105 protein-coding genes, 2 pseudogenes and 1 other annotated feature (2 of these 108 cut by a window edge) are annotated in these 113,530 nt (G+C 69.1%); of the genes and pseudogenes, 70 read left to right on the top strand and 37 right to left on the bottom strand.

From position 1 onward, the window contains the following. A protein-coding gene (locus AC0KS4_RS15240; protein WP_225328488.1) for an aldolase crosses the window boundary here: on the top strand, positions 1-388 show its end. Its footprint begins 410 nt before the window's first position; 388 of the gene's 798 nt are visible here — the last part of the coding sequence; the start codon falls outside the window, past its left edge; the stop codon is at positions 386-388. A 36-nt stretch (positions 389-424) separates the two neighbouring features. Next, positions 425-1,306, top strand: coding sequence for a dihydrodipicolinate synthase family protein (locus AC0KS4_RS15235; RefSeq protein ID WP_238956307.1), 882 nt, complete (start codon positions 425-427; stop codon positions 1,304-1,306). An 82-nt stretch (positions 1,307-1,388) separates the two neighbouring features. Here AC0KS4_RS15235 and ypfJ read toward each other — a convergent pair whose 3' ends face one another. From ypfJ to AC0KS4_RS15220, 3 genes are read right to left on the bottom strand one after another with little or no spacing between them, the layout of a single operon-like run. Next, entirely contained in the window at positions 1,389-2,267 is an 879-nt protein-coding gene (ypfJ, locus tag AC0KS4_RS15230; protein ID WP_238956306.1) for a KPN_02809 family neutral zinc metallopeptidase, read from the bottom strand. A gap of 9 nt (positions 2,268-2,276) precedes the next feature. Further along, entirely contained in the window at positions 2,277-2,774 is a 498-nt protein-coding gene (locus tag AC0KS4_RS15225) for an SRPBCC family protein (protein WP_225328485.1), read from the bottom strand. A 9-nt stretch (positions 2,775-2,783) separates the two neighbouring features. Further along, entirely contained in the window at positions 2,784-3,671 is an 888-nt protein-coding gene (locus tag AC0KS4_RS15220; RefSeq protein WP_238957323.1) for an oxidoreductase, read from the bottom strand. A 44-nt stretch (positions 3,672-3,715) separates the two neighbouring features. Here AC0KS4_RS15220 and aspS point away from each other — a divergent pair, with 44 nt between their 5' ends. Genes aspS through AC0KS4_RS15205 form a run of 3 tightly spaced genes read left to right on the top strand, consistent with a single transcriptional unit; the run spans position 3,716 to position 7,011 of the window. Beyond that, positions 3,716-5,509, top strand: coding sequence for an aspartate--tRNA ligase (gene aspS / locus AC0KS4_RS15215; protein WP_238956305.1), 1,794 nt, complete (start codon positions 3,716-3,718; stop codon positions 5,507-5,509). Further along, on the top strand, positions 5,506-5,940 hold the full coding sequence (locus AC0KS4_RS15210) for a nitroreductase family deazaflavin-dependent oxidoreductase (protein ID WP_238956304.1): 435 nt from the start codon (positions 5,506-5,508) through the stop codon (positions 5,938-5,940). The genes aspS and AC0KS4_RS15210 overlap by 4 nt, the downstream gene beginning before the upstream one ends. Positions 5,941-5,943: 3 nt before the next feature. Next, a complete protein-coding gene (locus tag AC0KS4_RS15205; RefSeq protein WP_238956303.1) occupies positions 5,944-7,011 on the top strand; it encodes an FUSC family protein in 1,068 nt (355 codons plus the stop codon). A gap of 3 nt (positions 7,012-7,014) precedes the next feature. Here the strand turns inward: AC0KS4_RS15205 and AC0KS4_RS15200 are convergent, their stop codons facing one another. Further along, positions 7,015-7,404 carry an MmcQ/YjbR family DNA-binding protein gene (locus AC0KS4_RS15200; RefSeq protein WP_008258269.1) on the bottom strand — a complete coding sequence of 130 codons (390 nt, stop codon included), beginning with the start codon at positions 7,402-7,404 and terminating at the stop codon, positions 7,015-7,017. A gap of 87 nt (positions 7,405-7,491) precedes the next feature. Between AC0KS4_RS15200 and AC0KS4_RS15195 the strand changes: the two genes are divergently transcribed. Genes AC0KS4_RS15195 through AC0KS4_RS15185 form a run of 3 tightly spaced genes read left to right on the top strand, consistent with a single transcriptional unit; the run spans position 7,492 to position 10,176 of the window. Continuing rightward, a complete protein-coding gene (locus AC0KS4_RS15195) occupies positions 7,492-8,445 on the top strand; it encodes a transglutaminase family protein (protein ID WP_238957322.1) in 954 nt (317 codons plus the stop codon). Further along, positions 8,438-9,493, top strand: coding sequence for a zinc-binding metallopeptidase family protein (locus tag AC0KS4_RS15190; RefSeq protein ID WP_225328481.1), 1,056 nt, complete (start codon positions 8,438-8,440; stop codon positions 9,491-9,493). The genes AC0KS4_RS15195 and AC0KS4_RS15190 overlap by 8 nt, the downstream gene beginning before the upstream one ends. A 14-nt stretch (positions 9,494-9,507) precedes the next feature. Next, on the top strand, positions 9,508-10,176 hold the full coding sequence (locus AC0KS4_RS15185; RefSeq protein WP_225328480.1) for a DUF6629 family protein: 669 nt from the start codon (positions 9,508-9,510) through the stop codon (positions 10,174-10,176). Between the two features lie 68 nt (positions 10,177-10,244). Here the strand turns inward: AC0KS4_RS15185 and AC0KS4_RS15180 are convergent, their stop codons facing one another. After that, positions 10,245-12,902 (bottom strand): circularly permuted type 2 ATP-grasp protein, encoded by a 2,658-nt coding sequence (locus tag AC0KS4_RS15180; RefSeq protein WP_225328479.1) that lies wholly within the window; start codon positions 12,900-12,902, stop codon positions 10,245-10,247. Positions 12,903-12,957: 55 nt separating this feature from the next. Next, on the bottom strand, positions 12,958-13,923 hold the full coding sequence (locus AC0KS4_RS15175) for a hypothetical protein (protein WP_238956302.1): 966 nt from the start codon (positions 13,921-13,923) through the stop codon (positions 12,958-12,960). A gap of 118 nt (positions 13,924-14,041) precedes the next feature. On the opposite strand from AC0KS4_RS15175, the gene AC0KS4_RS15170 reads away from it, so the two are divergent. Further along, positions 14,042-15,397 (top strand): replication-associated recombination protein A, encoded by a 1,356-nt coding sequence (locus tag AC0KS4_RS15170; RefSeq protein ID WP_225328477.1) that lies wholly within the window; start codon positions 14,042-14,044, stop codon positions 15,395-15,397. A 7-nt stretch (positions 15,398-15,404) separates the two neighbouring features. After that, entirely contained in the window at positions 15,405-15,740 is a 336-nt protein-coding gene (locus AC0KS4_RS15165) for a hypothetical protein (RefSeq protein WP_225328476.1), read from the top strand. A gap of 16 nt (positions 15,741-15,756) precedes the next feature. Here AC0KS4_RS15165 and AC0KS4_RS15160 read toward each other — a convergent pair whose 3' ends face one another. Then, complete coding sequence (locus AC0KS4_RS15160; protein WP_225328475.1) at positions 15,757-16,380, bottom strand: hypothetical protein; 624 nt, start codon at positions 16,378-16,380, stop codon at positions 15,757-15,759. Positions 16,381-16,533: 153 nt separating this feature from the next. Next, complete coding sequence (locus tag AC0KS4_RS15155; RefSeq protein ID WP_225328499.1) at positions 16,534-17,154, bottom strand: putative quinol monooxygenase; 621 nt, start codon at positions 17,152-17,154, stop codon at positions 16,534-16,536. Positions 17,155-17,319: 165 nt separating this feature from the next. Here AC0KS4_RS15155 and AC0KS4_RS15150 point away from each other — a divergent pair, with 165 nt between their 5' ends. From AC0KS4_RS15150 to AC0KS4_RS15125, 6 genes are all read left to right on the top strand, one after another. Further along, on the top strand, positions 17,320-17,709 hold the full coding sequence (locus AC0KS4_RS15150; protein WP_225328498.1) for a secondary thiamine-phosphate synthase enzyme YjbQ: 390 nt from the start codon (positions 17,320-17,322) through the stop codon (positions 17,707-17,709). 130 nt (positions 17,710-17,839) lie between these two features. Continuing rightward, positions 17,840-20,554, top strand: a complete 2,715-nt coding sequence (gene alaS / locus AC0KS4_RS15145; protein WP_238956301.1) for an alanine--tRNA ligase — start codon at positions 17,840-17,842, stop codon at positions 20,552-20,554. Then, the gene (ruvX, locus tag AC0KS4_RS15140; protein ID WP_238956300.1) at positions 20,555-21,073 is read left to right on the top strand and encodes a Holliday junction resolvase RuvX; all 519 of its coding nucleotides are present in this window, start codon (positions 20,555-20,557) and stop codon (positions 21,071-21,073) included. It begins immediately after the preceding gene. Then, positions 21,066-22,310, top strand: a complete 1,245-nt coding sequence (gene mltG, locus AC0KS4_RS15135) for an endolytic transglycosylase MltG (RefSeq protein ID WP_238956299.1) — start codon at positions 21,066-21,068, stop codon at positions 22,308-22,310. Before ruvX ends, mltG begins: the two co-directional genes overlap by 8 nt. Continuing rightward, the gene (locus tag AC0KS4_RS15130) at positions 22,297-23,124 is read left to right on the top strand and encodes a shikimate dehydrogenase (protein ID WP_238957321.1); all 828 of its coding nucleotides are present in this window, start codon (positions 22,297-22,299) and stop codon (positions 23,122-23,124) included. Before mltG ends, AC0KS4_RS15130 begins: the two co-directional genes overlap by 14 nt. A 10-nt stretch (positions 23,125-23,134) precedes the next feature. Further along, a complete protein-coding gene (locus tag AC0KS4_RS15125; RefSeq protein ID WP_238956298.1) occupies positions 23,135-23,569 on the top strand; it encodes a prepilin peptidase in 435 nt (144 codons plus the stop codon). 5 nt (positions 23,570-23,574) lie between these two features. On the opposite strand, the gene AC0KS4_RS15120 is transcribed toward AC0KS4_RS15125, so the two are convergent. After that, a complete protein-coding gene (locus tag AC0KS4_RS15120; RefSeq protein ID WP_238956297.1) occupies positions 23,575-24,666 on the bottom strand; it encodes an LLM class flavin-dependent oxidoreductase in 1,092 nt (363 codons plus the stop codon). A gap of 145 nt (positions 24,667-24,811) precedes the next feature. Between AC0KS4_RS15120 and aroC the strand changes: the two genes are divergently transcribed. The 4 genes from aroC (at position 24,812) to aroQ (ending at position 28,222) form a co-directional block, all read left to right on the top strand. Beyond that, entirely contained in the window at positions 24,812-26,017 is a 1,206-nt protein-coding gene (aroC, locus tag AC0KS4_RS15115) for a chorismate synthase (protein WP_225328496.1), read from the top strand. Beyond that, on the top strand, positions 26,017-26,541 hold the full coding sequence (locus tag AC0KS4_RS15110; RefSeq protein ID WP_238956296.1) for a shikimate kinase: 525 nt from the start codon (positions 26,017-26,019) through the stop codon (positions 26,539-26,541). Before aroC ends, AC0KS4_RS15110 begins: the two co-directional genes overlap by 1 nt. A 137-nt stretch (positions 26,542-26,678) precedes the next feature. Then, the gene (gene aroB, locus AC0KS4_RS15105; protein WP_225328468.1) at positions 26,679-27,767 is read left to right on the top strand and encodes a 3-dehydroquinate synthase; all 1,089 of its coding nucleotides are present in this window, start codon (positions 26,679-26,681) and stop codon (positions 27,765-27,767) included. After that, positions 27,764-28,222 carry a type II 3-dehydroquinate dehydratase gene (gene aroQ / locus AC0KS4_RS15100; protein ID WP_225328467.1) on the top strand — a complete coding sequence of 153 codons (459 nt, stop codon included), beginning with the start codon at positions 27,764-27,766 and terminating at the stop codon, positions 28,220-28,222. The genes aroB and aroQ overlap by 4 nt, the downstream gene beginning before the upstream one ends. Here aroQ and AC0KS4_RS15095 read toward each other — a convergent pair. Then, on the bottom strand, positions 28,219-28,902 hold the full coding sequence (locus tag AC0KS4_RS15095) for a B-4DMT family transporter (protein WP_238956295.1): 684 nt from the start codon (positions 28,900-28,902) through the stop codon (positions 28,219-28,221). The genes aroQ and AC0KS4_RS15095 overlap by 4 nt on opposite strands. A 33-nt stretch (positions 28,903-28,935) precedes the next feature. Between AC0KS4_RS15095 and AC0KS4_RS15090 the strand changes: the two genes are divergently transcribed. From AC0KS4_RS15090 to AC0KS4_RS15065, 6 genes are all read left to right on the top strand, one after another. Continuing rightward, positions 28,936-30,054 carry a M24 family metallopeptidase gene (locus AC0KS4_RS15090; RefSeq protein ID WP_238956294.1) on the top strand — a complete coding sequence of 373 codons (1,119 nt, stop codon included), beginning with the start codon at positions 28,936-28,938 and terminating at the stop codon, positions 30,052-30,054. Between the two features lie 35 nt (positions 30,055-30,089). Beyond that, positions 30,090-30,323, top strand: a complete 234-nt coding sequence (locus AC0KS4_RS15085) for a hypothetical protein (protein ID WP_225328464.1) — start codon at positions 30,090-30,092, stop codon at positions 30,321-30,323. 125 nt (positions 30,324-30,448) lie between these two features. Further along, positions 30,449-31,012, top strand: a complete 564-nt coding sequence (efp, locus tag AC0KS4_RS15080) for an elongation factor P (RefSeq protein ID WP_225328463.1) — start codon at positions 30,449-30,451, stop codon at positions 31,010-31,012. Further along, on the top strand, positions 31,009-31,518 hold the full coding sequence (gene nusB / locus AC0KS4_RS15075) for a transcription antitermination factor NusB (protein WP_225328462.1): 510 nt from the start codon (positions 31,009-31,011) through the stop codon (positions 31,516-31,518). Before efp ends, nusB begins: the two co-directional genes overlap by 4 nt. Continuing rightward, complete coding sequence (locus AC0KS4_RS15070; RefSeq protein WP_225328461.1) at positions 31,515-31,916, top strand: antitermination protein NusB; 402 nt, start codon at positions 31,515-31,517, stop codon at positions 31,914-31,916. The genes nusB and AC0KS4_RS15070 overlap by 4 nt, the downstream gene beginning before the upstream one ends. 96 nt (positions 31,917-32,012) lie before the next feature. Further along, positions 32,013-34,874 carry an aminotransferase class I/II-fold pyridoxal phosphate-dependent enzyme gene (locus tag AC0KS4_RS15065; protein WP_225328460.1) on the top strand — a complete coding sequence of 954 codons (2,862 nt, stop codon included), beginning with the start codon at positions 32,013-32,015 and terminating at the stop codon, positions 34,872-34,874. Positions 34,875-34,878: 4 nt separating this feature from the next. Here the strand turns inward: AC0KS4_RS15065 and AC0KS4_RS15060 are convergent, their stop codons facing one another. Beyond that, on the bottom strand, positions 34,879-35,679 hold the full coding sequence (locus AC0KS4_RS15060) for a COG4705 family protein (RefSeq protein ID WP_225328459.1): 801 nt from the start codon (positions 35,677-35,679) through the stop codon (positions 34,879-34,881). A 228-nt stretch (positions 35,680-35,907) separates the two neighbouring features. On the opposite strand from AC0KS4_RS15060, the gene AC0KS4_RS15055 reads away from it, so the two are divergent. From AC0KS4_RS15055 to AC0KS4_RS15030, 6 genes are read left to right on the top strand one after another with little or no spacing between them, the layout of a single operon-like run. Then, complete coding sequence (locus AC0KS4_RS15055; protein ID WP_225328458.1) at positions 35,908-36,666, top strand: GntR family transcriptional regulator; 759 nt, start codon at positions 35,908-35,910, stop codon at positions 36,664-36,666. Continuing rightward, on the top strand, positions 36,663-36,893 hold the full coding sequence (locus AC0KS4_RS15050; protein WP_008258228.1) for a 4Fe-4S dicluster domain-containing protein: 231 nt from the start codon (positions 36,663-36,665) through the stop codon (positions 36,891-36,893). Before AC0KS4_RS15055 ends, AC0KS4_RS15050 begins: the two co-directional genes overlap by 4 nt. A gap of 25 nt (positions 36,894-36,918) precedes the next feature. Continuing rightward, on the top strand, positions 36,919-38,316 hold the full coding sequence (locus tag AC0KS4_RS15045) for an ABC transporter substrate-binding protein (protein WP_238956293.1): 1,398 nt from the start codon (positions 36,919-36,921) through the stop codon (positions 38,314-38,316). Next, on the top strand, positions 38,313-39,170 hold the full coding sequence (locus AC0KS4_RS15040) for an ABC transporter permease (RefSeq protein WP_238956292.1): 858 nt from the start codon (positions 38,313-38,315) through the stop codon (positions 39,168-39,170). Before AC0KS4_RS15045 ends, AC0KS4_RS15040 begins: the two co-directional genes overlap by 4 nt. Continuing rightward, entirely contained in the window at positions 39,167-39,916 is a 750-nt protein-coding gene (locus AC0KS4_RS15035; RefSeq protein ID WP_225328455.1) for an ABC transporter ATP-binding protein, read from the top strand. Before AC0KS4_RS15040 ends, AC0KS4_RS15035 begins: the two co-directional genes overlap by 4 nt. Continuing rightward, entirely contained in the window at positions 39,913-42,615 is a 2,703-nt protein-coding gene (locus tag AC0KS4_RS15030) for a fumarate reductase/succinate dehydrogenase flavoprotein subunit (protein ID WP_238956291.1), read from the top strand. The genes AC0KS4_RS15035 and AC0KS4_RS15030 overlap by 4 nt, the downstream gene beginning before the upstream one ends. Here AC0KS4_RS15030 and AC0KS4_RS15025 read toward each other — a convergent pair whose 3' ends face one another. Both AC0KS4_RS15025 and AC0KS4_RS15020 read right to left on the bottom strand, forming a co-directional pair. Continuing rightward, positions 42,616-43,155 (bottom strand): GNAT family N-acetyltransferase, encoded by a 540-nt coding sequence (locus AC0KS4_RS15025; protein WP_238956290.1) that lies wholly within the window; start codon positions 43,153-43,155, stop codon positions 42,616-42,618. Positions 43,156-43,168: 13 nt separating this feature from the next. Continuing rightward, positions 43,169-44,383: a serine hydrolase domain-containing protein gene (locus tag AC0KS4_RS15020; RefSeq protein ID WP_238956289.1), complete on the bottom strand. Its 1,215-nt coding sequence runs from the start codon at positions 44,381-44,383 to the stop codon at positions 43,169-43,171. Positions 44,384-44,680: 297 nt separating this feature from the next. Here AC0KS4_RS15020 and pyrR point away from each other — a divergent pair, with 297 nt between their 5' ends. The 7 genes from pyrR to pyrF are packed head-to-tail and all read left to right on the top strand — an operon-like array spanning position 44,681 to position 53,341. Beyond that, complete coding sequence (gene pyrR, locus AC0KS4_RS15015) at positions 44,681-45,253, top strand: bifunctional pyr operon transcriptional regulator/uracil phosphoribosyltransferase PyrR (RefSeq protein ID WP_225328451.1); 573 nt, start codon at positions 44,681-44,683, stop codon at positions 45,251-45,253. Next, positions 45,250-46,218, top strand: a complete 969-nt coding sequence (locus tag AC0KS4_RS15010; protein WP_225328450.1) for an aspartate carbamoyltransferase catalytic subunit — start codon at positions 45,250-45,252, stop codon at positions 46,216-46,218. The genes pyrR and AC0KS4_RS15010 overlap by 4 nt, the downstream gene beginning before the upstream one ends. Continuing rightward, complete coding sequence (locus tag AC0KS4_RS15005) at positions 46,215-47,507, top strand: dihydroorotase (RefSeq protein WP_238956288.1); 1,293 nt, start codon at positions 46,215-46,217, stop codon at positions 47,505-47,507. Before AC0KS4_RS15010 ends, AC0KS4_RS15005 begins: the two co-directional genes overlap by 4 nt. After that, positions 47,504-48,022 (top strand): PH-like domain-containing protein, encoded by a 519-nt coding sequence (locus tag AC0KS4_RS15000; protein ID WP_238956287.1) that lies wholly within the window; start codon positions 47,504-47,506, stop codon positions 48,020-48,022. The genes AC0KS4_RS15005 and AC0KS4_RS15000 overlap by 4 nt, the downstream gene beginning before the upstream one ends. After that, positions 48,019-49,155, top strand: a complete 1,137-nt coding sequence (carA, locus tag AC0KS4_RS14995; protein WP_238956286.1) for a glutamine-hydrolyzing carbamoyl-phosphate synthase small subunit — start codon at positions 48,019-48,021, stop codon at positions 49,153-49,155. Before AC0KS4_RS15000 ends, carA begins: the two co-directional genes overlap by 4 nt. After that, a complete protein-coding gene (gene carB / locus AC0KS4_RS14990) occupies positions 49,155-52,520 on the top strand; it encodes a carbamoyl-phosphate synthase large subunit (RefSeq protein WP_238956285.1) in 3,366 nt (1,121 codons plus the stop codon). The genes carA and carB overlap by 1 nt, the downstream gene beginning before the upstream one ends. Further along, positions 52,517-53,341, top strand: coding sequence for an orotidine-5'-phosphate decarboxylase (gene pyrF, locus AC0KS4_RS14985; protein WP_225328445.1), 825 nt, complete (start codon positions 52,517-52,519; stop codon positions 53,339-53,341). Before carB ends, pyrF begins: the two co-directional genes overlap by 4 nt. A 56-nt stretch (positions 53,342-53,397) precedes the next feature. Here pyrF and AC0KS4_RS14980 read toward each other — a convergent pair whose 3' ends face one another. Continuing rightward, a complete protein-coding gene (locus AC0KS4_RS14980; protein WP_008258197.1) occupies positions 53,398-53,820 on the bottom strand; it encodes a TOBE domain-containing protein in 423 nt (140 codons plus the stop codon). A 653-nt stretch (positions 53,821-54,473) separates the two neighbouring features. Here AC0KS4_RS14980 and mihF point away from each other — a divergent pair. The 5 genes from mihF to metK all read left to right on the top strand — a co-directional run bounded on the left by mihF (position 54,474) and on the right by metK (position 58,534). Further along, a complete protein-coding gene (mihF, locus tag AC0KS4_RS14975; protein ID WP_007171927.1) occupies positions 54,474-54,788 on the top strand; it encodes an integration host factor, actinobacterial type in 315 nt (104 codons plus the stop codon). Between the two features lie 109 nt (positions 54,789-54,897). Beyond that, complete coding sequence (gene gmk, locus AC0KS4_RS14970) at positions 54,898-55,545, top strand: guanylate kinase (RefSeq protein WP_238957320.1); 648 nt, start codon at positions 54,898-54,900, stop codon at positions 55,543-55,545. A gap of 74 nt (positions 55,546-55,619) precedes the next feature. After that, positions 55,620-55,946, top strand: a complete 327-nt coding sequence (gene rpoZ / locus AC0KS4_RS14965; protein WP_008258195.1) for a DNA-directed RNA polymerase subunit omega — start codon at positions 55,620-55,622, stop codon at positions 55,944-55,946. Positions 55,947-55,967: 21 nt separating this feature from the next. Next, positions 55,968-57,230 (top strand): bifunctional phosphopantothenoylcysteine decarboxylase/phosphopantothenate--cysteine ligase CoaBC, encoded by a 1,263-nt coding sequence (coaBC, locus tag AC0KS4_RS14960; RefSeq protein WP_238956284.1) that lies wholly within the window; start codon positions 55,968-55,970, stop codon positions 57,228-57,230. 92 nt (positions 57,231-57,322) lie between these two features. Then, on the top strand, positions 57,323-58,534 hold the full coding sequence (gene metK / locus AC0KS4_RS14955) for a methionine adenosyltransferase (protein ID WP_225328442.1): 1,212 nt from the start codon (positions 57,323-57,325) through the stop codon (positions 58,532-58,534). A gap of 10 nt (positions 58,535-58,544) precedes the next feature. Here metK and AC0KS4_RS14950 read toward each other — a convergent pair whose 3' ends face one another. Genes AC0KS4_RS14950 through AC0KS4_RS14940 form a run of 3 tightly spaced genes read right to left on the bottom strand, consistent with a single transcriptional unit; the run spans position 58,545 to position 61,636 of the window. After that, the gene (locus AC0KS4_RS14950) at positions 58,545-59,111 is read right to left on the bottom strand and encodes a pyridoxamine 5'-phosphate oxidase family protein (protein ID WP_238956283.1); all 567 of its coding nucleotides are present in this window, start codon (positions 59,109-59,111) and stop codon (positions 58,545-58,547) included. A 16-nt stretch (positions 59,112-59,127) separates the two neighbouring features. Then, a complete protein-coding gene (locus AC0KS4_RS14945) occupies positions 59,128-60,639 on the bottom strand; it encodes a flavin-containing monooxygenase (protein ID WP_238956282.1) in 1,512 nt (503 codons plus the stop codon). 22 nt (positions 60,640-60,661) lie between these two features. Then, on the bottom strand, positions 60,662-61,636 hold the full coding sequence (locus AC0KS4_RS14940; RefSeq protein ID WP_238956281.1) for an alpha/beta hydrolase: 975 nt from the start codon (positions 61,634-61,636) through the stop codon (positions 60,662-60,664). On the opposite strand from AC0KS4_RS14940, the gene AC0KS4_RS14935 reads away from it, so the two are divergent. The 3 genes from AC0KS4_RS14935 (at position 61,635) to AC0KS4_RS14925 (ending at position 65,124) form a co-directional block, all read left to right on the top strand. Further along, complete coding sequence (locus AC0KS4_RS14935; protein ID WP_238956280.1) at positions 61,635-62,405, top strand: lysoplasmalogenase; 771 nt, start codon at positions 61,635-61,637, stop codon at positions 62,403-62,405. The genes AC0KS4_RS14940 and AC0KS4_RS14935 overlap by 2 nt on opposite strands. 137 nt (positions 62,406-62,542) lie before the next feature. Continuing rightward, positions 62,543-64,510, top strand: coding sequence for a primosomal protein N' (locus tag AC0KS4_RS14930; RefSeq protein ID WP_275254430.1), 1,968 nt, complete (start codon positions 62,543-62,545; stop codon positions 64,508-64,510). A gap of 128 nt (positions 64,511-64,638) precedes the next feature. After that, on the top strand, positions 64,639-65,124 hold the full coding sequence (locus AC0KS4_RS14925; protein WP_067165904.1) for a MarR family winged helix-turn-helix transcriptional regulator: 486 nt from the start codon (positions 64,639-64,641) through the stop codon (positions 65,122-65,124). 19 nt (positions 65,125-65,143) lie between these two features. Here AC0KS4_RS14925 and AC0KS4_RS14920 read toward each other — a convergent pair whose 3' ends face one another. Further along, complete coding sequence (locus AC0KS4_RS14920; RefSeq protein WP_238956278.1) at positions 65,144-65,971, bottom strand: class I SAM-dependent methyltransferase; 828 nt, start codon at positions 65,969-65,971, stop codon at positions 65,144-65,146. Positions 65,972-66,150: 179 nt separating this feature from the next. On the opposite strand from AC0KS4_RS14920, the gene fmt reads away from it, so the two are divergent. From fmt to ribD, 4 genes are all read left to right on the top strand, one after another. Continuing rightward, positions 66,151-67,089: a methionyl-tRNA formyltransferase gene (fmt, locus tag AC0KS4_RS14915; RefSeq protein ID WP_238956277.1), complete on the top strand. Its 939-nt coding sequence runs from the start codon at positions 66,151-66,153 to the stop codon at positions 67,087-67,089. Next, complete coding sequence (locus tag AC0KS4_RS14910; protein WP_238956276.1) at positions 67,086-68,537, top strand: RsmB/NOP family class I SAM-dependent RNA methyltransferase; 1,452 nt, start codon at positions 67,086-67,088, stop codon at positions 68,535-68,537. The genes fmt and AC0KS4_RS14910 overlap by 4 nt, the downstream gene beginning before the upstream one ends. A gap of 113 nt (positions 68,538-68,650) precedes the next feature. Then, positions 68,651-69,358 carry a ribulose-phosphate 3-epimerase gene (gene rpe / locus AC0KS4_RS14905; protein WP_225330533.1) on the top strand — a complete coding sequence of 236 codons (708 nt, stop codon included), beginning with the start codon at positions 68,651-68,653 and terminating at the stop codon, positions 69,356-69,358. Then, on the top strand, positions 69,355-70,380 hold the full coding sequence (gene ribD, locus AC0KS4_RS14900) for a bifunctional diaminohydroxyphosphoribosylaminopyrimidine deaminase/5-amino-6-(5-phosphoribosylamino)uracil reductase RibD (RefSeq protein ID WP_238956275.1): 1,026 nt from the start codon (positions 69,355-69,357) through the stop codon (positions 70,378-70,380). Before rpe ends, ribD begins: the two co-directional genes overlap by 4 nt. 8 nt (positions 70,381-70,388) lie before the next feature. Here the strand turns inward: ribD and AC0KS4_RS14895 are convergent, their stop codons facing one another. Together AC0KS4_RS14895 and AC0KS4_RS14890 are read right to left on the bottom strand one after the other, a co-directional pair. Further along, positions 70,389-71,945 carry an MFS transporter gene (locus AC0KS4_RS14895; RefSeq protein ID WP_238956274.1) on the bottom strand — a complete coding sequence of 519 codons (1,557 nt, stop codon included), beginning with the start codon at positions 71,943-71,945 and terminating at the stop codon, positions 70,389-70,391. Continuing rightward, positions 71,942-72,649 carry an LppX_LprAFG lipoprotein gene (locus AC0KS4_RS14890; protein ID WP_225330529.1) on the bottom strand — a complete coding sequence of 236 codons (708 nt, stop codon included), beginning with the start codon at positions 72,647-72,649 and terminating at the stop codon, positions 71,942-71,944. The genes AC0KS4_RS14895 and AC0KS4_RS14890 overlap by 4 nt, the downstream gene beginning before the upstream one ends. Before the next feature lie 117 nt (positions 72,650-72,766). On the opposite strand from AC0KS4_RS14890, the gene AC0KS4_RS14885 reads away from it, so the two are divergent. The 4 genes from AC0KS4_RS14885 (at position 72,767) to AC0KS4_RS14870 (ending at position 75,751) form a co-directional block, all read left to right on the top strand. After that, positions 72,767-73,366 carry a riboflavin synthase gene (locus tag AC0KS4_RS14885; protein WP_225330528.1) on the top strand — a complete coding sequence of 200 codons (600 nt, stop codon included), beginning with the start codon at positions 72,767-72,769 and terminating at the stop codon, positions 73,364-73,366. Positions 73,367-73,489: 123 nt separating this feature from the next. Then, positions 73,490-74,767 (top strand): bifunctional 3,4-dihydroxy-2-butanone-4-phosphate synthase/GTP cyclohydrolase II, encoded by a 1,278-nt coding sequence (locus AC0KS4_RS14880; RefSeq protein WP_238956273.1) that lies wholly within the window; start codon positions 73,490-73,492, stop codon positions 74,765-74,767. Between the two features lie 34 nt (positions 74,768-74,801). Further along, on the top strand, positions 74,802-75,284 hold the full coding sequence (gene ribH, locus AC0KS4_RS14875; RefSeq protein WP_225330526.1) for a 6,7-dimethyl-8-ribityllumazine synthase: 483 nt from the start codon (positions 74,802-74,804) through the stop codon (positions 75,282-75,284). Then, on the top strand, positions 75,281-75,751 hold the full coding sequence (locus AC0KS4_RS14870) for a PH domain-containing protein (protein ID WP_225330525.1): 471 nt from the start codon (positions 75,281-75,283) through the stop codon (positions 75,749-75,751). The genes ribH and AC0KS4_RS14870 overlap by 4 nt, the downstream gene beginning before the upstream one ends. 90 nt (positions 75,752-75,841) lie before the next feature. On the opposite strand, the gene AC0KS4_RS14865 is transcribed toward AC0KS4_RS14870, so the two are convergent. From AC0KS4_RS14865 to AC0KS4_RS14855, 3 genes are all read right to left on the bottom strand, one after another. Continuing rightward, positions 75,842-76,180, bottom strand: coding sequence for a hemophore-related protein (locus AC0KS4_RS14865; RefSeq protein ID WP_225330524.1), 339 nt, complete (start codon positions 76,178-76,180; stop codon positions 75,842-75,844). A gap of 103 nt (positions 76,181-76,283) precedes the next feature. After that, positions 76,284-77,726: a PPE family protein gene (locus AC0KS4_RS14860; protein ID WP_238956272.1), complete on the bottom strand. Its 1,443-nt coding sequence runs from the start codon at positions 77,724-77,726 to the stop codon at positions 76,284-76,286. A 186-nt stretch (positions 77,727-77,912) separates the two neighbouring features. Continuing rightward, the gene (locus AC0KS4_RS14855) at positions 77,913-79,088 is read right to left on the bottom strand and encodes a cupin domain-containing protein (RefSeq protein ID WP_238956271.1); all 1,176 of its coding nucleotides are present in this window, start codon (positions 79,086-79,088) and stop codon (positions 77,913-77,915) included. A gap of 114 nt (positions 79,089-79,202) precedes the next feature. Between AC0KS4_RS14855 and uvrC the strand changes: the two genes are divergently transcribed. The 7 genes and pseudogenes from uvrC to AC0KS4_RS14820 all read left to right on the top strand — a co-directional run bounded on the left by uvrC (position 79,203) and on the right by AC0KS4_RS14820 (position 87,545). Next, positions 79,203-81,158 (top strand): excinuclease ABC subunit UvrC, encoded by a 1,956-nt coding sequence (gene uvrC / locus AC0KS4_RS14850; RefSeq protein ID WP_238956270.1) that lies wholly within the window; start codon positions 79,203-79,205, stop codon positions 81,156-81,158. After that, complete coding sequence (rapZ, locus tag AC0KS4_RS14845) at positions 81,155-82,066, top strand: RNase adapter RapZ (protein WP_225330551.1); 912 nt, start codon at positions 81,155-81,157, stop codon at positions 82,064-82,066. Before uvrC ends, rapZ begins: the two co-directional genes overlap by 4 nt. After that, complete coding sequence (yvcK, locus tag AC0KS4_RS14840) at positions 82,063-83,139, top strand: uridine diphosphate-N-acetylglucosamine-binding protein YvcK (protein ID WP_225330550.1); 1,077 nt, start codon at positions 82,063-82,065, stop codon at positions 83,137-83,139. The genes rapZ and yvcK overlap by 4 nt, the downstream gene beginning before the upstream one ends. Continuing rightward, positions 83,136-84,113, top strand: coding sequence for a DNA-binding protein WhiA (gene whiA / locus AC0KS4_RS14835; protein WP_026071328.1), 978 nt, complete (start codon positions 83,136-83,138; stop codon positions 84,111-84,113). Before yvcK ends, whiA begins: the two co-directional genes overlap by 4 nt. A gap of 53 nt (positions 84,114-84,166) precedes the next feature. Next, positions 84,167-85,567, top strand: coding sequence for a WS/DGAT/MGAT family O-acyltransferase (locus AC0KS4_RS14830; RefSeq protein WP_225330549.1), 1,401 nt, complete (start codon positions 84,167-84,169; stop codon positions 85,565-85,567). Between the two features lie 714 nt (positions 85,568-86,281). Next, a pseudogene (gene ltrA / locus AC0KS4_RS14825) lies at positions 86,282-87,181 on the top strand (group II intron reverse transcriptase/maturase); the annotation flags it as partial. Beyond that, entirely contained in the window at positions 87,123-87,545 is a 423-nt protein-coding gene (locus tag AC0KS4_RS14820) for a group II intron maturase-specific domain-containing protein (RefSeq protein WP_238957319.1), read from the top strand. The pseudogene ltrA and the gene AC0KS4_RS14820, both read left to right, overlap by 59 nt. Before the next feature lie 134 nt (positions 87,546-87,679). On the opposite strand, the gene AC0KS4_RS14815 is transcribed toward AC0KS4_RS14820, so the two are convergent. The 5 genes and pseudogenes from AC0KS4_RS14815 to AC0KS4_RS14795 all read right to left on the bottom strand — a co-directional run bounded on the left by AC0KS4_RS14815 (position 87,680) and on the right by AC0KS4_RS14795 (position 94,168). Further along, positions 87,680-88,920 (bottom strand): IS3 family transposase gene (locus tag AC0KS4_RS14815; protein ID WP_472408499.1). Its coding sequence is split into 2 segments (ribosomal slippage): positions 87,680-88,633 and positions 88,636-88,920, totalling 1,239 coding nucleotides; the frame shifts between segments, so codons are not numbered across the junction. After that, positions 88,528-88,645: a sequence feature (AL1L pseudoknot), on the bottom strand. Its footprint overlaps the gene before it by 118 nt. Before the next feature lie 49 nt (positions 88,921-88,969). Continuing rightward, positions 88,970-90,241 (bottom strand): annotated as a pseudogene (locus tag AC0KS4_RS14810) (HNH endonuclease signature motif containing protein); the annotation flags it as partial. A 211-nt stretch (positions 90,242-90,452) separates the two neighbouring features. Continuing rightward, complete coding sequence (locus AC0KS4_RS14805) at positions 90,453-91,724, bottom strand: alpha/beta hydrolase (protein WP_238956269.1); 1,272 nt, start codon at positions 91,722-91,724, stop codon at positions 90,453-90,455. Further along, positions 91,724-93,355 (bottom strand): acyl-CoA ligase FadD12, encoded by a 1,632-nt coding sequence (gene fadD12, locus AC0KS4_RS14800; protein ID WP_238956268.1) that lies wholly within the window; start codon positions 93,353-93,355, stop codon positions 91,724-91,726. The genes AC0KS4_RS14805 and fadD12 overlap by 1 nt, the downstream gene beginning before the upstream one ends. Before the next feature lie 3 nt (positions 93,356-93,358). Next, positions 93,359-94,168, bottom strand: coding sequence for a lysophospholipid acyltransferase family protein (locus AC0KS4_RS14795; RefSeq protein ID WP_425326321.1), 810 nt, complete (start codon positions 94,166-94,168; stop codon positions 93,359-93,361). 180 nt (positions 94,169-94,348) lie between these two features. Here AC0KS4_RS14795 and AC0KS4_RS14790 point away from each other — a divergent pair, with 180 nt between their 5' ends. Both AC0KS4_RS14790 and AC0KS4_RS14785 read left to right on the top strand, forming a co-directional pair. Beyond that, a complete protein-coding gene (locus AC0KS4_RS14790; RefSeq protein ID WP_238956267.1) occupies positions 94,349-96,094 on the top strand; it encodes a DUF3556 domain-containing protein in 1,746 nt (581 codons plus the stop codon). After that, on the top strand, positions 96,091-97,518 hold the full coding sequence (locus tag AC0KS4_RS14785; protein ID WP_238956266.1) for a phytoene desaturase family protein: 1,428 nt from the start codon (positions 96,091-96,093) through the stop codon (positions 97,516-97,518). The genes AC0KS4_RS14790 and AC0KS4_RS14785 overlap by 4 nt, the downstream gene beginning before the upstream one ends. Before the next feature lie 376 nt (positions 97,519-97,894). On the opposite strand, the gene AC0KS4_RS14780 is transcribed toward AC0KS4_RS14785, so the two are convergent. The 4 genes from AC0KS4_RS14780 to AC0KS4_RS14765 form a co-directional block, all read right to left on the bottom strand. Continuing rightward, positions 97,895-98,275 carry a hypothetical protein gene (locus AC0KS4_RS14780; RefSeq protein WP_225328607.1) on the bottom strand — a complete coding sequence of 127 codons (381 nt, stop codon included), beginning with the start codon at positions 98,273-98,275 and terminating at the stop codon, positions 97,895-97,897. 221 nt (positions 98,276-98,496) lie between these two features. Further along, the gene (locus tag AC0KS4_RS14775; protein WP_472408518.1) at positions 98,497-100,110 is read right to left on the bottom strand and encodes a wax ester/triacylglycerol synthase family O-acyltransferase; all 1,614 of its coding nucleotides are present in this window, start codon (positions 100,108-100,110) and stop codon (positions 98,497-98,499) included. A gap of 223 nt (positions 100,111-100,333) precedes the next feature. Further along, positions 100,334-100,516 (bottom strand): DUF6307 family protein, encoded by a 183-nt coding sequence (locus AC0KS4_RS14770; protein ID WP_238956264.1) that lies wholly within the window; start codon positions 100,514-100,516, stop codon positions 100,334-100,336. Between the two features lie 122 nt (positions 100,517-100,638). Next, the gene (locus tag AC0KS4_RS14765; RefSeq protein ID WP_238956263.1) at positions 100,639-101,400 is read right to left on the bottom strand and encodes a TetR/AcrR family transcriptional regulator; all 762 of its coding nucleotides are present in this window, start codon (positions 101,398-101,400) and stop codon (positions 100,639-100,641) included. A 366-nt stretch (positions 101,401-101,766) separates the two neighbouring features. Here AC0KS4_RS14765 and gap point away from each other — a divergent pair, with 366 nt between their 5' ends. The 6 genes from gap to AC0KS4_RS14735 all read left to right on the top strand — a co-directional run bounded on the left by gap (position 101,767) and on the right by AC0KS4_RS14735 (position 109,116). Next, the gene (gene gap, locus AC0KS4_RS14760) at positions 101,767-102,786 is read left to right on the top strand and encodes a type I glyceraldehyde-3-phosphate dehydrogenase (protein WP_238956262.1); all 1,020 of its coding nucleotides are present in this window, start codon (positions 101,767-101,769) and stop codon (positions 102,784-102,786) included. Positions 102,787-102,789: 3 nt separating this feature from the next. After that, entirely contained in the window at positions 102,790-104,025 is a 1,236-nt protein-coding gene (locus AC0KS4_RS14755) for a phosphoglycerate kinase (RefSeq protein WP_014380462.1), read from the top strand. Next, positions 104,022-104,807 (top strand): triose-phosphate isomerase, encoded by a 786-nt coding sequence (gene tpiA, locus AC0KS4_RS14750; protein ID WP_238956261.1) that lies wholly within the window; start codon positions 104,022-104,024, stop codon positions 104,805-104,807. The genes AC0KS4_RS14755 and tpiA overlap by 4 nt, the downstream gene beginning before the upstream one ends. Positions 104,808-104,837: 30 nt before the next feature. Beyond that, the gene (secG, locus tag AC0KS4_RS14745) at positions 104,838-105,071 is read left to right on the top strand and encodes a preprotein translocase subunit SecG (protein ID WP_065027059.1); all 234 of its coding nucleotides are present in this window, start codon (positions 104,838-104,840) and stop codon (positions 105,069-105,071) included. Positions 105,072-105,179: 108 nt separating this feature from the next. Further along, a complete protein-coding gene (gene ppc, locus AC0KS4_RS14740) occupies positions 105,180-107,996 on the top strand; it encodes a phosphoenolpyruvate carboxylase (protein ID WP_238956260.1) in 2,817 nt (938 codons plus the stop codon). A gap of 130 nt (positions 107,997-108,126) precedes the next feature. Then, positions 108,127-109,116, top strand: coding sequence for an aldo/keto reductase (locus AC0KS4_RS14735; RefSeq protein ID WP_238956259.1), 990 nt, complete (start codon positions 108,127-108,129; stop codon positions 109,114-109,116). Positions 109,117-109,127: 11 nt separating this feature from the next. On the opposite strand, the gene AC0KS4_RS14730 is transcribed toward AC0KS4_RS14735, so the two are convergent. The 5 genes in view from AC0KS4_RS14730 to zwf are tightly spaced (at most 45 nt apart) and all read right to left on the bottom strand, a layout consistent with a single transcriptional unit that may run on beyond the window. Next, positions 109,128-110,057, bottom strand: a complete 930-nt coding sequence (locus tag AC0KS4_RS14730; protein ID WP_238956258.1) for a histone deacetylase family protein — start codon at positions 110,055-110,057, stop codon at positions 109,128-109,130. Positions 110,058-110,076: 19 nt separating this feature from the next. Further along, entirely contained in the window at positions 110,077-110,475 is a 399-nt protein-coding gene (locus AC0KS4_RS14725; RefSeq protein WP_225328618.1) for an ATPase, read from the bottom strand. Positions 110,476-110,520: 45 nt separating this feature from the next. Further along, positions 110,521-111,276 (bottom strand): 6-phosphogluconolactonase, encoded by a 756-nt coding sequence (gene pgl / locus AC0KS4_RS14720; protein WP_238956257.1) that lies wholly within the window; start codon positions 111,274-111,276, stop codon positions 110,521-110,523. Then, positions 111,273-112,184, bottom strand: coding sequence for a glucose-6-phosphate dehydrogenase assembly protein OpcA (gene opcA / locus AC0KS4_RS14715; RefSeq protein WP_238956256.1), 912 nt, complete (start codon positions 112,182-112,184; stop codon positions 111,273-111,275). The genes pgl and opcA overlap by 4 nt, the downstream gene beginning before the upstream one ends. Next, on the bottom strand, positions 112,181-113,530 hold the 3' portion of the coding sequence (gene zwf / locus AC0KS4_RS14710) for a glucose-6-phosphate dehydrogenase (RefSeq protein WP_225328621.1). It continues 195 nt past the right edge of the window; the window shows 1,350 of its 1,545 coding nt (coding positions 196-1,545); its start codon lies beyond the right edge, outside the window; the stop codon is at positions 112,181-112,183. The genes opcA and zwf overlap by 4 nt, the downstream gene beginning before the upstream one ends.

Here is a 113,530-nt window from a genome sequence, read left to right as displayed (position 1 = left end):
GGTTCCGCTGATCGTGTCCCACATGGACACCACACCGCTCTACGGCGACTGCGCGTTTCTGGCCAAGTGGCCGGGCGTGCCGGTCGGCAACGAAGAGGGGGAGATCATCTCCGCCGCGCTCGGCGACAAGAAGGCGGTCCTGCTGGCCCACCACGGCCACGTCATCGCCGGCGCCAGCGTCGAGGAGGCGTGCTCGTTGGGAGTCCTCATCGAGCGCGCCGCCAAACTGCAGCTGGCCGCCATGGCCGCCGGCACCGTCAAAGAGCTACCCGAAGAACTGGCCCGCGAGGCCCACGACTGGACGCTGTCGCCGCAGCGTAGTCGCGCCAACTTCGCCTACTACGCCCGCCGGGCCCTCGCCCGGCACCCGGACGTGCTGACCGGCTAAACCGTTACCCACCAACCGAATCCGAGGAGTCCGCCTGTGGTGCAAACGTCCGAGACCAAGATCCACGGCATCATCGCCTACCCGGTAACGCCGTTCTCTGGGGACGGCATCGACACGAAACGCCTTGCGGCGCTGGTCGACCGGCTGGTGTCCGCGGGCGTTCATGCGATCGCGCCGCTGGGCAGCACCGGTGAACTGGCCTATCTGGACGAACCCGAATTCGACACCGTGGTCGACACCACCATCGCCACCGTCGCGGGCCGGGTGCCGGTGGTCGTCGGCGTGTCGGATGTGACCACCGCCAAGACCGTTCGGCGCGCCACCTACGCCCAGCAGGCCGGGGCCGACGCCGTGATGATCCTGCCCGTGTCCTACTGGAAGCTGAGCGAGCGGGAGATCTTCCAGCACTACCGCAGCATCGGCGACGCCATCTCGATCCCGATCATGGCCTACAACAACCCGGCCACCAGCGGCGTCGACATGCCGCCCGAGTTGCTGGTCCGCATGTTCGAATCCATCGACAACGTGACCATGGTCAAGGAGTCCACCGGCGACCTGACCCGCATGCAGCGCATCGCCGAACTGTCCGGCAACCGGCTGCCCTTCTACAACGGCAGCAACCCGCTGGTGCTCGACGCGCTCAAGGCCGGCGCGTCCGGATGGTGCACGGCCGCACCGTGTTTGCGGCCCCAGCCGTGCATCGACCTCTACGAGGCGGTGCGGGCGAACGACCTCGACACGGCCCAGAAGCTGTACGACGATCTCAAGCCGCTGCTCACCTTCATCGTCGCGGGCGGACTGGCCACGACCGTCAAGGCCGGTCTGGAGCTGCTCGACTTCCCGGTCGGGGACCCGCGCGCGCCGCTGCTCCCGCTCGATGAGCAGGGTCGCACCGAACTGAAAGGCCTACTGGCTTAGCCCGATTGCCCTACTCGTCCTCACCCCGCTGCGCGGGCTGCATCGTCGTAGGGCTAGCCCGATTGCGCTGCTCGTCGTAGGGCTAGCCCAATTCCGGCGCGGAGAAGGTGTCGCACTTCTTCGGGTCACCGGTCTGATAGCCGACGGTGAACCAATGCTGGCGCTGGTCCGAGGAACCGTGCGTCCAGGACTCGGGGTTGACCCGTCCGGTCGCCTGCTTCTGGATGCGGTCGTCGCCCACCGACGCCGCGGCCGAGAGGGCGTCGGCAATGTCCTTGTCGCTCAACGGCTCCAGGTAGGGCACACCGGTGCTCTCCTGCTTGACCGTCGAGGCGTAGTGCGCCCAGATCCCGGCGTAGCAGTCGGCCTGCAGCTCGGTGCGCACGCCGTTGCCGCCGGAGCCCTGCGCGCCCTGCTGGGCGCGGCCGAGCAGGCCCTGCAGCTGTTGCACGTGGTGGCCGTATTCGTGGGCAACGACGTACTCCTGGGCGAATGGCCCACCGCTGGAACCGAATCGGTCGACCAGCTCTTGGAAGAAATCGGTGTCGAAGTACGCCGTCTGGTCGGCCGGGCAGTAGAACGGCCCGACCGCGGTGGTGGCCGCCCCGCAGCCGGTGCTCACCCGGGCGGTGAACAGCCGCACATGGGGGCGGGTGTAACCGTTCATCAGCTGATGCCACACCGCGTCCACGGAGTTGCCGGTGGCGACCACGCGGCACTGCACGTACTTGTTGGCGTCGGCGCCGGTCTTGCACTGGCTCAGGTCGAAGCCGGGCGCGGAATAGCCGCCGGTGTTGGTCTGCGGCTGGTTCATCACGCGACCGGGGTCGACGCCCAAAAACAGCGCCCCGAGCAGGATGATCAGCCCGAGGCCGCCGCCCCCGACGGCCATCCCCATCCCGCCGCCGCCGGACGACGACGCTGCGCTGGTGTCGATCTGCATGCCCTCGTTGAAGGTCATGACACGCTCCTAAGGTTGCCGGGTCGCAAGGGAGTCGGTGTAGCTGCGGAGATTGCGCAGGTATCGGCGCAGGGCCAGGTTCAGCAGCGGCCCGACCACCACCATCGCCAGCTTCGCCGGGCCGGCCGGCTTCTGGGCCATGGTCCACGTCAGCCGGCAGCCGCCCGGGATAACCTCGACCCGGTAGTCCTCGGCGAAGGCCGCCACGGATTTGGTCGAGCATTCATTGAACCGAAACGCCATGTGCGTGAAGGGTTCCCACGCGAGGAATTCCTCGTTGCCGACGATGCCGCCGCGCATCTCGACGACGCGGGTGGTGCCGACGCCGCGCGGCTCGGGGCTGGTCCAGGTCACCTTGGTGATCACCTTCGCCCAGCGCGGCCAGGACCCCGCGTCGGAGAGCACCTCGAACAGCTGCTCGGGGGTGATGGCCAGGTCGACGCTGTTGCGGAACGCAAATGGCGCCGTATCGATGAAGTTCACGTCGACGCGCTCGCAGGGGAACATGAAAATAATCTAGCCGGGGCCGTCGCTGGCCGCGGCCAGTAAGGGCACCACGACGTCGCTGATCGGTGTGGCCAGGCCGTGAGCGCGGGCCTTGCGAATGATCACGCCGTTGCGGACGTCCCATTCCATCGGCCGGTGATTTTCCGCGTCGGCCAGGATCGACGTGCTCATGTCCTCGGCGACGTTGCGGAACATGTCGGCCAACTCGTCGACGATGCCGTCGGGCAGGCGGGCGCCCTCGGCGCGGGCGACGGCCAGGCATTCGGCGACATAGCCGCGCGACAGCGCGGCCACGTCGTCGCGGCGGAACATCCCGGACCGCCGCCGCGACAGCGCCATGAACCCGGCCAGCGCGTTGGTGAGCAGCTTGCGCCAGGCCGCGGTGATGATGTCGGGGTCGCAGTCCACCCGGCAGCCGGCGCCGCGCAGCAGGTCGGCGACCGTCGCCGCCGAGGGCCCGCTGGGCAGCACCAGGGCCGCCTCGCCGCGCAGCCGCACCCAGCCGCCGGGCTGGGACTCGGCCGAGTACCAAACGATGCCGGGGATGACGGGCGATTGCGGGCAGTGCGGCCGCACCTGCTCGACCTGCTCCACACCGTTTTGCAGCACCACGACGATGGTGTGGACGTCGCAGAGCCGGGCCAGCCAGCCGGCCGCCCGCGCGTTCTGGGTGGCCTTGACGGCCAACAGCACCACGTCCACCGGGCCGGAAACCTCCGCGGGATCGGTGTGCACCGGGCCGGGGACGACGATCGGGTCGGCGCCGTCGGGCCGCAGTTCGATGCTCTCGCGCGGGGTGCGGCCGCACACCACGATCGAATGTCCGGCCCGATGCAGCAGCGCGGCGACCGTCGTACCGACGGCGCCCGGACCGACGAGTGCGATGTTTGTGGCGATACGAGCGAAACTACACCGCCCCTTAGACTGATCTGTCGTCCAACGTGAAGGGGAGTGTTTTTGTGCTGCGCAGCCACGCCGCCGGGTCGCTGAGGAGTAGCGACGCCGGGCAGCAGGTGACGCTAGCGGGCTGGGTGGCCCGCCGCCGCGACCACGGCGGCGTCATCTTCATCGACCTGCGCGACGCCTCCGGGATCACCCAGGTGGTGTTCCGCGCCGACGACGTGCTGGCCCAGGCGCACCGGCTGCGCGCCGAGTTCTGCGTCGCGGTCACCGGCGTGGTCGAGATCCGCCCGGAAGGCAACGCCAACCCCGAGATCGCCACCGGCGACATCGAGGTCAACGCCACCGCGCTGACCGTGCTGGGGGAGAGCGCGCCGCTGCCCTTCCAGCTCGACGAGCCCGCCGGCGAGGAACTGCGGCTGAAGTACCGCTACCTCGATTTGCGGCGCGACGGCCCCTCGGAAGCAATTCGGTTGCGCTCCAAGGTGAATGCCGCCGCGCGCGCGGTGCTCGCGCAGCACGATTTCGTGGAGATCGAAACACCGACGATCACCCGCTCGACCCCCGAAGGCGCGCGCGACTTTCTGGTGCCGGCCCGGCTGCACCCCGGCTCGTTCTACGCCCTGCCGCAGAGCCCGCAGCTGTTCAAGCAGCTGCTGATGGTCGCCGGGATGGAGCGCTACTACCAGATCGCCCGCTGCTACCGCGACGAGGATTTCCGCGCCGACCGCCAGCCGGAGTTCACCCAGCTCGACATGGAGATGAGCTTCGTGGACGCCGAGGACATCCTCGCCATCTCCGAGGAGATCCTGTCCGCGCTGTGGGCGCTGATCGGGTATGAGATCCCGACGCCCATCCCGCGGATCAGCTACGCCGAGGCGATGCAACGGTTCGGCTCCGACAAGCCCGACATGCGTTTCGGGCTCGAACTCGTCGACTGCACAGAGTTCTTCTCCGACACCACATTTCGCGTCTTCCAGGCACCGTACGTCGGTGCCGTGGTGATGCCGGGCGGCGCCTCGCAGCCCCGGCGGACGCTGGACGGCTGGCAGGAGTGGGCCAAGCAGCGCGGCCACCGCGGGCTGGCCTACGTGCTGATCGCCGACGACGGCACGCTGGGCGGCCCGGTCGCCAAGAACCTGTCCGACGCCGAACGCGACGGCCTGGCCGCCCACGTGGGGGCCAAGCCGGGGGACTGCGTGTTCTTCTCGGCGGGCCCGGCGAAGCCGTCGCGGGCCCTGCTGGGGGCGGCGCGCGGTGAGATCGCGCACCGGCTGGGCATGATCGACCCGGACGCCTGGGCGTTCGTCTGGGTGGTGGACCCGCCGCTGTTCGAGCCCGCCGACGACGCGACCGCGGCCGGCGACGTGGCCGTCGGCTCGGGCGCGTGGACCGCGGTGCACCACGCGTTCACCTCACCCAAGCCGGGTCACGAGGACGCGATCGACACCGATCCGGGCAACGTGCTCGCCGACGCCTACGACATCGTCTGCAACGGCAACGAGATCGGCGGCGGCTCGATTCGTATCCACCGCCGCGACATCCAGGAGCGGGTGTTCGCGGTGATGGGACTGGACCACGCCGAGGCCGAAGAAAAGTTCGGGTTCCTGTTGGAGGCCTTCACCTTTGGCGCACCTCCGCACGGCGGGATCGCCTTCGGCTGGGACCGGATCAACGCCCTGCTGTCCGGGGTGGACTCCATCCGCGAGGTGATCGCGTTCCCGAAGACCGGCGGCGGCGTCGACCCGCTCACCGATGCGCCGGCGCCGATCACCGCCCAGCAGCGCAAGGAGTCCGGAATAGACGCCAAGCCCGAGAAGGTTGACCGGGCATGAGCGAACACCTCCCGGACACCGAGACCATCAACGCGTTCAACCAGTCCATCGCCGACGAGTTCCGCGCCAACGGCGGCAAGGTCGGCGGCCAGTTCGCCAACGCCAACCTGCTGCTGCTGCACACGACCGGCGCCAAGTCGGGCCAGCCCCGGGTGTCGCCGCTGGCGTACTTCCACATCGACGGCAAGCTCATCATCATCGGCTCCTTCGCCGGCGCCCCGGTCAGCCCGGCCTGGGTGCACAACCTGCGGGCCAACCCGAGCGCCCGCGTCGAGGTCGGAACCGACGCATTCGACGTCACTGCGCGCGAGCTGCCGACCGACGAGCGCGACGCTCTCTTCGACAAGGTCACCGCCGCGGCGCCCGGCTTCGCCGAGTACCAGGCCAAGACCAGCAGGGTGATTCCGCTGTTCGAGTTAATCCGGACCTAGCCGGTGGGCGCTTCGCGGCCGGCGGTGCCCTCGAGGGTCCTCGCCGCCGCGCGCGCGGGCGGCAAGCGGCTGCGCGCGGTGTGGTTCAACCTGGCGCAGACGTCGGCGGCCGCCGGGGTGTCCTGGTACCTGACGCACGACGTCCTGGGCCACCCGCAGCCGTTCTTCGCGCCGATCGCCGCCGCGGTGTCGTTGTCGACCAGCAATGTGCTCCGCGCGCAACGCGCCATCCAGATGATGATCGGGGTGACCCTCGGCATCGGGCTGGGCTCGGCGGTCCAGGGCCTGCTCGGGCCCGGCGCGGTGCCCATCGCCGTCGCCGCGTTGATCGCGCTCGGCGCCGCGGTCTTCATCGGGGGCGGCTTCATCGGGCACGGGATGATGTTCGCGAACCAAACCATCGTGTCGGCGATCCTGGTGCTTGCCCTCTACCACGGCGGCGTCGGGCTGGAACGCATCTTCGACGCGCTGATCGGCGGTGCGGTGGCCATCGTCTTCGCCGTGCTGCTGTTTCCCGCCGACCCACTGCAGCTGCTGCGCGCCGCGCGCGTCGGCGTGCTGGCCGTGCTGCACGACGTCTTGACGCGCGCCGCCGACGTCGCCGCCGGACGCAAAGCCGCCCCGCCGGACTGGCCGCTGACGGCCGTCGACCGGGTGCACGAACAGCTCAGCGGCCTGCTCGAGGCGCGCACCACCGCCCGCCACGTCGTCACCATCGCCCCGCGCCGATGGGGCCTGCGCGACGCCGTGCACGCCGCCGACCACCAGGCCGTGCACGTGGCCCTGCTGGCCGGCTCCGTGTTGCAGCTGGCCCGGGCGATCGGCCCCAACCCGGACGGCGGCCGCGAACAGCGTGCCCAGCCCGTGCACACGGTGCTGGTCGTGCTCGCCGCCGCAACCGCACTCGCCGACCGCGACGCCGCCGGCGCCTGCGCGTATGCGGCGTCGGCCCGCCATCACGCGTCGCAGTTGCCGTCGGGTGCCGGCGAGAAAACCCAGGTGATGCTCGCCGACGCCGTCACCGCCTGCATCGACGACCTGCAACGGGTCATCGACCTTCGGCAGGTGTGAATCTCACCGCGAGTCGGCCAGGAACTCCTGCACCAATTTCCGCGGCGCCTGCGTCAGCCACGCCTCGGTGATGAGCTCCTGGAGGTCGCGCACCGAGATCTCGGCCAGGTTGACCAGCACGGCGGGATAGCCGTCGAAATGCGGGGTGGTGAAGTAGGTTTGCGGCTCGTCGTCGATCAGCGCGAATTTGACTCCCTCGTCGGACACCCGAACACCGAGGATGTCGCCCCGCGGGGGTTCCGGGCCGTTTCGCGCCAGGGCCTCGCGTTCCGAGGGCCGCAGCGGCCGCTCCCAGGCCAGCAATTTCTTGCCGACCCGCCAGTCGTGCGGTGACGGCTCGGAGGTGAGGGCCAGCTCGCCGACGATGCGGGCGACCTCGTCCCACGTGGCCACTCCTCGATTGTGCTCCCGTTTCCGCGCCGTTGCCGTCGTATCGGCAAACCGCCGCCGCCGACAGTCCGTAACGACGCGGTGTGTGATCTGATCAGCCTTGTGTCTGAAGCAGACGCCGGGGCCGCCCGCCGGCATCGAGTCACCCACCGCACCGAATACCGCTATTCCAACGTCGTGACCAGCTCGTACGGTCGCGGCTTCCTGACCCCGCGCGACTCGCTGCGGCAGCGTCGCGTCGCGCATCGGCTGATCATCGAGCCGGCTCCCGCCGACAGCTCCACCAGCACGGACACCTACGGAAACATCAGCTCCTACTTCCACGTGACCGAGCCGCACACCGTCCTGACGGTGGTCAGCGATTCCGTCGTCGACGTCTATCCGCCGGCGCCGGGCCTGTACTCCGGCGGGGCGGCGCTGAAGCCCTGGGAGGAGGCCCGGCCGGCGGGCCGCGCCGGGGCGCTGGCAACCGAGTTCACCCTGGACCTGAATCCGCCGGAGATCACCGACGAGGTCCGCGAGTACGCCGCGCCCAGCTTCACGCCCGGACGCCCGTTGATCGAGGTGCTGCGCGACCTGGCGTCGCGGATCTTCACCGACTTCACGTACCGGTCGGGGTCGACGACGATTTCCACCGGGGTCAAGGAGGTTCTGGCGGCCAGGGAGGGGGTATGTCAAGACTTTGCCAGGCTGGCGATCGCCTGCCTGCGCGCCAACGGTTTGGCGGCCAGTTACGTGTCCGGCTACCTGGCCACCGACCCGCCCCCCGGAAAGGATCGGATGATCGGCATCGACGCCACGCACGCCTGGGCCGCGGTGTGGACTCCGCAGGACCCCGGCCAATTCGAGTGGCTGGGGCTCGATCCCACCAACGACCAGATGGTCGACGAGCGCTACATCGTGGTGGGACGCGGCCGCGACTACGCGGACGTCCCGCCGCTGCGCGGCATCATCTACACCGACTCGCGGCACAGCGTGATCGACGTCGCCGTCGACGTCGTGCCCTACTCGGACCCCATTGAAGGCGACTTCTCGCATGCGTGACTTCACCTGCCCCAACTGTGGCCAGCGCCTGACGTTCGAGAACTCGACGTGCCTGAATTGCGGTAGCGCGCTGGGCTTTTCGCTCGAGCAGATGGCGCTGCTGGTGATCTCCGACGGCGAGTCAACCGAGCACGCCGGTGTCGTGCCCGCCAGCGAGTACCAGTTGTGCGCCAATCTTCAAGTGGCCGAATGCAATTGGCTGGTTCCGGTCAACACCCCGCGGTTGCTGTGCACGTCGTGTGCGCTGACCGCCGAACGGCCCAACGACGCCGACACCGTCGGGCTGGCCGAATTCGCCCGGGCCGAGGCGGCCAAACGACGGCTGATCGCCGAGCTGCACGAGCTGAAGCTGCCGATCGTCGGGCGTGACAAGGACCCCGACTACGGGCTGGCCTTCCGGCTGTTGTCCAGCGCACACGAAAACGTGATGACCGGGCACGCGAACGGGATCATCACCATCGATTTGGCCGAGGGTGACGACGTGCATCGCGAGCAGCTGCGGGTCGAGATGGACGAGCCGTACCGGACCCTGCTGGGGCACTTCCGCCACGAGATCGGGCACTACTACTTCTACCGGCTGGTCGCCCCCTACCGAGAACACCTGGAGCGGTTTAACGAGCTCTTCGGCGACCCCGACGCCGACTACTCCGAGGCGCTCGACCGTCACTACAGCGAGGGCGCGCCCGAGGGCTGGCAGAACGACTTCGTCTCGTCCTACGCCACCATGCATCCGAGCGAGGACTGGGCCGAGACGTTCGCCCACTACCTGCACATCCGGGACGCGCTGGACACCTCGGCGTGGTGCGGACTGGCGGCGGCCTCGGCCACCTTCGACCGGCCGGCCCTGGGGCCCAGCGCATTTCAGACGATCATCGACATGTGGCTGCCGCTGTCGTGGTCACTGAACATGGTGAACCGGTCGATGGGGCACGACGACCTGTACCCGTTCGTGCTGCCGACCGCGGTGCTCGAGAAGATGAAGTTCATCCACACCGTCGTCGACGAGGCGACGTCGGAGTCCCGGGGCCCCGCGTCTGTTGCGGGTTAGCGATGTGCTTCTCGATGACGGCGGATCTGGTGGTGGGCGCCGCCCTGGTGCCGGTCGCCGTGGCAACACTGCGCGAGGTGAAGCACTGGCGCGAAGTGCCCTTCGCCTTGCTGCCGACGGTGTTCTCGGTCCATCAGTTCATCGAGGCGGCGGTGTGGCCCAACGAATTGGTCTCCCCCGGGATGGCCCACCTGGCGATGCTTGCCTATGTCTTCATCGCGCTGCCGCTGCTTCCCGCCTGGGTTCCGTGGGCGATCTTGATGCTGGAGCCGCGCGGTGCCCGGCTACGGGTGGCGCCTTTTGCGGTGCTCGGCACCGCCGTGTCGGCGTATCTGGCTGTCATCGTGCTCACCGAACCAGTCAAAGTGACGCAGTGCCCCCATGCGCTGCAGTACCAGACCGCGGTTCACGACGGCTACGTGTGGGCGGCGCTCTACATCATCGCCGTCATCGGGCCGGCGGTGCTGTCGGGCTATCGCTCCATCGTGGTGTTCGGGATAGCCAACCTGGTGGGGCTGACGGTGGTCGCCGTCCTCTACGTGCAGGCGTTCGCGTCACTGTGGTGCATCTATGCCGCGACGCTCTCGGTCCTGGCGCTGGTGCACATGGTGCGGCGTCGGCGCCTGCCCGATCCACACCGCTACCACGGCATCGCCGCGGAGCGGGAGACATCGAACGCGTGAAGTCGTACGGCTAGGGGGGATTGCCGCACTCCTCCTCACCCCGCCTCGCGGGGTGCATCGTCGTACGGCTAGGCGGGCATCACCCGGCGCACGTCGGGACCCCAAAGTGGTTGCATCCCACCGGGTAAGGCCAGCTGGGTGGTGGTGATGACCTCGGCCAGGTCGCGCAGCCCGGCGTGGACCGCGCCGAGCAGGCCCGCGAGCTCGGCGCGCCGCCCGTCGTCGCTGACCCGTTCCAGCACCGCGGGATGGGATCGGCGCAGCCGGGTGCCGATCTCGTCCACCAGCCGCTCCGGGCGCGACGACCCCGACGAGCCGGGCAGGTCCTTCAGATTGGTGCGCAGCCGGTCCAGTTGGTACAGCAGCGACCGCGGGTTCTGCGCGTCGAACAGCGTCAGCTCGACCATGGCGGCCACGCTGACCTTGCCCGCCGTGCGGCGACGGTAGATGACCGAGGACTCGCACGCCACCAGGGTGGACTCGATGACGGTCTGTTCGGCGGCGGCGCCGCGCACCACGGTCAGCGTCTCCTGCAGCAGCGCGGTCAGCCACAGGCCGCGTTCGATCCGCTTGCCGATGTCCATCATCGTCCAGCCCACGTCGCGCACCATCGACTCGTTGGCCACGCCCGACAGGGTCAGCATCCCGGCCAGCGTCTGGGCCTGCGCCCGGGTCAGCGCGGCGTCGGCCTCGGCGAGCGACTCCGGCGGCTCGCTGTCGAGGGCCAGCGCGCGCTCCACCGCGGCCAGCACCATCCACGTGTCGTTGGACATCTGGTCGCGCACCGCGCGGGCGGCAAGGGCCAGGCCTTCCACCGACTGCACCAGGGAGCCGGGCCGGTGCGGGTCGACGGTGAGCGACCACAGCGTCGAGGGGGCGACGGCGATCATTTCGGCGTGATCGCCGTCGCCGTCCGCCGCGGTGTCGGTTCCGGTGATGCGGCCCAGTGCGGCCATCAGCACCGGCACGCACTCGCTTTCCTCGCTGTGCTGGTGGTGCCGGTACACGTGGAACCTGTCGCGGGCGACGATGAGCAACCGCGCCATGCTCTCGGCGCGCTCGCCGTAGCGGCCGATCCAGAAGAGGTCGGACAGCACGCGCGGGGAGCTGACGGCCCAGGTGCCCGCGGCTGTCTTCGCCGGAGGTTCCACGCTCGGTGGGCTGATCGCCTCGGCCCGCGCCCGCTCGGTGGGTCGCACCCAGACATCTTTCGCCGCAACGGTTTTCAATGTATAGGCGGCGTCCCCGGGCGCCAGCACGTAGCCGATGCCGCCGATCATCGGCGCGTAACCGCCCCGCTGGGCGACGGTGAACAACCGGAAGCCGACGCCCGACGACGACAGCACGCCGGCGTGGTCGGTCGGCGCGGACGAGAACTGCGGCAGCTCCTGGCCGACCCACTGCCATGGCATCGCCTCGATCTGGGCAGCCAATCGCGCCAGCTGCGGAGACGAAAGTGCCGGTCCGACAAGGGTTTTCTCGCCGACCGTCGACCTCACCAACAACGACGACAGATTCGCCAGCAAGTGCGAACGCTCGGCCGCGATGCCGCCCCAGTAGGCCGGCGCGCTGGGCAGCAGCAGGGTCTCCGACAGCAGGTGCTCGGCCATCGCGGGCAGGAACCGCTGCAGCCCAGGGTTTTCCAGAATCCCGCTGCCCAGCGTGTTGACGACGGTCACCGTCCCGCGGTGTTGCGCTTCCACCAGGCCCGCCACCCCGAGGCGCGAATCGGCGCGCAGATCCAGCGGGTCCGAATAGTCGGCGTCGACCCGGCGCAGCACCACGTCGACGCGCTTCAGGGTGCCCAGCGAGCGCATCCACAGCATGCCGTCGCGCACCACCAGGTCCGCGCTCTCGACCATGGGGAAGCCCAGCAGGGTGGCCAGATAGGCCTGGTCGAAAGCGGTTTCGGAGTAGATGCCCGGGGACAGGACCACCACCACCGGGTCCTGGGCGTCGTCGGGTGCCGCGTCGATCAGCGCCAGCCGCAGGGCCTGCGCGAACGGGGTGGTCGGCCGCGGCCCGATCCGTTCGTAGAGGTCGGGAACCGCGTGCGCGACGACGCGCCGGTCGGCCAGCGCGTAGCCGGCCCCCGAGGGCGCCTGGGTCCGGTCGCCGTTGACGACGAAGGCCCCGTCCGGACGCCGGCTGACGTCGCAGGCGTGCAGGAAAAGCTGATGGCGCCCGGGGATCTCGATTCCGTTGGCGGCCCGCACGTAGCCGGGATGGGCGAACAGCAGCTCGGGGGGAAGGACGCCGTCGGTGAGCAGGCTGCGCGGCCCGTACAGGTCGGCGAGCACGGCGTCGAGCGCCCGGGACCGCTGCAGCAGCCCCGCCTCGAGCACCTCCCAGTCCGCCGCGGATAGCACGATCGGCAGGGTGTCCAGCTGCCAGGGCCTCGGCTCCTGGCCGCGGCCGCCGGGTTCGACGGCCGTGTAGGTGATGCCGTCGTTGTCGATCAGGCCGTGCACCACCGAGCGCAGCCGGTCCAGCCCGGCGCGGCCGCGCTCCGCGATCGCGTCGGCCACCTCGGCCCACGCGGGGCGCACGTTGCCGTCGCGGTCGACGAATTCGTCGTAGCCGCTCGCCGGGCCGTGCCGCAGATCGAAGAGGGCTTCCTGGGCCCGGGCGGCGCGGTAGCCGGCCAGCAACCGGTCCGCGTCGTAGCGGCCGCCGGCGCCGGGCGAGGCCGCACCGGTGCCGAATGTCATGTCCGCAAACGCCATTACTGCTGCACGGTACGCACGCGGCACAGGCCCAGGAGGCCCGGCGCGCCGGGCGTTATGCCGGAGCCGGGCCGGGTTGGTAGCCCGCCTGCTGCGGCGGGGCGACCTGCCCGCCGGAGAACTTGCGGTAGGCGTAAATCCCGATCAGGGAGGCGACCGGGGCCGCCACCAGCAGCCCGACGCCGCACGCCAGCGCACCCACCACGAACAGGGCCAGCTCGACCAGCCAGACCAGCAGGGCGTTGCCGAAGTTCGCGGTGACGGTGGAGAAGCTGGAGGTCAGCGCCTTGATGGGTTGCTCCGATCGATCGATGGCGAACGGGATGGTGAACTGGGCGAAGATGCCCAGGATCAGGCCCGGCAGGAAGCACAGCGCCGAGGCGATCGAGGTGAGGATGCCGACCAGCAGCGCGGCCAGGAACACCATGCCGAAGTTGCGCGGCTTGAAGAAGCTCCCGATCGTCACCGGGCGCCCGTCGGCCAGATCCAGGCAGCCGGACAGGAACGCGGATTGGGCGAACGCGCCCACGAGGTACGCGACCAGGTAGCCGAGGATCAGCAGCGTCATTCCGCCGCCGTTGAGGTTCGCCGTGAAGGTGAAGTAGTCGTCGTCGGAGCCGCTCGTCGTCGTGCCCACGCTTTGGCTCAGGCCGACCATGGCCGAGGCGGCGCCGATCAGCAGCCCGTAGACCAGAGCCGGAACGATCAGTGCCACCGGGTTTTTGGTGAATGCGTTCCAGGCCCAGCCGAACGCGTCACCGATGCTGAACGCCGGCGTGGGCGGGCCGCCGTAGCCGGGTGGGGGTCCGTAGCCGGGAGGCGGTGCGCCGTAGCCCGGGGGCGGCCCGTAGCCCGGGGGTGGGCCGTAACCCGGAGGCGGAGCGCCGTAACCCGGGGGTGGGCCGTACCCCGGGGGCGGCGGGGGTGGTGCGCCGTAACCGGGCGGTGGGGGATAGCCGGGAGGATTCTCGCTACCGCCCTGAGGGTCCGGCGGGCCTGAATATTCGGGGGGTTGGCTCATGTCCGTCCTTGCTATCCGGAGAGGAACGCGCGCTGAACTTGGCAAACCGGAACTTAGCAAAGATGCGGCCGGGGCGCGCGGGTCGCCGGGGCCGGCGCGGACGTCCGCCCGTCGTGGTATGCCTGAAGCCGTGTCCGACGGTCTGTTTGACCTGCCCGGCGCGCCGCGGCCAGACGATCATGGCTTGGGCGTGTCGAGTGGCTCGCCCCTGGCCGTCCGCATGCGTCCGGCGTCGCTGGACGAGGTGGTCGGGCAGGACCACCTGCTGGCGCCCGGGTCACCGCTGCGCCGCCTCGTCGAGGGCTCCGGCGTGGCGTCGGCCATCCTGTACGGGCCGCCCGGCAGCGGCAAGACCACGCTGGCCGCGCTGATCTCACAGGCGACCGGACGCCGGTTCGAGGCGCTCTCGGCGTTGTCGGCCGGCGTGAAAGACGTTCGGGCGGTGATCGAAAAGGCGCGAACCGCGCTCCTTCGTGGTGAGCAGACGGTGCTGTTCATCGACGAGGTGCACCGGTTCTCCAAGACCCAACAGGACGCGCTGCTGTCCGCGGTGGAGAACCGGGTGGTGCTGCTGGTGGCGGCGACCACGGAGAACCCGTCGTTCTCGGTGGTGGCGCCGCTGCTGTCCCGCTCGCTGATCCTGCAGTTGCGGCCGCTGAGCGCCGACGACATCCGCACCGTCGTGCAGCGCGCGATCGACGACCCGCGCGGCCTGGGTGGGCAGGTCGCGGTCGCGCCCGAGGCCGTCGACCTGCTGGTGCGGTTGGCCGCGGGTGACGCGCGGCGCGCGCTGACGGCGCTGGAGGTCGCCGCCGAGGCGGTGCCACCCGACGGCGAGCTGACGGTCACCGCCATCGAGCAGTCCCTCGACGAAGCCGCTGTGCGCTACGACCGCGACGGCGATCAGCACTACGACGTCATCAGCGCCTTCATCAAGTCGGTGCGCGGCTCGGACGTCGACGCCGCGCTGCACTACCTGGCCCGCATGCTCGTCGCCGGGGAGGATCCGCGGTTCGTCGCGCGCCGGCTGATGATCCTGGCCAGCGAGGACATCGGCATGGCGGACCCGACCGCGCTGCAGGTGGCGGTCGCGGCGGCGCAGACGGTGGCGCTGATCGGCCTGCCCGAGGCCCAGCTCACGTTGGCGCACTGCACGATTCACCTGGCCACCGCGCCCAAGTCGAACGCGGTCACCACGGCACTGGGAGCGGCGATGGCCGACATCAGGGCGGGCAAGGCCGGCCTCGTGCCGCCCCATCTGCGCGACGGCCACTATTCGGGCGCCCAGGCGCTGGGCAATGCGCAGGGCTACAAATACTCCCACGACGAGCCGGATGGTGTTGCGGCGCAACAGTATCCGCCCGACGAGCTGGTGGGCACCGACTACTACCGGCCCACCGGCCGGGGCTTCGAGCGCGACATGGCGGGTCGGCTGGAGCGGCTGCGCGCGATCATCCGTAGGAAACGGGGGTGAGGAAGGAATGAAAACCTTCACCGACGAGGAGATGGGCCAACTGCTGCCCACCGCCAAGCAATACAGCGTCGTCATCCTCAAGCGCGGCCCGAGGTTCGGGGACGAGTCGTCAGCGGAGATCATCTGGGAGCACGGCCGGCGCAACTTCGGACTGCGTGACGACGGCGTCCTCGCGGTGGTGCTGCCGGTCGCCGACGAGTCCGACGTCTGCGGCATCGGTGTTTTCGCCGCGAGCCTCGACGAGACCGCGGCCCTCATGGCCGACGACCCGGGAGTGGCGGCGGGGGTGTTCGTCTACCAGGTGCACGCCTGCCGGGGCTTCCCCGGCGACGCGCTGCCCTGACCCGCGGCGCCGGCGCTCAGACCAGCTCGGGCACCCGCAGGTGGGCGATCGCCAGCTCGAATTCGGCGACGTCGATCACCTCGGCCCCCAGCTCGCGGACGCGCCTACTGCGCAGCTCGGTGGCCCGGTCGCGGTTGCGGGCCATCGCGTCCATCGAGTCGAACGTCGAGCAGGTCACCGCGCGGCGGCAGGCGGGGTGGTCGACCAGCAGGCTGGCGCTGCAGAACCCGTCGAGGTCCTCCATCTCGGGCAGCACCGCCATCCGGTAGAAGTCCAGGGAGCGGCTCAGCTGATCCGGCACCACCTTGAGCCAGGTGGCGCGCACGCAGGCGCCCTGGCGGGAGGGGTGGTCGCGGTGCAGCAGGGCGATGTCCCATTCCTCGACCCGGGCGCTGCCGTCGAACATCAGCGCGGCACGGTCACGGATGGGCGCGACCCGCTCGGCGCTGCCGCGCATCGCCTCGATGGTCTCCCACGAACTGGTGGCGATGCAGGTGCCGGACTGCCGGTCGACCAACAGCGACAGCCCCAACCACCCGTCGATCTCCTTGAGGGCGGGCATGACGACATCGCGAACGTGCGCAATCCCGATGTCGACCGACAGCGGCTGCGCCTGGATGGTGGTGGAGCGTGCGTACACGGTCGACCCCTTCCATATCGGGGCGGCGCCCCGGTGGCGCCACCGGTCCCACCCGCTACCTTCCTCCTGCCGGTAGCGCGCCGCAATGCTTTCGGGGCGCAGATCGGCGACCGGCCGAATGCCTGGGTCGGCCGGTCCCACCGCCCATCTCGATCAGACCAGCTCGGGCACCCGGAGGTGCGCCAGCGCCAGCTCGAACTCGCATTCATCGAGTTCCTCGGCGCGCGCCTCTTGCATCGAGGAGCTCTTCAGCGCGGTTGCCTGCTCCCTGTTGCGTTCCATCGCCTCGATGCTGTCGAACGTCGCCGAGGACACGGCGCGCCCGGAGGCGCGGTCGATCAGAAGGCTCGCACTGCAGAACCCGTCGAGGCCTTCGAGCTGGGGCAGGACGGACGACTTGTAGTACTCGATGCCTTGGTCCATGGTCTCCGGCGGCACCTCGACCCACGTCGCACGCACGCCCGCACCGTCAGGCGCGCGGTGGTCGCGATGCAGCACCGCGATCTCCCACTGCTCGACGTTCGCCGTGCCCTCGAACATTTCTGCCGCCCGATCGCGGATGCCCGTCACGGCTTCACCGCTGGCGCGCATGGACTCGTCGCTCTCCCAGGCGGTGGTGGCGATGCACCGGCCGGAGCGACGATCGACCAATAGGGACAGCCCGATGCACCCCGGCATACCGTGCAGCGCGGGCATGACCTCATCGCGAACATGCGCAAGTCCGGCGTCGATGGACGAGGGTTGCGCCTGAATTGTGGTAGAGCGCGCGTACACGATCCACCCCCTCTTTGTTCGGGGCAGCGCCCCGGTGGCGCCACCGGTCATGAATTACCTTCCTCCGGCGGGTTGCGCCCCGCAATGCCCAAATGTGGTCGCGCTCACAAACGATTGGCTGGTCGGCGGGCCCGCACCGGTAGGCTGGTCCGGATGCATACCGATGTGTTGGACGTGGACACGTCACGCCGCCGCATCGTCGATCTCACCGAGGCGGTGCGCGGGTTCTGCTGGTCGCGCGGGGACGGCCTGTGCAACGTGTTCATCCCGCACGCCACGGCCGGGGTGGCCATCATCGAGACGGGCGCCGGCTCCGACGACGACCTGGTCGACACGCTGGAACGGCTGCTGCCGCGCGACGACCGGTACCGGCACGCGCACGGCTCCCAGGGGCACGGCGCCGACCACGTGATGCCCGCGCTCGTCGCGCCGTCGGTGACGGTTCCGGTCTCGGGTGGGGAGCCGATGCTGGGCACCTGGCAAAGCATCGTCCTGGTCGACCTGAACCGCGACAACCCGCAACGCTCGGTCCGGCTGAGCTTCCTGGAGGGTTAGCGGGCCGGTAGCCGTCGCCACGGAGCAGGTACTGTGAGCGGTCGAAATGCGTCGTTAGACGGGCTTCCCATACCCCGGCGAATAGGCTGGGAACAAGACGTCGAAGTAGAAGGAAGAAGCGGACTTCAAAGTGCAGACACACGAGATCAGGAAAAGGTTTCTTGATCATTTCGTGAAGGCGGGCCACACCGAGGTGCCGAGCGCATCGGTGATCCTCGACGACCCCAACCTGCTGTTCGTCAACGCGGGCATGGTGCAGTTCGTGCCCTACTTCCTGGGCGCGCGCACGCCGGAATACTCGACCGCCACCAGCATCCAGAAGTGCATCCGCACCCCCGACATCGACGAGGTGGGGATCACCACCCGGCACAACACGTTCTTCCAGATGGCCGGCAATTTCTCGTTCGGCGACTACTTCAAACGCCGCGCGATCGAACTGGCGTGGACCCTGCTGACCAACAGCGTCGAGCGGGGCGGCTACGGCCTGGATCCCGAACGAATCTGGGCGACGGTCTATTTCGACGACGACGAGGCCGTGCAGCTGTGGCGGGAAATCGCCGGGCTACCCGAAGAGCGGATCCAGCGCCGCGGCATGGCGGACAACTACTGGTCGATGGGCATCCCCGGGCCGTGCGGCCCGTCCTCGGAGATCTATTACGACCGGGGACCGGAATTCGGGGTCGAGGGCGGCCCGGTGGTCAACGAAGACCGCTACATCGAGATCTGGAACCTCGTGTTCATGCAGAACGAGCGCGGCGAGGGGACCGGCAAGGAGGACTTCGAAATCCTCGGGCCGTTGCCGCGCAAGAACATTGACACCGGCATGGGTGTGGAGCGGGTCGCGTTCATCCTGCAGGGCGTGCACAACGTCTACGAGACCGACCTGCTGCGCCCGGTCATCGACACCGTGGCCGCGCGGGCGCCGCGCGGATACGGCTTGTCAGGTCCAGAAGGCAACCACGACGACGACGTGCGCTACCGGGTCATCGCCGACCACAGCCGCACCGCCGCCATCCTGATCGGCGACGGCGTCACTCCCGGCAACGACGGCCGCGGCTACGTGCTGCGCCGGTTGCTGCGCCGGGTGATCCGCTCGGCCAAGCTGCTCGACATCGAGGGCCCCATCGTCGGCGACCTGATGGCCACCGTGCGCGACGCGATGGGCCCCTCATATCCGGAACTCGTCGCCGATTTCGACCGGATCAGGCGCATCGCCGTCGCCGAGGAGACCGCGTTCAACCGCACCTTGGCGGCGGGATCGAAGCTGTTCGACGAGGTCGCCGGAACCACCAAAGCCGCAGGAGCGAAGGCGATTTCGGGTTCGGACGCCTTCACCCTGCACGACACCTACGGGTTCCCGATCGAGCTCACGCTGGAGATGGCCTCCGAGGCCGGCCTGCAGGTCGACGAGGTCGGCTTCCGGGAGCTGATGGCCGAACAGCGCCGCCGCGCCAAGGCCGACGCCGCCGCCCGCAAGCACGCGCACGCGGACCTGACCGCGTACCGCGAACTGGTCGACGCCGGCCCCACCGAGTTCACCGGCTTCGACGAATTGACTTCCGAGGCAAGGATTTTGGGAATCTTCGTCGACGGGAAGCGGGTGCCGGTTGTCACGCACGGCGCCGAGGGGGTCGATCGCGTCGAACTCGTGCTGGACCGCACCCCGCTCTACGCCGAGGCCGGCGGCCAGATCGCCGACGAGGGCACCATCAGCGGGACGGGCGCCGGCGGAAGCGCCCGCGCCGCGGTCACCGACGTGCAGAAGATCGCCAAAACCCTGTGGGTGCACCGGGTCAACGTCGAGTCCGGGGAATTCGTGGAGGGCGACACCGTCATCGCCGCGGTCGACCCGCAATGGCGGCGGGGCGCCACCCAGGGCCACTCGGGAACCCACATGGTGCACGCGGCGCTGCGACAAGTGCTGGGCCCCAACGCCGTTCAGGCCGGATCGCTGAACCGGCCGGGATATCTGCGCTTCGACTTCAACTGGCAAGGCGCCCTGTCCGACGAGCAGCGCACCCAGATCGAAGAGGTGACCAACCAGGCCGTGCAGGCCGACTTCGAGGTGCACACGTTCACCGAGCAGCTCGAGAAGGCCAAGGCGATGGGGGCGATCGCGATGTTCGGCGAACGCTATCCCGACGAGGTGCGGGTGGTGGAGATCGGCGGGCCCTTCTCGCTGGAGCTGTGCGGCGGCACCCACGTGCACAACTCCGCGCAGATCGGGCCGGTGACGATCCTGGGCGAATCCTCGGTCGGTTCCGGGGTGCGCCGGGTGGAGGCCTACGTCGGGCTGGAGTCCTTCCGGCACCTGGCCAAGGAACGCGCGCTGATGGCCGGGCTGGCGTCGTCGCTGAAGGTGCCGTCCGACGAGGTGCCCGCCCGGGTGGCCAATCTGGTGGAGCGTCTCAAGGCGGCGGAGAAGGAACTCGAGCGCGCCCGGCTGGCCGGCGCGAAGGCCGCCGCCACCGACGCCGCGGCGGGCGCGGAGCGCATCGGTAACGTCCGGGTGGTGGCGCAGCGCATGTCCGGCGGAATGACGGCGGCCGACCTGCGCTCGCTGGTCGGCGACATCCGCGGCAAGCTGGGCAGCGATCCCGCGGTGGTCGCGCTGATCGCCGAGGGCGAAAACGGAAGCGTGCCGTATGCGGTCGCGGCCAACCAGGCCGCCCACGATCTGGGCCTTCGCGCCAACGACCTGGTCAAGCAGCTGGCCGCGGCGGTCGACGGCCGCGGCGGCGGCAAGGCGGACCTGGCGCAGGGCTCCGGCAAGGACGCGGCCGGCATCGACGCCGCCCTCGATGCGATCCGCTCCGAGATCGCCGCGATAGCGCGGGTCGGTTGAGTGGTTTCCGCACAGCACCGCGCGCCCGACCGGCCCGGCGATCCTGACCAGGACCCCGGGCGGGGCCGCCGGCTCGGCGTCGACGTGGGCAGCGTGCGCATCGGCGTGGCCTGCAGCGACCCCGACGCCATCCTGGCCACCCCGGTGGAGACCGTGCGCCGCGACCGCTCCGGCAAACACCTGCGGCGGCTGGCGGCGCTGGTCGCCGAACTCGAGGCGGTCGAGGTGGTCGTCGGGCTGCCGCGCACGCTGGCCGACCGGACCGGCCCGTCCGCGATCGACGCGATCGAGCTGGCCGACGCGCTGGCTGACCGCATCGCACCCACGCCCGTGCGGCTGGCCGACGAGCGGCTCACCACGGTGACCGCGCAGCGATCGCTGCGCGCGGCCGGGGTGCGGGCCAAACAGCAGCGGGCGGTGATCGATCAGGCGGCGGCGGTGGCCATCCTGCAGAGCTGGCTGGACCAACGCCGTGCGACCCTGGCCGGGCCAGGGGCGGGGGAGCGCAGCGATGGTTGACAGCGCGCGGCGGGAACGAGCCGAACCCGAGGCCGTGGGCCCGCCCCGGCGCCGGTCGAGCCGCATGTCCCGCAATCAGGCCGAGCGGGGCCGGCGCCGGAGGCGGGTCGCCCTGCGAACCGCGCTGGCGCTGGTGGCGGTGATCGTGGTGGCGGGTGTGTTCGCGGGCGGCAAGCTGTGGCACGCCGTGTTCGGGCCCGGTGACGACTACACCGGAAATGGCAAGCGCGACATTGTGATTCAGATCAAGGACGGTGACTCGACCACCATGGTCGGGGAGACGCTGCAGAACGAGCAGGTGATCAAGACCGTCCGCGCATTCGTCAACGCCGCGCACGGCAACAGCAAGATCTCCTCGATCCAGCCCGGCTACTACCGCATGCGCACCGAAATCCCCGCGGCCAACGCTGTCGCGCGGTTGGCCGACCCCAACAGCCGGGTGGGCCGGCTGGTCATCCCGGAGGGCCGGCAGCTCGACGACACCACCGACATGAAGACCAACGTGGTGAATCCCGGCATCTTCACCCTGATCTCGCGGGCCACCTGCGTGGACTTCGACGGCGACCAGCGTTGCGTCTCCGTGCAGGACCTGCGCGCGGCCGCCGCCAACAGTTCTCCCTTGGCGTTGGCGGTGCCGCCATGGGCCACCGAACCCGTCGGTGAGCTCGGCAAGGACCACCGCCGCATCGAGGGGCTGATCGCGCCGGGGACCTTCAACGTCGATCCGTCCGCGCCGCCCGAGACCATCCTGTCGAACCTGATCAGCGCCGGGGCGGTGGAGTACATGAACTCCGGGCTGGTCGACACCGCCCAGGCGATGGGCCTGTCGCCCTACGACATCCTGGTGGTGGCCTCGCTGGTACAGCAGGAGTCCAAGACGCAGGACTTCGCGAAGGTGGCGCGGGTCATCTACAACCGGCTGCACGCGCACCACACGCTGGAGTTCGACTCGACCGTCAACTACCCGCTGGACCGCCGGGAGGTGGCCACCACCGACGGCGACCGCGCCCAGAAGACGCCGTGGAACACCTACGTGTCGCAGGGATTGCCGGCCACCGCGATCTGTTCGCCCGGCGTCGACGCGCTGAACGCCGCCGAGCGTCCCGAGCCCGGTGACTGGTTGTACTTCGTCACCATCGACGGCCAGGGGACGACGCTGTTCACCAAGGACTATCAACAGCATCTGGCCAACATCGAGCTGGCTAAGCACAACGGTGTCCTCGATTCCGCCCGCTGAGAGCGCGCCCAGAAAAGCGGCGGTGCTCGGCAAGCCCATCGCCCATTCGAAATCCCCCCAATTGCACCTGGCCGCTTACCGCGCGCTGGGCCTGACCGGCTGGACCTACGAGCGCATCGAATGCGACGCCGAACAGCTGCCCGGCGTGGTCGCCGGGCTCGGGCCCGAATGGGTCGGGGTGTCGGTGACCATGCCGGGCAAGTTCGCCGCCCTGGCGTTCGCCGACGAGCGCACCGAGCGTGCGCAGCGGGTGGGGTCGGCCAACACGCTGGTGCGCACCCCGACGGGGTGGCGGGCCGACAACACCGACATCGACGGGGTCGCGGGCGCGCTCGGGGCGACGGGGAGCGCCTCGGGATGGGCGCTGGTCTGTGGATCGGGCGGTACCGCGCCGGCGGCCGTGGCCGGCTTGGCGCAGCTGGGCGTCGGCGGCATCACCGTGGTGGCCCGCAATCCCGACAAGGCGGCCCGGCTGGTGGAACTGGGCAACGGGATGGGCGTCACGACGCGGTTCTGTGACCTCGACGGCGGCGGGCTGGCCGACGAGGTCGCGGCCGCGGACGTGCTGGTCAGCACCATTCCGGCCGAGGTGGCCGCCCGCTACGCCGATACCTTGTCCGGCATCGGTGTGCTGCTCGATGCCGTCTACGACCCGTGGCCGACGCCGCTGGCCGCCGCGGTGACCGCCGCGGGCGGGCGGGTGATCAGCGGGGTGCAGATGCTGCTGCATCAGGCGTTCGCGCAGGTGGAACAGTTCACCGGGCTGGCCGCGCCCCGCGAGGCCATGGCTTGCGCGCTGGAGGCATCGGATTAGCCTGCCGCGCATGCGGATTGCGGCGGTGTGCCTGGTGCTGGTCTGGTTGGCGGCGTTGAGCTGCTACGACATCCGCGAACGACGATTGCCCAACGCGCTGACCCTGACCGGGGCCGTCGCGGTCCTGGCGGCGGCCGCGTTGGCCGGGCGTGGGTGGTCGGCGCTGGCCGGGGCCGCGGCGTTGACCGCGATCTATCTGTTGGTCCATTGGGTGGCGCCGGGCGGGATGGGGGCCGGCGACGTCAAGCTGGCCATCGGCTTGGGCGCGCTGACCGGCTGGTGCGGTGTCGGCGTGTGGTTTTTGGCGGCGCTGGGTGCGCCGCTGCTGACCGTGCTGATCGGGGTGGTCGCGCGGCTGCGCGGCGCTGCCCACGGCACCGCGGTGCCGCATGGGCCGTCGATGTGCCTGGCCGGCGCGGCGGGGATCGGCCTGTGGCTGATCTGATGCCCTCAATTCGGAACGACGGCGGGGTGCAGCAGCGGCAACAGCTGGTCGCCGAGCCTGACCGTCTCCGACTTGTACGGGGTGTCCGACAAGACGAAATGGCTGACCCCGAGGTCGGCGTACTTGCGCAGCGCGGCGGCGACTTCGGCGGCCGACCCGACCAGCCACGTCGTCCCGGCGCCTTCCCCGCCGTATTTGCTCGGCGTCGTATACAGGCAGGAATCGAGCACCTCGCCGCGCGCGGCGAGGTCGGACAGGCGCCGCTGGCCCGCGGATCCCGCCGGGTCGTGCAGCAGCTGCATGGTGGGCGTGCCGGCCAGCGTCGCGACCTTGGCCTCGGCGTCGCGCCAGGCCTGCTCGGACGTGTCGCGCACCAGCGTGGTGACCCGGAGGCCGAATTCCAGCGGCGCGTACTCGCGACCGAGCTTGTCGGACAACGACTTCAGCCGGTCGATGCGTTCGGCGATCCCCTCCAGCGGCTCGCCCCAGAACAGTTGGACGTCGGCGTCGGTCGCGGCGACCTGCTCGGCGGCCGCCGACGCTCCACCGAAGTACAACGTCGGGTACCGGCCCTCGGCCGCACCGAGCGGGCGCGGCTGCAGGCTCGAGTGCTCGACGGTGTAGAACTCGCCGCGGTGGGTGACGTCGTCCTCGAGCCACAACCGGCGGAGCACCCGGATGAATTCCCGGGTGCGGTCGTAGCGGCGTGACTTGTCGACCTCGGTGTCGCCGTAGGCGGCCGGATCGTCGGCGCCGCTGACGACGTTGACCAGCAGCCGGCCGCCGTTGAGCCGATCGAGGGTGGCCGCCGCGCTGGCGAAATGCGCCGGATGCCAGTACCCGGGACGGACCGCCACCAGCGGCGCGAAGTGGTTGGTGCGCGCGGCGATTGCGGTCGCGACCGTGAAGGTGTCCGGACGTCCCCAGCCGGTGCCGATCAGCGCGCCGTCCCAGCCGTGTTGCTCGGCGCGCTGCGCCAGGTCGACGGAATAGTCGAGGCTTCCCCAGCCGTCGACGGTGTCGTCGCCGCGATGGCCGGGCTCGACGGTATTCGGTATGTACCAGAGAAATTGACCCACCAGACAAGATGCTGGCATACGACCGCGGCGGCCCGGCCCGGCCGCGGACCGAATCGCGTGGTCACCCCTGGAATCAGGGCGGATGAAAGTCCGCGCATCGGGTCCTCGCGGCCGCAGGCTGCGCGAATCGGCTTTCGGAAGCCGCCATGGGAAGATGGGACGCGTGTTGCGTTGGATCACCGCCGGGGAGTCGCATGGTCGTGCGCTGGTGGCCGTGCTCGAAGAGATGGTCGCCGGAGTGGAGGTCACCTCCCTCGACATTTCCGAACAGCTCGCCCGCCGCCGGCTCGGCTACGGCCGCGGGGCCCGGATGGCGTTCGAACGGGACGCGGTGAGCGTGCTGTCCGGGGTGCGCCACGGTGTCACGCTGGGCGGGCCCATCGCGGTGGAGATCGGCAATACCGAATGGCCCAAGTGGGAGACCGTGATGGCCGCCGACCCCGTCGACCCGGGGGAGCTGGCGGATAGCGCGCGCAACGCGCCGCTCACCCGGCCGCGGCCCGGCCACGCCGATTACGCGGGCATGCTCAAGTACGGCTTCGACGACGCCCGGCCGGTGCTGGAACGGGCCAGCGCCCGCGAGACCGCGGCCCGCGTCGCCGCGGCGACCATCGCCCGGTCGTTCCTGCGGCAGGCGCTGGGCGTCGAGGTGCTCTCGCACGTGATCGCGATCGGCCCGTCGGCGCCCTACGACGGCCCGCCGCCGGGTCCCGGGGACCTGGCCGCGATCGACGCCAGCCCGGTCCGCGCGTACGACAAAGCGGCCGAGGAGGCGATGATCGCCGAGATCGAGGCCGCCAAGAAGGACGGCGACACCCTCGGCGGTGTGGTCGAGGTGGTGGTCGTGGGCCTGCCCGTCGGGCTGGGCTCGTTCACCAGCGGCGACAACCGACTCGACAGCCAGCTCGCCGCCGCAGTGATGGGCATCCAGGCGATCAAGGGCGTCGAGATCGGCGATGGCTTCGAGACGGCGCGCCGCCGTGGCAGCGCCGCCCACGACGAGATGTACCCCGGCCCCGACGGCGTGGTCCGCTCGACCAACCGCGCGGGCGGCCTGGAAGGCGGCATGACCAACGGCCAGCCGCTGCGCGTGCGCGCGGCGATGAAGCCGATCTCCACGGTGCCGCGGGCGCTGGCCACCGTCGACATGGCGACCGGCGACGAAGCCGTCGCGATCCACCAGCGCTCGGACGTGTGCGCGGTGCCGGCCGCCGGCGTGGTGGTCGAGGCCATGGTCGCGCTGGTGTTGGCCCGCGCGGCGCTGCAGAAGTTCGGCGGCGATTCGCTGGCCGAAACCCGCCGCAACGCCGAGGCCTACCGGAGGGCGGTCGCCGAGCGGGAATCGCCGGCCGCCCGGGGCACCGCGTGATGGCGCCCAAAGCGGTCCTGATCGGGTTGCCGGGGTCGGGCAAGTCCACCATCGGGCGCCGGCTCGCCAAGGCGCTCGACGTCGGCTTCCTCGACACCGATGCGGCGATCGAGCAGCGCACCGGGCGCCGTATCGACGAAATCTTCGCCACCGACGGGGAGCGGGAATTCCGGCGCATCGAGGAGGACGTGGTGCGCGCGGCGCTGGCCGACCACGACGGCGTGCTGTCCCTGGGCGGCGGCGCCGTCACCAGCGCCGGGGTGCGCGAGGCGCTCGCCGGCCACACCGTCATCTACCTGGAGATCAGCGCCACCGAAGGCGTCCGCCGCACCGGCGGGAACACGGTGCGGCCGCTGCTGGCCGGGCCCGATCGCGCCGACAAATTCCGCGCGTTGATGGCCGAGCGTAGCCCGCTGTACCGGCGGGCGGCGACCATCCGCGTCGACACCAACCGGCGCAACCCCGGCGCGGTGGTCCGCTACATCGTTTCGCGGTTACAAGCCCCGGCGGGGGCCGCCACGTGACCGCGCCGGCGACGATGCGGAGCGAAGCGACGGGGAGGAGCGGCGCCATATGACCGCGCCGGCGACGGGGAGGAGCGGCGCCATATGACCGCGCCGGTGACGATGCGGAGCGAAGCGACGGGGAGGAGCGGCGCCATATGACCACGCCCGACCCGGTGACCATCGAGGTCGCCGTCGACCCGTCGTACCCGGTGATCATCGGCACCGGCTTGCTGAACGAGCTCGAAGAGCTCCTGGGCGGCCGGCACAAGGTGGCCATCGTGCATCAACCGGTGCTGGCGGAGACCGCCGAGGTGATCCGAAGCCGGTTGGCGGACAAGGGCGTTGACGCGCACCGCATCGAAATCCCGGACGCCGAAGACGGCAAGGATCTTCCCGTCGTGGGCTTCTTGTGGGAAGTGTTGGGCCGCATCGGGATTGGGCGCAAGGACGCATTGGTCAGCCTGGGCGGCGGCGCGGCCACCGACGTCGCGGGTTTCGCGGCGGCCACCTGGCTGCGCGGCGTCGACATCGTGCATGTGCCCACGACGCTGCTGGGCATGGTCGACGCGGCCGTCGGCGGCAAGACCGGCATCAACACCGACGCGGGCAAGAACCTGGTCGGGTCATTCCATCAGCCCCGCGCGGTCCTGGTCGACCTCGCGACGCTGCAGACGTTGCCGCCCAACGAACTCGTCGCCGGGATGGCCGAAATCGTCAAGGCGGGTTTCATCGCCGACCCGGTGATCCTCGACCTCATCGAGGCCGACCCGAAGGCCGCGGTGGATCCGTCGGGCGAGGTGCTCGCGGAGCTGATCCGCCGCGCGATCGCCGTCAAGGCGGAGGTCGTCGCCGCCGACGAGAAGGAGTCGGAGCTGCGCGAAATCCTCAACTACGGGCACACATTGGGGCACGCGATCGAACGCCGTGAGCGCTACGAATGGCGGCACGGTGCGGCGGTCTCGGTGGGCCTGGTCTTCGCCGCGGAACTGGCCCGCCTCGCCGGGCGCCTCGACGACGCCACCGCCCAGCGCCACCGCACCATCCTGTCCGCGCTCGGTCTGCCGGTCAGCTACGACGCCGACGCGCTGCCGCAGCTGCTGGAATACATGGCGGGAGACAAGAAGTCGCGCGCCGGTGTGCTGCGGTTCGTGGTCCTCGACGGGCTGGCCAAGCCGGGCCGGCTGGCCGGGCCCGACCCGTCGCTGCTGGCGGCGGCGTACGCCGGACTCGCGGAGGTCTCATGAGCACGACGGCGAACGTGAACGTGCAGGTGATCAATGGCCCCAACCTGGGGCGGCTGGGACGGCGCGAGCCCGACGTGTACGGCGACACGACGCATGAGCAGCTGGCGACGCTGATCGAACGGGAAGCCACCGAGCTCGGCCTCAAAGCCGTTGTGCGGCAAAGCGACAACGAGGCGCAGCTACTGGACTGGATCCACGCGGCGGCCGACGCGAAAGAACCGGTCATCCTCAACGCCGGCGGCCTGACCCACACCTCGGTGGCGCTGCGCGACGCGTGCGCCGAATTGAGCGCGCCGCTGATCGAGGTGCACATCTCGAATGTGCATGCGCGCGAAGAGTTTCGGCGACACTCCTACCTCAGCCCGGTCGCGACCGGAGTGATCGTCGGTCTGGGCGTGCAGGGCTATCTGCTCGCCCTGCGCTACCTGGCCGCGGCGCCGAACGCTGCCGGCTAGTCCCTTTTCGGCTCCGTGCCGGGCTCGCCGGCGGTCGGGATGGTCTCGGTCTTCGGGTCGTCCTCGGACTTGGCGATGGTCTCGGTGGGGCCCTCGCGCTCGGCCGTGGCGACCGCCGCGGTCCGCTCCTCGGCGTGGGCGCCGGCCGCGGGAATCTCACCGGTGGGAGCGTCGTCGGCGCGCACCGCGGAGAACACGCCCGTGTCACCGTCCCGCTCGTGTTTTTCGCCGAGGCCGTGGTGCTTCTCCGGCGTCTTCTCGAACTGCCGGTCCACCCGCCAGCGGCCGATGGTCACGCCGATGATGCCGGGCAGGAAGACGCACAGCGCGGTGAACGCCGCGAACGTCGTCACCTCGTTGATCAACCCCCCCGTGTACAGCCCGGTGTACACCAGCGCGATCAGCCAGGAGACGGCGCCACTGAGCAGGCCCGCGACCAGGCCGGCCAGCAGCCAGGTCATCGCCAGATCGCCGCGGCGATCCGGATCGCGGTTGGCCGTGGCGTCGGCCCGGCCGTCCAGCACACCCCACACGGCGACCCCGATGACGAACAGAAGCAGCAGCACCACGCTGAACAGACCAGCCTGCGTCTGCCACGCGTTGATCAGCGCACCTTGGAACAATCGAACGACGACCATCGCCGCGGCGTACACCAATCCGCGCAGCATCCAGTTACTCATGGCCCAAAAGCGTAGCGAGTACCGTCAAGACCCGTGACACATTCACAGCGTCGAGACAGGCTCAGAGCGCAGCTCGAGACCAGCGGACTGGATGCGCTGCTGGTCACGGACCTGGTCAACGTCCGTTATCTCTCCGGATTCACCGGATCGAACGGCGCGTTGCTGGTGTTCGCCGATGATTTCAACGAGGGAAGGCCCGTGTTGGCGACCGACGGCCGGTACCGAACCCAGGCCGCCGAACAGGCGCCGGACGTGGAAGTCGCCATCGAACGCGCGCTGGGACGCTATCTGGTCGGCCAGGCGGCCGAGGCGGGCGCGCGGAAGCTGGGTTTCGAAAGCAACGTGCTGACCGTCGATGGATTCGACGCCCTGGCCGCCGAGCTGGACGGCCGGAAGGCGCCCACCGAGCTGGTGAAGGCCGCCGGAACGGTCGAGGCGTTACGCGAGGTCAAGGACGCCGGCGAGGTCGCTCTGCTGCGCCTGGCCTGCGAGGCCGCCGACGCCGCGCTCACCGACCTGTTGGCGCGTGGCGGGCTGCGGCCCGGCCGCACCGAACGCGAGGTCAGCCGGGAGCTGGAGGCCCTGATGCTCGATCACGGCGCCGACGGGATCTCGTTCGAGACCATCGTGGCCGCGGGGCCGAACTCGGCGATCCCGCATCATCGCCCCACCGACGCGGCGCTGGCGGTCGGCGATTTCGTCAAGATCGACTTCGGCGCGCTGGTCGGCGGTTACCACTCCGACATGACCCGCACGTTCGTGCTCGGCAAGGCCGCCGATTGGCAGCTGGAGATCTACCAGTTGGTCGCCGACTCGCAGCGGGCCGGCCGGGAGGCGTTGCACGCCGGCGCCGACCTGCGCGGGGTGGACGCCGCGGCCCGCCAGGTGATCGCCGACGCCGGCTACGGCGAGCAGTTCAGCCACAGCCTGGGCCATGGCGTGGGCCTGGAGATCCACGAGGCGCCGGGCATCGGCGCCACGTCCACCGGCACCTTGCTGGGCGACTCCGTGGTGACCGTGGAGCCCGGCGTCTACCTGCCCGGCCGCGGCGGTGTCCGCATCGAGGACACCTTGGTGGTGCCGGAAAAGGGCCGCGCCCAGGCCCCGGAACTGCTGACCAAATTCCCCAAGGAGCTGGCCGTCCTCTCCTAGCTCGGGGGGTTGTGCCCGCGAGTAAGGTCGGGGGCGTGAACGGGGTGGCACGGGGGTTGGTGCGCCTGCGGGATTTCCGGTGGGACATGTACGCCCAGCCCCTACGGGAGACACGGGTGGAGTTGCACGTCGTCTACTTCGCCGTGCACCTGCCGTTGGCCAGCGGGCTCACGCTGCGCGTCCCGCTGTTGACGATGATCAAACCGCTGCCTTCGAATGAGAAGTCCGAGGAGCCATCCCGGGTCGACGGCCAGCGGGCCCACCGCTGACGCGTTCCGCCCGCCGGCCCCCGACCCCGTGCCGCGGGCCTTGACCGGCGAGCACTCTAAACTGGCCGACAAGTCGCAGACAGTTCCGTAGCCGACTGTCCATCCCCGAGGAGACATACCGAACCGTGGCAAGCACTGCCGATTTCAAGAATGGACTGGTGCTGGTGATCGACGGCCAGCTGTGGCAGATCGTCGAGTTCCAGCACGTCAAGCCCGGCAAGGGCCCCGCGTTCGTGCGGACCAAGCTGAAGAACGTGCTCTCGGGCAAGGTCGTCGACAAGACCTACAACGCCGGGGTGAAGGTGGAGACCGCGACCGTGGACCGGCGCGACGCCACCTACCTGTACCGCGACGGCTCGGACTTCGTGTTCATGGATAGCCAGGACTACGAACAGCATCCGCTGCCGGAATCGCTGGTCGGCGACGCCGCCCGGTTCCTGCTCGAGGGCCTGCCGGTGCAGGTGGCGTTCCACGACGGGGCGCCGCTGTACCTCGAGCTGCCGGTGTCGGTCGAAATGGAGGTCACCCACACCGAGCCCGGCCTGCAGGGCGACCGGTCCAGCGCCGGCACCAAACCCGCGACCGTGGAAACCGGGGCGGAGATCCAGGTGCCGCTGTTCATCAACACCGGGGACAAGCTGAAGGTGGACACCCGTGACGGCAGCTACCTGGGACGTGTCAACGCGTGAGCCGGCCCGTTAAAGGGCGACATCAGGCTCGCAAGCGCGCCGTCGACCTACTGTTCGAAGCCGAGGCGCGCGGACTGAGCCCCGCGGAGGTTGTCGACGTCCGCACCGGTTTGGCCGAGGCGAACCCCGAAATCGCGCCCCTGCAGCCGTATACGGCCGCGGCGGCGCGGGGCGTCGGCGAACACGCCGCGCACATCGACGACCTGATCAGCTCGCACCTGCAGGGCTGGACGCTGGACCGGCTGCCCGCCGTGGACCGCGCCATCCTGCGGGTCGCGGTGTGGGAGCTGCTGTACGCCGACGACGTGCCGGAGCCGGTCGCCGTCGACGAAGCCGTCCAGCTGGCCAAGGAGTTGTCCACCGACGACTCTCCGGGCTTCGTCAACGGGGTGCTCGGCCACGTCATGCTGGTGACCCCGCAGATCAGGGCGGCCGCCCAGGCCGTCCGGGGGGCGGTGGGTTCCGACGCCGCAGGCACAGCGGAGGACCGCGGACCGCAGCCATGAGCCGGTTGGAGCTGCGCCTGGTCGTTGCGGCCGTGCTGGCTGCGACGGTGGTGGTGGTCGCGGTGGTGTGCGCCGCCTACGGGTGGACCATCGTCGCCTCGGTGCTCTCGATCTTCGCGCTCGCGGTGGGCGCCTGGCTCTATCACTGCGCCGAACGGGTGGCCGTCGCCCGCCGCATCAGCACGGTGCGTTCGGCGGCCCGGCCGCTGCAGCCGCTGCTGCCGGTGATGGCCGCGATCATGGGCCTGACGCAGGGCGTGGTGCGAGCGCTGAGCGACGTCACCGACCTGCCGGCCCGCCGCCGGGAGTTGCCCGTGCTGCGGTGGGCGGACGGCGCCAGGGGCAACAGGCGGATGATCGAAAGTGACAGGGATAGCCACGAAGAACCGGATCGCTGACCAATGCTGAGGTGAAATGACCACGGGCGGGGCGCGGCGGGTTGACAATACGAGCTGGACTGCAGCGGCGGCGATCCGAGAAGAACAGGTGAGGTCATGATTCGATACAGCACCCAGCCGCGACGACTTCGAGTGTCCGCGCTGGCGGCGGTGGCCAACCCGTCGTACGCCCGTGTCGACACCTGGAACCTGCTCGACGACGCGTGCCGTCACCTCGCCGAGGTGGATCTCGCCGGCCTGGACAAAACCCACGACGTCGCCCGGGTGAAGCGCCTGATGGATCGCATCGCCGCCTACGAGCGGTACTGGCTGTACCCGGGTGCGGAAAACCTGGCGGTCTTCCGCGCGCACCTGGAGAGCCTGTCCACGGTGCGGCTCACCGAAGAGGTCTCCCTGGCCGTGCGGCTGCTGAGCGAATATGGGGACCGCGCAGGCCTTTTCGACACCTCGGCCCCGCTGGATGACCAGGAGCTGGTGGCGCAGGCCAAACAGCAGCATTTCTACACCGTGTTGCTCGCCGACGACGCCCCGAGCACGGCGCCGGACAGCCTGGCCGAATGCCTGCGGGCGCTGCGTTGTCCGTCCGACGACGTGCAGTTCGAGATCCTAGTGGTCCCCAGCGTCGAGGACGCCATCACCGCGGTCGCGCTCAACGGGGAGATCCAGGCCGCGATCATCCGCGACGACCTGCCGCTGCGCTCCCGCGACCGGTTGCCGCTGATGAACACGTTGCTCGGGCCCAACGAGGACGCGGACGGAGTCATTCCCGACCGCGCCAACGACTGGGTGGAGTGCGGCGAGTGGATCAGGGAGCTGCGGCCCCACATCGACCTGTACCTGCTCACCGACGAGTCGATCGCGGCGGGCGACGACAGCGAACCCGATGTCTACGACCGGACGTTCTACCGGCTCAACGACGTCACCGATCTGCACAGCACGGTGCTCGCCGGTCTGCGAAACCGTTATGCCACACCATTTTTCGATGCCCTGCGGGCGTACGCGGCGGCGCCGGTCGGCCAGTTCCACGCGCTGCCCGTCGCGCGCGGCGCCAGCATCTTCAACTCCAGGTCGCTGCAGGACATGGGGGAGTTCTACGGCCGCAACATCTTCATGGCCGAAACCTCCACCACCTCCGGCGGTCTGGACTCGCTGCTCGACCCGCACGGCAACATCAAGAAGGCGATGGACAAGGCCGCCAAAACGTGGAACGCCGACCACACCTACTTCGTCACCAACGGGACGTCGACCGCCAACAAGATCGTCGTGCAGTCGCTGACCCGCCCCGGCGACATCGTGCTCATCGACCGCAACTGCCACAAGTCGCACCACTACGGGCTGGTGCTGGCCGGCGCCTACCCGCTGTACCTGGACGCGTATCCGCTGCCGCAGTTCGCGATCTACGGGGCGGTGTCGCTGCGCACCATCAAGCAGACGCTGCTGGATCTGGAGGCGGCTGGCCAGTTGCACCGCGTGCGGATGCTGCTGCTGACCAACTGCACCTTCGACGGCGTCGTCTACAACCCGCTGCAGGTCATGCAGGAGGTGCTGGCCATCAAGCCGGACATCTGCTTCCTGTGGGACGAGGCATGGTACGCCTTCGCGACGGCGGTGCCGTGGGCCCGGCAGCGGACCGCGATGGTGGCCGCCGAGCGCCTCGAGCACATGCTGGTGTCACCGGAATACGTTGAGGAATACCGGAAGTGGGCCGCGTCGATGCAAGGCCTCGACCGGTCGGAGTGGATCGAGCGTGAGCTGATGCCCGACCCGGCCACCGCGCGGGTGCGCGTGTACGCGACGCACTCCACGCACAAATCGCTGTCGGCGCTGCGGCAGGCGTCGATGATCCACGTCCGTGACCAGGATTTCAACGCGCTCACCCGCGACGCGTTCGGTGAGGCGTTCCTGACCCACACCTCGACTTCACCGAACCAGCAGCTCCTCGCGTCGCTGGACTTGGCGCGCCGGCAGGTCGACATCGAAGGGTTCCAACTGGTCCGGCAGGTCTACGACATGGCGCTGGTCTTCCGGCACCGGGTCCGCAAGGACCGGCTGATCAGCAAGTGGTTCCGCATCCTCGATGAATCCGACCTGGTGCCAGAGGAATTCCGCGAGTCGTCGGTCAGTTCGTACCGCGAGGTCAGGCAGGGGGCGCTGGCCGAGTGGAACGAGGCGTGGCGCTCCGACCAGTTCGTGCTGGACGCGACCCGGGTGACCCTGTTCGTCGGCGCGACCGGGATGAACGGTTACGACTTCCGCGAGAAGATCCTGATGGAGCGGTTCGGCATCCAGATCAACAAGACGTCGATCAACAGCGTGTTGTTGATCTTCACGATCGGTGTCACCTGGTCGAGCGTGCACTACCTGCTCGACGTGTTGCGAAGGGTGGCAATCGATTTCGACCGCACCGAAAAGGCGGCGAGCGTGGCGGACCGGGCGCTGCAGGAGCGCCATGTCGAGGAGATCACCGAGGATCTGCCGCACCTGCCCGACTTCAGCGAGTTCGACGTCGCGTTCCGTCCCGTCGATCAATGCAACTTCGGGGACATGCGGTCGGCGTTCTACGCCGGATACGAAGAGTCCGATCGCGAGCACGTGCTGATCGGCATGGCCGGCCGGCGGCTGGCCGAGGGCAAGACGCTGGTGTCGACCACGTTCGTGGTGCCCTACCCGCCGGGCTTCCCGGTGCTGGTGCCCGGCCAGGTGGTCTCCAAGGAGATCGTCTACTTCCTCGCGCAGCTCGACGTCAAGGAAATCCACGGGTACAACCCGGATTTGGGGTTGTCGGTGTTCACCGAGACGGCGCTGGCGCGCATGGAAGCGCAACGCAACGCCGCGGCGGCCGCCGTGGGGTCGGTGACCGCGGCGTTCGAGCTGCCCGCGGACGCGTCCGGCATGAACGGGACGCGCAACGGCGCCGACGACGCCCGGGCGGTGCCGTCGGTGGCCGACAACAGCTGAGCGCTCAGCCGGTGTCCGATTCGGCTTCCGCCGCATCCTCTTTGGGCCGGCCGGGGTGGCGGCCGGGACGCTGCGGTATGACCACGACCAATACCGCGATCAGCGCGGCGAGCACCGCCGAGGCGAGCGGGCGACTCCACGCCAGGCCGCCGTCGGCGACGGGCTTGTCGATGAAGTCGCCCACGGTCGCGCCCAGCGGCCTGGTGAGGATGAAGGCGATCCAGAACAGGGCGACGCGAGAAATGGAGGTCCAGTAGTACAGGGCGGCGACGACGGTGAGGCCGGCGGCGAATACCAACGCGCCGCGCTCGTAACCGAAATCGCGGGTATCGGCCAGCCAGTCGCCGAGCGCGGTTCCCAGCGTCTGCGAGAACGTGATGGTTGCCCAGTAGAAGGCCTCCACTTTCGGCGTCGAGACGGTGGAGACCGAGACGCTGCCTTGCGTCGCGCGCCAGAGCCCCAGGGCGGCCAGCAGGCAGCCCAGCAGCAGCAGCGATCCGCCCGTGTAACCGATGCCCAGCGATCGGTCGGCGAAATCGGCCAGCACGGTGCCGAACGTCGTCGAGGCCACGATCGTCGCCCAGTACAGGGCCGCGCGGAATCGCTTGGCCAGGATTTGCGCGGCAACCAGCGCCACCAGCGCGACGCCGAAGATCCCGACGCCGGCCGCGTAACCCCAATTCAGCGTCATCGTGACGGTGTCGCCGCCCGTCTCGCCCAACGTCGTGGCCAAGACCTTGATGACCCAGAAGCCGAGGGTGACCGCCGGCACCTTGGTCAACGCGTGTTTCGAAACGTCCGTCATGCGGGCATCTTCCGTTGTCGCTGGTTGTGCACGCCCACGGTAGCGCGCGTCGGGTTCTGCTCACCAAGATCACAAGGCCGGCGGGTGGGCGCGGGTGGCGCAATGGCGTGGCGGCCCGTGGTTTTAGCTGGTCGGGCCCGAATGGGGCCCGGCGCAATACGTTCGGCCGCCGTCGTTGGCCCCCGTCGTCGGCCGGAAAGGGCCCCTGAGCTGCGTTAGCGTGGCGGCGTGGCGCAACCAGTACCCGTCGGGGATGCTCAGGGCTCGCGGGCCAATCGCGCCCGCCGGGTCGCCGACGTGTTGCGCCAGCAGATCCACGCCGACGCCTACCCGGACGGCCTGCCGGCCGAACTGGACTTGGCCGCCGAATTCTCGGTCTCGCGCAACACCGTTCGTGAAGCGCTGACCGTCCTCAAGCACGAGGGGTTGATCGACCGGGGGCCCAAGGTCGGCACCCACGTCGCGCAGCGCAAGTACGCCCACGGGCTCGACGCGCTGCTGGGCCTGAAGGAGACGTTCAAGGACCTCGGCGTGGTGCGCAACGAGGTGCGGGCGGCCATGCCGGTCACCGCGCCGCCGTCGGTGGCCCGCCGGTTGCGGCTGAAGCCGGGGGAGCAGGCGGTGTTCGTCGAGCGGCTGCGCTACCTCGGCGACCTGCCGCTCAGCCTGGACCTCACCTACCTCGCCCCGGACATCGGCGGGCAGGTGTTGAACCATCCCCTCGAGACCGACGACTTGTTCGCGCTCATCGAGGACGTCAGCGGGCAGCGGCTGGGCTCGGCGACGCTGGCACTCGAGGCCATCCCCGCCGACGCGCATTCGGCGGCCACGCTGCAGGTGCCCGACGGTGCGGCCCTGCTGATGCTGGAGCGCCTCACCAGCCTCGCGGACGGCACACCCGTCGACCTCGAGTACATCCGGATGCGCGGTGACCGAATCACCATGCGCGGCAATCTTGTCAGAGCCGAAACGAGGAGCAACTCATGACGCTGATCAACAACACGCGTGCGGACGTACCCGTGACGATCGACGAGTCGCTGTGCATCGACGGCTGCACGCTGTGCGTGGAGGTCTGCCCCCTGGACGCGCTGGCCATCAACCCCGACACCGGCAAGGCCTTCATGCATGTCGACGAATGCTGGTACTGCGGCCCCTGCGCGGCCCGCTGTCCGACCGGCGCCGTCACCGTCAACATGCCCTATCTCCTTCGCTGACAAGCGTTTAGCCTCAGGATCTTTCATGAAACGTCACGCCGTATGGCCGGCGTCGGTGATGGTCGCGGTCGCCGCGCTCACCTCGGGTTGCTCGCTGGAATCCCTGTCGCAGTCATCCGGTGTGGTCAACGTGGTGGTGGGGTACCAGTCCAAGACCATCAACACCGTCACCGCGGGCACGCTGCTGCGCGCGCAGGGCTACCTCGAACGCCGCCTGGCGAACATCACGACCCGCACCGGCACCAAATACGCGGTGCGGTGGCAGGATTACGACACCGGCGCCCCGATCACCGCGCAGATGCTCGCCGAAAAGATCGACATCGGCTCGATGGGCGACTATCCGATGCTGATCAACGGCTCCAAGACGCAGGCCAACCCGCTGGCCCGCACCGAGATCGTCTCCATCACCGGCTACAACCCCAAGGGCGCCCTCAACATGGTGGTGGTGAGCCCGGATTCGCGCGCCAAGGGCCTGACCGACCTCGCGGGCACCAAGGTCTCCGCCAGCGTCGGGTCGGCCGGCCACGGCACCCTGGTGCGGGCGCTGAGCCGGGCCTGCGGCGGCGGTGTCTGCGGTGTCGAGGTGCTCAACCAGCAGCCGCAGGTCGGGGCGTCGGCGCTGGAATCCGGTCAGGTGCAAGCGCTTTCGCAATTCGTCGCCTGGCCGGGGTTGCTGGTCTACCAGGGCAAGGCCAAACTGCTCTACGACGGGGCCGAGCTGAACCTGCCTACCCTGCACGGCGTGGTGGTGCGCCGCTCCTACGCGTCGGCGCACCCGGAGGTGCTGGGCGCCTTCCTGCAGGCGCAACTGGACGCCACCGACTTCCTGAACAACAAGCCGCTGCAGGCCGCCCGCATCGTCGCCGAGGAAAGCGGGCTACCCCAGGAGGTGGTGTACCTCTACAACGGTCCCGGCGGCACGTCGTTCGACACCACGCTGAAGCCGTCGCTCGTCGAGGCGCTGAAAAGCGATGTGCCGTACCTGAAGTCGATCGGCGACTTCGCCGACCTCGATGTGGCGAAGTTCGTCGTGGACGAACCGCTGCGCGCGGTGTTCACCGCCCGCGGGCTCGACTACGCGGCGTCGCGGGCGCGCACCGCCAACCCGTCGGCGCTGCGCGGCGACCCCGCGCTGGCCAGCGAGCTGTGGCTGGACGGAGCCGACGCCACGCAGACGATCGCCACCCCGACCGGCCTGCTGCAGGCCGTGCGGGACGCGGTCGGCCACGGCGCCAAGGTCCGCGCGGCCTACGTTCCCGACGCCGAACTCGGCACTCGCTGGTTCGCGGACAAGGCGTTCTGGGTCAAAGACGGGCAGAACTACCTGCCGTTCGGCACCGCGGCCGGCGCGCACCGGCACCTCGCCGCCCACCCGGGCGGTGTCGTCATGGATTACCAAGAGGCACTGGGAGGTTCGGTATGACTGCCCAAGTGGTGGCCGATCAAGTCCTTGGCGTGGTCTCGACGCCCGCGGTGACGCGGCCGCGGCGCATCACGGCGCAGTGGCAGTCCCGGCTGCTGCGGGTGGCGTCGGTGGCAGCCGCGATCGGGGTGTGGCAGTTGCTCACCGCGGACAAGGTGCGGCTGTTGCTGCGGTTCGACACGCTGCCCACCGTCACCGAGATCGTGAACGCGCTGCACCGCCGGCTCGGCACCGGCGAATACTGGCTCGACCTGGCGCAGTCGCTGATCCGCATTTTGACCGGCTTCGGGCTGGCCGCCGTCATCGGCGTCGCGACCGGTGTGCTGCTGGGCCGTTCGCGGCTGTTCGCCGACGTCTTCGGGCCGCTGGCGGAGCTGGCCCGGCCCATCCCGGCGATCGCGATGGTGCCCGTGGCCATCCTGCTGTTCCCGACCGACGAGGCCGGCATCGTGTTCATCACGTTCCTGGCGGCCTATTTCCCGATCATGGTCTCCACCCGGCACGCGGTGCGCGCACTGCCCACGCTGTGGGAGGACTCGGTGCGCACGCTGGGTGGTGGCCGCTGGCAGGTGTTGACCCAGGTGGTGCTGCCCGGCATCCTGCCGGGTGTGTTCGGCGGGTTGTCCGTCGGCATGGGCGTGGCGTGGATCTGCGTGATCTCCGCCGAGATGATCTCCGGGCGCCTCGGCGTCGGCTACCGCACCTGGCAGGACTACACCGTGCTGGCCTACCCGCAGGTGTTCGTCGGCATCATCACAATCGGCGTGCTGGGGTTCGTGACGTCGGCGGCCGTCGAGGTGGTGGGCCGCCGGGTGACCCGCTGGCTGCCCCGCGCACAGGAGGGAGCACGATGACCGCGACGAAAACCGGGATGACCCTCGAGCTGGACCGGGTTCGGTTGTCCTACAACGGTCCTCCGGTGATCGACGAGCTGAGCCTGGTGGTGCGGCCGGGGGAGATCCTGGTGCTGACCGGGCCGTCGGGCTGCGGCAAGTCGACGGTGCTGCGCGCCCTGGCCGGCCTGCTCTCACCCGACGGCGGCCGCGTGCTGGCCGACGGCGGCGCCGTCCACACCACCTCGGGCGACCGGGGAATGGTGTTCCAGGACAACGCATTGCTGCCCTGGCGCACCGTGCGGTCCAACATCGAACTGGCGCTGCGCCTGCGCGGCGAACCCCGGTCCGGCCGGCGCGCCGCCGCCGAACGCTGGATCGACGAACTCGGTCTCACCGGCTTCGGCGACTACCTGCCCAAGAGCCTGTCCGGCGGGATGCGCCAGCGCGTCCAGCTCGCGCGGGGCCTGGCCGGCGCGCCCCGTGCGGTGATGATGGACGAGCCGTTCGGCGCGCTGGACACCCAGACGCGGGCGGCCATGCAGCGCTTGCTGATCGACACCTGGCGCACCCACCCGACCACGATCGTGTTCGTCACCCACGACGTCGACGAGGCGCTGGCGCTCGGCGACCGCATCGTGGTGCTGGGCCGCGCCGGTGAGCCACTGCGAGCCTCGATCGAGGTGCCGGATCCGCGCAGCGACCGGCCGCAGCAGGAATTGCGGGCGCAGATCATCGCCGCGCTGAATCACGCGGAGGTCCCATGATGCAGATTCCCGACCCGGCGGCACCGGTCCGGCTCGACTGTGACGTCCTGGTCATCGGCGGCGGCACCGCCGGCACCATGGCGGCGCTGTCGGCGGCCGAGAACGGCGCGCAGGTGCTGTTGCTGGAGAAGGCCCATGTGCGGCACTCCGGCGCCCTGGCGATGGGCATGGACGGGGTCAACAACGCGGTGATCCCGGGCAAGGCCGAGCCCGAGGACTACGTCGCCGAGATCACCCGCGCCAACGACGGAATCGTCAACCAGCGCACGGTGTATCAGACCGCCACCCGCGGGTTCGCGATGGTGCAGCGGCTGGAGCGCTACGGGGTGAAGTTCGAGAAGAACGAGCACGGTGAGTACGCCGTGCGCCGGGTGCACCGCTCGGGTTCGTACGTGCTGCCCATGCCCGAGGGCAAGGACGTGAAAAAGGCGCTGTACCGGGTGCTTCGGCAACGGTCGATGCGCGAGAAGATCCGGATCGAGAACCGGCTGATGCCGGTGCGGGTGCTGGTGGACGGCGGCCGTGCGGTGGGCGCCGCGGCGCTCAACACGCGCACCGGCGAGTTCGTCACCGTCGGCGCCAAGGCGGTGATCCTGGCGACGGGGGCGTGCGGCCGGCTCGGGCTGCCCGCCTCGGGCTATCTGTACGGCACATACGAGAATCCGACCAACGCCGGCGACGGGTACTCGATGGCCTACCACGCGGGTGCCGAGCTGTCCGGGATCGAATGCTTCCAGGTCAACCCGTTGATCAAGGACTACAACGGCCCGGCGTGCGCGTACGTGGCCAATCCCTTTGGCGGATACCAGGTCAACGCGCTCGGCGAGCGGTTCGTGGACTCCGACTACTGGTCGGGGCAGATGATGGCCGAGGTTAAAAGCGAGATCGACTCCGCGCGCGGACCCATCTATCTCAAGGTGACGCACCTCGCCGATGAGACGCTGACCGCGCTGGAAAACATCCTGCACACCACCGAACGGCCCACCCGCGGCACGTTCCACGCCAATCGCGGCCACGACTACCGCACCCACGACATCGAGATGCATATCTCCGAGATCGGTTTGTGCAGTGGGCATTCCGCCTCCGGCGTGTGGGTCGACGAGCAGGCCCGCACCACGGTGCCCGGCCTGTACGCCGCGGGGGACATGGCCTGCGTCCCGCACAACTACATGATCGGGGCGTTCGTGTTCGGTGACCTGGCCGGCACGCACGCCGCGTCCACTCTGGCTGACGTGGCTGCGCCGCAACGGCTTCCGGAGGACCAGGTGCGCGAGGCGCACGAGCTGATCTACCGGCCGCTGCGCCACCCGGACGGCCCGCCGCAGCCGCAGGTCGAATACAAGCTGCGCCGCTTCGTCAACGACTATGTCGCCCCGCCGAAGACGGCGGCCAAACTGTCGCTCGCGATCCGCACCTTCGACCGGATGCGCGATGAGATCGCCGAGATGGGCGCCCGCAATCCGCACGAGCTGATGCGCGCGGTGGAGGTGTCGTTCATCCGGGACTGCGCCGAGATGGCCGCCCGGTCCTCGCACACCCGCACCGAATCGCGCTGGGGCCTCTACCACGACCGCGCCGATCTACCCGGCCGCGACGACAACCAATGGGGCTACCACCTCAACCTGCGCAAGAGCCCCGGCGGTGAGATGGTGTTCCTCAAGCGGCCCGTGGCGCCGTATTTCGTGCCGGTCCCCGAGCTGGACGGCCTGCCGCCCACGGACCAGACCGTGTACCCGGTGGAGGAGCCGCCGCTGATCGGCGGCCAGGCCCCGGCCACGGCGGTGTCCCGGATCGCCTCGGCCACAACGGCGTTCGAACCTCCCTCGCCCCGCATCGCCGAGGTGCTGGCGCTCGAGGAACCGACGGTCGCCGACCTGGCGCGCTACCTCGCCGACTCCGATCCCGGCGTGCGCCGCACCGCGGTGGCAACACTGACCGAGCACATCCCCGACGGGTATGCGCCCGCCCTGTTGGCCGCGCTGGGCGACGACGACGCCGCCGTCCGCCGCACCGGCGCCGACGGGATCCGCGAGCTGGTCGAGGTGCTGCCCGAGCCCGAAAAGGCCGGGGAATACCTGGATTCGGCCGACCGCGTGGTGCGGGCGGCGGCGCTGTACGTGCTGGCGGCACGCCGCTCCGGTGACGGCGCCCAATACCGTCGGGCCCTCACCGACGCCGATCATCGGGTGCGTATCGAGGCCGTGCGCGCGCTGGTGTCCGTCGACGACGTGCACGGCGTCGTCGCCGCTGCCGCCGACGAGAACCGGGAGGTCCGGATCGCCGCGGCCGCCGGGCTGGCGACGCTAAGGGGCGGAGCCGAGGCTGTGCGCGGGCTGGTCGCCGACACCGACCCGTTGGTCCGTGCCGCCGGCCTCGCCGCGTTGGGCGAGATAGGTTGCGGCCAAGACGATTACAGCGCCGTCAAGCAGGCGCTACGGGCCCCGGCGTGGCAGGTGCGCGAAGGCGCGGCGCGGGCGCTGGCCGGCGCGGCGGCGGACTTCGCGGTTCCGCAGCTGTCCGAGGCGCTCAGCGACGCGCATCTGGACGTGCGCAAGGCGGCGGTGCTCAGCCTGACGCGCTGGGCGGCCGAACCCGCCGCGCGGGACGCCCTGGGGATCGCGCTCAAGGACAGCGACGCCGACGTGCGCGCCTACGCGCGCCGGGCGCTGGAACACGACGGCGCACCGGCGAACGACTAGTCAGCGCAGGATCTTGGCGTAGAGCAGGCTGTCCTGCGGCTCGGGCCCCATGGTGGGGTAGACGGCGTGCCGGGCCAACCGCCCCTCCAGGAAGAAACCGGCGTGCTCGAGCAGGCGCGCCGAACGTTCGTTGTCGACGCTGCACGTGGCCCAGACGCGATACACCTCGCGATCGGCGTCGAGCGCGGTGAGCAGCATGCCGAGCACCTCGGACATCAGACCCTTGCCCCACCACCGCCGGCCCAGGCAGTAGCCGATCTCGACCGAGTGCGGCGCCGCGCGCCGGCAGCTGGCCAGCCCGACGACCTCGCCGCGGTGCCGCAGCTCGATCACCCAGGTCTTCTCGTCGGCGCCGGCGTTGAGCTTTTCGGTGATCACCCGCCGCGTCGCGGCCACGTCGGGATGCGGCGCCCACAGCAGATATTTGGTGACCTGTGGATCGCGCGCGACACGCTGGTACAGCGGCCCGGCGTCGTCGAGCGTGGGCAGGCGCAGCGTCAGCCGCGGCCCGTTGATGCGGTCGGGTGGGTAATCGGCCATGGCGGTGCGCCCTTTAGAGGCCGAGCGCGCGATATGTGTTGCGGACAAATCTCGGTTGGGCGGTGCGGAGTTTGGCCAGCGACGTGTTGCCGGCGACGGCCGTGGCCGCGTCGACGGTCAGGTCCGGCAGGTTCTGGATGAGGTAGATCAGGATCAGATCCGTGGTGGGGTCCGCCTGCCACCAGGTCCCGTAGGCGCCCGGCCAGCTGAACGTGCCGACGCCGCCGGGCCCGAACAGCGGTGTGCTCCTTGCCGGATCGGTCACCACTGACAGGTTCAGCCCGAAGCCGCGGCCCACCCAATACGGCGCGCCGAGGAAGTTGTGCCGCTTCTGCTCGTCGGTGAGCCGGTCGGTGCGCATCAGCCGGACGGACTCCTCCGAGAGCACCCGCACGCCGTCGATCGTTCCGCCGTCGAGCAGCATCCGCACGAAACGCAGGTAATCGTCGGCGCTCGACCACAACCCGCCGCCGGCGTTGCAGAACGACGGCGGCGTGAGGTGCGGCGGGCCCATCATCCCGTGCTGCAGCTGGTGCTCGTTGGTCAGCCGGTACATGGTCGCCGCGCGGCGCCGGGCCTCGGGGGTGACGAAGAACCCGGTGTCGGTCATGCCCGCCGGATCCAGGATCCGTTCGTCGAGAACCTGATGGAACGGCTTGCCCTCGATGCGGGAAGCGATGACGCCCAGCAGGTCGATGGAATGGCTGTAGGTGACCCGGTCGCCGGGTTGGTGCACCAGCGGCAGCTTGGCGAGTTCGGCCAGCCAGGCGTCCGGGCCCTGATTGAACGGCAGCCGCATGTAGGCCTTGGCGATCGGCCCGGACACCGAGAATCCGTACGCCAGGCCGCTGGTGTGGGTGAGCAGGTCCTCGATCAGGATGGCGCGGTTCACCGGGTGGGTGCGGTCCAGCGGGCCGTGCGGATCGTCGAGCACCCGCACGTCGGCCAGCTCCGGCGCCCAGCGCACGATCGGATCCTTGAGCGTCAGCTTGCCCTCGTCGACCAGGCTCATGATCGTGGCGACGGTCACCGGCTTGGTCATCGACGCGATGCGAAACAGCGTGTCGCGCTGCATCGGCAGGCCCGCGTCGACGTCGCGATAGCCGATCTCGTTGACCTGCAGCAGTTCTCCGCGCTGCCACACCACCGTCACGGCGCCGGCGAGCAGGCCGGCGTCGCACACTTCGCGGACGGAGGCCGCGTTACCATCCAGGGTCCTGCGATTCACTCGGTCAGGTTAGCGGGCCGGCGCCGAAAGCCGATTGGCGCCGTTGCGCGCGGAAGGGGTGCCCAAGGACCGTCCACGTCCGTCCCACCGTCACTCGGCGACTTGTCGCTGTGAGGCGGGCACACATCCTGTCCTTCCCGGGAGAGACGCATGGGGCGGGTGTGACGAGCACGAGGCGAAGCGATGCGCGCCACACACGCCTGGCGCCGCCGCCCCCGAAATAAGTGCTACGCTGCCGTGCAGTCGACATCCTTTAACGATCCGTCCCGTGAGGCGGAGAAGGAGGTCAAGTTTCGTATGGGTGCTGCGGGCGACACGCGCTCAGGCAGTGATTCCCGGGAATTGATGTCGGCGGCCGACGTGGGCCGCACCATTTCCCGTATCGCACACCAGATCATCGAAAAGACGGCCCTCGACGGTCCCGACGCGCCGCGGGTCGTGCTACTGGGCATCCCCACACGCGGCGTGATCCTGGCCAAGCGTCTGGCCGGCAACATCGGCGAATACAGCGGCGTCGAGGTCGGCCACGGCGCGCTGGACATCACCCTGTACCGCGACGACCTGATGCAAAAACCACCGCGGCCGCTGGAAGCAACCTCGATCCCGGCCGGCGGCATCGACGACGCGTTGGTGATCCTGGTCGACGACGTGCTCTACTCCGGCCGCTCGGTGCGCTCCGCCCTGGACGCGCTGCGCGACGTCGGCCGCCCCCGGGTGGTGCAGCTGGCGGTGCTGGTCGACCGCGGCCATCGCGAACTGCCGCTGCGCGCCGATTACGTGGGCAAGAACGTTCCCACCTCACGCGGCGAGAGCGTGCACGTGTTGTTGAGGGAGAACGACGGTGACGACGGGGTGGTGATCTCGCGATGACGCGCCACCTGCTCGCCGCCGGCGACCTGAGCCTCGACGACGCGACCGCCATCCTCGACGACGCCGACCGCTTCGCCCAGGCGCTGGTGGGCCGCGAGATCAAGAAACTGCCGACGCTGCGCGGCCGCACCATCGTGACGATGTTCTACGAGAACTCGACCCGCACCCGGGTGTCCTTTGAGGTGGCCGGCAAGTGGATGAGCGCCGACGTGATCAACGTCAGTGCCACCGGATCGTCGGTGGGCAAGGGCGAGTCCCTGCGCGACACCGCACTGACGCTGCGGGCTGCCGGGGCGGACGCGCTGATCATCCGACATCCGGCGTCGGGCGCCGCGCATCTGCTTGCCGAATGGACATGCGCCGAAGGCGATTCCGCTGATTCCGGCCCCTCGGTGATCAACGCCGGGGACGGCACTCACGAGCACCCGACGCAGGCGCTGCTGGACGCGCTCACCATCCGCCAGCGGCTCGGCGGCATCGATGGCCGGCGCGTCGTGATCGTCGGCGACGTCCTGCACAGCCGGGTGGCTCGTTCCAACGTCATGTTGCTGCACACCTTGGGCGCCGAGGTGGTCCTGGTGGCACCGCCGACGCTGCTGCCGGTCGGCGTCGAGGGCTGGCCGGTCACCGTGTCCAACGACTTCGACGCCGAGCTGCCCGCCGCCGACGCGGTGCTGATGCTGCGCGTGCAGGCCGAGCGGATGAACGGCGGCTTCTTCCCGTCGGTGCGCGAATACTCGTCGCTGTACGGGCTTTCCGATCGTCGCCAGGCGATGCTGCCTGGCCACGCCGTGGTGCTGCACCCCGGACCGATGCTGCGCGGCATGGAGATCGCATCATCGGTGGCCGACTCGTCGCAATCGGCTGTGCTGCAACAGGTTTCCAACGGTGTGCATGTGCGGATGGCGGTGCTGTTCCACGTGCTCGTGGGTGCCGAGTCGGCCGGAAACGAGGGGGCCGCATGAGCGTTTTGCTGCGCGGGGTGCGCTTGTACGGTGAAGGTGACCGCGTCGATGTCCTGGTCGATGACGGTCAGATCGCCGAGATCGGCCCGGCATTGGAAATTCCCGATACGGCCGACGTGATCGATGCCACCGATCAGGTGCTGCTCCCGGGGTTCGTCGACCTGCACACCCACCTGCGCGAGCCGGGCCGAGAATACGCCGAAGACATCGAAACCGGTTCGGCCGCTGCGGCTTTGGGCGGATACACGGCGGTGTTCGCGATGGCCAACACCAATCCGGTCGCCGACAGCCCGGTGGTCACCGACCACGTCTGGCATCGGGGCCAGCAGGTCGGCCTGGTCGACGTGCACCCGGTGGGCGCCGTCACCGTCGGATTGGCCGGCAAAGAGCTCACCGAGATGGGCATGATGGCGAACGGGGCCGCGCAGGTGCGGATGTTCTCCGACGACGGCATCTGCGTGCACGATCCGCTGGTGATGCGCCGCGCCCTCGAGTACGCCACCGGCCTGGGCGTGCTCGTCGCCCAGCACGCCGAGGAACCCCGGCTGACCGTCGGCGCCGTCGCCCACGAGGGCCCCACCGCCGCCCGGCTGGGCCTGTCCGGATGGCCGCGGGCGGCCGAGGAATCCATCGTCGCCCGGGACGCGCTGCTGGCCCGCGACGCCGGCGCCCGGGTACACATCTGCCACGCCTCCACCGCGGGCACCGTCGAGATCGTGAAATGGGCTAAGGATCAAGGGATTTCGATCACCGCCGAGGTCACCCCGCACCACCTGATGCTCGACGACAGCCGGCTGGCCAGCTACGACGGGCGCAACCGCGTCAACCCGCCGCTGCGCGAGGCGGCCGACGCGGTGGCGCTGCGCCAGGCGCTGGCCGACGGCGTCATCGACTGCGTGGCCACCGATCACGCCCCGCACGCCGAGCACGAGAAGTGCGTGGAGTTCTCCGCGGCGCGGCCCGGCATGCTGGGGCTGCAGACGGCGCTGTCGATCGTGGTGCAGACGATGGTCATCCCCGGGCTGCTGACCTGGCGTGGCCTCGCCGGGGTGATGAGCGAAAACCCCGCGCGCATCGCGCGCCTGCCCGATCACGGCCGGCCGCTGGAGGTGGGGGAGCCGGCCAACCTGACCGTGGTGGACCCCGACGCCACGTGGACCGTCGCCGGGCCCGACCTGGCCAGCCGGTCGGCCAACACGCCCTACGAAGCGATGACCTTGCCCGCCACCGTGACCGCGACCCTGCTGCGCGGCAAGGTCACCTGTCGAGACGGGAAGTGCCCGGCATGAATTCGGGCACGCTGGTGGGGTCGCTGATCTTCGCGGCCGTGCTGGTGGTGGTGATCACGGTGGTGATCCAGCTGATGATGCGCAGCTGGCAGCGCCGCGCGCAGCGGCAGGCGGAGCTGATCGGCGACCTACCGCAGATCCCGGACCAGGTCGGTGCGGCGAGCATCACCACCCGCGGCCACTATTGCGGTTCCATGATGGCGCCGGGCTGGAGCGAGCGAATCGCGGCAGGCGATCTCGGTTACCGCAGCAAAGCGGTGCTGACCCGCTACGCCGGGGGCATCATGGTGGAACGCCTGCGGGCCCAACCGATTTGGATTCCACAGGAGTCGATCACGGCCATCCGCATGGAGCGCGGGATGGCGGTGCGGCCGGCCCGGATCGGCATTCTGGCGATCCGCTGGCGGCTGCCGTCGGGCGTCGAGATCGACACCGGTTTCCGGGCGAATGAGCGCCACGACTACGACGCGTGGCTCGAGGAACGACGGGATGGCCAGGAGAATGAGGTCGCGTGAGCAGTAAGGCCCTATTGGTACTCGAAGACGGCCGCGTCTTCACCGGCACGCCGTTCGGCAAGATCGGTCAAACGCTGGGCGAGGCCGTGTTTTCCACCGGCATGTCCGGCTACCAGGAGACGCTGACCGATCCCAGTTACCACCGGCAGATCGTGGTGGCCACCGCGCCGCAGATCGGCAACACCGGGTGGAACGACGAGGACGCCGAGAGCCGCGGCGACAAGATCTGGGTCGCCGGCTACGCGGTGCGCGACCCGTCGCCGCGCCCATCCAACTGGCGGGCCACCGGGACCCTGGAGGACGAGCTGATCCGCCAGCACATCGTGGGGATCGCCGGCATCGACACCCGGGCGGTGGTCCGGCATCTGCGCACCCGCGGCTCGATGAAGGCGGGCGTGTTCTCCGGCGACGCGCTCGCCGACCCGGACGAGTTGTTGCAGCGGGTGACGGGACAGCAGTCCATGCTGGGCGCCGACCTGGCCGGCGAGGTCAGCACGCCGGACACCTACATCGTGGAACCCGAAGGGACACACCGGTTTACGGTGGCCGCGCTGGACCTGGGCATCAAGACCAACACGCCACGCAATTTCGCCCGGCGCGGCATTCGCAGCCACGTGCTGGCGTCGTCGGCGACCTACGAGCAGATCGCCGACATCAAACCGGACGGAGTGTTCCTGTCCAACGGCCCGGGCGACCCCGCCACCGCCGATCACATCGTGGCGGTCACCCGCGAGGTGCTGGGGGCCGGAATCCCGTTGTTCGGCATCTGTTTCGGCAACCAGATCCTGGGCCGGGCGCTGGGCCTGTCTACCTACAAGATGGTGTTCGGCCACCGCGGCATCAACATCCCGGTCATGGACCACGCCACCGGGCGGGTGGCGGTGACCGCACAGAACCACGGCTTCGCGCTCGAGGGGGAGGCCGGCCAGTCGTTCGACACGCCGTTCGGCCAAGCGATCGTCAGCCACACCTGCGCCAACGACGGAGTGGTCGAGGGCGTCAAACTCGCCGACGGACGGGCCTTTTCGGTTCAATACCATCCGGAGGCCGCCGCCGGCCCTCACGACGCGAATTACCTGTTCGACCAATTCATCGAGTTGATGGCGGCCCCAAACCGCGGAAAGGGGCGGTAGTGCCGCGTCGTACCGATTTGCGTCACGTGCTGGTGATCGGTTCGGGCCCGATCGTGATCGGGCAGGCCTGCGAGTTCGACTACTCGGGCACCCAGGCCTGCCGGGTGCTGCGCGCCGAGGGGCTGCAGGTCAGCCTGGTCAACTCCAACCCGGCCACCATCATGACGGACCCCGAGTACGCCGACCACACCTACGTCGAGCCCATCACCCCCGCCTTCGTCGAACGGGTGATCGTGCAACAGGCCCAGCGGGGCAACAAGATCGACGCCCTGCTGGCCACCCTGGGCGGGCAGACCGCGCTCAACACCGCGGTCGCGCTCTACGAGAACGGGGCGCTCGAGCGCCACGGCGTGGAGCTCATCGGCGCCGACTTCGACGCCATCCAGCGCGGCGAGGACCGGCAGATGTTCAAGGACATCGTCGCCAAGGTGGGCGGTGAATCCGCCCGCAGCCGAGTGTGTTTCACCATGGAAGAGGTCCGCGAGACGGTCGAGGAGCTGGGCCTGCCGGTGGTAGTGCGGCCCAGCTTCACCATGGGCGGCCTGGGATCGGGGATGGCGCGATCCGTCGAGGAGGTCGACCGGATGGCCGGCGCCGGGCTGGCCGAGAGCCCCAGCGCCAACGTGCTCATCGAGGAATCGATCTACGGCTGGAAGGAATTCGAGCTCGAGCTGATGCGCGACGGCAACGACAACGTGGTCGTGGTGTGCTCGATCGAGAACTTCGACCCGATGGGCGTGCACACCGGCGACTCGGTCACCGTCGCGCCGGCCATGACGCTGACCGACCGCGAATACCAGCGGATGCGCGATCTCGGCATCGCGATCCTGCGCGAGGTCGGCGTGGACACCGGGGGCTGCAACATCCAGTTCGCGGTCAACCCGGCCGACGGCCGGCTGATCGTCATCGAGATGAATCCCCGGGTGTCGCGGTCAAGCGCGCTGGCGTCCAAGGCCACCGGCTTCCCGATCGCCAAGATCGCCGCCAAGCTGGCCATCGGCTACACCCTCGACGAGATCGTCAACGACATCACCAAGGAAACCCCGGCCTGCTTCGAGCCCACCCTGGACTACGTGGTGGTCAAGGCGCCGCGGTTCGCCTTCGAGAAGTTCCCGGGCGCCGATCCCACCCTGACCACCACGATGAAATCCGTCGGTGAGGCAATGTCGTTGGGCCGCAACTTCGTTGAGGCGCTGGGCAAGGTGATGCGATCGCTGGAGACCAGCCGCGTCGGCTTCTGGACCAAGCCCGACGACGAGGGGGATATCGAGGAGGTGTTGACCAGGCTGCGGACACCGACCGAGGGCCGCCTCTATGACATCGAACTCGCCCTGCGGCTGGGAGCGTCGGTGGAGCAGGTCGCCGAGGCCAGCGGTGTGGACCCGTGGTTCGTCGCGCAGATCGGCGAGCTGATCACGCTGCGCGCCGAGCTGATCGCCGCGCCGGTCCTCGACGCCGACCTGCTGAGGCGGGCCAAGCACAACGGGCTTTCGGACCGCCAGATCGCCGCGCTGCGGCCCGAATTGGCCGGTGAGAACGGGGTGCGGTCGCTGCGCGGGCGCTTGGGTGTGCACCCGGTGTACAAGACCGTCGACACCTGCGCGGCCGAGTTCGAGGCCAAGACGCCGTACCACTACAGCAGCTACGAACTGGACCCCGCGGCCGAGACCGAGGTGGCGCCGCAGACCGAGAAACCCAAGGTGCTGATCCTGGGGTCGGGCCCCAACCGGATCGGCCAGGGCATCGAATTCGACTACAGTTGCGTGCACGCGGCAACGACGTTGTCGCAGGCCGGTTTTGAGACCGTGATGGTCAACTGCAACCCGGAGACGGTGTCGACCGACTACGACACCGCCGACCGGCTGTACTTCGAGCCGCTGACCTTCGAGGACGTCCTGGAGGTTTTCCGCGCCGAGCAACAGTCGGCCGGCGACGGGCCCGGGGTGGTCGGGGTGATCGTGCAACTCGGCGGCCAAACGCCGCTCGGGTTGGCCCAGCGCCTCGCCGACGCGGGCGTACCGATCGTCGGTACCCCACCGGAAGCCATCGACCTGGCCGAGGACCGCGGCGCGTTCGGCGACGTGCTGACCGCGGCCGGCCTGCCGGCGCCGAAGTACGGCACCGCAACCACTTTCGACCAGGCCCGCCGGATCGCCGAAGACATCGGCTACCCGGTGCTGGTGCGGCCGTCCTACGTGCTGGGCGGCCGCGGCATGGAGATCGTCTACGACGAGGAGACGCTGCAGGGCTACATCACCCGCGCGACCGAGCTCTCGCCCGAGCACCCCGTGCTCGTCGACCGCTTCCTCGAAGACGCGGTGGAGATCGACGTCGACGCGCTCTGCGACGGCACCGAGGTGTACATCGGCGGCATCATGGAGCACATCGAGGAAGCCGGCATCCACTCCGGCGACTCGGCGTGCGCCCTGCCCCCGGTGACGCTGGGCCGCAGCGACATCGAGAAGGTGCGCCGCGCGACCGAGGCCATCGCGCACGGCATCGGCGTGATCGGGCTGCTCAACGTGCAGTACGCACTCAAGGACGACGTGCTCTACGTCCTGGAGGCCAACCCGCGCGCCAGCCGCACGGTGCCTTTCGTGTCCAAGGCCACCGCGATCCCGCTCGCCAAGGCGTGCGCCCGGATCATGTTGGGCGCCAGCATCTCCCAGCTCCGCGAGGAGGGGCTGCTGGCGGCGTCCGGCGACGGGGCCCACGCGGCGCTGGACGCTCCGATCGCCGTCAAGGAGGCGGTGTTGCCCTTCCACCGCTTCCGCCGCGCCGACGGCGCCGCCATCGATTCGCTGCTCGGCCCGGAGATGAAGTCCACCGGCGAGGTGATGGGCATCGACCGCGACTTCGGCACCGCCTTCGCCAAGAGCCAAACCGCCGCCTACGGGTCGCTGCCGGCCCAGGGCACCATCTTCGTGTCCGTGGCCAACCGGGACAAGCGCTCCCTGGTGTTTCCCGTCAAGCGCCTGGCGGACCTGGGATTCCGCGTCCTCGCCACCGAGGGCACCGCGGAGATGTTGCGGCGCAACGGGATTCCCTGCGACGAGGTGCGCAAGCATTTCGAGGACCCGCAACCGGGCCGTCCCGCAACGTCGGCGGTGGACGCCATCAAGGCCGGTGAGGTCGACCTGGTGATCAACACGCCCTACGGCAACTCCGGTCCGCGCATCGACGGCTACGAAATCCGTTCGGCCGCGGTGTCGGTCAACATCCCCTGCGTCACCACGGTGCAGGGCGCGTCGGCCGCGGTGCAGGGCATCGAGGCGGGCATCCGTGGCGACATCGACGTGCGGAGCCTGCAGGAGCTGCACAGCCAGATCGGTAACGGCGGCCAGCCCGGAAACGGTGCCCGGTGACCGGATTCGGGGTCCGGCTGACCGACGCGAAAGCCGAGCGCGGGCCGCTGTGCGTGGGCATCGACCCGCACCCCGAGCTGCTGCGGGCCTGGGGCCTGCCCACGACCGCCGACGGGCTGGCCGCGTTCTGCGACATCTGCATCGAGGCGTTCTCGGGGCTCGCCGTCGTCAAGCCCCAGGTGGCGTTCTTCGAGGCCTATGGCTCCGCCGGATTCGCGGTGCTCGAACGCACCATCGCAGCCCTGCGGTCGGCCGGGGTGCTGGTGCTGGCCGACGCCAAGCGCGGTGACATCGGAACGACGATGGCCGCCTACGCCGCTGCCTGGGCGGGGGATTCGCCGCTGGCCGCCGACGCGGTGACGGCCACGCCGTACCTGGGGTTCGGGTCGCTGCGGCCGCTGCTGGAAGCTGCCGCGGCGCACGACCGGGGCGTGTTCGTGCTGGCCGCGACCTCCAACCCGGAGGGCGCGACCGTGCAGCGGGCCGCCTTCGACGGCCGCACGGTGGCCCAGCTGGTCGTCGACCAGGCGGCGGTGGTGAATCGGTCGGCGACCCCGTCCGGGCCCGGATACGTCGGCGTCGTCGTGGGCGCGACCGTGCTGCAGGCACCCGATCTCAGCGCCCTGGGTGGGCCGGTGCTGGTGCCCGGCCTCGGGGTGCAGGGCGGGCGGCCCGAGGCGCTCGCCGGACTGGGCGGGGCCGAGCCGGGACAGCTGCTGCCCGCGGTGGCGCGCGAGGTGCTGCGGGCCGGGCCGGGGGTGGCGGAGCTGCGCGGGGCGGCCGAACGGATGCTGGACGCCGTCGCCTACCTGGCGGTCTGAGTTAGTGCGATGGCGGCGACCCGCTGCGCCCAGCTACGCCGCGCTTGCGATCGCCGCTAGTCCGACGCCAGCGCCGTGCTGGGCTGGGCGGTTTCGACGATGACGGTGGTGGCCTTGACGACGGCCACCGCGACGCTGCCGGGACGCAGCTGCAACTCCTCGGCGGCCTCGGTGCTCATCAGCGAAACGACGGTGAACGGACCGCACTGCATCTCCACCTGGGTCATCACCTTGTCGCTGACCACCGCGGTGACCAGCCCGACGAAGCGGTTGCGGGCCGAGCTGCCGATGCTGAGCGGGTCGGCCGGCGGTGCGGGCGCGTTGCTGCGGGAGAAGCGGGCGAGGTCCTCGCTGGCGATCACCTTGCGGCCGGCGGCGTCGTGGCTGACCTCCAACGCCCCCTGATTGATCCAGCGCCGCACGGTGTCATCACTGACGCCGAGCAGCTCAGCCGCCTGGCGAATCCGCAGGTTGGACACGCCCCGATCGTAACTGATCCCTCACCGCGGATTAGCTGAACGCCGTCCGGTCGGGCCGCTTTTCCGCAGGTGCGGATCGTTGTCCGCAAGAGTCCGGGTCCTGCGGTTGCACACCCTCTAGTGGTACGAATCCGCGGAACCGGAGAGCCCGAATTCGCCGGCCCCTGGCGGCCGCCGGCGAGGGCCCCGACCCCCCACGACCCCGCGGGACCCGCCGAACCCCGTCGCGGCGGGCGGGGCGGCGGCGCTGGCCTGCCGTTTGACGGCGAACGCGACACGCGCGACACGCCGTGACGAATGCGTGATCCCTCGCACCGCCGCGCGCGACTGCGCGCGGGCGCATTTCCCAACGGGCCCCGGCGCCGCAGCTCATGCGGACCGAACGCATAAAACCGCTGGTAGAGGGCTCAACTATGGCCGAAATCGGGCCGCGCCGGAGCCGTCGCGACGGCGTCGAGGCGGGCGTCGTCGACGGTGTCCGGCGGGCAGCTTGGGCGGGACACGCGCCGTTGCATGCTGGGAGTTTGCCCCGTTAAGCAGGGGGGCGGGTTAGATTTCGTCAGGAGGCCTGAGTACGGTCGTCTCCGCTGGCAGAAGAACCGGCGAGACAAAATGAGATCGATTGAAATTGATTGATCAGATACGGAGGAATCGTGGCCCTTCCCCAGTTGACCGACGAGCAGCGCGCGGCCGCGTTGGAGAAGGCGGCTGCCGCACGTCGAGCGCGAGCAGAGCTCAAGGACCGGCTGAAGCGTGGCGGCACCAACCTCACCCAGGTGCTCAAGGACGCCGAGACCGACGAAGTCCTGGGCAAGATGAAGGTTTCCGCGCTTCTCGAGGCGTTGCCCAAGGTGGGCAAGGTCAAGGCGCAGGAAATCATGACTGAGCTGGAGATCGCCCCCACCCGCCGCCTGCGCGGTCTCGGCGATCGTCAGCGCAAGGCCCTGCTGGAAAAGTTCGGCTCCTAACCCGGCCGCCGACGATGCAGGCCGAACGGCCTGAGGAGACGGCGGGCACACCGGCCCGAGCCGTGGGCGCACCTGCCCAGGAGCGCCGGTGAGCGGCGGGGGACCGGACATCCAGCACGGGTTACGTCCCGAACCATCCGGTGACGGACGTGTGGTCGTGCTGTCCGGTCCCTCCGCAGTCGGCAAGTCGACGGTGGTCCGGTGCCTGCGCGAGCGGGTCCCGGACCTGCATTTCAGCGTCTCGGCCACCACACGGGCGCCGCGGCCCGGCGAGGTCGACGGCGTCGACTACCACTTCGTCAGCCCCGAACGCTTCCAGCAGCTGATCGACGAGGGCGCGCTGCTGGAATGGGCCGAGATTCACGCGGGCCTACACCGCTCGGGCACCCTGGCCGAGCCGGTTCGGGCCGCCACCGCCCGCGGATTCCCGGTCCTGATCGAGGTGGATCTGGCCGGGGCCAGGGCAGTGAAGAGGGCGATGCCCGAGGCCCTGACGGTGTTTTTGGCGCCGCCCAGCTGGGAGGACTTGGAGGCCAGGCTCGTCGGCCGGGGCACCGAGACCCCGGAGGTCATGCAGCGGCGCCTCGAGACCGCCCGCATCGAAATGGCGGCCCGCGACGACTTCGACCGGGTGGTCGTCAACCGTCGATTGGAGTCTGCGTGCGCCGAATTGGTATCCTTGCTGGTGGGAACTGCGCCGAACCGGCATGACCCAGCTGGCCAGACCAGAAGCCAGACCGCATCCAATCAAGATTGAGTACCGAACTTTCAGCGGTGATCAGCCGTTTTGGGGCTCGAGCCCGATTTCGAACGCAGAGGAGATTGACCTCAGTGACTATTCCGCAGTCCGACGCGGCCCTGGCCGCCGTCCCCGACCGGTTCGATCTGTCCGCCGGGGCACCGGGCGCCTACGACACTCCGCTGGGCATCACCAACCCGCCCATCGACGAGCTGCTGGACCGGGTTTCGAGCAAGTACGCCCTGGTCATTTACGCGGCCAAGCGGGCCCGTCAGATCAACGATTACTACAACCAGCTCGGTGAGGGCATCCTCGAGTACGTGGGGCCGCTGGTCGAGCCGGGGCTGCAGGAAAAGCCGCTCTCGATCGCGCTCCGCGAGATCCACGGCGACCTGCTCGAGCACACCGAGGGCGAGTAACAGGGCCGGGCCGGGCGCGCTGTGGACCGCACGCGGATCCCCAAACGAGTCGTAGTCGGTGTCTCCGGCGGCATCGCCGCCTACAAGGCGTGCACCGTCGTCCGTCAGCTGTCCGAGGCCGGCCATTCCGTCCGGGTCATTCCGACCGAGTCCGCGCTGCGTTTCGTCGGCGCGGCCACTTTTGAGGCGCTCTCCGGCCAGCCGGTGCACACCGGCGTCTTCAACGACGTGCCCGAGGTCCCGCACGTCCAGCTCGGCAAGCAGGCCGACCTGGTCGTGGTGGCCCCGGCCACCGCGGATCTGTTGGCCCGCGCGGTGCACGGCCGCGCCGACGACCTGCTGACCGCCACGCTGCTCACCGCGCGATGCCCGGTGCTGTTCGCGCCGGCCATGCACACCGAGATGTGGCTGCACCCGGCCACCGTCGACAACGTGGCCACGTTGCGCCGGCGCGGCGCGGTGGTGCTCGAGCCCGCCGCCGGGCGGCTCACCGGGACGGACAGCGGCTCGGGCCGGCTCCCCGAAGCCGAGGAGATCACCACCCTGGCCCACCTACTGCTGGAACGCCACGACGCGCTGCCTTACGACCTCGCCGGCTGCAAGATGCTGGTGACCGCCGGCGGCACCCGCGAACCGGTCGACCCGGTGCGCTTCATCGGCAACCGAAGCTCCGGCAAACAGGGCTACGCCGTGGCGCGGGTGGCCGCCCAGCGCGGCGCCGAGGTCACCCTGATCGCCGGGCACACCGCCGGGCTGATCGATCCCGCCGGTGTCGAGGTCGTCCACGTCAGCTCCGCGAGCCAGTTGGGCGACGCGGTGTCCAAGCGCGCCCCCGAGGCCGACGTGCTGGTGATGGCCGCCGCGGTCGCCGACTTCCGGCCCGCGCACGTCGCCGCCGCCAAGATCAAAAAGGGCGCCACGGAAGACACAGGGGCGCCGACGATCGAGCTGGTGCGCAATGACGACGTGCTCGCCGGGGCGGTGCGGGCCCGCGCCCACGGGCAGCTGCCCAACATGCGGGCCATCGTGGGCTTCGCCGCCGAGACCGGCGACACAGAAGGCGACGTGCTGTTTCACGCGAGAGCCAAGCTGCAGCGCAAGGGCTGCGATCTGCTGGTGGTCAACGCCGTCGGCGATGGCCGCGCGTTCGAGGTGGACAGCAACGACGGCTGGCTGCTGGCCTCCGACGGCACCGAGTCGGCGCTGCAGCACGGCTCCAAGACATTGATGGCCAGTCGTATCGTGGATGCGATCGCCGCGTTCCTGCACGGGGACAGCGGGTAGAGGGTCGAGTTCTTCTCGGCACCGGGACGGGGTGCCGACCGGCTGACGCGGGCCGATATAATTCGGTTGACTAACTATTTGGAAGGATTGGCATGAGCGAAAAGGGTCGCCTGTTTACCAGTGAGTCGGTGACTGAGGGACATCCCGACAAAATCTGTGACGCGATCAGCGACTCGGTCCTCGACGCCCTGCTGGCGCAGGACCCGCGCTCACGTGTCGCGGTCGAGACGCTGGTGACCACCGGGCAGGTGCACGTGGTCGGTGAGGTGACGACGACGGCCAAGGAGGCCTTCGCCGACATCACCAACACGGTCCGCGAGCGCATCCTCGACATCGGCTACGACTCGTCGGACAAGGGCTTCGACGGGGCATCCTGCGGGGTGAACATCGGCATCGGCGCGCAATCGCCCGACATCGCCCAGGGCGTCGACACCGCCCACGAGACCCGCGTCGAGGGCGCGGCCGACCCGCTGGACTCCCAGGGCGCCGGCGACCAGGGCCTGATGTTCGGCTACGCGATCAACGACACCCCCGAGCGGATGCCGCTGCCCATCGCGCTGGCCCACCGCCTGTCGCGCCGGCTGACCGAGGTCCGCAAGAACGGGGTGCTGCCCTACCTGCGCCCCGACGGCAAGACGCAGGTCACGATCGAATTCGAGGACGACGTCCCGGTCCGGCTGGACACCGTGGTCATCTCCACCCAGCACGCGGCCGACATCGACCTGGAGAACACCCTGACACCCGACATCCGGGAAAAGGTGCTCAACACCGTGCTCAACGACCTGGCGCACGACACGCTGGACACCTCCTCGACGCGGCTGCTGGTCAACCCGACCGGCAAGTTCGTCGTCGGCGGCCCGATGGGGGACGCGGGGCTGACCGGCCGCAAGATCATCGTCGACACCTACGGCGGCTGGGCGCGGCACGGCGGTGGGGCCTTCTCCGGCAAGGACCCGTCCAAGGTGGACCGCTCGGCGGCGTACGCGATGCGCTGGGTGGCTAAGAACATCGTCGCCGCCGGGCTCGCGGAGCGGGTCGAGGTGCAGGTGGCTTACGCCATCGGCAAGGCCGCGCCGGTCGGGTTGTTCATCGAGACCTTCGGCACCGCGACCGTCGACCCGGTCAAGATCGAGAAGATCGTTCCCGAGGTGTTCGACCTGCGACCCGGCGCGATCATCCGCGACCTGGACCTGCTGCGCCCGATCTACGCGCAGACCGCCGCCTACGGGCACTTCGGCCGCACCGACGTCGAACTGCCCTGGGAGCAGCTGAACAAGGTCGACGACCTCAAGCGCGCCATCTAGGCGCGGCGGCTCACTGCCGCGGCGCCGGGTGGTCGGGATCGAGCGCGGGCAACCCGTCGATGCTGCGCCGGTTCCGGTGGATCAGCCGCGTGTAGGCCTCGTCGGGCGCCTTGTGGTGATACGCGTCGAGCACCGGTCGCTCGTCGACCAGCTCGTAGTAGGGCACCGCGAATCCGCACGCGTCGGCGATCCGCTCCACGTCGACCACGATGATGGCGCGGATCCCCGCATGCCGGTCACCGAAATGCGTGATGAGATCGGCGAATTCGGCGTCGTCGGGCCGGATCACCCGCCCGGTGCCGAACAGCCGCAGGATCCGCGAGTTGCGGGTGAACGAGCAGAACATGACGGTGATGCGGCCGTTGTCGCGCAGATGGGCGATGGTCTCCACGCCGCTGCCGAACAGGTCCAGGTAGGCCACGGTGCGCTCGTCGAGCACCGCGAACGTGTCGCAATACCCCTTGGGGGACAGGTTGATTCGACCACCCTCGGAGGGCGCGGTGGCGACGAAGAAAACGGCCTGTTGGCGGATGAAGTCGCGCAGCGACTCGTCGATGTTGTCAAATTCCTTCGCCACCCGTGCAGCGTATCCGCTAGCCGGTGAAGCGGTAGTCGTCCAGATCGAATCGGCGGCTGCGCCAGTAGACCTCCGGGGTGGTGCCCGGCCGCAGCGGCACGTCACCGTTCTTGTCGAAGTAATAGCTGTTGGCCAGCCGGCAACTGTCCTGCCAGAAGATCTGCCGGTGCCGTCGGCGCATCATCTCGGCGAAATAGCGGTCGTTGGCCTCCTCGCTCACCTCGACGCGGGTCGCGCCGAGGCGCTTGGCCCGCTTGAGGCACCGCACGATGTGATGGGTCTGCGCCTCGATCAGCGCGAAATACGACGAGCCGACGTAACCGTACGGCCCGAACACCGTGAACAGGTTGGGAAAACCCGGAACGGTGACGCCCTCGTAGGCCTGCAGGCGGTGCTCGTCCCAGAACCGGCTCAACGACCGACCGCCGCTGCCGGTGACCGCGAACGTGGGGACGTTGTCGGGGTCCATCACCTTGAAGCCGGTCGCCAGGATGAGCACGTCGACGTCGTGGGTTTCGCCGTCGGTGGTCGCCACCGCGTCGGGCGTGATCTTGTCGATCGGTTCGGTGACCAGCCGCACGTTGTCGCGGTTGAACGTGGCCAGATAGCCGTTGTGGAATCCGGGGCGCTTGCAGCCGACGGCGTACTGCGGGGTGAGCTGCTCGCGCACCGCCGGGTCGCGGACCTGTCGCCGCAGATAGGCGCGTCCCAGCGCGGCCATCCTCTTGGCCAGCGGGAACACCGTGAAATAGTGCGCCGAGATCGGGAAGGTGAGTTCCACGTACGCCTGGCTGAGCAGCCGCTGCAGCACCAAGGCGGCGGGGATGCGCATCGCCCAGCGCGCCGGCGCGGGCAACGGGACGTCCAGCTTCGGGAAACACCAGATCGGGGTGCGCTGAAACACGGTGAGCGACGAGACAATTGGCGCGATCTCGGGGATCACCTGCACGGCCGAGGCGCCGGTGCCGATCACCGCGACGCGCTTGCCGGTCAAGTCCTGGCCGTGATCCCACCGCGCGGTGTGCATGGTGATGCCGGCGAACGAGTCCACCCCGTCGATGTCGGGCAGGTTCGGCACCGTCAGCACGCCGCAGGCGCTGATCAAGAACCTCGCCGTGATTTCGCCCGCCGGGTCGGTCTGCACCCGCCACAGGCCCCGCTCGTCGTCGAACTCGGCCGCTTGCACCTTGGTGTTGAACCGGATCCGCGAACGGATGCCGTACTTGTCGGCGCAGTGCTCGGCGTAGGCCTTGAGCTCGCGGCCCGGCGCGTAGGTGCGCGACCAGTGCCGGCTCTGCTCGAAGGAGAACTGGTAGGAGAACGACGGAATGTCCACGGCGATACCGGGATAGGTGTTCCAGTGCCAGGTCCCGCCGACCCCGTCGCCGGCTTCGAGCACCAGGTAATCGGGCAGCCCGGCCCTGTCGAGGTTGATGGCGGCGCCGATGCCGGAGAATCCGGCGCCGATGATCAGCGTGTGGTAGTCGGGGGTCTCCCCGTCCAGCCGGGCGAAGGTGCGCTCCGTCATGAACTCACCGTACGCCCTGGCCTCAGCGCTGCAGGGCGGTTCGCAGCGCCGCCAGCCCGCGTTCGAGCGCCGCGGTGGCCGCGGGTACCACACCGGCATAGCCGAGGTAGCCGTGGACCAGCGTCTCGGCGTTGTGCACCTGGACGGCGACCCCGGCGGCCGCCAGCCGCTCGCCGTACCGGATGCCGTCATCGCGCAGCGGGTCGTAGCCGGCGACGCCGATGTAGGCCGGCGCCAGATCGCTCAGGTCTTTGGCCCGCCCCGGCGCCATATCCGACGGCGGGTCGGACAGGTCGACTTCGCCCGCGTACCAACGAGAGAACTCGGCGACGGCCTTGACATCGAGAATCGGCGCGGTGGCGTTCTCGGCGAAGGACGGCAGCGTGGCGTCCCACATGGTCGACGGGTACCACAGCAACTGGAACCTCAAGTCCGGTCCGCCGCCGTCGCGGGCCCGCTGCGCGACCGCGGCGGCGATGGTGCCGCCCGCCGAATCCCCGGCGACCGCGATCCGGCCCGGGTCGCCGTGTAGGTCGGCGGCGTGCTCGGCGACCCAAAGCGTTGCGGCCCACGCGTCTTCGACGGCGGCGGGGTAGGGGTGCTCGGGAGCCAGCCGGTAGTCGACCGACACCACGATCGCGTCGGCGCCGACCGCATGCTGGCGGGCCGTGCCGTCGTGGGTGTCGAGGTCGCCGATCACGAAGCCGCCGCCGTGGAAAAACAGCACGACGGGCGCCGCGGGGATCCCGGGCCGGCCGTCGGAATGGCTTGGCGGCCAATAGATCCGGACCGCGACCGAACCCGCGGGGCCCGCAACCGTGCGGTCCTCGACCCGCAGCTCGGGATGCAACGGCCTGCGCGGCAGGTCGCGGAACCGCTGCCGCGCCGCGTCGATTCCGTCCTCGGTGGATAGCCGGAAGGGAACCGCATCCAGTACCTTCTGCAGGATGGGGTCGATCCCGGGTTTCTCGTCGGCTGGGTCATCCAAGCTGGGCATGGACGTACCGTACGCACCTCGCCTGGTGGCGGGCGCCTGGGTGGTGGCCGGCTGGGTGGCCCTGGGCTACGGCATCTACCTGACCGTGCTGGCGCTGCGCTCCCCGCCGGGAATGGAGCTGACCGGTCACTGGGTGCTGCAGCCGGCGTTCAAGGCGTCGATGGCGGTCCTGCTGACGCTGGCCGCGGCGGGGCACGGATGCGTTCGGGAGCGGCGTTGGCTGATGGCGGCGCTGCTGTTGTCGGCCATCGGTGACTGGGTGCTCGCGATCCCGTGGTGGACGCTGTCCTTCGAGGTCGGTCTGTTGTCATTCCTATTGGCGCACATGTGTTTTATCGCCGCCCTGCTGCCGCTGGTGCCGCCGTTGTCGCGGTCGCCGCAGACCGAGCGGCCCGCGGCGCTCCGGATCGCCGCGGTGGTCCTGATGTGTCTGGTGTCGATCGCGTTGCTGGCGTGGTTCTGGCCCCATCTGGGCCCGGACAAGCTGACGCTGCCGGTGACCGTCTACATGGTGGTGCTGACCGCGATGGTGTGCACGGCGCTGCTGGCGAAACTGCCGACGATCTGGACGGCGGTGGGGGCGCTGTGTTTCGCGGCGTCGGACTCGATGATCGCCATCAGCCGCTTCATCCTGGGCAACGAGGCGCTCGCCGTGCCGATTTGGTGGTCGTACGCGGCGGCCCAGATCCTGATCACGGCGGGGTTCTTCTTCGGCCGCGAGCTGCCCGGCCACGACACCGGGGACGCCTCGGCGCCCGCCGAAGGCTGATTTGTCAGTGGTCGCCGGTACGCTGCGGGCCGGACGGTAAAAACATTGGATAGCACCATGATTCGCGGCCCGAGGGCGCCGTGAGCCCCAGCGCGCGCACGCCGGTCGAGGTAGAGCCCATCGCCCGCGTGCTGCCGATGCTGTCGGTGCCGCACCTGGACCGCGAGTTCGACTACCTGGTGTCGGCCGAGCAGTCCGACGACGCCCAGCCCGGGGTGCGGGTCCGGGTGCGCTTCCATGGCCGGTTGGTCGACGGGTTCGTGCTGGAGCGCCGCAATGACACCGACCACCCGGGCAAGCTGGGTTGGCTCGATCGCGTCGTGTCGGCCGAACCGGTGCTCACCCCCGAAATCCGCCGGCTGGTCGACGCGGTGGCCGCGCGCTACGCGGGCACCCGCCCCGACGTGTTGCGTCTGGCCGTGCCGGCCCGCCACGCCAGGGTGGAGCGGGAGCCCGTGGTCAGCCGGGATCCGCCGGGCCGAGTGATCCCGGCGCCCGTCGACCCGTCGGGCTGGGACGTCTACGGGCGGGGCGCTCAGTTCCTCGCCGCCCTGGCCGAGTCGCGCGCCGCCCGGGCCGTGTGGCAGGCGCTGCCGGGCGAGCCGTGGACCGATCGCTTCGCCGAGGCCGCCGCGCAAACCGTGCGAGCCGGCCGGTCCGTGCTGGCGATCGTTCCCGATCAGCGCGACCTCGACGCCCTGTGGCGGGCCGCGACGTCGCGGATCGACGAGGGCTGCGTGGTGTCCCTGTCGGCCGGCCTGGGACCGGCGGCCCGGTACCGCCGCTGGCTGGCGGCGCTGCGCGGCACCGCGCGGCTGGTGATCGGCACCCGCAGCGCGGTGTTCACGCCGCTGAGCGATCTGGGTCTGGTCATGGTGTGGGCCGACGCCGACGACAGCCTGGCCGAGCCGCGGGCCCCGTACCCGCACGCCCGCGAGGTGGCAATGCTGCGTGCGCATCAGGCCCGGTGCGCGGCGCTGATCGGCGGTTACGCGCGCACCGCGGAGGCGCACGCGCTGGTGCGCAGCGGATGGGCGCAGGACATCGCCGCGGCCCGGCCCGTGGTGCGCGCCCGCACCCCGCGGGTGAGCGCGCTCGACGACACCGGCTACGCCGACGAGCGCGACCCGGCGGCGCGCACGGCACGCATTCCCTCGATCGCGCTGCGCGCCGCCCGCTCGGCGCTGCAGGCCGGGGCGCCGGTGCTGGTGCAGGTGCCGCGGCGTGGGTACGTTCCGTCGCTGGCGTGCGCGCGCTGCCGCACCATCGCCCGCTGCCGGCACTGCACGGGCCCCCTCTCACTACCCGAGTCGTCGCGGGAGGGGGGCGCGGCGCTGCTGTGCCGCTGGTGCGGGCGGGTCGACTCGACGCGCCGGTGCGCGCGCTGCGGGTCGGACGCGGTGCGCGCCGTCGTCGTCGGGGCCCGCCGCACCGCCGAAGAGCTCGGACGCGCGTTTCCGGGCACGGCGGTGATCACCTCCTCGGGCGACGGCATCGTGCCCGAGGTCGCCCCCGGCCCGGCCCTGGTGGTCGCCACCCCGGGGGCCGAGCCGCACGCGTCCGGCGGCTACGGCGCCGCGCTGCTGTTGGACACGTGGGCGCTGCTGGGCCGGCAGGATCTGCGCGCCGCCGAGGACGCGCTGTGGCGCTGGATGAGCGCCGCCGCGCTGGTGCGCGCCCGCGGCGACGGCGGCGTGGTGCTGGTGGTCGCCGAATCATCGCTTCCCACAGTGCAATCGCTGATCCGCTGGGACCCGGTGGGCCACGCGGAATCGGAACTGACCGCCCGTGCCGAGGTGGGCCTGCCGCCCAGCGTGCACATGGCGGCCATCGACGGAACGCCCGACGCGGTGACCGCGCTGCTCGACGAGATCCGGCTGGCCGACCTCGAAGCCGACCTGCTCGGCCCGGTGGACCTGCCGCCCGGCGTGCGCCGCCCCGCGGGGACCCCGCCCGGCGTGGCGGCGACGAGGATGCTGGTGCGCGTGCCCCGCCGGCAGGGCCTGGCGCTGGCGGCCGCGCTGCGCCGCGGCGTCGGCGTGCTCAGCGCCCGGCAAACCCATGAGCCCGCCCGGGTGCAGATCGATCCGTTGCACATCGGCTAACCTTCACGAACCGTTACCCTGGGCGACAGTATGTGCATGCAATATTTCCTGTTTACGACATTGGAAGGTTGCTACACTTTCTATTCCTTAGCCGCCGAGAGGCCGGAAACCATCCGGGGAGGGGCGATATGACAGCGGACAACGCCACTGTTGACGAGTCATTGGACGTCATCACCGATGCTTTGCTGACGGCCTCCCGTTTGCTGATGGCGATCTCGGCCCGTTCCGTCGGGCAGGTCGACGAGACCATCACCATCGCGCAGTTCCGGACGCTGGTGATCCTGTCCAACCGCGGACCGGTGAATCTGGCCACCCTCGCGGGTCTGCTGGGCGTGCAGCCGTCGGCCACCGGCCGGATGGTGGACCGATTGGTCGCCGCCGGACTGATCGACCGCCTGCCGCACCCGACCTCGCGCCGTGAGCTGCTGGCCGCGCTGACCACGCGCGGCCGCGACGTCGTCCACCAGGTCACCGCGCACCGGCGCACCGAGATCGCGGCGATCGTCGCGAAGATGCCGCCGCCGGAGCGCCACGGGCTGGTGCGGGCGCTGACGGCGTTCACCGCGGCCGGCGGCGAGCCCGACGTGCACCTGGACGCCGATATCGACCTGTAGCGCCAGGGTCGTACCCCGCCTAGGCGTCCCGCTTGGTGGCGGTGACCAGCAGGTACTCCCACCCCATCGTGCCGTCGACGAGGTGTTGCTGCGCGAGCTCGACGAGTTGGGCATCGAGCTCGGCGGCCAGCACCCGGTTGTGGCCGATGTTCGCGTAGGCCTCGATCGTCGGGCCGTAGTGCCGTTTGAAGTAGGCGTGCACGGCCTCGGCGCTGCCGAACCGGTCCACCGCCAACGTGCCACGCGCCGTGGTGATTTCGCCGATGCCCTCGCCCAGCAGCGCGGCGACGTAGCCCGGCCGCCCCCACAGCGCCGCCGGCGGCACGGGATGCGACAGGCTCGGCCGGTAGGGCCGGATGGTGGCCAGCATCCGCCCGAAGAAGCCCTCCGGGGTCCAGCTGATCACGCCGATCGTGCCGCCCGGCCGGCAGACCCGGACCAGCTCGCTGGCGGCGCGCTGCTGGTCGGGGGCGAACTGCACCCCGATCGCGGACATGACGACATCGAATTCGCCGTCGCCGAAGGGCAGCGCGTGCGCATTGGCTTCCCGGTAGTCGATCGTCAGGCCCTGCGCCGCGGCCCGGTCCCGCGAGCGCCGGAGCAACTCGGGGGTCAGGTCGGTGGAAACGACGGCGGCGCCGGCGGCGGCGGCCGGCAGCGAGATATTGCCCGAGCCGGCGGCGACGTCGAGGACCCGGACGCCGGGCCCGAGCCCGGTGGCCTGCACGAGGGCGGGGCCCAGCGGGGCCATCACTTCCTCGGCCATCAGGGCGTAGTCGCCCAGTGCCCAAACCGTGCGATGTGTGGCGGCGACTCGGGCGTCGCTGATGGTGGAGTCGACGGTCATCAGACCTCCTTGGGGGAAGGGAAAGGGTCGTTCGACGTCGATGTCGACACGAAACGGCGGGGTTCACGCCGCCAAATAATGACTCCCAGAAACAGTAGCCATAAGCAACAGTGTACGCACGCACACTCGGTCCGCTCGGGCGGGTCCGGCCGGCGTCCGGCGCTTCCTAGACTGGGCGGGTGCGCCTCGTCTTCGCCGGTACCCCCGAACCCGCGCTGCCCGCACTGCGCCGCCTCATCGACTCACCCCACCACGACGTGATCGCGGTGCTGACCCGGCCCGACGCCGCCGCCGGGCGGCGGGGCAAGCCGGAGCCCTCGCCGGTGGCCCGGGAGGCGCTCGACAGTGGCATTCCGGTGCTGCGGCCGTCGCGGCCGAACTCGGCGGAATTCGTTGCGGAGCTGTCGCAGTTGGGGCCGGACTGCTGTGCGGTCGTCGCTTACGGCGCGCTGCTGCGCGACGACCTGCTGGCGGTGCCCCCGCGGGGCTGGATCAACCTGCACTTCTCCCTGCTGCCCGCCTGGCGCGGCGCGGCGCCGGTGCAGGCGGCCATCGCCGCGGGGGACGCCATCACCGGGGCCTCGACGTTCCGGATCGAGCCGAGCCTGGACTCGGGCCCGATCTACGGAGTGGTGACCGAGACGATACGCCCGACCGATACCGCCGGGGAATTGCTTGAGCGACTGGCGATTTCGGGTGCGGCGCTGTTGTCGACCACCCTGGACGGCATCGCCGATTCGACGTTGACACCGCGGCCGCAACCGGCCGAGGGGGTCAGCATCGCACCCAAGATCACCGTCGAGCAGGCCCGGGTGCGCTGGGACCTGCCGGCGCTGGTGGTGGAACGCCGCATCCGTGCCGTCACGCCCAACCCCGGCGCCTGGACGGTGATCGGCGACCTGCGCATCAAAATCGGGCCGGTCGACGCCGGCGACGCATCCGGTTCGCCAGAACCGTTGCCGCCCGGCGCTATTCGCGTCGACCGCAAAAGCGTCTGGGTCGGCACCGGTTCCGCCCCGGTTCGCCTGGGCCAGATCCAGCCGCCCGGAAAGAAATTCATGAACGCGATCGACTGGGCGCGGGGTGCCCGGCTCGATCCCGCGGTGCGGGCGACATGAGCACCGGCCGTGACGGACGGCAGCGCCCGCGGCCGGACCGCAAGCCGCCGCGGCCGCAGCAACGCGACCGCCGCCCACCCCAGCGGGATCGCCGGCCCGCCCGCCGGCCGCTCGACCCGGCCCGGGCGGCCGCGTTCGAGGTGCTCCGGGCGGTCAGCGAGCGCGACGCGTACGCGAACCTGGCGCTGCCCGCGCTGCTGCGCGAGCGCGGAATCACCGGCCGCGACGCCGCATTCGCCACCGAGCTGACCTATGGCACCTGCCGCAGCCGCGGCCTGCTCGACGCGGTCATCGGCGCGGCCGCCGGGCGCGCCCCGAATGCCATCGACCCCGTCCTGCTCGACCTGCTGCGCCTCGGCGCGTATCAGTTGCTGCGCACCCGCGTCGACGCACACGCCGCGGTGTCCACCACCGTCGAACAGGCGGGGCTCGAATTCGACTCGGCGCGAGCGGGTTTCGTCAACGGGGTGCTGCGCACCATCTCCGGGCGCGACGAGAAATCCTGGGTGGAGGAGCTGGCCCCGGACCCGGCGCGGGACCCGATCGGGCATGCCGCCTTCGTGCACGCCCATCCCCGCTGGATCGCCCAGGCCTTCGCCGACGCGCTGGGCGGGGCCGCGGGCGAACTCGACGCGGTGCTCGCCAGCGATGACGAACGGCCCCAGGTGCATCTGGCCGCGCGCGCCGGCGCGATGACCGCCGCCGAACTGGCGGACGCCGTCGGCGGCACCGTCGGCCGCTACTCGCCGTACGCGGTGTACCTGCCGGGCGGCGATCCCGGGCGGCTGGCGCCGGTGCGCGACGCCCTCGCCCTGGTGCAGGACGAGGGCAGCCAGCTGGTGGCCCGCGCGCTGACCCTGGCGCCGGTCGACGGCGACGCCGGACGCTGGCTCGACCTGTGCGCCGGGCCGGGCGGGAAGACGGCGCTGCTGGCGTCGCTCGGTGCTGCGTCCGGGGCCCGCGTCACCGCGGTGGAGCCGGCCCCGCGCCGCGCCGACCTGGTGGCCGAGAACACCCGTGGCCTGCCGGTCGACGTGCTGCGGGTCGACGGCCGGCACACCGACCTCGAGCCGGCGTTCGACCGGGTGCTCGTCGACGCGCCCTGCACGGGGCTGGGGGCGCTGCGCCGCCGGCCCGAGGCCCGGTGGCGCCGTCAACCGGCCGATGTGCCGGCGCTGACCAAGCTGCAACGCGAACTGCTGGGCGCCGCGATCGCGCTGACCCGTCCCGGTGGCGTGGTGCTCTACGCCACCTGCTCGCCGCACCTGGCCGAAACCGTCGGGGTGGTCGCCGACGCGCTGCGCCGCTATCCGGTGAGCTCGCTGGACACCCGGCCGTTGTTCGAGCCCGTCCCGGGCTTGGGGGACGGGCCCTATGTCCAGCTGTGGCCCCACCGGCACGGCACCGACGCGATGTTCGCGGCCGCGCTGCGCCGCGAGGCGGGGTAACAAGGCCGCGACACAAAAGGACCCGGCCGCGGCCGCGCTGCGAAGCGGGGTAGCAGCCGCGAAGCGGGGTAGCGGCGCCGCCAGATGTGAACCGAGGCGCGCGGCTCAGTAGTCTGGCGCTCATGCCTGGCAACACGGAATCTTCGAAGGGGCCCCTGATCGCACCGTCGATCCTTTCCGCTGACTTTTCCCGGCTTGCCGACGAGGCCGCCGCCGTGACCGGCGCCGACTGGCTGCACGTCGACGTGATGGACAACCACTTCGTGCCCAACCTGACCCTCGGGCTGCCGGTGGTGGAGAGCCTGCTGGCGGCCACCACCATCCCGATGGACTGCCACCTGATGATCGAGGACCCCGACCGCTGGGCGCCGCCCTACGCCGAGGCGGGCGCCTACAACGTCACCTTCCACGCCGAGGCCACCGAGAATCCGATCGCGGTCGCACGCGACATCCGCGCCGCGGGCGCCAAAGCGGGCATCAGCGTGAAGCCGGGCACGCCGCTCGAGCCGTACCTCGAGATCCTGCCGCAGTTCGACACGCTGCTCATCATGTCGGTCGAGCCCGGTTTCGGCGGCCAGAGCTTCATCCCCGAGGTCCTGAGCAAGGTGCGCACCGCGCGCAAGCTCATCGACGCGGGGGAGTTGACGATCCTGGTCGAAATCGACGGGGGGATCAACGGGGACACCATCGAGCAGGCCGCCGAGGCGGGCGTCGACTGCTTCGTCGCGGGATCCGCCGTGTACGGCGCCGCCGATCCGGAGACCGCGATCGAGGCGTTGCGCCGACAGGCCGCCGGCGCCTCCCCGCACCTGCGTCGATGACCGTTTCGCCGGGCGAGGGCCTTGACGCCGCGATGCGCTTGGCGATCGAGCAGTCCAATCTCGTCAAGGGAACGACGTACCCGAATCCCCCGGTGGGCGCGGTCATCCTGGACGCCCGCGGGGAAGTGGTCGGCGTGGGCGGCACCGAACCGGCCGGCGGCGACCACGCCGAGATCCTGGCGCTGCGCCGCGCCGGCGACCTGGCCGCCGGTGGAACCGCCGTGGTGACCCTCGAGCCGTGCAACCACTACGGCAAGACGCCGCCGTGCGTGAACGCGCTGCTGGACGCCAAGGTGAGCACGGTGGTCTACGCGGTCGCCGACCCGAACCCGGAGGCCGCCGGGGGCGCGGCCCGGCTCGCGGAGGCGGGCGTCGCGGTGCGCTCGGGTGTGCTGGCCGACGAGGTGGCCGGCGGGCCGCTGCGGGAGTGGCTGCACAAGCAGCGGACCGGGCTGCCGCACCTGACGTGGAAGTACGCCAGCAGCGTCGATGGCCGCAGCGCCGCGGCCGACGGCTCCAGCCAGTGGATTTCCAGCGAGGCCTCGCGGCTGGACCTGCATCGCCGCCGCGGGGCGTGCGAGGCGATCGTGGTGGGCACCGGCACGGTGCTGGCCGACGACCCGGCGCTGACCGCCCGGTTGCCCGACGGCTCGCTGGCCGAGCGGCAGCCGCTGCGGGTTGTCGTGGGGATGCGCGAAATACCTTCGGAGGCAAAGGTTCTCAACGACGATTCGCGAACGATGCTGATCCGGACGCACGACCCCATGGAGGTGCTCAAGGCGGTCTCGGACCGCACCGACGTGCTGCTGGAGGGTGGCCCGACCCTGGCGGGCGCCTTCCTGCGGGCGGGGGCGGTGGATCGGATCCTCGCCTACGTCGCGCCGACCTTGTTGGGTGGTCCGGTCACCGCGGTCGACGACGTTGGAGTGTCCACGATCGCGCGGGCGTTGCGCTGGCAGTTCGACGGAATCGATCGGGTGGGCCCCGACGTGGTGCTCAGCCTGGTGCCGCGCGAGGGCTAGCGGCGCGCCTAGCGTTCGCTCAGTGAAACTTCTTGCGGCTCAGGGATTTCCGGCTCCTCGGCGTGTTCCTTGCGGCCGCCGATCAGCAGACCCAGCAGCGCGCCCGCGATGCAGATCACGACGGTGGCCGCGAAGATGTCGCCGTACATCATGGCGAAGGCCTTGAGGTACATCGTTCCCTGCGCGGCGATCCGCTCCAACAGCGTGGCGTCCGGCGGGATCGCGGCCGTCAGGCCCGCCACGATCTGGTTGAACCGATACAGGCCCCACGCGCTGAGCGCGGCCACCCCGATCAGCATGCCCGTCATCCGGGCGACCACCACGGCCGCCGAGGCGATGCCGTGCTGGGCCGACGGGACGACACGCAGCGCGGCCGACGTCAGCGGCCCGATGACCAGTCCGAGGCCGAAACCCGCCACCAACAGGTCGGCGTGCAGCACGGGGACGTTGAGCAGCCCCAGGATGTTGTGCTTTTGGCTCATCACGTCCTGGCGCCAGTAGTGGATCAGCCAGTAGCCGTATGCCGCGATCATCAGGCCGACGAACGTCACCGCACGGTCGCCGACGCGGGTGGCGATCCACCCGCCCAGCACCGCGCCGATCGGCAGCGCGATCAGGAACCACAGCAACAGCCCGGCCGCCTGTGTCTGGGTCTGCCCCAGCACACCCTGACCGAACAGCTCGACGTCGACCAGCGTCACCATCAGCGCCGCGCCCGCGAACAATGAGGCGCCCAGCGCGGCCAGGAACGGCCGGAAGCGCACGCCGGCCGGTTCGATCAGCCGGGTCCGGGAGAAGCGCTCCCACAGCAGGAACAGCACCCCGACCACGGCCGCGCCGATCACCAGCGGCAACCCGTAGCTGGGCAGGATCTCTTTGCCGTCGGGCTGCGGGTTGTACAGGCCGATCACCGCGAGGCCCAGCGCGACGGCGAGCAGCACACCGCCGACCAGATCGACCTTCTCGGGCGTTTCGGTGCGTTCGTGCGACGGCAGGCTGAACTGGATCATCACCATCGCGATGAGGGTCAGCGGGACGTTGATCCAGAACACGTAGCGCCAGTCGTGGAACAAGAAGACGATGAAGATCCCGTACAGCGGGCCCAGCACGCTGCCGAGCTCCTGGGCGGCACCGATCCCGCCGAGCACGCCGGCGCGGTTGCGCTGCGCCCACAGGTCCGCGCCCAGCGCGAGGGTGACCGGCAGCAGCGCGCCGCTGGCCACACCCTGGATGGTGCGGCCGCCGACCAGCAGGTGAAAATCGCCCCAGTGACCGGCCAGCGCCGTGACCACCGAGCCGACCATGAACAGCGCCAGGCTGACCTGCAGCACCAGCTTGCGGCCGAACCGGTCGGACGCCCGCCCCAGCAGCGGCATGGCGGCGATGTAGCCCAGCAGGTACATCGTGATGATCCAGGTGATGCGCTGCAGCTGGTTAATCGGGATGTGAACGTCGGTCATGATGTCGCGCATGATCGTCACGACGACATAGGCGTCCAGGGCGCCCAGCAGCACCGCCAGACTGCCGGCGCTGATCGCGACGCGCCGCCCGGTCTGTGTGGTCACGAGCTCACCGGGGGCTTGGTCACCTGAACCTGCTCGCCCCACTTCGACAGGGTGACCTCGGCGGAATTGCCCGAACTCTTCTGCAGATTGGCCCGGACCAGCTGGTGGTCACCGCTCTCCTGGATCCACACCGTGCTCGGGACCCGCTGAGTCGCGTTGAACTGCGGCACGATCTTGTTCACCGCGTCGGCCGACACGTTCCCGCTGACCTTGATGGTGTTCTGCCCGTCGATGGTCTCGCGGCCCTCGGCCTTGGCGTCGCTGAAGTTCGCCAGCGCGTTGCCCAGCCCGCTGTCCGGGTTCAGCAGCACCGACACGTCGTAGATGTCGGACGCCTTGCCGAAGTCACTCCACTTGTTGGGGGTGAGGGTGGCGTACAGGATCCCGTCGACGACGACGAAGTTGGCGTCGATGTCGGAGCCGCCCAGGGTGATGGTGGCGTTGCCCGACGCGGCGGTGGCCGGCGCCGTGGTGAGGTCACCGGTCAGCGTCTTGATGGGGAGCCCGGGGATCTTGCCCTGGATGCTCAGCGCGATGTGCGCGCTCTGCACCTTCTTGGTGGCGTCGGCCGACTGCTTGACCAAGGTCGTGCCGTCGGGGAGTGGCGCGCCGCTCTGCTTTGAGCCCGACGAGCAGCCGGCGATCAAGGCGGTGGCGAGGGTCAGGGATGCGAGGACGGCCGATAGACGGCGGCGGGTCTGCATACTCGCATCGTAGAGGGTGCCGGTGACTGCCCTGGTGAACGCGGGGGGCCGGTGTCGCCGGTGCGACGGTGTTTGCCCTGCTCATCCGCGCGAGTGCGGGCCAATTAGCCTTGGGTGATGTTTACCGGAATTGTCGAGGAACTCGGGGAGGTGGCGGGCCGCGACGTCCTTTCCGACGCGGCGCGGCTGACCATTCGCGGAGCCGTCGTGACCGCGGACGCGGGCCACGGCGATTCGATCGCCGTCAACGGCGTGTGCCTGACCGTGGCCGAGCTGCTGCCCGGCGGGCTTTTCACCGCGGACGTGATGGGCGAAACCCTGAACCGGTCCAACCTGGGCGAATTGCAGGTCGGCAGCCGGGTGAACCTGGAGCGCGCCGCGGCCGTCAACAGCCGGCTGGGCGGGCACATCGTGCAGGGCCACGTCGACGGGACCGGGCAGATCGTGGCGCGCACGCCGTCCGAGCACTGGGAGGTGGTGCGCATCGAGATCCCCGCGGAGGTGGCCCGCTACGTCGTGGAGAAGGGGTCGATCACCGTCGACGGGATTTCGCTGACGGTGTCCGGGCTGGGTGCCGACCCGCGCGACTGGTTCGAGGTTTCGTTGATTCCCACCACCCGCGAACTGACCACCCTGGGCCAGGCTCCGGTCGGGACGCAGGTGAACCTCGAGGTCGACGTGATCGCGAAATACGTCGAGCGGTTGATGTCCCGCTGATCAAGCCGTCGCAATAACCGCGGCGTCGGCGTGGTTCATACTGAATGCAACACGTGGACTTCTCGTGTGAGCCGTTTTTGACAGTGTTCCCGCCCGGAAAGCGGGGACGGCGAGGTAGCAGAGATGACGAGGTTGGACTCCGTCGAGAGGGCGGTTGCCGACATTGCGGCCGGCAAGGCCGTCATCGTCATCGACGACGAGGACCGTGAGAACGAGGGCGATCTGATCTTCGCCGCCGAGAAGGCGACGCCGGAGATGGTGGCGTTCATGGTGCGCTACACCTCGGGATACCTGTGCGTGCCGCTGGACGGCGCGATCTGCGACCGTCTGGGGCTGCTGCCGATGTACGCGGTGAACCAGGACAAGCACGGAACCGCCTACACCGTCACGGTGGACGCGAAAGATGGTGTGGGAACCGGTATTTCGGCGTCGGACCGCGCCACCACGATGCGCTTGCTGGCCAACCCCATTAGCGTCGCCGACGATTTCACCCGCCCCGGTCACGTGGTTCCGTTGCGCGCCAAGGACGGTGGCGTGCTGCGCCGGCCCGGCCACACCGAGGCCGCGGTCGACCTGGCCCGGATGGCCGGCCTGCAGCCCGCGGGCGCCATCTGCGAGATCGTCAGCCAAAAGGACGAAGGCGCGATGGCGCAGACCGACGAGCTGCGGGTGTTCGCCGACGAACACGACCTCGCGATGATCACGATCGCCGACCTGATCGAGTGGCGGCGCAAGCACGAGAAACACATCGCCCGCATCGCCGAGGCCCGGATACCGACCCGGCACGGCGAATTCCGTGCCATCGGCTACGCCAGCATCTACGAGGAGGTCGAACACGTCGCGCTGGTGCGCGGCGACATCGCCGGGCCGGACTCCGACGGTGACGACGTGCTGGTGCGCGTGCACTCCGAGTGCCTGACCGGCGACGTCTTCGGTTCCCGCCGCTGCGACTGCGGGCCGCAGCTGGACGCCGCCATGGCGATGGTCGCCCGCGAGGGGCGCGGCATCGTGCTGTACATGCGCGGCCACGAGGGCCGCGGCATCGGCCTGATGCACAAACTGCAGGCCTATCAGCTGCAGGACGCCGGCGAAGACACCGTCGACGCCAACCTGAAACTTGGATTGCCCGCCGACGCAAGGGATTACGGGATCGGCGCGCAGATCCTCGTCGACCTCGGCGTGCGCTCGATGCGGCTGCTGACCAACAACCCGGCCAAGCGCGTCGGGCTGGACGGGTACGGCCTGCACATCATCGAGCGGGTGCCGCTGCCGGTGCGCGCCAATTCGGAGAACATCCGTTACCTGATGACCAAGCGGGACAAGATGGGCCACGACCTGGCCGGGCTGGACGACTTCCACGAATCCATCCATCTCCCAGGTGAGTTCGGCGGTGCGCTGTGACCGCCCGACCCGCTAGCGGGGGAGAGCGGCGCCGATGAGTGGTGGCGCCGGCGTGCCGGAAGTGCCGGCGCTTGACGCCTCCGGTGTGCGGCTGGGCATCGTGGCCAGCACCTGGCACAGCGAGATCTGCGACGCGCTGCTGGACGGCGCGCGCAAAGTCGCCGCCGACTCGGGCGTCGACGACCCCACCGTGGTCCGCGTGCTCGGCGCCATCGAGATCCCGGTGGTGGCCCAGGAGCTCGCCCGCACCCATGACGCCGTCGTCGCGCTGGGCGTCGTGATCCGCGGGCAGACACCACATTTCGAGTACGTCTGTGACGCGGTGACCCAGGGCCTGACCCGGGTTTCGCTGGACGCGTCGACCCCGGTGGCCAACGGCGTGCTGACCACCGACAACGAGGAACAGGCGCTGGATCGCGCCGGGCTCCCGGCGTCGGCCGAGGACAAGGGTGCCCAGGCGACCGGGGCGGCGCTGTCGGCGGCGCTCACCCTGCGCGAGTTGCGCGCCCGGTCGTGACGTCGTCACCCGACCGCGAGACCTGGGATGCGGTGCTGCGCCCCCACCGCACGCCGTTATTCGCCTACGGGGCAGCGGTGCTCATCGCCGGCGCGCACATCGTGGTGGGCCTGTTGCTCAAGGTGAAGTCCACCGGCGTGGTGTTTCAGACCGCCGACCAGGTGGCGATCGCGGTGCTGGGGCTGGTCATCGCCGGCATCGTGCTGTTGTTTGCCCGGCCCCGGCTGCGGGTCGGGCCGTCGGGCGTATCTGTGCGAAACCTGTTGGGGGACAAGCTGATCGAGTGGCCCGATGTCGTCGGTGTCTCGTTTCCGGTGGGCCACCGGTGGGCGCGCATCGACTTGCCCGACGACGAGTACATCCCGGTGATGGCCATCCAGGCCGTCGACAAGGGCCGCGCGGTGCGTGCCATGGACACGGTGCGCGCGCTGCTGGCGCGCTATCGGCCGGACCTACCGACCCCCTGAGCGCCGCAACGACGCCTCCCCGGTGTCAGCCAGGGAGGCGCCGTCGCTGAGGACCTGACGCTTGAGTCGGAAAGCCCGTATCGGACGCACTCAGTATCGAGTGCAGTCCGTCATCATCTGCTGGAAAATCGGCAGGGCCTGCTGGGCCCCCTGGTTGTGCTCGATCGCGCGCAGCAGATTCACGCGCTGATCGGGCGACGACGCCAGGTACTGCTGCAAGAACTGCTGGTTCGGCGGCGACTGGTCGAGGTACTGAGCGGCCATCGGGTTCTCCGCGTGCACCGCCCGCATCGCCTGGTCGTAGCTACAGGTCGTGTTGATCATCGGACCGTAATCGGGGCTGGCGGATGCGACCCCGGCCCCAGCGGTCGACGCCAAAGCCAGGCCGCCGACGGTGACGGCCAGTTTGGCCCACGAACGCTTCATCATTTACGGACTCCCTCCATTGCTGTGCCCCCACTCTAACGTTGAGTTAGAGGGTTGGTAGCCAGAACCGAGTCCGCCCAAACCGCCGGCAACGCGCGCGGGCCGCTCAGGGCGCGTCCGCCCGTCCCGGTTCCGGACCCTCGCTTTCGGGGCCCCAGCTGCTCGGTAGCAGCGGCATTCGGGGTCCGTCGTCCAAGGAATCGCCGGCAATTGTGGTCAATCCCACCGGGGCAGCATCCGCCCCGCGGGCGGTGCCGGCGAACCCCATGGGCCCCGCGCCCCGGTCCGAAGCCGCCACCGGGGTTTTGCCGGCGGCATCCGCCTCCGGCTCCCCGTTGAGGTACTCGTAGCGGCGCCCGGGGTCGATCAGGCCCGGCCGCTGGCGGCGCCGGCGGCGGGCCTGTTCCCGCCGGGCCGGGGCGGCCGCCGCGCCCACGGTGCCGGGCTGGGCCGATCTCTGCTCGGCCCGCGCGTCGGCGCGGACGTCCGCGCCGGCCCCGATGCCCGGCGGGCCGACGACGTACGGGGAGCTGAAGCCGGGGACGGCGGTCGCGGGGGGCGCCGCGGGCGCCGCGACGGGTGCCGGGGCCGCGGCCGGTGTGGCCGCGGGGACCGGGGCCGGCGCCGGGGCCGGGGCGGGGGTGCTCAGCCCGGGGGCCATCGCGACGGGTGTTCCGGTGTGGGACGGCGCCGGCGCGGGCTGGGCGGCGCCGGCCAGCCCGGCCAACCCCGCCAGGCCCGCCGCCCCCGCGACGGGCAGGAAGGGGACGATCAGCCCGATCGAGAGCTGGGTCAATTGCGGCACTTGGGGAATGAACGTGTAGAGCGACTCGCCCGCCCAGTGCGGAACCTTGAGGAGCAGCGGGTCGGTCAGCAGCGTGTGGATGGCCGTAGACGGGTTGGATCCAGAGCTCAGGTCCGTGTGGAGCTCTTGGGCCACCATTTCCACGCGATCTACCCACCAGCTCAGCTGATCCGCGCCCCCGCCCGCATCTTGGTTGGGGGGGTTGGCCAGCTGGATCGCCGGGGGCGGCGCGGTGGGTGGGACCCACGTCATCGCTGTCTGGGAGACCGCTTCATACATCGCCATCGCGGTGGCCGCCCGCAGCCACATCTGCAGATAGTCGAACTCGTTTTGCGCGATCGGAATCGTATTGACACCAAGGAAATTCGTCGCTATCAGGGAGGCGTTCAGGGCTTTGTTGGCTGCTATCTCTGCCAGTGTCGGCATGGCCGCCACCGCGGCGTTGTACGCCGCGATCACGGTGTCGTGCTCGAGGGCCGCCGCCGAGGCGTTGGCGCTGTTCTGTAAAAGCCAGGCCAGGTACGGCACGTGCGCGGCCACGAACTTCTCCGCCGTGGGGCCCTGCCACGTCCCGGCCTGCACCTCGGCCAACAAGTCGCTGAGTTCTTGGGCCGCCGCATCGTATTCCTGACTCAACGTCAGCCACGCCGCTTCCGAGTTCAGCAACGATGCGGGCCCCGGGCCGGTGGAGAGCGCAGCCGAATTCACTTCCGGCGGGAAGGCCGCCCAGATCGGCATCGTCATCGTTGGCCACCTCGTCGTTGGCGAAACTGCGATCTCGTTCGAAAGCCCCGGCGCCGCCATCGCGTGGTACCGGCGACAGGGCGGCCGCGCCGCGGACAGCGGTCCGCATGTCGTGAAGCTTATCTCCACAGGAACCGCAAACACGGATATGATTCGCGGCTTTCACCGGAAATGCGAAGCTAATTGTCAGTCGTTGGACAGCCGGGCGAGGAATCCGTTCAACAGGAGCGTCTGCGCCAGCCCCGTCCGCTGCGGGGCGCTCAGGCCGGGCAACTCGCCGACCCGGAACGGTTCGGTACTCGAGACGAGGAACCGCATCGCGGCTTCGTGGTCGAGGCCGGCGGCCACGGACAACTGAGCGAATTGCAGGACAACGCGGTCGGCGACGCGCGTCACCCGCGCGTAGAGCGGTTGGTGCTTGCGCACCAGCGTCTGCGCGTCGATGCCGACCGTGTCGCTGACGCGCCCGACCGGTGGGCAGCGGCCGCGCCGGACCAAGACATCCTCCAATGCGCCGAGACCGTCCGCGACGAGCTCGGGGCCCTCGAGGGTTCGCAGGGCGTCGCGCACGAGGTCGCCCAGGCCGGCGCGGACGCCGGCGTCGTCCAGGTGCCGCGGCGGTAACCGGGTGTGCAGCCCGGGGTCCCGCAAGCTCAGCGCGTACAGCGCGTGCGTGACGAGCGTGAGCACGGTGGGCGCGTGCAGCCCGATCGTCAAATGGACAGACGGCTCGGCGTGCGTTTCGGCCGAATGCACTTGGCCCCGCGGCAGATACAGCACATCGCCGGCACGCAGGCGCACGTCGGTCGCCGACGACGGCTCGTCCGTCCCGACCCCTTTGCGGCTTCCGATCTCGTGTGCCGGCACGGGGGCGTCGGTGGACGCGTGCCAGGTCTTGGACCCCTGGATCTGCAGGACCAGCACGTCGTGCGGGTCGTAGTGGGGGACGAAGCCCGTGGAGTCCGGAGGCGTGACGTAGGCGTTGACCCGCGTCGGGAAATTCAGCTCGACCTCGAGGGAATGCGACAGCGCCGCCACCGCGCGCGAGTACCGTTCGAGACCATTGAGCACGATGGTGTACCCGTCGGCCAGGCCGTCGCGGGCGCGGGCCGGGTCGAGACTGCCGTCGCCGCGGCGATAGCTTGCCGGATCCTTGTCCTGGCCGCCCTTCACCAGCCGCACGGCCGACGGCTCCGGTCGCATCTGCTCGAGGAGTTCGTCGACGGCCGAGGGCAGCAGGCCGTCGAAGTAACCCGGTTCGCCTCGGGGGACGTGGTGGTGCCTTCTTGCCCAGATCTCGTCGAGGAACACCTCGACCGGCACGGGGTGTAGCAACCAGGCGAGCGAGGACTCGGCGGCCACATTTCCTCCCAATCCTCGCGGCCTCCCCAAACGTTTGTGGGCACCACAGTAGACCGGCACCCGCACGCGCCCCGCCTTTCTCGGCACGTCGTCGCCGGCTACTAGCCTGGATCTGTGCCAGATCCCGCCACGTATCGCCCCGCGCCCGGGTCCATCCCGGTCGAGCCGGGCGTCTACCGATTCCGGGATCCGCACGGCCGGGTCATCTACGTCGGCAAGGCCAAGAGCCTGCGCAGCCGGTTGACGTCCTACTTCGCCGACGTCGCGAGCCTGCATCCGCGAACGCGGCAGATGGTGACCACCGCGGCCAAGGTCGAGTGGACGGTGGTCAACACCGAAGTCGAGGCGTTGCAGCTCGAATACAACTGGATCAAGGAATTCGACCCGCGGTTCAACGTCCGCTACCGCGACGACAAGTCCTATCCGGTGCTGGCGGTCACCCTCAACGAGGAGTTCCCGCGGCTGATGGTCTATCGCGGCCCGCGCCGCAAGGGCGTCCGCTATTTCGGGCCCTACTCGCACGCGTGGGCCATCCGGGAAACGCTGGACCTGCTCACCCGGGTGTTCCCGGCGCGCACCTGTTCGGCGGGAGTGTTCAAGCGGCACAGGCAGATCGACCGTCCTTGCCTGCTGGGTTACATCGACAAATGCTCGGCGCCGTGTGTCGGCAGGGTCAGCGCCGAACAGCATCGCCAGATCGTGGACGACTTCTGCGACTTCCTGTCCGGCAAGACCGACCGGTTCGCCCGCGAGCTGGAACAGCAGATGAACGCCGCCTCCGAGCGGCTCGATTTCGAGCGGGCCGCGCGGCTGCGCGACGACCTCGGCGCGCTGAAGAGGGCAATGGAAAAACAGGCCGTCGTGCTCGGCGACGGCACCGACGCCGACGTGGTGGCCTTCGCCGACGACGACCTCGAGGCCGCGGTGCAGGTGTTCCACGTGCGCGGTGGCCGGGTTCGCGGTCAGCGCGGGTGGATCGTCGAAAAGTCCGCCGACCCGGGCGATTCCGGTGAGGAGCAGTTGGTCGAGCAGTTCTTGACGCAGTTCTACGGCGAGCAGGCCGAATTGGGTGGTGCCGCAGACGAATCGGTGAACCCGGTGCCGCGCGAGGTGCTGGTGCCCTGCCTGCCGTCCAACGCCGACGAGCTGACGAGCTGGTTGTCCGGGCTGCGCGGGTCCCGGGTCGCTTTGAGGGTGCCGCGGCGCGGTGACAAACGCGCATTGGCCGAAACGGTGCAGCGCAACGCGAAAGAAGCGCTGCAGCAACACAAGCTGAAGCGGGCCGGTGACTTCAACGCCAGATCCGCTGCGCTGCAAAACATTCAGGACGCCCTCGGACTGTCCGAGGCGCCGCTGCGCATCGAATGTGTGGACATCAGCCACGTGCAGGGCACCGACGTGGTGGGCTCGCTGGTGGTGTTCGAGGACGGTCTGCCGCGCAAGTCGGACTACCGGCACTTCGGCATCCGGGAGGCCGCCGGGCAGGGACGCTCCGACGATGTCGCCTCCATCGCCGAGGTGACTCGCCGCCGCTTCGCGCGGCACCTGAGCGAACAAAACGACCCGAATATGCTTTCGGCGGAAGGGAAGTCCCGCCGCTTCGCCTATCCGCCGAACCTGTACGTTGTCGACGGCGGCGCGCCGCAGGTCAACGCGGCCAGCGCGGTGCTCGAGGGGCTCGGCATCACCGACGTCGCGGTGATCGGGCTGGCCAAACGGCTGGAAGAGGTGTGGGTGCCCTCCGAACCCGACCCCGTCATCATGCCGCGCAACAGCGAGGGGCTTTACCTGCTGCAACGTGTCCGCGACGAGGCGCACAGGTTCGCGATCACCTACCATCGCAGCAAGCGATCCAAGCGAATGACGGCATCGGTGCTGGATTCGGTGCCAGGATTGGGAGAACATCGCCGCAAGGCATTGGTAAGCCATTTCGGATCGATAGCCCGCCTCAAGGAGGCCACCGTCGACCAGATCACCGCCGTTCCCGGCATCGGCGTCGCCACCGCCACCGCCGTCCTGGAGGTGCTGCGACCCGAGCAGGCCCCCGACGAGTCCAGGGCCGCGCAATGACGGGTCCGGGCGAGCTGGCGGGGAATCACTCGGTGAACGCCCCGGCCGGAATCGACGTCGTTCTGGTGACCGGGCTGTCCGGGGCCGGGCGGGGGACCGCGGCCAAGGTGCTCGAGGACCTCGGCTGGTATGTGGCCGACAACCTGCCCCCGCAGCTGATCACCCGGATGGTCGATCTCGGCATGGACGCGGGCTCGCGGATCACCCAGCTGGCCGTGGTGATGGACGTGCGGTCGCGCGGCTTCACCGGTGATCTGGACTCGGTGCGCACCGAGCTGGCGACCCGAAACATCGCCCCGCGGGTGGTGTTCATGGAAGCATCCGACGACATGTTGGTGCGCCGCTACGAGCAGAATCGCCGCAGCCACCCGCTGCAGGGGGATCAGACGCTGGCCGAGGGCATCGCCGCCGAGCGCCGGATGCTCGCTTCGGTGCGCGCCACCGCCGATCTGATCATCGACACGTCGACGCTGTCGGTGCGGGGCTTACGCGAGACCATCGAGCGGGCGTTCGGCAATGACGCCGGCGCGACCACCAGCGTCACGGTCGAGTCGTTCGGCTTCAAGTACGGCCTGCCGATGGACGCCGACATGGTGATGGACGTGCGATTCCTGCCGAACCCGCACTGGGTCGACGAATTGCGCCCACGCACCGGGCAGGATCCCGCGGTACGGGATTACGTCTTGAGCCAGCCCGGCGCGGCCGAGTTTCTCGACGCCTACCATCGATTGCTATCTCTGGTCGTCGACGGCTACCGCAGGGAGGGCAAGCGCTATATGACGGTCGCCATCGGCTGCACCGGGGGAAAGCATCGCAGTGTCGCGATCGCCGAGCAATTGATGCAGTTGCTGAACGCCGATCACCGGCTGTCGGTGCGGGTGCTGCACCGGGATCTGGGTCGCGAATGAGCGAGCCGTTCAACCGGGGCATCGTCGCGCTGGGCGGCGGACACGGCTTGTACGCGACGTTGTCGGCGGCCCGCCGCCTCACCCCGTACGTCACCGCGGTGGTGACCGTCGCCGACGACGGCGGCTCCTCGGGCCGGCTGCGCGGCGAACTCGGCGTGGTGCCGCCCGGTGATCTGCGAATGGCGTTGGCGGCCTTGGCATCTGACAGCCCACATGGGCGATTGTGGGCGACCATCCTGCAGCACCGGTTCGGCGGCAGTGGCGCTTTGGCCGGGCATCCGATCGGCAACCTGATGCTGGCCGGCCTGTCCGAGGTGCTCGCCGATCCGGTGGCCGCCCTCGACGAGCTCGGGCGCATCCTGGGCGTCAAGGGCAGGGTGCTGCCGATGTGCCCGATCGCCCTGCAGATCGAGGCCGACGTCTCCGGGCTGGAGGGCGACCCGCGGATGTTCCGGGTGATCCGCGGCCAGGTGGCGATCGCGACGACCCCGGGCAAGGTGCGCCGGGTGCGGCTGTTGCCCGACCACCCCCCGGCCACCAGGCAGGCCGTCGACGCCATCATGGCCGCCGACCTGGTGGTGCTGGGCCCCGGATCGTGGTTCACCAGCGTGATCCCGCACGTGTTGGTGCCCGAGCTGGCGGCGGCGCTGCGGGCGACGACCGCGCGCCGCGCCCTGGTGCTCAACCTGGTGGCCGAGCCGGGGGAGACGGCCGGGTTCTCCGTCGAGCGTCATCTGCACGTGCTGGCCCAGCACGCACCGGGATTCACCGTGCACGACATCATCATCGACGCCGACCGGGTGCCGAGTGAGCGGGAACGCGAGCAATTGCGCCGCACCGCCACCCTGCTGCATGCCGAGGTCCACTTCGCCGACGTGTCCCGACCTGGTACACCTTTACATGATCCAGGCAAGCTCGCGGCGGCGCTGGACGGGGTCCGGGCGGCCCGCAAGGGTCCGGAAGCGGCTCCGGTCACGGCCACCGCGGATATTCGGGTCGACGGCGCAAAACCACCACCAGGTGGGGACGGACCCGCCGGCAGCGGACCAAGGGGTGACGACTCGTGGCGATGACGACCGAAGTCAAGGACGAACTGAGCCGCCTGGTCGTGAAATCGGTCAGCGCGCGGCGGGCGGAGGTCACGTCCCTGCTGCGGTTCGCCGGCGGGCTGCACATCGTGGGCGGTCGCGTCGTGGTCGAGGCCGAGGTCGATCTCGGCAACGTCGCGCGGCGGCTGCGCAAAGACATTTTCGAACTTTACGGTTACACCGCCGTCGTGCATGTGTTGTCCGCCAGCGGGATTCGCAAGAGCACCCGGTACGTGCTGCGGGTGGCCAACGACGGTGAGGCGCTGGCCCGCCAGACCGGGCTGCTCGACAACCGCGGCCGCCCGGTGCGCGGGCTGCCGGCCCAGGTGGTCGGCGGCAGCGTCGGCGACGCCGAGGCCGCATGGCGAGGGGCCTTCCTGGCGCACGGGTCGCTGACCGAGCCGGGACGGTCCTCGGCGTTGGAGGTCAGCTGCCCCGGCCCGGAGGCGGCGCTGGCGTTGGTGGGCGCGGCGCGCCGGCTGGGGGTCAGCGCGAAGGCCCGCGAGGTGCGCGGCGCCGACCGGGTGGTGGTGCGCGACGGCGAGGCGATCGGCGCGTTGCTGACCCGGATGGGCGCCCAGGACACCCGGCTGGTGTGGGAGGAGCGCCGGATGCGCCGCGAGGTGCGGGCGACGGCCAACCGGCTCGCCAACTTCGACGACGCCAACCTGCGCCGCTCGGCGCGCGCGGCGGTGGCGGCGGCCGCCCGGGTGGAGCGGGCGCTGGAGATCCTCGGCGACACCGTGCCTGATCATCTGGCCTCGGCCGGCAAGCTGCGCGTCGAGCACCGGCAGGCGTCGCTGGAGGAGCTCGGTCGGCTCGCCGATCCGCCGATGACGAAAGACGCTGTGGCCGGCCGCATTCGGCGGTTGCTGTCGATGGCCGACCGTAAGGCGAAGATCGAAGGCATTCCCGACACCGAGTCGGCGGTGACGCCGGATTTGCTGGAAGACGCGTAACTGGTCGCGCGAATCGCTGTTCGCAACGGGTTGGCGGGGGCTACGGTCGGGGAATGAAACGGCTTTCGAGCGTTGATGCGGCGTTTTGGTCGGCCGAAACCGCGGGCTGGCACATGCACGTGGGCGCACTGGCGATTTGCGACCCGAAGGAATGCTCCGAGTACAGCTTTGCGCGACTGCGCGAGCTGATCATCGAGCGCCTGCCGGAGTTGCCGCAGTTGCGGTGGCGGGTCACCGGCGCGCCGTTCGGCCTGGACCGCCCGTGGTTCGTCGAGGACGAGGACCTGGACCCCGACTTCCACATCCGGCGCATCGCGGTTCCGGCGCCCGGCGGGCGGCGCGAACTCGAGGAACTGGTGGGGCGGTTGATGTCCTACAAGCTGGACCGCGCCCGGCCGCTGTGGGAGATGTGGGTGATCGAGGGCGTCGAGGGCGGCCGGATCGCGTCGCTGACCAAGATGCACCACGCCATCGTCGACGGCGTCTCGGGCGCCGGCCTGGGTGAGATCCTGTTGGACGTCACTCCGGAACCGCGTCCGCCGCAACACGAAACGGTGGGATCGCTGGTGGGATTGAATATCCCGGGCATCGAGCGGCGGGCGGTGGGTGCTCTGATCAACGTCGGGGTCAAGACTCCGTTCCGCGTTGCGCGGCTGGTGGAGCAGACCGTGCGTCAACAGATCGCCGCGCTGGGGGTGCGCAGCAGGCCGCCGCGCTACTTCGAAGCGCCGAAAACCCGCTTCAATGCGCCGGTTTCGCCACACCGGCGCATCACCGGCTGCCGTGTCGAACTGGCGCGCGCCAAGGTCATCAAGGATGCCTACGGTGTCAAGCTCAACGACGTGGTGCTGGCGTTGGTCGCCGGCGCCGCGCGCGATTACCTCCTCAAACGCGGTGAGCTGCCTGCCAAACCGCTCATCGCGCAGATCCCCGTGTCGACGCGCACCGACGAAAACAAGGACGACATCGGCAACAAGGTGAGCTCGATGACCGTCTCGTTGGCCACCCATATCGAAGACCCCGGGGAGCGGCTGCGATCCATCCACGAAAGCACCCAGAACGCCAAGCTGATGGCCAAGGCGTTGTCGGCGCACCAGATCATGGGGCTGACCGAGACGACGCCGCCCGGGCTGTTGGGGCTGGCCGCGCGGGCCTACACCGCCAGCGGTCTGTCGCGAAACCTGGCCCCTATCAACCTGGTTGTCTCGAATGTGCCCGGCCCGTCGTTCCCGTTGTACATGGCCGGCGCCAAGCTGGACTCGCTGGTTCCGCTGGGGCCGCCCGTGATGGACGTCGCGCTGAACATCACGTGCTTCTCCTATACGGATTACCTGGACTTCGGTTTCGTGACGACGCCCGAGGTGGCCAACGACATCGACGACATGGCCGATCGCATCGAGCCCGCATTGACCGACCTCGAAAAGGCCGCCGCGGTGGAGAACAGCTCGAGCTAAGCCTGCCTGGTGATCTGACGCTACCGGTCGCCGCGAGCGCGGCGATTTGCGAAGTGTTATGCGGCCCCGGGATTGTCGGCTTCGTCGTCCTCGTCGTCGCCGTCATGGAGGAGTTTTTCGGGGTGGGTGTGTCCTGAACGCGGAAGGGAGTGTTGATGTAGGTAGCGCTTCTGGAAGCGGTGCTGTGCAGGAGATGAAGGATTGCTGGCCCTTCGGAGCCGCCCTGTGGGGGGAGGCTTCAAACCGCCACATGCTGCGAGAGCGGTGACGCGATCGTGGTGAACGATGTGGAAAAGGCGCGTGTGACGCGTCAGGTGGGGACCGGGAAGGCGAGCGCAAGCGAATCGCTGCTGACGTGTCGTAAGAAAAACAGGTGACATCAAAACCGGGGTGTTTATCCGATCCCGGGACGAGCTTGGCGGGTGCCCATTGATTGGCCAGGCGGTGTCCGGCATGAAGGCGACGCGAGCCCGGTCTGCGGCTTTTGCATGGAACAGGAGAAGGCCGGAACCGATACGTCCCGTTCGTGTTTGACGTGGGAGATAGGGAGTAGCCCATGCGCAGCATGGGTGTGAGTACCGTCGCGGGTCCGGCTGGCGGACTGGCTCGTAGTAGTGGTGAAGCTTCTGTAATGGGAGTGAAGCGAAGGGGCCAGGTCATCTGTGACGTGTTCGTTGGATCAACCGAGACCCGTTGGGGTTCGGGAGGAGTCGGGTGAACAAGTTGAAGTCACCAGGCAAGCCGTTCGAGATTTCGAAGTGGGCGGTTCAGGAGGCTTGGGAGAAGGTCAAGGCGAACAAGGGCGCGCCGGGCGTGGACGAAGTATCGATCGAGGCATTCGAGTCTGACCTGCAAAACAATCTGTATCGGGTGTGGAATCGGATGTCGTCGGGGAGTTACTTTCCGCCTCCGGTGCGTGCGGTGGAAATACCCAAGCCGCATGGCGGCGGGACCAGGATGCTGGGCATACCCACAGTGGCTGACCGGGTGGCCCAAACGGTGGTGGCCGAGGAGTTGAAAGTGAAGGCGGAGACGCTGTTTCACGACGACTCCTACGGCTATCGCCCTGGCCGCTCGGCGATCGACGCGGTGGGTGCGTGTCGGCAGCGCTGCTGGAAAACCAACTGGGTGATCGACTTGGACATCCAGAAGTTCTTCGACAGCGTGTCCTGGGATCTGATGCTCAAGGCGGTGGGGGCTAACACCGATTTGCCGTGGGTGATGTTGTATGTGCGCCGGTGGCTGCAAGCTCCGGTGCAACTGCCTGACGGCACCTTGCAACAGCGTGACCGGGGCACCCCGCAAGGGTCGCCGGTCTCGCCCGTGTTGGCAAACCTGTTCTTGCATTATGCGTTCGATGCGTGGCTGGCTCGGGAGTTTCCGACCGTGCGGTTCGAGCGCTATGTCGATGACGCGGTCGTGCACTGCGTCAGCGAGCGCCAAGCCCACCGGGTATTGACTGCGGTGCAAGACAGGATGGGTGAGGTCGGGCTGCGGCTGCATCCCGACAAGACCCGGATCGTGTACTGCAAAGACGGCAAACGGCGCGGTGACTATGCGCATACGTCGTTTACGTTCCTCGGTTTCACGTTCCGCCCGCGCGGGGTCCGGGACAAAAACGGGAGCATGTTCGTCTCGTTTTTGCCCGCGATCAGCAAGGACGCCTGGAAAAAAGATCGGGCGGCAAGTGCGGTCCTGGCGGCTGCACCATCGCACCGGTCATACCTTCGCCGGTCTGGCCGACAAGATCAACCCGATCGTGCGCGGCTGGATGAACTATTACGGCGCCTTCTATCGGTCGGCGCTGTATCCCCTCCTGACTCGCATCAACGCCTACCTGATGCGGTGGGTCCGCAACAAATATCGCCGGTTTCGGGGCCGCTGGGCATTCAACCAAGCGTGGTCGCGGGTGATAAAGCAATACCCGCGGTTCTTCGCGCACTGGGCCTGGACCACCGCCGTCCCCGCCGTCTGGTGACCAAGGTGACAAGAGCCGTATGAATCGAGAGGTTCACGTACGGTTCCGTGGGAGCCGGAGGGTGCAACCCCCTCCGGCCACCCGACTGGTAGGTGTTGGTGCGGGGGTGGTTTGAACTACCCCAGGTTTAGTTCCTACTCGGTTGCGAGGGCCGGGGTCGGCTGGCTCGCAGGGTGTGAGGTGCCGGTGAGGGCGGCCTCGTACTCGGCGGGTGGAACGTAGCCGAGGGCTTCGTGCAGGCGTTCCTGGTTGTACCAGGCCACCCATTCGGCGGTCGAGAGTTCGACATCATCGATGCACCGCCAGGGCTTGCCGCGGTTGATGAGCTCGGTCTTGTAGGCGGCGTTGACCGCTTCAGCGAGGGCGTTGTCATAACTATCGCCACGCGACCCGACCGAGGGCGCGATCCCCAGTTCAGCCAGCCGGTCGGTATAGGCCAGCGATAGGTACTGGGATCCGCGGTCGGAATGATGAACCAACTCGGATAGATCGGTATTCGACTGCCACACAGCGTGATTGAATGCTTGAAGCGGGAGGTCTTCGGTGCGCATCGTGGCCGAGACCGCCCAGCCAACGATCTTCTTGGTGCACGCATCAGTGACGAACGCGGTGTAACAGAACCCCTGCCAGGTCCGCACGAACGTGATGTCGGCGACCCATAGCCGGTTCGGTGCAGCGGCCCGGAATTGGCGGTTGACCAGATCGGCCGGCCGGATCGCGGCCGGGTCGCTGATCGTGGTGAACACCGGCTTGCCCCGCTGGGCGCCGCGCAACCCGGCCTTGCGCATCAACCGGCGGGTTTGTTCACGGCCCAGCTGCCAACCACGCCGTGTCATCGCCGCGTGCATCTTCTTGACCCCATACACCGAGTAGTTCTGCCGGTGCACCGCCTCAAGGTCAGCGATCAGCTGCTCATCGCGGATCTCCCGGTCCGACGGTGGTCGGGTCCGCGCGGCCCGATAACCCCGCGAGGTGAGGAATCCGGGGATAGCTGCCCGCAGCACACGGCAGATGAGCTCGACCCCGAACTGATCGCGATGAGCATCGATGTAGGCGATCATTTCGTCGCGGGGCGGTCGAACTCCGCGGCAAAAAACGCAGACGCTGACTTCAAAATCTCGTTAGCCCTGCGCAGTTCAGCGTTCTCGCGCTTGAGCTTACGGATCTCGGCATGCTCAGAACTGGTCATGCCCGGCCGTTCACCAGCATCGACTTGGGCCTTGCGTCGCCACCGACGCACCGACTCCTCCGAAATATCGAGTTTGCTGGCGACAGACTTTATGGCCTCGAACTCCGACACTTCCGAGGCTTCCATCACAGTGTCCAACAACCGCAACGCACGCTGCCGAAACTCCGGCGAATACTGACGGGGCATAGCTTCCAATCCTCCTATAAGGATCGGAACTAAACCTGGGGTAGTTCAGTTTCCATTCGGTTTCGCCTTTGGCGTTTTTGCGGGTGGTCCAGCCGCGGGGTTGGAGCAGGCGGTGGTGTGGGCCGCAGGCGAAGGTGAGGTCGTCGATGTCGGTGGTGTGGCAGGTGGCGTAGTCGGTGACGTGGTGGACTTCGCAGTAGTAGCCCTTAACCCCGCAGCCTGGGGCGGTGCAGCCGCGGTCCTTGGCGTACAACACAATCCGCTGTCCCGGGGAAGCGATCCGCTTGGTGTGGTAGAGCGCCAGGGCCTTGCCTTTATCGAAGATGGCCAGGTAGTGGTGGGCGTGGCGGCCGAGGCGGATCACCTCACTCATGGGCAGGATGGTGCCCCCGCCGGTGAGGCCGCGTCCGGCGGCGGCCTCCAAATCTTGCAGGGTGGTGGTGACGATGATGGAGGCCGGTAACCCGTTGTGTTGGCCCAGTTTCCCGGAGGCCAGCAGTGCGCGCAGTCCGGCCAGCAGGGCGTCGTGGCCGCGCTGGGCGCGCGAGCGGGTGTCGCCGTCGATGGCGGCTTGGGAGGGCGCGCCATCGACGCAGGGGGTTTGGTCGAGGGGGTTGCACATGCCCGGGGCGCCGAGTTTGGCTTCCACGGCTTCCAGGGTGGCGCGCAGTTCGGGAGAAATGAGGCCCCGTAGCTGTGACATGCCGTCGGGTTGTTGGTTGCCCATGATCAGGCCGCGTTGCCGGGCCCGGTCCTCATCGGTGAAGGTGCCATCGGGGTTGAGCGCATCGGTGAGCCCGCGGGCCAACTCTTTGAGGTGTTCGGGGCCGAACTGGGTGGCGAGCTCGGCCAGTTGGGCTTCGGCGACCTCGCGGGCGGTGGCGCTGACCCAGCCGGGCAGGTGGTGGTAGAAGTTGCGGATCACCGTCACCTGGCCGGCGCCGAGTTCGCCGCGGCGTTGGGCGGCTGCGGTCGCGGCCAGGACCGGCGGCAGGGGTTCACCGGTCAGGGCATGGCGTTGACCTAAATCGGCGGCCTCTTGGATGCGCCGAGAGGCTTCGTTGCGGCTGATCAGGGTGCGCTCGGCCAGGGCGTGGGAGAGCCCGGCGCCCAGTTCCTGGGACGGGACCTGGCGGGCAAGGGAATTGAGCAGCGGATGCTCGATGACCGGAAGACGCCGGCGCAGCCGCTCACAGCGCTCCAACACCGCCAACTGCTGCTGGATCGTCAACGCATCGAGCACCAACCCGCACGCGCGGTCCACCTCGGCATCGAGCGCATCGAACACCGCATCGACCTCGGGCAAACCAGTGGAACTCACACCGCCAAACTAACGACACCCTCTGACAAAAACCCTCGCATTGTGACCACTGAAACCACAGTGACACAAGGGAATTCGCTATGCGTTTCCGATATCCGAAATCGTGTCGGGGGAAGGCGGTGGCCCGGGGCGACACCTCCGGACAGCCCGGGCGCACGGCCCTTAGCGACAAAAGCCGCCGCCTCAGCCGCGCTCGAGCGAAAGAACCGCCTCAGTCGCGCTGAGGCGGACGCGTCGCGTACACCCACGACAAGAACCGCGCCACGGCCTCCGCGGACCGATGTGCCCGCGGGGAACTGAAGATGTCGAAAGCGTGTTGGGCGTGCGGCAATTCGGCGTAGGCGACCGGAGACTTCGACACCGCGCGCAGCTCCTCGACGAACTCCTGCGCCTCTCCCACCGGGATCAGCGAATCGTCGTGCCCGTGCAGGACGAAGAAGGGTGGCGCGTCGGCGCGCAGCCGACGGATCGGTGAGGCGTCGACGTAGACGTCGCGGTGGGTGCTGAATTTCCGCTTGACGACGAACTTTTGGAGCAACTCCACGAATTCGCGCCGGCCCTCGCCCTCGGTGGAAAACCAGTCGTAGCGCCCGTACACCGGGACGGCGGCGACCACCGACGTGTCGGCGTCCTCGAAGCCCGGCTGGAACGCCGGGTCGTTGGGTGTCAGCGCCGCCAGCGAACACAGATGGCCGCCGGCCGAACCGCCCGTGATCGCCACGAAATTCGGATCCCCGCCGTAGCGGGAGATGTTCTCCTTCACCCAGGCCAGCGCGCGCTTGACGTCGACGATGTGGTCGGGCCAGGTGTGCCGCGGCGACACCCGGTAGCCAATGGACACGCACACCCAACCGCGCGCGGCCAGGTGGCTCATCAGCGGATAGGCCTGGGGCCGGCGCATTCCGATCACCCATGCGCCGCCGGGCACCTGGACCAGCACCGGCGCCTTGCCGTCGCGCGGCAGATCGTGGCGGCGCCAGATGTCGGCCAGATTGGCGCGGCCGTGCGCCCCGTAGGACACCACGTTCGTCTTCTCGACGTAGCGGCGTCGCGCGACCGTATTGCCCAGCGGCAGGGTGCGACGCCCGCTGCGGGTGGGCTTGGTCTGCGGCAGCTTGTCGAGCGCCTCTTCGTAGTCGTCACCGAGTTGCTCGCGCAGCCCCGCCTCCAGCACCGGGCCGGGGGTCGTCACGCCGCGGTACTTGATCACCGCCAGGATGGCCCAGGACGCCGCCGTCAGCGCCAGCGCCACCTTCCCGCGACGTCCCGCGAAGTCGCCGCGGCGCCCGCGCCGCAGCACGTCCAAAAGCGAAGCGGAGAAGTACACGCCCGGCACCTCGGACGCCGGCCACCCGAACCAGAACACCAGCACCGTGCTGTAGCCCTTGCGGGCCAGCGGCCGTAATCCGTTGGCGGCGTTGGCCAATTCGAGAGCGGCGCGCGCCAGCGGCCTGGGCCTTCTGATCATCCTGATGAACCGCATCAGCCGCCGACCCGTGCTCTCAGCTCCGCGCGCAGGATCTTGCCGGTGCTGCTGCGGGGAAGTTCATCAAGGACCGCGATCTCGCGCGGCACCTTGTAGTTGGCGAGGTTGTCCCGCACGTGTTGCTTGAGGGCGTCGGGGGTGGCCTTCTCAGTAAGGTGGCCGCCCGGTTCCAGCACCACGAACGCCGCCAGCCGCTGCCCGTATTGTTCGTCGTCGACGCCGATCACCGCCGCCTCCGCCACGTCGGGGTGTGCGGCGAGCGCCTTCTCCACCTCGATCGGGTAGACGTTCTCACCGCCGGACACGATCATCTCGTCGTCGCGGCCGACGACGAACAGCCGCCCCGCGGAGTCCAGATACCCGACGTCGCCTGACGACATGAATCCGGCGTGAAAGTCTTTCGTGCTGCCCGAGGTGTAGCCGTCGAACTGGGTGTTGTTGCGCACGTAGATGCTGCCGACCTCGCCGGTCGGCAGCTCGTTGAATTCCGGGTCCAGGATGCGGATTTCGGTTCCGCCCGCGGGCCGGCCCGCGGTGTCGGGCGCGGCGCGTAGGTCGGCCGGGGTGGCGGTGGCGATCATGCCCGCCTCGGTGGCGTTGTAGTTGTTGTAGATCACGTCGCCGAACGCGTCCATGAACGCGGTGACGACGTCGGGGCGCATCCGCGAACCCGAGGCCGCGGCGAACCGCAGGGACCGGCCGCTGTAGCGGCGCCGAATCTCGGGCGGCAGGTCCATGATCCGGTCGAACATCACCGGCACCACCACCAGGCCGGTCGCCCGGTGCCGGTCGATCAAATCCAGCGTGGCCTCCGGGTCGAATTTGCGCCGGGTGATCACCGGGCAGGCGAACGACGCCGCGAGCAGCAGTTGGGAAAAGCCCCAGGCGTGAAACATCGGTGCCACGATCACGATGGGCTCCTCGGCCCGCCACGGCGTGCGGTCCAGGATCGCCTTCAGTGTGCCGATGCCCGCGTTGCCGCCAGATTGCTTGGCGCCCTTGGGGGTTCCGGTGGTGCCGGAGGTGAGCAGGATCATCTTGCCCTTGCGTCCGGTGCGCTTCGGTTGCGCCCCGCTGTGGGCGGCGATCAGCTTCTCGATCGTCAGCTCATGCTCGGCATCGGTCCACGCCACGATGCGGGTCGCGCCGGGGGTGCCGGCCAGCGCGCGGTCCACGGTCTCGGTGAACTCCTCGTCGTAGATGACGGCGTCGACGCCCTCGCGGGTCACGACGTCGGCCAGCGCCGGCCCGGCGAACGACGTGTTGAGCAGCAGGATGTCCGAGCCGATCCGGTCGGCCGCCACCAACGCCTCGACGAACCCGCGGTGATTGCGGCACATGATCCCGATGACCCGGGGCTGGCCCGACGGCAACCCCTGCAGCGCCGCGGCGAGCGCGTTGCACCGCTCGTCGAGTTCCCGCCAGGTCAGGCTGCCCCGCTCATCGATCAGGCCGGGCCGGTCCGGGCAACGTTGGGCGGCGCTGGCGAATCCGGAGGTCATGCCCATGCCTTCGCGGCGCATGGCCGCGGCGATCCGCACGTAGCGATCCGGGCGCATGGGTGCGATCAGCCCGGCGCGGCGCATGGTTCCGATCAGACCAAGGGTCTCGCTGAAAGGATTCGGCATGATTCAGCCGAGAATCGGGAATCGGCGCTTGGCGGCGAGCTCGGTCAGGGCTTCCTGCATCACCGATCGCACGTACTCGTCGACCTCGTCGATGTCGGGGTCCTCGCCGAACTCCTTGGCGATGTCGATCGGCTCCAGCACCCGGGTCACGATTTTCGTCGGCAGCGGCAAGTTGGGCGGGATGACGGCGCTCAAGCCGAAGGGGAAACCGAACGATAGCGGCAAAATGGCGCTGCGCAGCAACCGTTTGATGCCCAGTCGCTCGGCGAGCCAGGTGCCGCGGGTCAGGTAGAGCTGGGTCTCCTGCCCGCCGATCGACACCGCCGGCACGATCGGGACGCCGGCATCGATCGCGGTGCGGATGTAGCCCTTGCGGCCGTTGAAGTCGATGACGTTCTCCGAGAGGGTGGGCCGGTAGGCGTCGTAGTCGCCGCCCGGGAACACGATCACGACGCCGCCGGACCGCAGCGCGACGGCCGCGTTCTCCCGATTGGCCCGGATGTACCCGGTGCGGCGGAAGAAGTCCGCGGTGGGGCCGGTCATGAGGATGTCGTGGCTCAACGTGTAGACCGGTCGGTCGTAGCCGAGCTTGTCGTAGAAGTGAGCGCTGAAGATCGGGACGTCCATGGGGAACATGCCCCCCGAGTGGTTGCCGACCACCAGCGCCCCGCCGGGCGGGAACAAATCCAGGCCGTGCACCTCGGACCGGAAGTACGTCTTCAACACCGGGCGCATCACCGCCATCAGGCGCTGGGTCAAGACGGGGTCGAATTTGCCGATGTCCCCGCCATCGGCGTTGTCGCTGTCGGTCACGTTCCTCCCTTGACGCTCGCGCCGGGCCAGATCGCCGAGTCGAGTCCCTCGATGGTAGCGACCGGGGCGGCGCCGCTGTCATGGTGTTTCGGCATTTTCGCCCGCGTAAGCCGTTTGGCCGGCTGCGGTGCCGATACATTCGATGGGCCAGCTGGTTTTCCGACAGGAACGAGGCCGCCCATGGGATTCATGTCACCGGAACTTCCGGACGTCGACCACAGCACCTGGCACACGTTGCCCCGGGCGACCCGGCTGCAAGTCGTGACCCGGCACTGGGCGGAACACGGCTTCGGAACGCCATACGCCGTGTATTTGCTGTACCTGCTCAAGATCGCGCTCTACATTGCCGCGCCCGCCGCGATCATCTCGCTTACCCCCGGCCTGGGCGGCCTGGGACGCATCGGCGACTGGTGGACGCAACCCATCGTCTATCAGAAGGTCGTCATCTTCACGCTGCTGTTCGAGGTCACGGGACTCGGCTGCGGATCCGGGCCGCTGACCGGGCGGTTCATGCCACCGATCGGGGGCATCCTTTATTGGTTGCGGCCCAACACGATTCGGCTACCGGCCTGGCCCGGCAAGGTTCCGTTCACCCATGGCGACACCCGCACCGCCGTCGATGTCGCGCTGTATGCCCTCGTTCTGATCGGCGGGGTGTGGGCGCTGCTGTCGCCCGGTCGCGGCGGGCCGGTCACCGCCGCGGGCGATGTCGGCCTGATCGACCCCGTCCTGGTCGTCCCGACGATCGTGGCGCTGGCCCTGTTGGGTTTACGTGACAAGACGGTGTTCTTGGCCGCCCGCGGGGAACACTATTGGCTGAAGCTGTTCGTGTTCTTCTTCCCGTTCACCGATCAGGTCGCGGCCTTCAAGATCATCATGCTCTGCTTGTGGTGGGGCGCAGCGGTTTCCAAACTCAACCACCATTTCCCCTACGTGGTGGCGGTGATGACGAGCAACAATGCGCTGCTGCGTCCCAAGCTGTTCACTCCGATCAAGCGGCTGCTCTACCTCGACCATGTCAACGACCTGCGACCGTCGCTGCTGCCCAAGCTGATGGCCCACGTCGGCGGCACCACAGCGGAATTCGTGGTTCCGACGGTCCTGGTCTTCTTCGCCGCCGATCACCCGTGGCGCTGGCTCCTGATCGGGTTCATGGTGCTGTTCCATCTCAACATCATTTCCAACCTCCCGATGGGAGTCCCCTTGGAATGGAACGTGTTCTTCATCTTCTCGCTGTTCTATCTGTTCGGGCACTATGGCGCGGTCCGGGCCACCGATCTTCGCTCGCCCGTGCTGCTCGCGCTCGTGATCCTCGCGGTGGTGGTGGTCATCGTGGGAAACATGTTCCCCGAAAAGATTTCGTTCCTTCCGGCAATGCGGTACTACGCCGGCAACTGGGCCACCAGCGTGTGGTGTTTCCGCGCGGGCGCCGAGGAGAAGATCGACGCCGACATCGTGAAGAGCTCCGCGCTCGTCGTCAATCAGCTGGCGAGGCTCTACGACCCGGACACCGCCGAACTCTTGGCAGACAAAATCGCCGCCTTCCGCGCGATGCACGTGCATGGCCGGGCGCTCAACGCGCTGCTGCCGCGCGCGATCGACAACGAAGCCGACTACAAGATCCGTGAGGGCGAAATAGTCGCCGGGCCGCTCGTCGGCTGGAACTTCGGCGAGGGCCACCTGCACAACGAGCAACTGGTGCAGGCCGTGCAACGGCGCTGCCACTTCGAGGACGGCGACGTCCGCGTCATCGTCCTGGAGGGCCAGCCCATCCACGCCCAACGGCAGTCGTACCGCATCCTCGACGCCAAGGCCGGCGTGATCGAGGAGGGCTACATCGACGTCAAGGACATGCTGACCCGCCAGCCCTGGCCCGAGCCCGGCGACGACTGTCCCGTCCACGTCGCCCAACAGCGCACCAAATGACGACCGCGGTGGTGGTCGGCGCCGGGCCCAACGGCCTGGCCGCGGCGATCCATCTCGCCCGCCACGGTGTCGACGTGCAGGTGCTGGAGGCCCGCGAGACCGTCGGCGGGGGAGCGCGCTCGGCCGAGCTGACGGTGCCCGGGGTGATCCACGACATCTGCTCGGCCTTTCACCCGCTGGGCATAGGTTCGTCGTTCTGGAAAGAGATCGACCTGCAGCGGTACGGGCTGGCCTGGAAGTGGCCGGAGGTCGACTGTGCGCATCCGCTCGACGACGGCACCGCCGGGGTCCTGTACCAATCCCTCGATCGGACGGTCGCCGGCATGGGGCCGGACGCCAGTCGGTGGCGACGCGCCGTCGGGGGCCTGGCATCCGGATTCGATCAGCTGGCCGAGGACCTGCTCCGCCCGGTGATCAACGTTCCACGCCACCCGGTCCGCCTCGCGGGCTTCGGGCCCCGCGCGCTGCTGCCGGCGACCGTCCTGGCCCGCTGGTTTCGCACCGAGCAGGCGCGGGCGCTGTTCGGTGGATCGGCCGCGCACATCTACACGCGGCTGGACCGCCCGCTCACCGCATCCCTCGGGCTGATGATCCTGGCCAGCGGGCACCGCTACGGGTGGCCGGTCGCCGAAGGCGGTTCCGGGTCGATCACCAAGGCGCTGGCCGCCGCCCTGGAAGCGGACGGCGGCGCCGTCACCACCGGAATCACCGTCGCGGGGCGCCGCGACATCCCGGACGCCGACATCGTCATGCTCGACCTGAGCCCCGCCGCGGCGCTGAACATCTACGGCGACGTGATGCCCGCCCGAATCAAGCGGTCCTATGCGCGCTACCGCCAGGGGTCCTCGGCGTTCAAGGTCGACTTCGCCATCGAAGGCCACGTCCCCTGGACCAACCCCGACTGCGGTCGCGCCGGCACCGTCCATCTGGGCGGCACGTTCGACGAGGTCGCCGACACCGAACGTCAACGCGCGCAAGGCACGATGGTGCGGCGGCCGTTCGTCCTCGTCGGGCAGCAGTACCTGGCCGACCCGTCGCGCTCGGCGGGCGACATCAACCCGATCTGGGCGTATGCGCACGTGCCCTTCGGCTACACCGGCGACGCCACCGCGGCCGTCATCGACCAGATCGAGCGCTTCGCCCCGGGATTCCGCGACCGTGTCGTCGCCACCGTCAGCAGGGGGACCGCCGATCTAGAGGCCTACAACCCCAATTTCATCGGCGGCGACATCATCGGCGGCGCCAACGACGGGCTCCAGGTCATCCTGCGCCCGCGCGTCTCGGTCAACCCGTATGCGACCGGTGTGCCGGGCGTCTACCTGTGCTCGCAGTCCACGCCGCCGGGCGCCGGCATCCACGGGCTGTGCGGCTACTACGCCGCCGAGGCGGCGCTGGGCCGGCTGCGCAAGCGTCGCAGCGATTGACGGCGTAGCCCCGTCGACGGGACGGGCGGTCATACCGCGCCGCCGCCGCGGTTATCGCGTGGTGCCGCCCAACGGCACGTCGGTTGTCCACGGCTTGCCTACGCCGCCGTCGGAATCCCAGATCGATTGCCGGGCCATTCCCTTGCGTCTGGTCCTGCGGCGCATGCCCGCACGGAGTACGTCCTGGACCCTCAAGGGGCCATTATGGATCAACGAGATCCCGGATTCTGTTGAGGACGTTGCGCGCTCGTCAGCGGTGACGACCGAATGCGTGTCAGTGGTGTGCATCATGTTCGTGCATCTTTCTGTTCGTTGAAGGCAGTTGCTGTTTGGTTGGGTCCTGAACCGCGTGCCGGGCCACCTCGAACGGTGTGCGCTAGTCCGGATGGCGGATAGTCGCGCGCTTGAGCCGGCGATTGTTCATCGGATCGTGTGTCGACTTCTGGTGTTCGAGCTGCCGGCTCAATTCGCGCTTTGCATCGCACAGAGCACGGGTGATGTCCGGGTTTTCCGCGACTGCTACGAGCAGTGGATGGCCGGGAAGGGTTGTGCGCAACGTGATGCGCTGTTCCTTGCCGCCGCGGTCCTGCAGGGTGACTTCGATGTCCACATCTTTCGGATGCCATCTGCCTAGCTGCGCCTCGAGCGTGGACAACGTCTGTGTGACGTGGAGACGCTCCTTCGCGAGAAAGCCTGCGCCCACATGGATCACGTTCTCGCGGAAAGTGTTTCGCTTTGCGTGGTCAGAGTTCCTCATGGTGGCCTCATTCCGGGTGTCAGGTTCCGAGGGTCTTGATCTGAGTTGGTCGACGCGTGGCCAGACGAATGTCATGCTGGCCGGCGACCGAAACGGCCAGGCCCAGGGCGGTCACAATGCCGATCGTGAGAACCAAAGTGCGGTGTGCTGCGGCGAACTCGTGAACGCCGATGACCAGTTTCCGGACTAGAACTCCAGTAAACGCCCCGTCAGACCGGTTGTCAACGCTGTGGGCCTACGGCGTGGGGCTGTCCTTCGAGGAAGTGGGCTATGCCGGCATTTCGTGCCGCGAGGCCGCGGTCGCGCCGGCCTGCTTCGCCCCCGGCGAATTGCGTTGTGGCAGTGCCATTCATGGCGGGTTCCGGCTCGCTGGAGCGGGATAAAACTGCGCCCTGGCCGGACTTTTCGTCGGCGGCGATTTTCAGTTCACCGACCACGTCTTCGATGCAGGTCGCGATCGATGCGACGTCATCGACGTTATCGGGACACGCGACGATGCCGACAGCCAGGGTGGAGCTGTAGGACACGGCGGTGATGTTGAGATTTGAGCCCTCAAACAGCGGGGCCAGGGCGTGAATTCCCAGGACATGCGCTCCGGCGCAATAGATTTCGTCGCGAGGGCCCGGAACGTTGGAAGCGATGACATGAGCCACTGGCGAGTGGAATCGCGACAGTTGCAGACCGGTGTACACACCCATCACCCAGCCGATGACGACCGGTGGAACGAGATCGATGACATCGGCGAGATTGACGGGCCGCACTGCCCGTCGCCCGTCCTTGATCCTGGATGTCGCATCGTGAATGTTGGCCAACTGCTGTGCCGGATCGGCCAGATCCACCGGCAATTTGACGACAACAGGCGACCAACTATTGGACGCGTCGCCGTCGACACCGCGTGTCGAGATCGGCATCATGGTGCGCAGCGGATGACTGGGCACCGTGTCGTGGCTTGCCAACCATCGGCGCAGCGCCGATGTCGTTGCGGTGAGGAAAACATCGTTCACAGTGACGTCGAACGCGGCGGTGATGGCGCGCACATCGTCCATGGCCACCGCGGCGAACGCAACGCTACGTCGCGCGGTGAGTGGGGCGTTCAGCAGCGTGCGCGGCGAACTGTCGTCCTCCTCGGAATCCGAACCGTCGGACCGTTGCGGTCCGGCGCCCGGGAGGAGTTGGCGTACCGATCTCAGCGCGGTTCCTATCGTCGACTTCACCGCGACGGGACCCAGCCTGACGGCGATCCGAATGCCCACAGCGGTGTTGGCGGCGACCTCGTCGACCACGTCCCACACCCTGGTGGCCGCACCGGGCACCGTGGCCTCGGCCCGCTCTGGTGCCACCGCGAATTCAGCGGCGGCATCGACAGTCATCAGTTCGGGCAACATCGACGTCACTGCGCCCACACCGTCGGTAATGGCGTGGGAGAACTTGATCAACACCACCAATCTGCCGTCGGCGAGACCCTGCACGACCCAGGCGTCCCACAGCGGGCGGTCGCGGTTCAAAGGCTGCCCATGCAACTCGCCGATAAGGGTGGTCAACTCCCGCATGGTGCCGGGTTGGGCCAGCCGCACACAATGCAGATGGCTTTGGACATCGAATGCGGGGTCCTCGATCCATGACGGCTGGCCCAACCCGAAGGGCCTGGTGAGCAGACGCTGCCGGAAGCCCGGCATCGTCGCAGTGCGCTGAGCCAGCAGCTTGCAAATCGCGTCGGCGGTCACTGCGCCGTTCGCCTCGGGGTCGCAAAACAACACGGCCGTGACGTGGGTGGGCATCACTGATGTTTCGCCGTGCAGCGTGACACCGTCCAGGCCGGTCAATCGTTTCATCATGCTGCTCCGTCCGTATATCCGAGAGTCAGCTCAAAGCTTGGCTCGCGGCTTTTCGCGCCGCGCTCAGCAGCGACGGCCAAAGCGCCCGGCCGCAGGGTGATTCGTGATCCCCGGAACCGTCTGCCAAATTCGTGCGGGCGGCACTTCGGTCAGGGCGAAATGAACGCGCACCAACGGCAATCCGTGCGGTCGCCGCTGTGTTGAAGCCCAGCCGGGCCGTCGCTCAGCGCACCTTTTCGGGGATTGAGTTCAACGCAGCCAGGACATGCGCGGCGAGTTTGACCGCCGCATCATTGTTCACCTTGGAGTGCGCGCTTATGGTGTCCGTGACCAGTTGGAGACGAATCTCGTAGGGAGTGCGAAACGTTGTGGGCGCTGCCATCGAATGTCCTTTGTAGTCGAGCATGTTCGCTCGCAACCGAGCTGCTCGATATCGATGAGCGTACGCCGATTCGCGGTCGCCGCGTGCGCGACGAGCGTGCGGATCTTGGGCCCGCCGATTTTGAGAGAGCAGGATCTTCGGATGGGCTACTTCCTCGCGCGTTTGCGGGCCGAGCGCCTTGGCGCCGGCACGGTGGCCGCCAGACCGATGAACAACACATCCAGAGCGCGGTCGAGTTCGGCTGCACCGTCGTAGTAGCCGAGCGCTGGGGCCAGCGCGCGCACCTGAGGGAACTCGGTGATCGCCAGTCGGTGCAACCCGAGGCGCAGCACATCATCGGACTCCTCGGGCCGCTCGACGACCTCCTGCAACTCGGTGAGGATATGGCCATAGAGATAGCCGAAGAGCACCCGGTAAATATGTAGCGCGTCGACTCCGCTGAAGCCCACCGAAGTGAGCAGCGCGACGACGTCCTCCAGTGGCCGTAGCATGCCCGGGGGTCGCTGCCCCAGCGGCGTGGCTAATGGCCGAGTCACCAATAACGGCACCACATTCGGGTGCTCGAGGGCCAGTCGGCGGAAGTCATGTGCCACCGCGCGCAGCTGTCCTGCCCAGTCCGGGTCTGCGGTGTCCACCCGCAATTTGCCCAGCACGATCTCGGCGATGCCGTCGAGCAGCGCCGCCTTGTTCGGCACATGCCGATAAATCACCGTCGGGTCGCGACCCACCTCCTCACTCAGGCGCCGCATCGACAATCCATCCACACCGTCGCGATCGACCAATCGCAACGCGCACCGCAAAACCACCGACCGGCTGACCAGGCCGCGTTCTGGGCGGCTGGCGGCGGACGCGTCCAGTCCATCGCCGGCAGCTGTCGTTTGCTCCGGCAAACCAGCGGAACTCGCCATCGTGGGCGTCCCTTTCCTCCATGTGTTCTACGTGTTTTGCGGCGCCCATCCTAACGCCGCTGGCCAACGTTGTTGACACCCAGCGTGGGAAACGAGTGCGGGGGTCTGCAAGGGCTTCCACCCGGAATTGCAGGCTCGTCACGGCGCGCCCGCCCGGGCCGAAGCCGGGCTGGACCCGCAACCGCTCGGGTGATGTTGCGCACAGGTTGTGGCGTCTACCGATGGCCATCCTGCAAAGGCGATGGTCCACACTCTTACCGGCGCGCCAACCGAGTGTGTCGCTGATCTAGGCTGACCAGAGGCAGTGTCCGCGGACATGCAAAAGACATCGATGAAGACGGCTCAGGAAACACAGAGGAGAGACAAGTGACGGTCCGAGTAGGTATCAACGGCTTCGGTCGAATCGGGCGGAACTTCTACCGGGCCTTGCTGGCTCAACAGGAGCAAGGCGCCGCTGATATCGAGGTGGTCGCGGTCAACGACCTCACCGACAACGCCAGCCTGGCGCACCTGCTGAAGTTCGACTCCATCCTGGGCCGCCTGCCGCACGACGTCACCCTCGAGGGTGACGACACCATCGTCGTCGGCAACGCCAAGATCAAGGCGCTGGAGGTCAAGGAAGGCCCGGCGGCGCTGCCCTGGGGCGACCTGGGCGTCGACGTCGTCGTCGAGTCCACCGGCATCTTCACCAACGCCGCCAAGGCCAAGGGCCACCTGGACGCCGGCGCCAAGAAGGTGATCATCTCCGCGCCCGCCACCGACGAGGACATCACCATCGTGCTCGGCGTCAACGACGACAAGTACGACGGCAGCCAGAACATCATCTCCAACGCGTCGTGCACCACGAACTGCCTGGGGCCGCTGGCCAAGGTGCTCAACGACGAGTTCGGCATCGTCAAGGGCCTGATGACCACCATCCACGCCTACACCCAGGACCAGAACCTGCAGGACGGCCCGCACAAGGACCTGCGCCGCGCCCGCGCCGCCGCCCTGAACATCGTGCCGACCTCCACCGGCGCGGCCAAGGCCATCGGCCTGGTGCTGCCCGAGCTGAAGGGCAAGCTCGACGGCTACGCGCTGCGGGTGCCGATCCCCACCGGCTCGGTCACCGACCTGACCGCCGATCTGAAGAAGTCCGCCACCGCCGACGAGATCAACGCCGCGATGAAGGCCGCCGCCGAGGGGCCGATGAAGGGCATCCTCAAGTACTACGACGCGCCGATCGTCTCCAGCGACATCGTCACCGACCCGCACAGCTCGATCTTCGACTCCGGTCTGACCAAGGTGATCGACGACCAGGCCAAGGTGGTGTCCTGGTACGACAACGAATGGGGCTACTCCAACCGCCTGGTGGACCTGGTCGCCCTGGTCGGCAAGTCGCTGTAACCCGTGGCCGTCCACACGCTCAAAGACCTTCTCGGCGAGGGGGTTTCGGGCCGAGGCGTGCTGGTGCGCTCGGACCTGAACGTGCCGCTCGATGACGGCAAGATCACCGACCCCGGGCGGATCACCGCCTCGGTGCCGACGCTGAAGGCACTCGTCGAGGCGGGCGCCAAGGTGGTGGTCACCGCGCACCTCGGGCGTCCCAAGGACGGGCCGGACCCGAAGCTGTCGCTGGCGCCGGTCGCCGCGGCGCTCTCCGAGCAGCTGGGCCGCCACGTGCAGTTGGCCGGGGATGTCGTCGGTACTGACGCGCTGGCCCGCGCCGAGGGGCTGACCGATGGCGACGTCCTGCTACTGGAGAACATCCGCTTCGATGCCCGCGAGACCAGCAAGGACGACGCCGAGCGGCTCGCCCTCGCCCGCCAGCTCGCCGAATTGGTCGGGCCCACAGGCGCTTTCGTCTCCGACGGCTTCGGCGTGGTGCATCGCAAGCAGGCGTCCGTGTACGACATCGCGACCCTGCTGCCGCACTACGCCGGCACGCTGGTGGCCGAGGAGATCCAGGTGCTCCAGCAGCTGACCAGCTCCACCAAACGCCCCTACGCCGTGGTGCTCGGCGGGTCGAAGGTGTCCGACAAGCTCGGGGTCATCGAGTCGCTGGCCACCAAGGCCGACAGCATCGTCATCGGCGGCGGCATGTGCTTCACTTTCCTTGCCGCGCAAGGCTTTTCAGTTGGCAAGTCTCTGCTGGAGACCGAGATGGTGGACACCTGCCGGCGGCTGCTGGACACCTACGTCGACGTGCTGCGGCTCCCGGTGGACATCGTGGTGGCCGACAAGTTCGCCGCCGACGCGACACCGCAGACCGTCGCCGCCGACGCCATCCCGGACGACCTGATGGGTCTGGACATCGGGCCCGGATCGGTCAAACGGTTCGCCACCTTGCTGTCCAACGCCGAGACCGTCTTCTGGAACGGGCCGATGGGCGTGTTCGAGTTCCCGGCGTTCGCCGCGGGCACCAAGGGCGTCGCCGAAGCGATCGCCACCGCGACCGGCAAGGGCGCCTTCAGCGTGGTCGGCGGCGGGGACTCGGCGGCGGCCGTGCGCGCGCTGGGCATCCCGGAAGGCGACTTCTCGCACATCTCCACCGGTGGGGGAGCGTCGCTGGAATACCTTGAGGGCAAGACGCTTCCGGGTGTCGAGGTACTGGACCGTCCGCAACCGACTGGAGGCGCAGCGTGAGCCGCAAGCCACTGATCGCCGGCAACTGGAAGATGAACCTCAACCACTTCGAGGCGATCGCGCTGGTGCAAAAGATCGCGTTCGCGCTGCCGGACAAGTACTACGACAAGGTCGACGTCACGGTGCTGCCGCCGTTCACCGACCTGCGCAGCGTGCAGACCCTGGTCGACGGCGACAAGCTGCGGCTGACCTACGGCGGGCAGGACCTGTCCCAGCACGACGCCGGCGCCTACACCGGCGAGGTCAGCGGCGCCTTCCTGGCCAAGCTGGGCTGCACGTTCGTCGTCGTCGGGCACTCCGAGCGCAGGACGTACCACCACGAGGACGACACCGTCGTCGCCGCCAAGACCGCCGCGGCGCTCAAGCACGAACTGACCCCGATCGTCTGCATCGGCGAGCACCTTGATGTCCGCGAGGCCGGAAACCACGTCATTCACTGCGAGGAGCAGCTGCGCGGGTCGCTGGCCGGGCTCTCCGCCGAACAGATCGGCAAGGTCGTCATCGCCTACGAGCCGGTGTGGGCGATCGGCACCGGGCGGGTGGCCAGCGCCGCCGACGCCCAGGAGGTGTGCGCGGCGATCCGCAAGGAGTTGGCGTCCCTCGCCTCGCCGAAGGTCGCCGAGGCCGTGCGGGTGCTCTACGGCGGCTCGGTCAACGCCAAGAACATCGGCGAGCTCATCGCCCGCGACGACATCGACGGCGGTCTGGTCGGCGGGGCGTCGCTGGACGGCGAGCAATTCGCGACGCTGGCGGCCATCGCCGCCGGTGGGCCCCTGCCGTGATGCGGCGTCGGCACCGGTAGGCTGGCCGTCATGCAGTTGGCTTTGCAGATCACGCTGGTCGTCACCAGCATCCTGGTGGTGCTGCTGGTGCTGCTGCACCGCGCCAAAGGTGGCGGCCTGTCCACGCTGTTCGGTGGTGGCGTCCAGTCCAGCCTGTCCGGGTCCACCGTGGTGGAAAAAAACCTGGACCGGCTGACGTATTTCATCACCGCCATCTGGCTGGTGTGCATCGTCGGCATGGCGCTGCTGATCAAGTACCGCTGACCGCGCCTCGCCACAACGCCGAGTGTGAAATCTACGACGCGACCCGCAGGCGATGCGTCGTGAATTTCACTTTCGCCGCGAACGAGCACCGCGTCGATACTGGGACGCATGGCTGACGCCTCCGAAGTCTCCGACAGCACGCTCGAACCCATCGGCGCCGTCCAGCGCACCCTGGTGGGGCGCGAGGCGACCGAGCCGATGCGGGCCGACATCCGCCTGCTGGGCGCCATCCTGGGCGATACCGTGCGCGAGCAGAACGGGAACGAGGTCTTCGAGCTCGTCGAACGCGCCCGGGTGGAATCGTTCCGGGTGCGGCGCTCCGAAATCGACCGGGCGCAGATGTCCCAGATGTTCGACGGTATCGACATCCACCAGGCCGTCCCGGTCATCCGCGCGTTCAGCCACTTCGCGCTGCTGGCCAACGTCGCCGAAGACATCCACCGCGAGCGCCGCCGCGCGGTCCACATCGCCGCCGGCGAACCGCCGCAGGACAGCACCCTGGCCGCCACCTACGCCAAACTCGATGAGGCACAACTCGATTCGGGCACGGTTGCCGACGCGCTGAAGGGCGCCGTGGTCGCCCCGGTGATCACCGCCCACCCCACCGAGACCCGCCGGCGCACCGTCTTCGTCACTCAGCACCGGATCACCGAGCTGATGCGGCTGCACGCCGAGGGGCACGCCGACACCGACGAGGGTCGCAACATCGAACTCGAGTTGCGCCGCCAGGTCCTCACGCTGTGGCAGACCGCGCTGATCCGGTTGTCCCGGCTGCAGATCACCGACGAGATCGAGGTGGGTCTGCGCTACTACGCCGCCGCGTTCTTCAAGGTGATCCCGCAGGTCAACGCCGAGGTCCGCAACGCCCTGCGGGCCCGCTGGCCCGACGCCGACCTGCTGAACGGGCCGATCCTGCAGCCGGGGTCCTGGATCGGCGGGGACCGCGACGGCAATCCGAACGTGACGGCCGATGTGGTGCGCCAGGCCACCGGCAGCGCCGCGTTCACCGCACTGGCGCACTACCTGGCCGAGCTGACCGCGCTGGAACAGGATCTGTCGATGTCGGCGCGCCTGGTCTCGGTCACCCCCGCGCTGGCCGAACTGGCCGAGGGCTGCGGCGAGAAAGCCCGCGCCGACGAACCGTACCGGCGGGCGGTGCGGGTGATCCGCGGCCGGCTCAGCGCGACGAGCGCCGCCATCCTGGACCGCACGCCGCAGCAGGTGCTGGATCTGGGGCTGCCGCCGTATGAAACCCCGGCCCAACTGGGGGCCGATCTCGACACGATCGACGAGTCGCTGCGCGGCCACGGCAGCGCGCTGCTGGCCGACGATCGCCTGGCGCTGCTACGAGAAGGCGTGCGGGTCTTCGGGTTTCACCTGTGCGGCCTGGACATGCGGCAAAACTCCGACACGCACGAAGAGGTGGTCTGCGAGCTGCTGGCGTGGGCCGGCGTGCACCCGGACTACCGTTCGCTGCCCGAAGACGAGCGCGTCGAGCTGTTGGCGGCCGAGCTGGGCACCCGCCGCCCGCTGGTCGGGGACGACGCGCAGCTGTCCGACCTGGCCCGCGCCGAGCTCGGAGTGGTGCGCGCGGCCGCGCACGCCATCAAGCGCTACGGACCGTCCGCCGTCCCCAATTACGTGATCTCCATGTGCCGTTCGGTCTCCGATGTCCTCGAGGCCGCGATCCTGCTCAAAGAGGCGGGGCTGATCGATGCGTCCGGGGATGCGCCGTACTGCCCGGTGGGCATTTCCCCGCTGTTCGAGACCATCGACGATCTGCACAACGGCGCGGCGATCCTGCACGCGATGCTGGAACTTCCGATCTACCGGGCGCTGGTGGCCGCCCGCGACGACAGCCAGGAAGTGATGCTCGGGTATTCGGACTCCAACAAGGACGGCGGATATCTGGCGTCCAGCTGGGCGGTGTACCGGGCCGAGCTGGCGCTGGTGGAAGTGGCGCGCAGAGCCGGAATCCGGTTGCGGCTCTTCCACGGTCGCGGCGGCACCGTCGGCCGCGGCGGCGGGCCGAGCTACGAGGCGATCCTGGCGCAGCCGCCCGGCGCGGTGAACGGCTCGCTGCGCCTGACGGAGCAGGGCGAGGTGATCGCCGCCAAATACGCCGAACCGCAAGTGGCGCAACGCAACCTGGAAAGCCTGCTGGCCGCCACGCTGGAGTCCACGCTGCTGGACGTCGAGGGCCTGGGCGACGCCGCGGAACCGGCGTACACGGTGCTCGACGAGGTGGCCGTGCTGGCCCAGCGCGCCTATGCCGAATTGGTGCACGACACACCGGGTTTCGTCGACTACTTCATGGCCTCCACACCGGTCAGCGAGATCGGCTCGCTGAATATCGGAAGCCGTCCGACGTCCCGCAAACCCACCGAGTCGATCTCGGACCTGCGCGCCATCCCGTGGGTGCTGGCGTGGAGTCAGTCGCGGGTCATGCTGCCCGGCTGGTACGGCACCGGGTCGGCATTCGAGCAGTGGATCGCCGCGGGGCCGCAGAGCGAGTCCGAGCGGGTGGGCATCCTGCACGACCTGTACCAGCGGTGGCCGTTTTTCCGCAGCGTGCTGTCCAATCTGGCTCAGGTGCTGGCCAAGAGCGACCTCGGCCTCGCGGCTCGCTACGCCGAATTGGTCGACGACGAGGAGTTACGGCGCCGGGTTTTCGACAAGATCGTCGACGAGCACCGGCGAACCATCGCCATGCACAAGCTGATCACCGGGCAGGACAACTTGCTCGCCGACAACCCCGCGCTGGCGCGGTCGGTGTTCAACCGCTTCCCCTATCTCGAACCGCTCAACCATCTCCAGGTGGAGTTGCTGCGCCGCTACCGCTCCGGCGACGACGACGAACTGTTGCAGCGCGGGATTTTGCTGACGATGAACGGGCTGGCCAGCGCGCTGCGTAACAGCGGCTGACGACGCGCGCACTTTCCGCGCTGACCACCGGTGTTGCGGCACGTGGTGTCGGCCTCGTTATGGTTGAGTCGTGGCTTGCCTGCGCGGGCCGCGCACGCAGGGACGACTATCCAACGGGGGAGGTTGGCATTTGAAATCCATCACATTCGGCAAGTCGGGGCTTGAGGTTTCCCGGTTGGCCTTTGGTACCTGGGCGTTCAGCAGCGACTGGGGCCAAGCCGACGAGGACGCCGCGATCACCATGATCCATCGCGCGCGTGACCTGGGGATCAACTTTTTCGATACCGCCCAGCAATACGGGTTCGGGGAATCCGAGTGCATCCTCGGCAAGGCCCTTAGCGCCGATTTCGCGCGGGCCCGCGACGAGCTGGTGATCGCCACCAAAGGCGGGTTGCGCAAAACCGAAACCGGACTGGTCCGCGACGCCAGCCGTGAGTACCTGCGCAGTGGTGTCGAGTCCAGCCTCCGCGCGCTGGGTGTGGATTACATCGATCTCTACCTGGTGCACTGGCCGGATCCCACGACTCCAGCGGCCGAGACGGGTGAAGCGCTCGCAGAACTGGTGTCGGAGGGCAAGATTCGGCACGTCGGTGTGTCGAACTACGACACGACCCAGATAGAGGAACTCTCGGCCACGCTTCCGGTGGAAGCGGTGCAGCCGCCATACCACCTGTTCCGCCGTGACATCGAATCCGACCTGCTGCCCTACTGCCACGCCCACGACATCGGGGTGATGGTGTATGGACCGTTGGCGCACGGCCTGCTCACGGGAACCATGAAGCCCGACACCAGCTTTGCCGCCGGCGACTGGCGCGGCAAGAGTCCCATCTTCACCGGCGAGGATTATCTGCGCAACCTGAAAGTCGTTGATGACCTGAGCCATTTGGCCATCGATCTCGGCGTCACGACGAGCCAGTTGGCCATCGCCTGGACGCTCGCGCAACCCGGCGTGCACACCGCCATCATGGGCGCGCAACACGTCACCTACCTGCAGGACAGCGCCGGTGCGGCCGACGTCACGCTGACCGACGCGGACCTGGCCGCGATCGAGGACATCATGAAGTCGGCGACGCCGGTCGGCGGCCCGGCCCCCGAGATGCACGAGAAAAAGGCGAGCTGACCGGGGAGGGCTCAGCCTTTCATCAGCTCGCCGACGTGCGCGGTGACCGAATCGGCCAAGGCTTGCAGGTCATAACCGCCTTCGAGCACCGCCACCAGCCGGCCGTCGCACAGGTCCTCCGCCGACTTCATCAATTCCCTGGTGACCCAGGCGAAGTCGTCGGTCGTCATCGTCAGTGAGCCGAGCGGATCGCGCTCGTGTGCGTCGAACCCGGCGGACACGATGATCAGTTCGGGCGAAAAGGCGTGCAGCGCGGGCAGTATCCGGTCGGCAAAGGCGGCGCGCAGTTCGGCGCCGCCGTCGCCGGGCGCCAGCGGCGCGTTGAAGATGTTTCCGACCCCGGTTTCCCGCACCGCACCGGTGCCGGGAAACAGCGGCATCTGATGCGTCGACGCGTAGAGCACGCTCGGGTCGTTGTAGAAGATCTGTTGCGTCCCGTTGCCGTGGTGGACGTCGAAATCGACGATGGCGACCCGCATCAGCCCGTGTTTGCGCTGTGCGTGGCGCGCGCCGATGCTGATGTTGTTGAACAGGCAGAAGCCCATGGCGCGCTCGGTTTCGGCGTGATGGCCCGGGGGCCGGCACGCGACGAACGCGTTTTGCACGTCACCGGCCAGCACCTGGTCCACCGCTCGCAGCGTGGCGCCCACCCCGCGCAACGCCGTCTCCCACGTCGAGGGCTCCATCATGGTGTCGCCGCCGTCGAGATAGACGTAGCCGTGCTCGGGACGCGCCGCCTCCAGCGCGTCCACGTAGCGGTTGGAGTGCACGTAGCGCGTGGCCCCCGGATCGGCCGGCTCGGCCGTCTCGCGCACCAGCGCGTCGAACTGGGGCCGTCGCAGCGCCGCTTCCACCGCGCGGTAGCGGTCCGGCCGCTCCGGATGCCCGGGGGCGGTCCGATGGGCGGCGAAGGCGGAATGGTGCAGCAGCAACGTGGCCATCAGGGTTCCCGACGGCCGCCTATTGAGCGGTCCGGTTGCGCAGCCTGTCCATCAGACCGCGCACCGCGTGCTCGGTGATCGACAGCGGCGACATCATGGTCTCGCCCACCTTCACCATCTCGTCGATCCGCGCGACGATGGCTTCCACGGGTTCGACCAGCACGATCAACCGCTTGGCCAAGTCGTCCAGGCTCGCCATGGTGCCGTCCAGGTGGTCCAGGCCGGCTTCCAGGCGTTCCACCGTGGCGTTCAGCGCTGACAGGGAACTGCTGAGCTCTTTCATGGTGTTGCTCAAACCGTCGAGGACGTCTTCGACCTGCTCCACCGTCTTGTCCGCGTTCAACGCGGCCTGGGTGAGCGTCTTGATCCGGCTTCGCTCTTGCCCCCCGCGCACGGTTCTGTCTGCCATGACCGCCATTATGACCCGGACGGGACCGCCGGGAACCCCGCGGCAGGAATCGCGTCAGGCCACGCCGGACGGGTCCGACGGCAGCTTGGACGCGGCGTCCTCGTCGAGCAGCCACAGCGTGGTGTCCAGCCCGATCGCCCCGGCGGCCGGCACCGAGACCGGTGCGGCGCCACCGATGGCCGCCGCCGCGGCGTCGGCCTTCCCCTTGCCCGACACCATCAGCCAGACTTCGCGGGAACGCGCAATGGCGGGCAGCGTCAAGGTGATTCGTTGCGGCGGCGGCTTGGGGGAGTCGTCGACCGATACCACCATGCGGGTGGTTTCGAGCACGGCCGGGGTGTCCGGGAACAGCGAGTTGATGTGGCCCTCGGGCCCCATGCCCAGCAGGTGCACATCGAAGTTCGGCACCGGCTGACCGGGCGCGGCGTTGGCAGCCAGCAGTTGCTCGTAGGCCAGGGCCGCCGCGGCGAGATCGCCGCCGAATTCGCCGTCGCTGGCCGGCATCGGGTGCACCTGGCTGGACGGAATGTCCACATGGTCGAGCAACGCGGCCCGCGCCTGCTTGTCGTTGCGTTCGTCGTCGTCCTCGGGGACGTAGCGTTCGTCGCCCCAGAACAGGTGCACCTTCGACCACTCGATGGGTCGGTCCACGAGCGACTGCAACAGCCCGATGCCGTTGCCGCCGCCGGTCAGCACGACGAGCGCGCGCCCCCGGGCCGCGACGGCGTTCGCGATGGTGTCGGTCAGTCGCGTGGCCGCCGCGGCGACCAGGGCCTGGCTGTCCGGGAAGATTTCGATGCTGGTGCTCACACGTATTGCACTTTCTCAATGCCTTCCAGCGCGGTTTGGTAAATCTCGTCGGGATCCAGGCGACGCAGGTCTTCGGCGAGGCACTCGCCGGTTTCCCTGCGCGCCAACGGAAGCAGGGCGTCCGGCCGCGACGTCCGGCTCAGCGTGGCCGTCCTGCCTTCTTGCGGGCGGCTCAACACGATGGTCTCGCTGCTGCGCGTCAATTCGATCTTGAGCTCGCCGACCGCCCGGCGCACCGGGCCGTCGATCCGGCTGGCCAGCCACCCCGCCAGGACGTCGAGGGCCGGTTCGGTGGCCAAACCGGACACCAGCGCCGACTCGATCGGTTCGTGCGGCGTCAAGTCGACCGCGGAGGTGAGCAGCGCCCGCCAATAGGTGATGCGCGCCCAGGCGAGATCGGTGTCACCCGCGGTGTACCCGGGCAGTCGGCTCTTGATCGCCGCCAGCGGGTCGACCCCGTTGGTCGCATCGGTGATGCGCCGAATCGCCAACCGGCCCAACGGATCCTGTGCGGGGACCGCCGGCGCGACGTCGGGCCACCAGGCCACCACCGGAATGTCGGGGAGCAGGAACGGGGTGACGACGCTGGCGGCGTGGCCGGACAGCGCGCCCGAGAGCCGCAGCACCACGACCTCGCTGGCGCCGGTATCGCCGCCGGCGCGTAGCTGTGCGTCCAAGCGGGGCTTGTCCGCGTACGGATTTCCCCTCATCGTGACGATGATCCGGCTGGGGTGTTCGTGGCTGGCGTCGTTGGCCGCCTGCAGCGACTCCTCGAGGATCTCCTCGCTGTCCGGCGCGATGATCAGCGTCAGGACCCGGCCCATCGCGACGGCGCCGACCCTCTCGCGGAGTTCATCGAGTTTCTTGTTGACGGCGGTGGTGGTGGTGTCTTCCATATCGATTATCACGGGCGCCGCCATTCCCGGCCCGTGCGGTGCAGCATCTCGAACGCCGAGTCCGGGCCCCAGGTGCCCGCCTCGTACGGCTCGGGCTTGCCGCCGGCCGCCCAGTTATCCAGCACGGGATCGAGTATCTGCCAAGCCAATTCGACCTCTTCATTGACCGGAAACAGCGACGGCTCACCCAGCAGCACGTCAAGGATCAACTGTTCGTAGGCCTCCGGCGATTCCTCGGCGAACGCCGAGCCGTAGGAGAAGTCCATGTTGACGTCGCGCACCTCCATCGCGGTGCCCGGCACCTTGGAGCCGAACCGCAGCGTGACGCCCTCGTCGGGCTGCACACGGATCACCATGGCGTTGGTGCCCAGTTCGTCGGTCATGGTCGCGTCGAACGGCAAGTGCGGTGCGCGCTTGAAGATCAGGGCGATCTCGGTCACCCTGCGGCCCAACCGTTTTCCGGTTCGCAGGTAGAAGGGCACGCCCGCCCAGCGGCGGGTGTCCACCTCGAGCGTGATGGCGGCGAACGTCTCGGTGGTCGAGTCCTTGGCGAATCCCTCTTCGTCGAGCAGCCCGACCACCTTCTCGCCGCCCTGCCAGCCCGCGGCGTACTGGCCGCGGCTGGTGGTCTCGTCGAGCGGCTCGGCGAGCTGCGTCGCCGAGAGCACCTTGATCTTCTCGGCCTGCAACGCCCTGGGGCTGAAGCTGACCGGCTCTTCCATGGCGGTCAGCGCCAGCAGCTGCATCAGATGGTTCTGGATGACGTCGCGCGCGGCGCCGATACCGTCGTAATAGCCGGCGCGGCCGCCCAGGCCGATGTCCTCGGCCATGGTGATCTGCACGTGGTCGACGTAGTGCGCGTTCCAGATCGGGTCGAACAGCTGGTTGGCGAACCGCAGCGCCAGGATGTTGCGGACCGTCTCCTTGCCCAGGTAGTGGTCGATCCGGAACACCGACTCCTCGGGGAAGACGGCGTTGACGGACTGGTTCAGCGCCTGCGCGCTCTCCAGGTCGTGGCCGAACGGCTTCTCGATGACCACCCGGCTCCACCGCTCGCCCTGCGGGCGGGCCAGGCCGGACCTGTGCAGCTGATCGCACACGACCGGGAAGGACTTCGGCGGGATGGCCAGATAGAAGGCGTGATTGCCGCCCGTGCCCCGCTCGGCGTCCAGCTTGTCCAGGGTCTCGGCGAGCCGGCCGAACGCCTCATCGTCGTCGAAAGCGCCTGGCACGAAACGGAATCCCGCGGCCAGCCGCTCCCAGTTCTCCTCCCGGAAGGGAGTGCGGCAGTGTTCCTTGACAGCCTCGTACACCACCTTGCCGAAATCCTGCGTGCTCCAATCCCGGCGGGCGAAGCC

The organism is Mycobacterium sp. NTMscope_MAC_12 (assembly GCF_976985675.1).
This window is presented reverse-complemented; position numbering and strand designations above follow the sequence as displayed.

What these genes read in the sequence shown, in the direction of transcription:
- ypfJ (WP_238956306.1), bottom strand. Translation starts at nt 2,267, where the DNA reads ATGACCTTCAACGAGGGCATGCAGATCGACACCAGCGCAGCGTCGTCG.
- AC0KS4_RS15225 (WP_225328485.1), bottom strand. Translation starts at nt 2,774, where the DNA reads ATGTTCCCCTGCGAGCGCGTCGACGTGAACTTCATCGATACGGCGCCA.
- AC0KS4_RS15210 (WP_238956304.1), top strand. Translation starts at nt 5,506, where the DNA reads ATGAGCGAACACCTCCCGGACACCGAGACCATCAACGCGTTCAACCAG.
- AC0KS4_RS15190 (WP_225328481.1), top strand. Translation starts at nt 8,438, where the DNA reads ATGCGTGACTTCACCTGCCCCAACTGTGGCCAGCGCCTGACGTTCGAG.
- AC0KS4_RS15185 (WP_225328480.1), top strand. Translation starts at nt 9,508, where the DNA reads ATGACGGCGGATCTGGTGGTGGGCGCCGCCCTGGTGCCGGTCGCCGTG.
- AC0KS4_RS15180 (WP_225328479.1), bottom strand. Translation starts at nt 12,902, where the DNA reads ATGGCGTTTGCGGACATGACATTCGGCACCGGTGCGGCCTCGCCCGGC.
- AC0KS4_RS15175 (WP_238956302.1), bottom strand. Translation starts at nt 13,923, where the DNA reads ATGAGCCAACCCCCCGAATATTCAGGCCCGCCGGACCCTCAGGGCGGT.
- AC0KS4_RS15170 (WP_225328477.1), top strand. Translation starts at nt 14,042, where the DNA reads ATGCCTGAAGCCGTGTCCGACGGTCTGTTTGACCTGCCCGGCGCGCCG.
- AC0KS4_RS15165 (WP_225328476.1), top strand. Translation starts at nt 15,405, where the DNA reads ATGAAAACCTTCACCGACGAGGAGATGGGCCAACTGCTGCCCACCGCC.
- mltG (WP_238956299.1), top strand. Translation starts at nt 21,066, where the DNA reads ATGGTTGACAGCGCGCGGCGGGAACGAGCCGAACCCGAGGCCGTGGGC.
- AC0KS4_RS15125 (WP_238956298.1), top strand. Translation starts at nt 23,135, where the DNA reads ATGCGGATTGCGGCGGTGTGCCTGGTGCTGGTCTGGTTGGCGGCGTTG.
- AC0KS4_RS15120 (WP_238956297.1), bottom strand. Translation starts at nt 24,666, where the DNA reads ATGCCAGCATCTTGTCTGGTGGGTCAATTTCTCTGGTACATACCGAAT.
- AC0KS4_RS15110 (WP_238956296.1), top strand. Translation starts at nt 26,017, where the DNA reads ATGGCGCCCAAAGCGGTCCTGATCGGGTTGCCGGGGTCGGGCAAGTCC.
- aroB (WP_225328468.1), top strand. Translation starts at nt 26,679, where the DNA reads ATGACCACGCCCGACCCGGTGACCATCGAGGTCGCCGTCGACCCGTCG.
- aroQ (WP_225328467.1), top strand. Translation starts at nt 27,764, where the DNA reads ATGAGCACGACGGCGAACGTGAACGTGCAGGTGATCAATGGCCCCAAC.
- AC0KS4_RS15095 (WP_238956295.1), bottom strand. Translation starts at nt 28,902, where the DNA reads ATGAGTAACTGGATGCTGCGCGGATTGGTGTACGCCGCGGCGATGGTC.
- AC0KS4_RS15070 (WP_225328461.1), top strand. Translation starts at nt 31,515, where the DNA reads ATGAGCCGGTTGGAGCTGCGCCTGGTCGTTGCGGCCGTGCTGGCTGCG.
- AC0KS4_RS15065 (WP_225328460.1), top strand. Translation starts at nt 32,013, where the DNA reads ATGATTCGATACAGCACCCAGCCGCGACGACTTCGAGTGTCCGCGCTG.
- AC0KS4_RS15060 (WP_225328459.1), bottom strand. Translation starts at nt 35,679, where the DNA reads ATGACGGACGTTTCGAAACACGCGTTGACCAAGGTGCCGGCGGTCACC.
- AC0KS4_RS15050 (WP_008258228.1), top strand. Translation starts at nt 36,663, where the DNA reads ATGACGCTGATCAACAACACGCGTGCGGACGTACCCGTGACGATCGAC.
- AC0KS4_RS15045 (WP_238956293.1), top strand. Translation starts at nt 36,919, where the DNA reads ATGAAACGTCACGCCGTATGGCCGGCGTCGGTGATGGTCGCGGTCGCC.
- AC0KS4_RS15040 (WP_238956292.1), top strand. Translation starts at nt 38,313, where the DNA reads ATGACTGCCCAAGTGGTGGCCGATCAAGTCCTTGGCGTGGTCTCGACG.
- AC0KS4_RS15035 (WP_225328455.1), top strand. Translation starts at nt 39,167, where the DNA reads ATGACCGCGACGAAAACCGGGATGACCCTCGAGCTGGACCGGGTTCGG.
- AC0KS4_RS15030 (WP_238956291.1), top strand. Translation starts at nt 39,913, where the DNA reads ATGATGCAGATTCCCGACCCGGCGGCACCGGTCCGGCTCGACTGTGAC.
- AC0KS4_RS15025 (WP_238956290.1), bottom strand. Translation starts at nt 43,155, where the DNA reads ATGGCCGATTACCCACCCGACCGCATCAACGGGCCGCGGCTGACGCTG.
- pyrR (WP_225328451.1), top strand. Translation starts at nt 44,681, where the DNA reads ATGGGTGCTGCGGGCGACACGCGCTCAGGCAGTGATTCCCGGGAATTG.
- AC0KS4_RS15010 (WP_225328450.1), top strand. Translation starts at nt 45,250, where the DNA reads ATGACGCGCCACCTGCTCGCCGCCGGCGACCTGAGCCTCGACGACGCG.
- AC0KS4_RS15005 (WP_238956288.1), top strand. Translation starts at nt 46,215, where the DNA reads ATGAGCGTTTTGCTGCGCGGGGTGCGCTTGTACGGTGAAGGTGACCGC.
- AC0KS4_RS15000 (WP_238956287.1), top strand. Translation starts at nt 47,504, where the DNA reads ATGAATTCGGGCACGCTGGTGGGGTCGCTGATCTTCGCGGCCGTGCTG.
- metK (WP_225328442.1), top strand. Translation starts at nt 57,323, where the DNA reads ATGAGCGAAAAGGGTCGCCTGTTTACCAGTGAGTCGGTGACTGAGGGA.
- AC0KS4_RS14945 (WP_238956282.1), bottom strand. Translation starts at nt 60,639, where the DNA reads ATGACGGAGCGCACCTTCGCCCGGCTGGACGGGGAGACCCCCGACTAC.
- AC0KS4_RS14935 (WP_238956280.1), top strand. Translation starts at nt 61,635, where the DNA reads ATGGACGTACCGTACGCACCTCGCCTGGTGGCGGGCGCCTGGGTGGTG.
- AC0KS4_RS14940 (WP_238956281.1), bottom strand. Translation starts at nt 61,636, where the DNA reads ATGCCCAGCTTGGATGACCCAGCCGACGAGAAACCCGGGATCGACCCC.
- AC0KS4_RS14930 (WP_275254430.1), top strand. Translation starts at nt 62,543, where the DNA reads ATGCTGTCGGTGCCGCACCTGGACCGCGAGTTCGACTACCTGGTGTCG.
- AC0KS4_RS14925 (WP_067165904.1), top strand. Translation starts at nt 64,639, where the DNA reads ATGACAGCGGACAACGCCACTGTTGACGAGTCATTGGACGTCATCACC.
- AC0KS4_RS14920 (WP_238956278.1), bottom strand. Translation starts at nt 65,971, where the DNA reads ATGACCGTCGACTCCACCATCAGCGACGCCCGAGTCGCCGCCACACAT.
- AC0KS4_RS14910 (WP_238956276.1), top strand. Translation starts at nt 67,086, where the DNA reads ATGAGCACCGGCCGTGACGGACGGCAGCGCCCGCGGCCGGACCGCAAG.
- ribD (WP_238956275.1), top strand. Translation starts at nt 69,355, where the DNA reads ATGACCGTTTCGCCGGGCGAGGGCCTTGACGCCGCGATGCGCTTGGCG.
- AC0KS4_RS14890 (WP_225330529.1), bottom strand. Translation starts at nt 72,649, where the DNA reads ATGCAGACCCGCCGCCGTCTATCGGCCGTCCTCGCATCCCTGACCCTC.
- AC0KS4_RS14885 (WP_225330528.1), top strand. Translation starts at nt 72,767, where the DNA reads ATGTTTACCGGAATTGTCGAGGAACTCGGGGAGGTGGCGGGCCGCGAC.
- AC0KS4_RS14880 (WP_238956273.1), top strand. Translation starts at nt 73,490, where the DNA reads ATGACGAGGTTGGACTCCGTCGAGAGGGCGGTTGCCGACATTGCGGCC.
- ribH (WP_225330526.1), top strand. Translation starts at nt 74,802, where the DNA reads ATGAGTGGTGGCGCCGGCGTGCCGGAAGTGCCGGCGCTTGACGCCTCC.
- AC0KS4_RS14865 (WP_225330524.1), bottom strand. Translation starts at nt 76,180, where the DNA reads ATGATGAAGCGTTCGTGGGCCAAACTGGCCGTCACCGTCGGCGGCCTG.
- AC0KS4_RS14860 (WP_238956272.1), bottom strand. Translation starts at nt 77,726, where the DNA reads ATGACGATGCCGATCTGGGCGGCCTTCCCGCCGGAAGTGAATTCGGCT.
- rapZ (WP_225330551.1), top strand. Translation starts at nt 81,155, where the DNA reads ATGACGGGTCCGGGCGAGCTGGCGGGGAATCACTCGGTGAACGCCCCG.
- yvcK (WP_225330550.1), top strand. Translation starts at nt 82,063, where the DNA reads ATGAGCGAGCCGTTCAACCGGGGCATCGTCGCGCTGGGCGGCGGACAC.
- whiA (WP_026071328.1), top strand. Translation starts at nt 83,136, where the DNA reads ATGACGACCGAAGTCAAGGACGAACTGAGCCGCCTGGTCGTGAAATCG.
- AC0KS4_RS14830 (WP_225330549.1), top strand. Translation starts at nt 84,167, where the DNA reads ATGAAACGGCTTTCGAGCGTTGATGCGGCGTTTTGGTCGGCCGAAACC.
- AC0KS4_RS14820 (WP_238957319.1), top strand. Translation starts at nt 87,123, where the DNA reads ATGCGCATACGTCGTTTACGTTCCTCGGTTTCACGTTCCGCCCGCGCG.
- AC0KS4_RS14805 (WP_238956269.1), bottom strand. Translation starts at nt 91,724, where the DNA reads ATGCGGTTCATCAGGATGATCAGAAGGCCCAGGCCGCTGGCGCGCGCC.
- fadD12 (WP_238956268.1), bottom strand. Translation starts at nt 93,355, where the DNA reads ATGCCGAATCCTTTCAGCGAGACCCTTGGTCTGATCGGAACCATGCGC.
- AC0KS4_RS14790 (WP_238956267.1), top strand. Translation starts at nt 94,349, where the DNA reads ATGGGATTCATGTCACCGGAACTTCCGGACGTCGACCACAGCACCTGG.
- AC0KS4_RS14785 (WP_238956266.1), top strand. Translation starts at nt 96,091, where the DNA reads ATGACGACCGCGGTGGTGGTCGGCGCCGGGCCCAACGGCCTGGCCGCG.
- AC0KS4_RS14780 (WP_225328607.1), bottom strand. Translation starts at nt 98,275, where the DNA reads ATGAGGAACTCTGACCACGCAAAGCGAAACACTTTCCGCGAGAACGTG.
- AC0KS4_RS14775 (WP_472408518.1), bottom strand. Translation starts at nt 100,110, where the DNA reads ATGATGAAACGATTGACCGGCCTGGACGGTGTCACGCTGCACGGCGAA.
- AC0KS4_RS14770 (WP_238956264.1), bottom strand. Translation starts at nt 100,516, where the DNA reads ATGCTCGACTACAAAGGACATTCGATGGCAGCGCCCACAACGTTTCGC.
- AC0KS4_RS14765 (WP_238956263.1), bottom strand. Translation starts at nt 101,400, where the DNA reads ATGGCGAGTTCCGCTGGTTTGCCGGAGCAAACGACAGCTGCCGGCGAT.
- secG (WP_065027059.1), top strand. Translation starts at nt 104,838, where the DNA reads ATGCAGTTGGCTTTGCAGATCACGCTGGTCGTCACCAGCATCCTGGTG.
- ppc (WP_238956260.1), top strand. Translation starts at nt 105,180, where the DNA reads ATGGCTGACGCCTCCGAAGTCTCCGACAGCACGCTCGAACCCATCGGC.
- AC0KS4_RS14730 (WP_238956258.1), bottom strand. Translation starts at nt 110,057, where the DNA reads ATGGCCACGTTGCTGCTGCACCATTCCGCCTTCGCCGCCCATCGGACC.
- AC0KS4_RS14725 (WP_225328618.1), bottom strand. Translation starts at nt 110,475, where the DNA reads ATGGCGGTCATGGCAGACAGAACCGTGCGCGGGGGGCAAGAGCGAAGC.